This is a genomic window from Nocardioides sp. DN36 (assembly GCF_055380375.1).
This window is the reverse complement of the sequence record NZ_AP043823.1, coordinates 4,611,457-4,722,897: the sequence shown is the minus strand read 5'-3', so window position 1 is coordinate 4,722,897 and position 111,441 is coordinate 4,611,457. Positions and strand designations below refer to the sequence as shown.

Here is a 111,441-nt window from a genome sequence, read left to right as displayed (position 1 = left end):
GGGCCTGGCGCTCGGCACGGGTGCCGGCGACCTCGCCCTTGTAGATCCAGACCTTCACGCCGATGCGGCCGAAGGTCGTCTTGGCCTCGTAGAAGCCGTAGTCGATGTCGGCACGCAGCGTGTGCAGCGGGACGCGACCCTCGCGGTAGAACTCGGTGCGCGACATCTCGGCGCCGTTGAGGCGGCCGGAGCACTGGATCCGGATGCCCTTGGCACCGGAGCGCATCGAGGTCTGCATCGCCTTGCGCATGGCACGGCGGAACTGCACGCGGCCGGCCAGCTGCTCGGCGACGCCCTGGGCGACGAGCTGGGCGTCGACCTCGGGGTTCTTGACCTCGAGGATGTTCAGCTGCACCTGCTTGCCGGTGAGCTTCTCCAGCTCGCCGCGGATGCGGTCGGCCTCGGCGCCACGGCGACCGATGACGATGCCCGGGCGGGCCGTGTGGATGTCCACACGGACGCGGTCGCGGGTGCGCTCGATCTCGACCTTGGCGATGCCGGCCCGCTCCATGCCCTTCGAGAGCAGCTTGCGGATCGCGACGTCCTCACCGACGTAGCTCTTGTAGAGCTTGTCGGCGTACCAACGGCTCTTGTGGTCCGTCGAGATCCCCAGGCGGAAGCCGTTCGGGTTGATCTTCTGTCCCATCAGGCACTCTTCCTGTTCTTGGGGGTCGCCTTCTTGTCTGCGACCACGGCGGCCGGCTGGACGGCCAGCGTGATGTGGCTGGTGCGCTTGTTGATGCGCGTCGCCCGGCCCTGTGCACGCGGACGCCACCGCTTCATCGTCGGGCCCTCGTCGACCCGGCCCACGGTCACGACCAGGTCGCCGGCGTCGAGACCCTCGGTGGTCTCGGCGTTGGCGATGGCGCTCTCGAGGACCTTGTAGACGGTCTCCGAGGCGGCCTGCGGCGCGAACTGCAGCAGGGCGAGGGCCTCGTCGACACGCAGGCCACGGACCATGTCGACGACACGCCGGGCCTTCATCGGCGAGATCCGCACGAAGCGTGCGGTCGCGAAGGCGCCCGGCTGGTCACCGAGCAGCGACTCGCGGCGGGCGCTGGTGCGCTGACGCTCAGTGGTGCTCATCGGCGGCGTCCCTTCCGGTCTTCCTTGACGTGCCCGCGGTAGGTGCGGGTGGGAGCGAACTCCCCGAGCTTGTGGCCGACCATCGCGTCGGTCACGAAGACCGGCACGTGCTTGCGACCGTCGTGCACGGCGATCGTGTGACCGATCATGTCCGGCACGATCATCGACCGGCGCGACCAGGTCTTGATGACGTTGTGGGAACCCTTGGCGTTCTCCGCGTCCACCTTCTTCTGGAGGTGGTCGTCGACGAAGGGACCCTTCTTCAGGCTGCGAGGCATCTCGTTACTTCCCTACTCAGCGCTTCTTGCCGGTCTTGCGGCGACGGATGATCTGGGAGTCGCTGGCCTTGCGCTTGCGCGTGCGGCCCTCGGGCTTGCCCCAGGGGGACACCGGGTGGCGACCACCGGACGTCTTGCCCTCACCACCACCGTGCGGGTGGTCGACCGGGTTCATGACCACACCACGGACGGTCGGGCGCTTGCCCTTCCAGCGCATGCGGCCGGCCTTGCCCCAGTTGATGTTGGACTGCTCGGCGTTGCCGACCTCGCCCACCGTCGCGCGGCAGCGCACGTCGACGAAGCGCATCTCGCCCGAGGGCATGCGCAGCGTCGCGCGGGAGCCCTCACGGGCGACCAGCTGGGCGCTGTTGCCGGCCGAGCGGGCGATCTTCGCACCGCCGCCGGGACGCAGCTCCACGCAGTGGATGGTGGTACCGACCGGGATGTTGCGCAGCGGCAGGTTGTTGCCCGGCTTGATGTCGGCCGCGGGGCCCGACTCGACCGCGGTGCCCTGACGCAGGTCCTTCGGCGCGATGATGTAGCGCTTCTCGCCGTCGGCGTAGTGCAGCAGCGCGATGCGCGCGGTGCGGTTGGGGTCGTACTCGATGTGGGCGACCTTCGCCGGCACGCCGTCCTTGTCGTAGCGACGGAAGTCGATGATGCGGTAGGCGCGCTTGTGACCGCCACCCTGGTGCCGGGTGGTGATCCGGCCCTGGTTGTTGCGGCCGCCCTTCTTGGGCAGCGGACGCGTCAGCGACTTCTCCGGCGTAGTCCGGGTGACCTCGACGAAGTCGGCGACCGACGAGCCACGACGGCCCGGGGTGGTCGGCTTGTACTTGCGGATAGCCATTTCTCAGTCCTCTGTCAGTCGCCCGGTCAGGAGACCGGACCTCCGAAGATGTCGATGCGGTGGCCCTCGGCGAGGCTCACGATCGCGCGCTTGGTGTCGGCACGCTTGCCGAGACCGTTGCGGGTGCGGCGGGTCTTGCCCGCACGGTTGATCGTGTTGACCGACGTGACCTTGACGTTGAACACCTTCTCGACCGCGATCTTGATCTCGGTCTTGTTGGCGTCGGGACGCACGATGAACGTGTACTTGTTCGCGTCGAGCAGGCCGTAGCTCTTCTCGGACACGACCGGCGCGATCAGGATGTCGCGGTGGTCCTTGTGCAGGGTGCTCACTTCGAAGCCTCCTTGGCGGTGCCGGACACGAACGCGTCGTACGCGCCCTTGGTGAAGACGACGTCGTCGGAGGCCAGCACGTCGTAGGTGTTGAGCTGGTCGACGGCCACGATGTGCACCTGCGGCGCGTTGCGCAGCGACAGCCAGGTGAGGGCGTCGTTGCGCTCGAGCACTACGAGGAAGTGCGCACGGTCCGACAGGCCGGTCAGGGCGGTCAGCGCCGACTTGGTCGACGGCTTGTCACCCGAGAGCAGCGACTCGACCACGTGGATGCGGTCGTTGCGGGCCCGGTCGGAGAGGGCACCGCGCAGGGCGGCGGCCTTCATCTTCTTGGGGGTGCGCTGGTCGTAGCTGCGCGGCTGCGGGCCGTGGACGGTGCCACCGCCGGCGAACTGCGGCGCGCGGGTCGAGCCCTGGCGGGCGCGGCCGGTGCCCTTCTGCTTGTAGGGCTTCTTGCCACCACCGCGGACCTCGCCGCGGGTCTTGGTGGCGTGCGTGCCCTGACGAGCGGCAGCCTGCTGGGCCACGACCACCTGGTGGATCAGGGGGACGTTGACCGCGACGTCGAAGATCTCGGCGGGCAGGTCCACCTTGACGGTCTTGACCGTCTCCTTGGATGCGGACTTGGTAGCCATGCTCACGCCTCCTGGGTCTTCTTGGCGGCCGAGCGGAGCACCACGAGACCACCCTTGGGGCCGGGGACGGCGCCCTTGAGCAGGATCAGGCCCTTCTCGGTGTCGACGGCGTGGACGGTGACGTTCTGGGTGGTGACGGTGTCAGCACCCATCCGGCCGGCCATGCGCACGCCCTTGAACACGCGACCCGGCGTGGCGCAGGCGCCGATCGAACCGGGCTTGCGGTGGTTGCGGTGGGCACCGTGCGAGGCGGACACACCGGCGAAGCCGTGACGCTTCATGGTTCCGGCGAAGCCCTTGCCCTTGCTGGTGCCGGTGACGTCGATCTCCTCGCCCGCGGCGAAGGTGTCGACGGCCAGCTCCTGGCCCACGGTGTAGGTCGAGGCGTCCGCGGTGCGGATCTCGACCAGGTGACGGCGCGGAGTGGTGCCCGCCTTGGCGAAGTGACCGGCGCGCGGCTTGTTGACCTTGCGGCCCTCGATCTCGCCGTAGCCGACCTGGACGGCGTTGTAGCCGTCGGTGGCGGGCTGGCGGACCTGGGTGACCACGTTGGTGCTCGCGGCGATCACGGTCACGGGGACGATGCGGTTGTTCTCGTCCCACAGCTGGGTCATGCCGAGCTTGGTGCCCAGCAGGCCCTTCACGTTGCGTTCGAAAGTCATGTCAGTGACCTCAGAGCTTGATCTCGATGTCGACACCGGCAGGCAGGTCGAGGCGCATGAGCGAGTCGACCGTCTTCGGCGTGGGGTCGATGATGTCGATGAGGCGCTTGTGGGTGCGCATCTCGAAGTGCTCGCGGGAGTCCTTGTACTTGTGGGGCGAGCGGATGACGCAGTACACGTTCTTCTCGGTCGGCAGCGGCACGGGGCCGGCGACCTTCGCACCCGTGCGGGTGACGGTGTCCACGATCTTGCGCGCCGAGGTGTCGATCACCTCGTGGTCATAGGCCTTGAGCCTGATGCGGATCTTCTGTCCCGCCATAGGTCTCTCTCGTCCTTAGTCAGTCTGTACCGGCCCTTGCGAGCCGGAACCGCGTGCCTTCATTTCTCGACCTGGCCCCGGGTGAGGCCCTGCCGCCCTGCTCCTCCACCCCACTGCCCGGCCTTCCGACCGACCCCCGCGGTCGGGCGTGTCGCGTCTGTTGGGCGCAACACGAGACCGGGGTCCCGCAATGTTGTTGGTGGCACTCGACGGGTTCGTCGAGCTGATCGGGTCTCCTCCCCTGCGAAAGTGCAGAGCCGGTGCGGCCGCACGCCAAACCACCGAAACCTCACAAGGAGACGCGATTCAGTAGTCAAGGTTGTGTGTGCCGCACCCCGGCGACCCGCCGGAGCAACCGGACTATCTTGGCAGAGATCCCGCGCAGGGCCAAATCGGTTCGAGGACCTGCACGACGAGGCGGCGACGCGGCCGCCACCTCGGCTCCACCGGTGTCCGGAAGACCCTCCGACAGTACGCCGGCACCGGCTCCGGCGACGACTCCGCGACGTCTGCTCTGACAAGATGAGCGCGCCCAGCGACCGTGGCGCAGAGGGGGATCCGATGTCGGGCAACGAGTGGTACCCACCGCCGGGTCCCGTGCCGCCCCCACCGCAGCAGCCCCAGCAGCCTCCGCCACCCGGCTGGGCCGCCCCTCCCCCGCAGCCCGCGACGGCGTGGGCGCCGTACCCGGGCCCGGTGTCGATGCCACCCCCGGCCCCGGGGATGCTCGGCGCCGCGCACAAGCCGGGGGCGCTGCCGCTGCGGCCCCTCGGCATCGGTGACATGTACGACGCGGCGTTCCGCATCATCCGGTTCAACCCGAAGGCGACCGTCGGGTCCGCCGTGCTCGTCGCCGCCGTGGCCATGGCCATCCCGGTCCTCGTCACAGCCCTGCTGTCCTGGAGCGTCGACCTCTCCCTGGACCAGTCCGGGGAGGACATGTCCGGCGCCGACGTCGCCGGGCTCGTCGGCGCCTTCGGCTCCCTCGGCCTGGGCAGCATGCTGCAGTCCATCGGCCTGGTCCTGGTGACCGGGATGATCGCCCACGTGACCATGGCCGCGGCGATCGGCCGGCGGCTCACGCTGGGCGAGGCATGGCGGGCCACGCGCGGCAAGCGCTGGCGGCTGATCGGGCTGACCGTGCTCCTGGGCGTGATGCTGCTCGCGATCCTCACGGTCTACGCGCTGTCGTGGATCCCCGCTGTCATGCTGCTCGACGGCTGGGAGGTCGCGGTCTACGGGCTGGTCACCGTGCCGCTCTTCCTCTGCTTCCTGGTGTGGTTCTGGATCCGGGTCTACTACCTCCCGGTGCCGGCGCTGATGCTCGAACCCGTCGGGATCCTCGGGGCCATCGGCCGCGGCTTCCGCCTCACCCGACGGCAGTTCTGGCGCACCTTCGGCATCGCCCTGCTCACCGTCGTGATCGCCCAGGTCGCCGGCTCGATGCTGTCCCTGCCGATCTCGCTGCTGGGCCAGGGCCTGCTCGTCGGCTCCGGGTCCGTGCGGTTCGCGGTGCTGGCGCTGGTGCTGACCAACGCTCTGAGCTCCGTCGTCTCCGCGGCCTTCGTCGCGCCCTTCACCACCACGGTGGCCTCGCTGCAGTACGTCGACCAGCGCATGCGCAAGGAGGCCTTCGACGTCGAGCTCATGTCCCGCGCGGGGCTGACCGCGTCGTGACCCCGCTCCGGCTGGCCGAGCCGCCCCTGACCCCGTCCGGCGACGAGGGCCGGTCCTGGCTGCGCAAGGAGCTCCTGCACCCGGAGTACCACCAGCAGAACGTCGTCGAGCAGGTCGTCACCTGGCTGCAGCGACAGGTGGACCGCGGGGTCGCCGCGGCCAGCCACGCCCCGCCGCTGTCGACGTTCGCGGCCATGGTGGTGTTCCTGCTGCTCGTGGCCGGCCTCGTCTGGCTGCTGTCCCGGGTCCGCCGCACCCCGCGGCGGCCCTCGGGGGCCGGCCCGGTCCTCGAGGACGATCCGGTGACCGCTGCCGAGCTCCGCGACCGTGCCGAGCGGGCCCTCGTCGAGGGACGCCACGCCGATGCGCTGGTCGACGGCTTCCGCGCCCTCGCGATGCGGCAGGTGGAGCGCGGCCGGCTCGACGACGCACCGGGCGCCACCGCGCACGAGGTCGCCGGCGCCCTCGCGGCGTCGTACCCCGAGCAGCGTCCGCGGGTCGACGCGTGCGCGTCGCTCTTCGACCAGGTGCGGTACGGCGACCGACCGGCCACCCGCGACCAGGCCGCGGCCGTGCTCGCCCTGGACGACGACCTGGGGGTGCGCCGGTGACCACGACCTCGGCGGCGCCACCGGTGCGGTCCGGCTGGTGGGTGCGGCAGCGGTCGACCCTGCTGATCGTGGCCGCGCTCGCGGCCGCGGTGCTGGTCGTCGTCGTCCTCGGCCTGGGCAACGTGCGCACGTCCGCGCCGCTGGACCCGGACAACCCCGACCCCGCCGGCGCCCAGGCGCTCGCGCGCGTGCTCGAGGACCACGGCGTCGAGGTCACCGTGGTCCGGGGCGCGGACGCGCTGGCCGACGCCGGCGCCGGTCCCGGCACCACCGTCCTGGTCACCTCGACCGAGCAGCTCGGCGACAGCACCTCGCGCCGCCTCCTCCGCGACACCCGGGGCGCCCGGCTGGTGCTCGCCGCGCCCGGGCCCGGGACGACCGAGGCGCTGGGCGTGGACGGGTTGCCGTTCCAGGTCGCCCTGGCGGGTCCCCGGCCGGCCGGGTGCGCCGAGCTCGCGGACCTCTCCCTGGAGGTGGACGGGGCACTGGAGTACCCCGGGCCCGGGGGCTGCTTCCGCGGGGAGCACGGGGCCGTGGTCGCCACCCCGCGGCCCGGCCTCACCCTGCTGGGTGCCGACCAGGCGCTCAGCAACGACCAGGTGCTCCGGGCCGACAACGCGGCGGTGGTTCTTCGCCTGCTCGGCGGCCAGGGCCGGCTCGTGTGGTACGTCCCCACGGTCGACGACCTGGTCGGGGACGACGGGGTCAGCCTCTCCACCCTGCTGCCCCGCTGGATCCGGCCCGGGCTCTGGCTGCTCGGCCTGGCCACGGCGGCGCTCGTGGTGTGGCGGGCCCGCCGGCTCGGCGCGCTGGCGACCGAGCCGCTGCCGGTCGTGGTCCGCGCCATCGAGACGACGCGCAGCAGGGGGCGTCTCTACCGCCGGTCCGGCGACCGGGCGCACGCCGCCGAGGCTCTCCGGTCGGCCTCCCGTGCCCGGGCCCGCGAGCGCCTGCGGCTCGGCGCCGGGGACGACGACACCCTCGTGCGTGACGTCGCGCGGCACCTCGGCCGGCCGGTCGAGTCGGTCGCCGCACTGATCGGCCCCCGCTCTCCTGCCCCCACCACCGACCGAGACCTGATCACCCTGGCCGACCAGCTGGCCGAGCTCGACAGAGAGGTACGCCTGAGATGAGCGACACCGGAACCACCCAGGCCGACCACGCGGCGGTCAGCGGCGCGGACGACGCGGGTGAGCGGGCCCGCGAGCGGCTGGCCGCCGTACGCACCGAGGTCGCGAAGGCCGTCGTCGGGCAGGACGCCGCCGTCTCCGGCCTCCTGGTCGCCCTGCTGTGCGGCGGCCACGTGCTGATGGAGGGCGTGCCCGGCGTGGCCAAGACCCTGCTGGTGCGGACCCTCGCCGGCGCCCTGTCGGTCGAGACCCATCGGGTGCAGTTCACGCCCGACCTGATGCCCGGTGACATCACCGGCTCGATGGTCATCGACGGCAACCGCGGCGAGCTCAGCTTCCGCGAGGGGCCGCTGTTCACCAACCTGCTGCTGGCCGACGAGATCAACCGGACGCCGCCGAAGACCCAGTCGGCGCTGCTCGAGGCCATGGAGGAGGGCCAGGTCTCGGTCGACGGTGTCTCGCGGGCGCTGCCACGGCCGTTCCTGGTCGCCGCCACGCAGAACCCCGTGGAGTACGAAGGTACCTACCCGCTGCCCGAGGCCCAGCTGGACCGGTTCCTGCTCAAGGTGGTGCTGCCGGTGCCGGAGCGGGAGGCGGAGCTGGAGATCCTGCGCCGGCACGCGGACGGCTTCGACCCCCGCGACGTCGCCGGGGCGGGGGTACGCCCGGTCGCCGGCGCCGAGGACATCGCCGCGGGCCAGGCCGCCGTGCGCCGCGTGCAGGTCTCCCCCGAGGTGGCCGGCTACATCGTCGACATCGCGCGGGCGACCCGCCAGTCGCCCTCGCTGAGCCTGGGGGTCAGTCCCCGGGGCGCGACGGCGCTGCTGCGCTCGGCGCGCGCCTGGGCGTGGCTGACCGGCCGCGACTTCGTGACTCCCGACGACGTCAAGGCGCTCGCCCACGCCACCCTTGTCCACCGGTTGGGGCTGCGGGCCGAGGCCGAGCTCGAGGGCGTCGACGTCGCGCAGGTCCTGGCCAGCGCGCTCGGCTCGGTGCCGGTCCCCCGATGACCCGTCACCGCTGCGGGCGGGTGCGCTGATGGTCCTGCGCGGTCGCGTCCCGCTGCTCCTGCTGCTGGGCCTGGTCCCGGTGGTGCTGCGCCCGACGATGGGCACGGTGTGGCTGTGGGTGCTCGCGGCCGGGCTCCTGGTCGGGCTCGACTGGCTCCTGGCACCCGCTCCGCGGGTGCTCGCGCTCACGCGCCCACCGGTGGCACCCGTCCGGCTGGGCCAGCCGACGGCGACGCTGCTGGTGGCGACCGCCACGCATCGGGTCCGCGCCGAGGTGCGCGACGCCTGGCAGCCCAGTGCCGGCGCCTCCGGGAACCGGCACCGCCTGCGGCTGGCCGCCGGTGAGCGGACCGTGCTCCGCACGTCGCTCGAGCCACACCGCCGCGGCGACCTGCGTGCCGTGGGGGTCACGGTGCGCACCCTCGGCCCGCTCGGCCTGGCCGCACGGCAGCAGACCCGCGAGGTGACCGGGACGGTGCGGTCCCTGCCGCCGTTCGGGGCCCGCAAGCACCTGCCGAGCCGGCTCGCCCGGCTGCGCGACCTCGACGGCCGGGCCGCGGTCCGGGTGCGCGGGCAGGGCACGGAGTTCGACTCGCTGCGGGAGTACGTGCGCGGCGACGACGTCCGCTCCATCGACTGGCGCTCCAGCGCCCGCAACCGCAACGTCGTCGTGCGCACCTGGCAGCCCGAGCGCGACCGGCGGGTCGTGCTCGTGCTCGACACGTCGCGCACGTCGGCGGGCCGGGTGGACGACGTGCCCCGGCTCGACTCGGCGATGGACGCCGCGCTGCTGCTGGCCGCGCTCGCCGCCCGCGCCGGCGACCGGGTCGACTTCGTCGCCGGCGACCGTCGGGTGCGCAGCCGGGTCCGCGCCGCCGGGGCCTCGGACGTGGTGCGGACCCTGCAGGACACGATGGCCGACCTCGAGCCGGTGATCGCCGAGGCCGACTGGGCGTCGCTGGCCGGCGCCGTGAGCGGGTTCGGCCGGCAGCGGGCCCTGGTCGTGCTCCTCACCCCGCTCGAGCCCTCCGCGGTCGAGGAGGGGCTGCTGCCGGTGCTTCCGGCACTGACCCGCCATCACCGGGTCGTGCTCGCCTCGGTGCGGGACCCGGCGCTCGAGCAGCTGGCCGCCACCCGCGGCACGCTCGACGAGGTGTACGACGCGGCCGCGGCCGAGCAGGTGCTGGTGCGCCGTCGCCGGACCGCGGACCTGCTGCGTGCCCTCGGCGTCGACGTGGTCGACGCCGACGCCGAACGGCTCCCGCCCGCCCTCGCCGACCACTACCTCGGGCTGAAGGCCCGCGGCCTGCTCTGACACCTCGGTCCCGTCAGGCCTGGGTGGCGACGCGGTCCTCGAGGAGGGCGGCGTCGATGTCCCCGGTGTGCCCGCGGTGGACCGCGGCGCGCCCCAGCACGAACACGTAGGCCATGAAGCAGGCCTCCGCCACGATCCCGATCCCGATGCGCGACCACGTGGGCAGGCCCGAGGGCGTCACGAAGGCCTCGATCAGGCCGCTGACGAACAGCACGGCCACGAGCCCGAGGGCCACCGTGCCGGCCGTGCGACCCTCGCGGGCCAACGACTGGCTGCGGGACAGCTCACCGGGCTCCACCCACGACCAGAACAGCCGCAGCCCCACCCCGCCGGCGACGAAGACAGCCGTCAGCTCGAGCATGCCGTGGGGCAGGATCAGGCCCCAGAAGTGCCCGCCGTGACCGTGCCGGGTCATGATCGAGCCGATCACCGCGAGGTTGGCGATGTTGCGGAAGAGCAGCAGCACGATCGGGAACCCGAGCACCCCGAGTGCCAGGCAGAGCGCGGAGACCCAGGCGTTGTTGACCCAGACCTGGGCGGCGAAGTGGGAGGCGGCGTACTCGCTGTAGTAGCCCTCGAAGTCCTGGTTGACCAGCTGGTCGACCTGGTCGGGCGAGAGCAGCGACTGCTCGACGTTCGGGTGGTCGAGCAGCCACAGCATCATCACCGCGGTCACCACGACGTTGGCCGCGAGCGTGCCCAGCCACCACCACCGCAGCCGGTACAGCGCGGCGGGGAACCGGTCGACGAAGAAGGACGAGACCCCGCGCCAGGTGCCGACCCGGGTCCCGGACGCCCGGTTGCGGGCGCGGGAGAGCAGCGAGGACAGGTGTGCGATCAGCGAGGCGTCCGGCGCGGAGGTGCGGACGACGGACAGGTGCGTGGCGACCTGCTGGTAGCGCTCGACGAACTCGTCGCTCTCGGTCCCCGTCAGCCGCCGCCGGCGGGTGAGCTCCTCGAGGCGACGCCACTCGTGCGCGTGCGCGAGCACGTAGGCGTCGAGGTCCACGAGGTCACCCTATGCTGACCGCGATGTCGACTCCGGAGTTCGCGACGCTGACGACCGATGACCTGGTGACGGGCGAGGCGGTCGCCCTCGACCTGCCCCCGGCCAGCCTCGGTTCCCGCATCGCCGCGGGGCTGATCGACGTCCTGCTGACGGTGCTGCTCCTGGTCGGGGTGGTCCTGCTGCTGACGGTGGCGGCCCTGCAGACCGACCAGGCGCTGATGACCGTCGCCTTCATCGGCACCCTCGTGCTCGTGTTCGTCGTCTTCCCCACCACGGTCGAGACCCTCACCCGCGGCAAGTCGCTGGGCAAGTGGGCCTTCGGCCTGCGGACCGTCCGCGACGACGCCGGCCCGATCTCGTTCCACCACGCGTTCGTGCGCGCGCTGGTCGCGGTCGTCGAGGTCTACGCGTTCTCGGGCGGCCCCGCGTTCTTCGCGGCGCTGCTGAGCTCGCGCGGCAAGCGGTTGGGCGACTACGCCGCCGGCACGTACGTCGTCCGCGAGCGGGTGCGGCTGCGGCTGGCTCCGCCCGCCCAGATGCCCCCGCCGCTGGCCGCGTGGGCGGCGTCCGCGGACATCGTCTCGCTGCCGACCGGGCTGGCGCTGGCCGTCCGGCAGTTCCTGGGCCGGCTGCCGCAGATCGACCCCGTCTCGCGGGCCACGATCGGCGGCCGGCTCTCGGCGCAGGTGCAGGAGCACGTCGCTCCCCCGCCTCCGCCCGGCACCCCGCCGGAGGCGTTCCTGGCCGCGGTGGTCGCGGCCCGGCGTGAGCGTGACTCCGCCCGCCTCGCGCGCGAGGCCGAGCTGCGCCGGCGGCTGACAGCACGGTCGTGAGGCCGGTGGAGTCACCGGCCGGCCGGGGCGAGCGAGCCGATCCCGGCTCACTCCGAGAGGCTGACCTCACCAGGGACGGGCAGCGCCACGCAGGTCAGCTCCGTCGCCGAACAGGACCACAGTCCGTGAGCACCGCCGTGGGTGACGACGAGCAGCCCGTCCACATCGCCGCCCGCCTCCTCGAAGCGGACCTCCTGGGGCACACCGTCGAGGCCGCGCAGGGCGTGCACCTGCTCCCCGTCCCAGACGTGCACGACCGCGGAGGTGTCGTCGGCGGTCGGCTCGATCGTCGCGGCGGCCGCGGCGTACGACGCCAGGGTCGGGCTCGCCCCGGGCAGCACCGCGGTCCGCTCGGCCGTGCCCGAGCGCAGGTCGTAGACGTTCGTCTCGCCGGACGGGCCGGCGACGAGCACGCGGCCCATGGCCAGCTGGGCGCCCCAGCTGTCACCGCCCTCCTGGGTGGGGACCGCGGTCTCGCCACCCGTCGGGGTGTGCAGCACCAGGTCGACGTTCTCCGAGACCAGCACCCCCTCGGCACTCACCGCGGAGACATAGCTGCTGCGCGGGACGTCGACGCGGAACTGCACGCGGTCGGCCTTGACGTCGAAGACGGTGACGGTGTGCCCCAGGTCCATCCAGGCGAGGTACCGGCCGTCGCCCGAGAGGGCCACGCTCTGCACCGGTCCGGCGACCGGGCTCTCCTCACGGGGGTAGGCGAGGTCACGGCCCTGGCCCTCGTGGTCCGTGTCGCGGCCGAGCACCACCACGTGGCTGTCCCCGTCGAGGGCGTAGACGCGCTCGGAGGTCCAGCCGATGACGCCCTCGGACCGCAGGCCCGGCTGGTGGATCGTCCCGGACCGGTCCAGGGAGGTCAGCTGGCCGTCGCGGACGAACCAGACGGTGGCCGGCACGTTCCCGGTGGCGACCGGCCCGCCCTCGGCCACGGGCACCTCGGTGCCGGAGGGGCGGTCGAGCAGGTGGGTGACGACGGTGCCGCCGGCGGCGAGCACGGCCGCCGCGGCGCCGGCCAGGAGGGCGCGGCCGCCGACGTGCCGACGGCGCTCGGCCCGGACCCGGGCGCGGAAGGCCACCTCGTCGACGGGCGGGACCTCGATGGTGTCGCGGACCTCGACGAGTGCGGCGCGGATCTCGGTGCTGGTCATGACATCTCCTGGGCGAGCTCGAGGGTGGGCAGCGCGGCGCGCAGCCGCTTGAGGGCGTGGTGGGTCTGGCTCTTGACCGAGCCGACCGAGCAGCCGAGCTCGCGGGCCGTGGCCTCCTCGGTGAGGTCCTCGACGTAGCGGAGCACGAGGGTCGCCCGCATCCGTGGCGGCAGCTTCCTGATCTCGCCCCACAGCGCGAGGTGGTCGGCGCGCACGTCGACTCCGCCGCCGTGCCCGGCGTCGGGGAGCTCGTCGGTCACGACCTCTCGACCGCGGTGCCGCCACTGCCGCGACATCTGGTTGACCATCGCCTGGCGCACGTAGGCGTCGGCGGCCCGCTTGTCGCGGATCCCGTCCCACTTCACGCAGGTCCGGGCCAGCGCGCCCTGGAGGAGGTCCTCGGCCTCGTGGCGGTCCCCGGTGAGGAGGTACGCCGTCCGGTAGAGCGGCCCCCAGCGAGCCGCCATGAACTCGCTGAACGAGAGCTCGGTCCCTGCCATCTGCTGTGTCCTCCTGGTCGGTGGGCCGTCAGGAGGAGAAGACCCGAGCGACCCCCGAAAGGTTGAGCGGACAACGTACCCAGTCCTGACGCTGCCGCCCGGACGTCGCGGTCACTACGGTGAGCCCATGATCGACCGCAGCCGACTGGCCACCCTCCGCGCCGACGAGGACGCCAGGTTCGTCCGCGATCACCCGCGGTCCGCCGAGCTCGCCGAGCAGGCGGGCTCGTCGCTGCTCGCGGGCGTCCCGATGCCGTGGATGACCCGTTGGCCGGGAGCGTTCCCGCTCTTCCTCGACCACGCCTCCGGCGCCCGGCTGGTCGACGTGGACCAGGTGTCGTACGTCGACCTGTGCCTCGGCGACACCGGCGCCATGACAGGCCACGCGCTGCCGGCGGTGGCCGAGGTGATCGGGCAGCAGGCCCGGGCGGGGGTCACCACGATGCTGCCCTCCCCCGACGCCGTCTGGGTCGGTGAGGAGCTGGCCCGCCGCTTCGGGCTGCCCCGCTGGCAGATGGCGATGTCGGCGACCGACGCCAACAGGTTCGTGCTCCGCTTCGCCCGCCACCTCACCCGGCGACCGCGGATCGCGGTCATGGACTGGTGCTACCACGGCACCGTGGACGAGACCCTCGCCGTCCTCGACGGGTGCCGGGTCGTGCCGAGGCCGGGAGCCCTCGGACCCCAGGTCGACGTCGCGGAGACGACGGCCGTGGTGCCGTTCAACGACGTCGACGCGCTCGACCGCCGGCTCGCGCAGGGCGACGTCGCCTGCCTGCTGATGGAGCCGGCGCTGACCAACATCGGCATCGTGCTGCCCGACGAGGGCTACCTCGAGGCGGTGCGCGAGGTCACCCGGCGACACGACGTGCTGCTCGTCAACGACGAGACCCACACGCTGTGCGCCGGACCGGGCGGGGCGACCGCGGCCTGGGGGCTGGACCCCGACTTCGTGGTGGTCGGCAAGCCGATCGGCGGCGGGGTCCCGGTGGCGGCGTACGGCATGACCGCCGCGGTCGCCGAGCGGCTGGCCGGCCCGATGCTCGGCCACGAGATCGACGTGGCCGGCGTGGGCGGGACCCTGACCGCCAACGCGCTGGCGATGGCCGCGACCCGCGCCACGCTCTCCTCCGCGCTCCGCGAGGAGGACTACGCCGTGGCGGTGCCCCTGGCCGAGAGGTTCACCGACGGTGTCGCAGGGGTGATCGCGGAGCACGGCCTGCCCTGGCACGTGCAGCGGCTGGGCTGCCGGGCGGAGTACTGGTTCTGCCCGCCGCCCCGCAACGGCGCCGACGCCGCGGCCGCCGTGGACGAGGAGCTCGAGGGCTTCTTCCACCTGTGGGCGCTCAACCGCGGCGTGCTGCTCACGCCGTTCCACAACATGGCCCTGTTCTCGCCCAGCCACACCGAGGCCGACGTGGATCGGCACACCGAGGTGTTCGGCTCGGCCGTCGCCGCGCTGCTCGGATGATCGACCCCACCCCGCTGTGGGACTTCGAGGACCCGGTGGCGTCCGAGGCCCGCTTCCGCGCGGCGGCCGAGGAGGCCGAGCCCGAGGACCGGCTGCTGCTGATGACGCAGGTCGCCCGGGCGCTCGGCCTGCAGGAGAGGTACGCCGAGGGACATGCGGTGCTTGACGACCTGTCGCCCACCGGTGAGGTCGTGGCGGTCCTGATCGCCCTCGAGCGCGGCCGGCTGCTGCGGTCCTCGGGCGCACCCGACGAGGCTCGGCCGCTCTTCGAGGCCGCGGCCCGCAGCGCATCGGAGGCCGGGCTCGACGTGCTGCACGTGGACGCTCTGCACATGGTCGCGCTGGTCTCGGAGCCCGCCCGGCAGCTCGCCCTGGGCCAGGAGGCGCTCCGCGTCGCGCGGGCCTCCTCCGACCAGCGGGCGCGCGACTGGGACGCCTCCCTGCTGAACAACATCGGCATGGCGCACGCCGACGCCGGCGACTTCGAGGCCGCCCTGGCGTCGTTCGAGGAGGCGCTGGCCGCCCGGGAGCGGATCGGCGACCCGGCGCGCACCCGGGTCGCGCGCTGGATGGTGGCGTGGACGCTGCGCAACCTCGGCCGGCACGAGGAGGCGCTCGGGATCCAGCGGGCCCTGAAGGCCGAGCTGGACGCGGCCGACCTGAGCGACCCCTACGTCGACGAGGAGCTCGCCCTCCTCGAGGAGTGACGCACGCTCCGTTGTCCGGCCCGCGTCGCCGTCGTACCTTCGAAGGGTGGAGCAGGACCCGGTCCCGGGGATCCTCGAGCTGCTGGCAGTGATCGCGCTGGTGGGCGTCGTCGTCAGCCGCCGCAGCCTGCTCGTGGCCCTGGCGGGCCGGGCCCGGCGGCGGCTGCTGCCCACGCCGGTCCGCCCGCCCGGTCGGCCCATCGAGGTCATCGCCGCGGACGCGCGCCGGCTGCGTCGCCGCTTCGAGTGCCCGCCCCCGGGCCTCCGGTTCGCGAAGTACGAAGGGATCCGGCGGGCCTACGACGCCGTGCTGGGCGAGGGCTGCGTGGCCGTGGGACGCGAGCACCTGCTCGACGTGCTGCGGCCCGGGCTCGACCACGACGCCGAGCGGGCTCGGGTGGAGGAGCTGCTCGACGCCTACGGCTTCCACCTGCAGGACGTCGCCTGAACCGGTGCGGGTCAGCGGCGCCGGTAGGCCAGGTCGGTGATGGTCCGGCCGGCCGCCAGCCCCTTGCGCTCGAACTTGGTCACCGGTCGCTCTGGCCACCGCTCGGTGACCCCACCCTCGAGCAGAGGCTCCGCGTCCAGCACCTCGACCATCTGCTCGGCGTAGTCGGCCCAGTCGGTGGCCAGCCGCCACTCCGCTCCGGGAGCCAGCCGGGACGCAGCCAGGGCGGCGAAGGCCGGCGTCACCAGGCGGCGCTTGTGGTGCCGCTTCTTGTGCCACGGGTCGGGGAAGAAGGTCCACAGGCCGGCCAGGCTCCCCGGCTCGACCAGGTGCTCCATCGACCAGACGGCGTCGACCGAGCAGAAGCGCACGTTGGTCGCCCCGGTCGCGGCCACGCGCCCCAGCCCCTCGGCCACGCCCGGACGCCACACCTCGAGGGCGAGGACGTCGTACGACGGCCGGGCGGCCGCCAGCGCGGCCGTCGCCTCGCCGACGCCGGACCCGATCTCGATGATCAGCGGGGCCTCCCGCCCGAAGGCCTGCGTGAAGGAGAAGCCCGGGCGGTCCACCGCCTCGTCGGGCACGACCCACGCCTCGTGGTGGGTCTCCCAGGCCTCCCGCTGCCGGGGCGTGAACCGGCTGCCACGACGCGCGTAGGTCAGGACCTCCCGCATCCGCCGACCGTCCTCGGTCAGCTTCTCGTGCGGGCGCGCGGGGCGGACTCGCTCGTTCACGTGTCTGTCTCCTCTGGGAACTGATTGGCGGTGGAGTCGTAGCTGTGCGCGGTGACCAGGCAGGCCGTGGTCGCCGGGACGTCCTGCTGCAGGTTCGCCAGCCGCAGCCAGAGTCCACGCAGGGCGCGGGCCGCGGCCGACGCCTCCCGGTCGAAGCGCTCGGTGTCGCCGTAGCCGGTCTTCCACTCGCCGTAGGAGGCGGCGCGCGCCTCGGCCAGCCGCAGGGTGTCCCGCTCGACCGCCGCCCACAGCGTCGCGGCGTCCAGCTCCTCCGGGGCGCCCAGGGGCTCGAGCCACGTCAGCCAGCGACGGAGCACGGCGTCGGAGTCGGTCATCCGCAGCAGCTGCCAGCTGCCGACGCCCACGACGCGGAGGAACGCCTGCACCGCGCCGGCGGTCGCCGGGTCCCATTCGCCGCGCTCCGCCAGGAGCGCGAGGGCTCGTTGCTCGTCGTCGGCCATGGGCACATCCTCTCCTCGCACGCAGAACGGCCCCGGACCGAGGTCCGGGGCCGTTCTGGTGGATCAACCGGTCAGTGACCGGCGGCGATCACTTGGTGATCTTGGTGACCCGACCGGCACCGACGGTACGGCCGCCCTCGCGGATCGCGAAGCGCAGGCCCTCGTCCATGGCGATGGGCTGGATCAGCTCGACAGCCATCTCGGTGTTGTCACCGGGCATGACCATCTCGGTGCCCTCGGGGAGGGTCACGACGCCCGTCACGTCCGTGGTGCGGAAGTAGAACTGCGGACGGTAGTTGTTGAAGAACGGCGTGTGGCGGCCGCCCTCCTCCTTCGAGAGGATGTAGACCGAGGCCTCGAAGTTGGTGTGCGGGGTCGTGGTGCCCGGCTTGATGACGACCATGCCGCGCTCGACGTCCTCGCGCTTGGTGCCGCGGAGGAGCAGACCGACGTTCTCGCCCGCCTGGCCCTCGTCGAGGAGCTTGCGGAACATCTCGACGCCGGTGACGGTCGACTTCTGCGACTTCTCGCGGATGCCGACGATCTCGACCTCCTCGTTCACCTTGACGATGCCGCGCTCGATACGACCGGTGATGACGGTGCCACGACCGGTGATCGTGAAGACGTCCTCGACGGGCATCAGGAACGGCTTGTCGGTGTCACGCTCGGGGGTCGGGATGTAGTCGTCCACGGCCTGCATGAGCTCGGCCACCGACTCGCCCCACTTGGCGTCGCCGTTGAGGGCCGGGAAGGCCGCAACGCGCACGACCGGGATGTCGTCGCCCGGGAACTCGTACTCGGAGAGGAGCTCGCGCACCTCCATCTCGACGAGCTCGATGAGCTCCTCGTCGTCGACCATGTCGCACTTGTTCAGCGCGACGACCAGGGCGGGCACGCCGACCTGGCGGGCGAGCAGGACGTGCTCGCGGGTCTGCGGCATGGGGCCGTCGGTGGCGGCGACCACGAGGATCGCGCCGTCCATCTGAGCCGCACCGGTGATCATGTTCTTGATGTAGTCGGCGTGACCCGGGCAGTCGACGTGCGCGTAGTGGCGAGCCTCGGTCTGGTACTCGACGTGCGCGATCGAGATGGTGATACCGCGCTGACGCTCTTCAGGGGCCTTGTCGATCTCGTCGAACGGCGTGAAGGGGTTCAGGTCCGGGTACTTGTCGTGCAGCACCTTGGTGATTGCTGCGGTCAGCGTCGTCTTACCGTGGTCGATGTGACCGATGGTGCCGATGTTGACGTGCGGCTTGGTCCGCTCGAACTTCGCCTTAGCCACGGTGGGCTCCTCCTGGTTGGGTTGTTACTTGACTCGTGAATTCAGTGTTGCGTGCCGAGGATCCTCGGCGGTAACCGGGGTGGTTACTCGCCGCGGACCTTCTTGATGATCTCGTCGGCGATGTTCGAAGGAACCTCGGCGTACGAGTCGAACTCCATCGAGTACGAGGCCTGGCCGGAGGTCTTGGACCTCAGGTCGCCAACGTACCCGAACATCTCGGACAGCGGCACGAGGGCGTTGATGACCATGTCACCGTGACGCTCCTCCTGTGCCTGGATCTGGCCGCGCCGGCTGTTGATGTCACCGATGACCGTGCCGAGGAAGCTCTCGGGGGTGGTCACCTCGACGGCGAACATCGGCTCGAGCAGGACCGGCTTGGCCATGCGGGCGGCCTCCTTGAAGGCCTGGTTGCCGGCGATCTTGAACGCGAGCTCGGACGAGTCGACGTCGTGGTAGGCGCCGTCCTCGAGGGTGAACTTCACGTCGACCATCGGGTAGCCGGCGAGCACGCCGAACTCCATGGCCTCCTGGCCGCCCTGGTCCACCGACGGGATGTACTCGCGCGGGACGCGACCGCCGCTGACGTTGTTCGCGAACTCGTAGCCCGCACCGGTGCCGGTCTCGGGGTCGATGTTCGGGCCGAGCGAGATGACGACCTTCGCGAACTGGCCCGAACCACCGGTCTGCTTCTTGTGGGTGTAGCTGTGGTTCGTGACCTCCTTGCGGACGGTCTCGCGGTAGGCGACCTGCGGCTTGCCGACGGTCGCCTCGACGCGGAACTCGCGCTTCATGCGGTCGACCAGGATCTCCAGGTGGAGCTCACCCATGCCGGCGATGATCGTCTGGCCGGTCTCCTCGTCGGACTTGACCGTGAAGGTCGGGTCCTCGTCGGAGAGGCGCTGGATCGCCATGCCCAGCTTCTCCTGGTCGGACTTGGTCTTGGGCTCGATCGCGACCTCGATCACCGGGGCCGGGAACGTCATCGACTCGAGCACGACCTGGTTCTGCGGGTCGCAGAGCGTGTGACCGGTCTTGGTGTCCTTCAGGCCCATGACGGCGACGATCTGGCCGGCGCCGACCGACGCGATCTCCTCACGCTTGTTGGCGTGCATCTGGTAGACCTTGCCGATCCGCTCCTTGCGGCCGTTGACCGAGTTGACCACGGTCGAGCCGGCCTCGAGCTTGCCGGAGTAGACCCGGACGTAGATCAGCTTGCCGAGGTGCGGGTCCGAGGCGATCTTGTAGGCCAGGCCGGAGAACGGCTCGTCGTCGGAGGGCTTGCGGACGATCTGCTCGTTCTCGTCCTTGACCGAGTGACCGACGATGCCGTCGATGTCGAGCGGCGAGGGGAGGTACTTCACGACCGCGTCGAGCAGGGGCTGGACGCCCTTGTTCTTGAACGCCGTGCCGCACAGGACCGGGTTGAGCTTGTCGGCGAGGGTGGCGCGACGGATCGCGGCCTCGAGCTCCTCGACGGTGAAGTCCTCGCCCTCGAGGTACTTCTCCATGATGTCGTCGTCGGCCTCGGACAGGGTCTCGAGCAGCTTCTCGCGGTACTCGGCGGCCTGCTCCGCCATCTCCGCGGGGATCTCCTCGACCTCGTAGTCCTCACCCATCTTGGTCTCGCCGCGCCAGGTCAGGGCACGCATGCCGACCAGGTCGACGACACCGAGGAAGTCGGACTCCGCGCCGATCGGGAGCTGGAGCACGAGGGGGGTGGAGTTGAGGCGCTCGACCATCATGTCGACGCAGCGGAAGAAGTCCGCGCCGGTGCGGTCCAGCTTGTTGACGAAGCACATCCGGGGCACGGAGTACTTGTTCGCCTGGCGCCACACGGTCATGGTCTGGGGCTCGACACCGGCAACGCCGTCGAACACCGCGACGGCACCGTCGAGGACGCGCAGCGAGCGCTCGACCTCGGCCGTGAAGTCCACGTGGCCCGGGGTGTCGATGATGTTGATCTGGTGGTTCTTCCACCAGCAGGTCGTCGCGGCGGACGTGATGGTGATGCCGCGCTCCTGCTCCTGCTCCATCCAGTCCATCGTGGCAGCGCCCTCGTGGACCTCACCGATCTTGTAGGTGATGCCGGTGTAGAACAGGATCCGCTCGGTGGTGGTGGTCTTGCCGGCGTCGATGTGCGCCATGATGCCGATGTTGCGGACCTTGTTGAGGTCAGTGGTGATGTCGACGGCCACGGTTACTCGTGATCCCCTCGGGTGAAAAGTGCGGATGGTCTGACGACCGGCGGTGCCGCGCCCGGTCGGGCGGGCACCGCCGTACGGTCACCAGCGGTAGTGAGAGAAGGCCTTGTTGGACTCGGCCATCTTGTGGGTGTCCTCGCGGCGCTTCACAGCGGCACCGAGGCCGTTGGAGGCGTCGAGGATCTCGTTCATCAGACGCTCGGACATCGTCTTCTCACGACGGTCCTGGGCGTAGCCGACCAGCCAGCGCAACGCCAGCGTGGTGCCACGGCCGCCCTTGACCTCGATCGGGACCTGGTAGGTCGCACCGCCGACGCGGCGGGGCTTGACCTCGATGGCCGGCTTGACGTTGTCGAGCGCACGCTTGAGCGTCAGCACCGGGTCGGTGCCGGTCTTCTCGCGGCAACCCTCGAGCGCGGTGTAGACGATGCGCTGCGCGACCTGCTTCTTGCCGTCCTGCAGGATCTTGCTGACCAGCTGGGAGACCAGCTGGGACCCGTAGACGGGGTCGATGTCGATGGGGCGCTTCGGCGCGGGACCCTTGCGCGGCATGTCAGCTCTTCTCCTTCTTGGCGCCGTAGCGGCTGCGGGCCTGCTTGCGGTTCTTCACGCCCTGGGTGTCGAGCGTGCCGCGGATGATCTTGTAACGGACACCGGGGAGGTCCTTCACACGGCCGCCGCGCACGAGCACGATCGAGTGCTCCTGGAGGTTGTGGCCCACGCCCGGGATGTAAGCGGTGACCTCGACGCCGCTCGACAGGCGCACGCGGGCGACCTTGCGGAGGGCGGAGTTCGGCTTCTTCGGGGTGGTGGTGTAGACGCGCGTGCATACGCCGCGTCGCTGGGGCGAACCCTTGAGGGCAGGCGTCTTGTTCTTCGACACCTTGTCCTGGCGGCCCTTGCGGACCAGCTGCTGAATGGTGGGCACCTTGGTGGTTCCCCTTCTTGTCCTCTAGTCAGAACCCGACACCTTGCCGGGCACGATGATGCTGCTTGCTGCTGTGTGCCTGTGATGTGAGTGCTGGCGCCGCTCGCGGGCCTGAACCTGAGGGGTCTCGGGCCGCGGGCTATTTCCGAGCACGCGCAACGGTCTGGTCGTCCCAGACACGAGGAATGAGATTACTCGGGCGCACGGCAGGGGTCAAAACGGTGCGCAGGCCCCCACGCAGGTGGGCGTGGACGAGGACGGCGACCAGGACGCCGACCATGGTCAGCACCCCGCCGGAGACGAGCGTCCACCGGGCACCGAGGTGCTCCCCGATCCAGCCGATGATCGGCGAGCCGATCGGGGTGCCGCCCATCACGATGGTCATGTAGAGGGCCATCACCCTACCGCGCAGGGCCGGGTCGGACTCCAGCTGCATGGTCGCGTTGGCGCTGTTGAGCAGGGTCAGGGTGCACAGCCCGATGACGGGCGCGAACACCGCGAAGGCGACGTACGACGGGAGCAGGCCGGCCACGATCTCGGCCGCGCCGAACCCCAGTGCGGCCACCACGAGGAGCCGCAGCCGGATCCGGGTGCGGCGGGCGGCCAGCAGGGCCCCGGTCAGCGAGCCGACGGCCATCGCCGAGCCGAGGATCCCGAACTCCCCCGCCCCCTTGCCGAACACCTGGGTCGCCATCAGCGCCGACGTGATCTGGAAGTTCATCCCGAAGGTGCCCGCGAAGAACACCATGATCAGGATCATCACCATCTTGGGCTGGCTGCGGACGTAGCGGACCCCCTCGAGGAGCATCCCGGGGGTCTTGGGTCGCAGCTCGGCGGTGTGCAGCAGAAGTGGGTCCATGCGCTCCAGCTGCCAGATCACCGCGGCGTACGACGCGGCGTTGATCAGGATGACCCACCCGGTCGCCGAGGCGCCGCCACCGAGGGCGCCGATCATCAGGCCGGCGAGACCGGGGCCGGCGATCCGGGCGACGTTGAAGGTCGCGGAGTTCAGGCCGACCGCGTTCGTCAGGTCGTCGGGGCCGACCATCTCGGAGACGAACGACTGCCGGGCCGGGGCGTCGAAGGCGGAGCCGATGCCGAAGGCGAACGCGATGACGTAGACGTGCCAGGTCTGCGCGACCCCGGTGACGGCCAGCACCCCGAGCAGCAGGGACGCGACCGCCATGGCCAGCTGGGTCACCTGGAGCAGCCGGCGCTTGGGGAACCGGTCCGCGATCACCCCGGCGTACGGCGAGAGCAGGAGCACCGGGAGGAACTGCAGGCCGGTGGTGATCCCGATCGCGGTCCCGCTGTTGCCCGACAGCTGGAGCACCAGCCAGTCCTGCGCCACCCGCTGCATCCAGGTGCCGGTGTTCGACACCACGCTGCCGGCGAGGTAGCGACGGTAGTTGGGGTTGACGAGGGCGCGGAACGTGGGGCTCAAGGGTGTGGATCAGTCCTTCATTCGCTCATTCGCTCTGGGCGAGTCGTTCGAGGATCGGGGCGGCCTTGCGCAGCGCGGCGCGCTCCTCGGGGCTGAGGTCGCGCAGGCGCGTGGCCAGCCAGGCGTCGCGGCGGGCGCGGTCGGCCAGCAGGGTCGCCCGGCCACTGTCGGACAGGCCCACCAGGACCTGCCGGCCGTCGGTCGCGTGCGGGCGGCGGGCGACGTACCCGCCCTCCTCGAGGCAGTTGACGGTGCGGGTCATGCTCGGCGGCTGCACGCGCTCGTGGGCGGCCAGCTCCCCGATGGTGAGGTCGCCGTTGCGGTACAGCGCACCCAGCACGGCCATCTGGTTCAGGCTCAGCTCGTTGTCGGGGTGGCGCTCGTTGGCCAGCCGCCGGCGCAGCCGCATGACCGAGAGCCGGAGCTCGGAAGCGAGCCCGGCGTCCGTCCTGGCGACCTTCTCAACAGTGGGCATGTCGTTAGCATAAGTCATTACCTGTGCTAACTATTCCGGCGCAGGACGCCGAGTCGGCGCAGGTGCACCCCACAACGACGCCGAGCCGGCGTTCCTTGACACATGAGGCGTCAAGGAACGCCGACTCGGCGTGGGCCTCGGGTCGAGACGGGTCGACCCGACGGGGTTCAGCTCAGCCAGGCGGTGATCGGGCTGATCGCGAAGTAGACGACGAAGAGCGCCGCGATCACCCACATGAGCGGGTGGACCTGGGAGATCTTGCCGCGCACCGACTTGATCAGGACGAAGGCGAGGAAGCCCGCCCCGATGCCGACCGAGATCGAGTAGGTGAAGGGCATCAGCACGATCGTGAGGAACGCCGGGATGGCGATCTCGAGGTCGTCCCAGTCGATGCCCTTGACCTGCTGCATCATCAGGAAGCCGACCAGCACCAGCGCCGGGACCGCGGCCTCGTTCGGGATGATCTCGACCACGGGCGAGAACAGCGTCGCGAACAGGAAGAGCAGGCCGGTGACGACGCTGGCCAGACCGGTCCGGGCGCCCTCGGCGACACCGGACGCGGACTCGATGTAGGAGGTGTTGCTCGAGACGCCCGCGACACCGCCACCGGCGGCCGCGATCGAGTCGACGACCAGGATGCGCTTGGTGTTCGGCGGGTTGCCCTCGGCGTCGAGCAGACCGGCCTCGGCGCCGATGGCGGTCATCGTGCCCATGGTGTCGAAGAAGTCGGCCAGCATCAGCGTGAAGACGAAGAGCGCGGCCGTCACGACGCCGGCGTTCTCCCAGGAGCCCAGCAGGTTGAAGTCGCCGACCAGGCCGAAGTTCGGCTTCTCGATGATGTCGGTGGGCCAGGCGGGCACGTTGAGGTTCCAGCCCTTGGGGTTGACCGACCCGTCCGCGGCGAAGGTGGGGCCGACGTGCGCGAGCTTCTCCACGACGATGGCCAGCAGGGTGGTGGTGACGATCGAGATCAGGATGGCTCCGCGCATGCCCGTGACGTAGAGCGCGATGACCAGGGCCAGGCCGACGGCGAAGACGAGGACCGGCCAGCCCTGGAGCTGACCGCCGATGCCGAGCTCGACCGGGACCGGTCCGGCGCCGGTACGACGTACGAAGCCGGCGTCGACGAGGCCGATCAGCGCGATGAACAGCCCGATGCCGACCGAGATGGCGGTCTTGAGCTGGGCGGGGACCGCGCGGAAGACGGCCTCCCGGAAGCCGGTGAGCACCAGCACCAGGATGACCAGGCCCTCGATCACGACCAGGCCCATCGCGTCGGCCCAGGTCATCTGGCTGGCGATCGAGAACGTGACGAAGGCGTTGAGCCCGAGCCCGGTGGCCAGCGCCAGCGGGTAGTTCGCCACCACGCCCATCAGGATCGTGAGCACACCCGCCGCCAGCGCGGTGCAGGCGGCGATGGTGGTGAAGTCGCCCCCCGCCAGCAGGTCGCCGTTCATGTCCTTGCCCTGGAGCAGGATGATCGGGTTGAGGACGATGATGTAGGCCATCGTCAGGAAGGTGACGATGCCGCCGCGGACCTCTCGACCCACGGTGGACCCGCGTTCGGAGATCTTGAAGAATCCGTCGAGGCCGCCGGCCCTGCGCGTCGAGGTCGAGGTGCTGGTGCCGCTGCCCGTTCTGCCCTGGTTGCTCACGGGCCGTCATTCTGGCAGACGTCGTGTTTCGCGCGGGTGACATCCGGCGTGGAGCGTGACTCGACTAACGTGGAGACGTGGAGTTCCGCGACGACCAGCCGATGCAGCACGAGATCGGCAACCGCACCTACATCGTGGCCGACGTCGAGCCGCTCGACGTCGACGGGGTCCGGACCGTGGAGGTCGGCGTCGCCCTGTGGCTGATCGCCTTCGTCGCCCTGCTCCCCTTCTACGGGCGGCTGCAGGACGAGGGCCGGGTGTGGTGGCTGTGGACCTGCCTGGCCGGCTTCGGCCTCGGGCTGTTCGGCCTGGAGTACTGCCGGCGTCGCCGCAAGGCCCGTCGCGAGCTGCGCGCCGCCGACTGACTCCTCACGGCGAGCTTGCGCCGACTCGACCCTCAGAACCTCTCGACGTCGCCGGGGGTGAGGGTGTCGAAGACGGGCTCCGGCAGGGGCAGCGGCTCGTGCTTCTTGGCCAGCCGCACCTCGGAGTGGGCGCCGCAGCCGTGGTCGAACGACACGATCCGACCGTCGTCGTTGGCGTCGCCGTTCGCGCAGACGCCGAACATCTCCGAGAGCGGGCCGTTGATCCTGAGCAGGAAGCCGCAGGTGGTGCAGCTGTCCGGCGCCGACTGGGCCAGCGGCGAGGCCGGGCCGCCGTCGCCGTCGTACCAGCGCTGGGCGGCGAGCTCGCGACCCTCGAGCGAGAGGGTGCGCACGCGCCCGAGGCCGAGGTCGGTCGCGACCTGGCGGACCTGGGCCTTCTCGTCGGCGTCGAGCGGGTCGTCGCCGAAGGAGTACGTCGGGACCAGCCGCGGGTCGTCGTCGTCGACCGGCAGCAGGTCGCCCGGGGAGAGGTCACCCGGCTTGATCCGCTCGCGGTAGGGCACCCACTCGGGGGCGACGATGGCCTCGACGCCGGGCACCAGGACGACCTCGTCGATGGTGACCGCCTTCTGGCGGGGGGCACGGGCGACGGTGACCGACCAGCGCCAGCCGACGTAGCCGGCCCGCTCGCAGGCGAAGAGGTGGGTGACCAGGCGCTCCCCCTCGACCACGTGACCGAGGTGCTCGCCCACGTCCGCGGGGTCGACCTCCTCGACGAGCGCGGCACGGGCCGCGTCCACCGCAGCCACGGCGGCGGCATCGGGCTTGGTGCGCACGGAGGTCATCACGGGCGAAATCATGACCCATGAGGCCCCGGGCTGTCAGGTCGACCCCTCGACGAGGCTCCCCCGGCCTCCTGGTCCGGCCTCATCCCCGGCCCCGGGGTGTCCGGGCGGTGTGGTGTCCTCGGCAGCGGGCAGGATGGGGGCATGACCGCTCCGCACCCTGACTCCCCGGCCGGGGAGCCGCGCTGGTCGGGCACCGCACCGGACCCGGGGACGGCCGGCGAGGAGGCCCCCTCCGGGGACCGCACCGGGCCCGTGGGCCGCGGGCTCGGCACCGGCGCGCGGGCCACCGCCCGCGGGGTGCGCGGCGTCGCCCGGGTCACCGGTCGGGCCGGTCGGTTCGCGGTCGGGCAGGCGCGCCGCGCCGCCCGGGCGGAGGGGGCCGGCGACTCCGGGCTCTCCCGGCTGATCGAGATGCACGCCTTCAACACCGCCGGTGACGCCGCCGTCGCGATCTCGCTCGCCGGCACGCTGTTCTTCCAGGTGCCCACCGGTGAGGCGCGCGGGCAGGTCGCCCTCTTCCTCGGCCTGACCATGCTGCCGTTCGCGGTCGTGGCCCCGCTGATCGGACCCTTCCTCGACCGCTTCAGCCACGGGCGGCGCTGGGCGATCGGCGCGACGATGGCCCTGCGCGGCTTCCTGTGCTGGGTGCTGGCGACCGCGGTCGTGGAGGAGTCGCGCTGGCTCTTCCCCGCCGCGCTGGGCGTGCTCGTGGCGTCCAAGGCGTACGGCGTGACCCGGGCCGCCGCCGTACCCCGCCTCGTGCCGCCGTCCTTCACCCTGGTCAAGGCCAACGCCCGGATCTCCCTGGCGGGCATCGTCGGGGCCGGCGTCTCCGCCCCCATCGCCGCCCTCGCCTCGACCGTCGGCCCGGAGTGGTCGCTGCGCTACGCGTTCGTGTTGTTCGTGGTCGCCACGATCCTCGCGATCCGACTTCCCGCGAAGGTCGACTCCAGCCAGGGCGAGATCCGCCTTGCCCTCGGTCCCGGCCCCTCCGCGCCCCGACCGGACACCAGCGGTCGCCCGGCCCGCCCGCACGTCCCGCCGGCGGTGGCGTTCGCGCTGCGCGCCAACTGCGGGCCACGGTGGCTGTCGGGCTTCCTGGTGATGTTCATGGCGTTCCTGCTGCGGGAGAACCCGATCGGCGACTGGAGCCCGGAGGTGCTGCTCGCGATCGTCATCGGCGCGGCCGGCGCCGGCAACACCCTCGGCATCGCACTGGGCTCCCTGATGCGCCGCGTCGACCCGATGACGACGGTGGTGCTCGCGCTGGTCGCGGACGTGGTGCTGGTCCTGCTCGCGGCGCTCTTCTACGGCGTGGTCACCGTCGCCCTGCTCGGGCTCACCGCGGGCCTGGCCCAGGCGCTGGCGAAGCTCTCCCTGGACGCGACCATCCAGCGCGACGTGCCCGAGCGCGTGCAGTCCTCCGCCTTCGCCCGGTCCGACACCACGCTGCAGCTGGCGTGGGTGCTCGGGGGCTTCCTGGGGATCGCCCTGCCGCTCATCCCCCGGCTCGGGCTCGGCATCGCCTGCGCCGTGCTCGCCGCGTGGGCGGTCTACGTGCTCTCGAGCCGGCCCGGCAGCGTCGGGCCGGCCCAGTAGCCTGCCGGCCCGGTAGCGGGAGGCCTCAGAGCTCGAGCTCGTCCGCGAGGGCGCGGAGCAGCTTCGCGGTGGGGCGCGCCGTGCGCGCGTCGGGGTGGCGGCCGTGGCGGTAGCCCTCACCGACGCCGTCGAGCAGGCGGATCAGGTCCTCCACGATCGGGACCATCTCCTCGGGCTTCTTGCGGCGTGCCTGCGACTGGCCACGCGACACCGACGCCGGGGCGTCGACCACCCGCACCTGGAGCGCCTGGTCACCGCGGCGCCCCTGGGCGATCCCGAACTCCACCCGGGTGCCGGCCTTGAGGCTGGTCGTCCCCTCGGGCAGCGCCTCCGCGCGCACGTAGACGTCCGGGCCGTCCTGCTGGGACAGGAAGCCGAAACCCTTCTCGGCGTCGAACCACTTCACCTTGCCAGTGGGCACGGGCGGGACCTCTCGTGTGCGCGCCGCGGCCTCGTGCCGCGGGCGTTGGGCAAGCCTATGTCGGCGCGCTCGTGCGCTGCCAACCAGTTCCGGGCGCCACCGGGGCGCCGGCTCTCACGGACGCAGCGCGTCGTTCATCGAGCCCGACCGGAAGCCCCGGGGGTCGAGGGCGGCCTCGTGGAACCCGGCGCGGCGCACGTCGGCCAGCAGCCCGTCCGCCAGCTCGCCCCCCGGGTGGAGCGGCCCGTCGAGCAGCGCCCGGTCGACCTCCACCGACGCCCGTTCGCCGAGGTCGCGGACCCGCAGGTCGCGCAGGGGTACGCCGTGCTCCCGCAGCAGCGCGCGCACCGCGGCCTCGGCCCGCTCGACCCGGGCCAGCCGGTGCGGGGTCACCTCGACGCCGTAGGCCACCCGGGAGGACAGGCAGGCGGCGGCCGGCTTGTCCCAGGTGGGCAGCTCCCACCGCCGCGAGGCCTCACGCACCTGCGCCTTGGTCAGGCCGGCGTCACGCAGCGGGGTGATCGCGCCCCGCTCGGCCGCGGCCCGGATCCCCGGGCGGAACCCGGCGACCGCGTCGTCGGCGTTGGTGCCCGTGGCCACGTGGGCCAGGCCGCGCTCGGCAGCCAGCGGGGTCAGCACGTCGAGCAGCTCGGCCTTGCAGAAGAAGCAGCGGTCCCCTCCGTTGGCGCGGTAGCCCTCACGCTCCATCTCGTGGGTCCGCGGCGTCAGCACGTCCACCCCGAGGGACTCCGCGAACACCCGGGCCGGGTCACGCTCGGCCTCCGGCAGCGAGTGGGAGTAGCCGGTCGCCGCCGCGACCCGGTCGGGCCCCAGCGCCCGGACGGCGGCCGCCAGCAGGAAGGCGCTGTCGGCGCCGCCGCTGTAGGCCACCAGCACCGACCCGCGGTCGCGCAGGTCGGCCTCGAGGGCCGCCAGCCGCGTGGTGAGCAGGTGCTCGTCGAGCCAGGCCGGGAACTCGTCGAGGCCCTCGAGCACCACGTGGGTGCCGGCCTCGAGCAGCTCCGCGCGGGTGCAGCCCCCGGTCAGGACCGAGACACTGATCGCCCCCGCGGCCAGGGCGCCCTCCACGTCGTGCACGTGGTCACCGACGTAGATCGCGGCGCCCTCGCGGCGCAGCACGTCGGCCTTCCCGACGCCCCACACCCAGCCCTCGACGTGGTCGACGTCGAGCGCGAGGTGGTCGACGTGGCGCCGCGCGTTGTCGGGGAACTTGCCGGTCACCACGACGACGCGGCCGCGCTGGCGGCGTACCGCCTCGATGGCCTCGTGGGCGCCCGGCAGCACCGGAACGGGGGCCACCGCGTGGTCGGGGTAGAGGGCCCGGAAGCGGTCGCCGGCGGGGCCGACCGCATCCTCCGCGAGGTGCTCGCCGAGGAGGTGCTCGAGGGGCGGGCCGAGCCGCGCGGTCATCTCGGCCACCGGGAAGTCGACACCCAGCTCAGCGCCGAGCACCTGCAGGGTCGCGCTGAAGCCCGGCACCGTGTCGATGAGCGTCATGTCGAGGTCGAAGCCGACCACGAGGGGCGTCGTCGAGGGGGTGGGGACCATGGCGCCAAGGGTAGGCAGCCGACCGCCGGACGCTGGAATCGGGCGCGATCGCCTGCCACGCTGTGGCGCCTTGGGTCAGAATGGGAACTTCGCGAACGAGACGGGCACCGAGAGGGAGGCAGACGTGGGGGGTCGGGCACACCTGCGAGACCGGGCGTCCGGGCGTCGCGCCCTGGCCGGGGTCGCATCCGCCCTCGCGCTGGTCGCGGCTGCGGCCGGCCTGGTCGGGCTGCTCGCGCCGGCGTCCGCGGCCGCCGACACCGCGCTCTACCTGGTGACGCTCGACGGGCCTGGCACCTCCGGGGACCGGGGCGTGATCCCCGCCTCGCTGCACCGGCTGAAGCTGCGCCAGGAGCAGGACGACGTGCTCGCTCAGGTCGGCTCGCCCACCCCGGTCTACCGCTGGACGACCGCCCTCAACGGCGTCGCCGTACGCCTCACCCGCGCCGAGGCGGACACCCTCGCCGCCGACTCCCACGTCGCGCTCGTGGAGAAGAACGCCGTACGCCGCCTGGCCGGTGCCGCGCCCGCCTCGGGGGGCCTCACCGGTCCCGGCCACCGGCGCGGGGGCGCCGGCACGGTCATCGGCGTCGTCGACTCGGGGATCTGGCCCGACAACCCGCTCTTCTCCGACGTCCCGCGCCTGGGCCGCGGCCCCCACGGCTTCCACGGCTCGTGCCAGGCCGGCGAGGGCTGGGGCAGCGACACCTGCAACCGCAAGCTCGTGGGGGCCCGGTGGTACGTCGACGGCTTCGGCACCGACCGGGTCCGCACCTCCTCCTCGCTCTCCCCGCGTGACGACGACGGCCACGGCAGCGAGATGGCCTCGATCGCGGCCGGCAACGCCGGTGTCTCGGTGCTGGTCCACGGCCAGCGGCTCGGCGGATACGGCGGCATGGCGCCCCAGTCCCGGCTCGCGGTCTACAAGGCCTGCTGGACCGCGCCCGACCCGGCCGACGACGGCTGCGCGACGGCGGACCTGGTCACCGCGATCGACCAGGCCACCCGCGACGGGGTCGACGTCCTCAACCTCTCGGTCGGCGGTCCGCCCACGTTCGACACGGTCGAGCGAGCCCTGCTGGGCGCCGCGGAGGCGGACGTCGTCGTGGTCGCGGCCGCCGGCAACACCGGCTCGCACGGCTTCGCCGCCCACCCCGGCCCCTGGGTCACCACGGTCGGGGGCACGACCGACGTGGTCCGCCGCGGTCGAGTGGCCCTCGACGGCGGCCCCTCGCTGACCGGCGCGATGGCCTCCACCCGTGGCGTGGGCCCCGCGCGGCTCGTCGTCGGCGGGCAGTCCGCGGCCCCGGGCGCATCCCGGGCAGCCGCCCGGGTGTGCACCCCGGGCAGCCTCGACGCCGGCAAGGTCCGCGGCGCGGTCGTGCTCTGCGAGCGCGGCAGCATCGGCCGGGTCGACAAGTCCCGCGCCGTCGACGAGGCGGACGGCGTGGGCATGGTGCTGGCCAACCCCGGCCCCGGCACCGTCGACTCCGACTTCCACAGCGTGCCCACGGTCCATCTCGACCGGGCAGACTCCGCGGCGCTGCGCGCCTGGCACGCCGCCCACCCCCGTGGCCGGGTGGCGCTCCGCCCCGCGGGGGTCGAGCACCCGCCGGCGCGACTGGCGCGCTTCACGGCCGGTGGTGACCCCACGGCGGCCGTGCTCAAGCCCGACGTCGTCGCTCCCGGCGTGGGGCTGCTCGGGGCCGTCCCGCCCACGGTGCGCGACACCCGCTGGGACTTCGTGTCCGGGACGTCCGCGGCCACGGCGTACACCTCCGGCACCGCAGCCCTGCTCCGCTCCCGCAACGGCTGGTCGGCCAGCGTCGTCCGCTCGGTCCTCGCGACCACCGCCGCCCCGCTGACTGGCTCGCCGTCGGCGCTGCGCACCGGCGCGGGCCGGGTCAGGTCGTCCGTGGTCCGCCCCGGCGTCGTGTACGCCGTGCCGCCGCACCGCTACCGCGCGTGGCTCGACGGCTCCGTGGCCCCGGGCCGGCTGAACACCCCCTCGCTGCTGCTGAGGGGGGACGAGTCCTCCGCCGCCCGGACGATCACCAACGTCGGCCGCAGGGCGCTGTACTTCAGCTCGTCGGCGTCGGGGTTCACCCGTCACTCGGTCGTGGTGCGGCCGGCGGCCGTGCGGCTGGCGCCCGGCGAGAGCGCTCGCTTCACGGTGCGGGTCAGCCACCGCGCCGGGATCCACCCGCTCGACGACGGCTGGATCACCTGGCGTGGCGGCAACGGCACGTCGGCCCGGATTCCCGTGCTCATCGGGCGCTGAGCACCGGCCACGCCGGTCAACCTGCGCCGACTCGGGGCGGGTGGGACGTCAACCCGCGCCGACTGGGGGTGGGTGGGACGTCAACTGGCGCCGACTCGGCGTTGCTAGAGGAGGCCGAGCTGCTTCGCGGACTCCTCGCGCATCTGGACCTTGCGGATCTTGCCGGTGACGGTCATCGGGAACTCCTCGACCACCATCACGTAGCGCGGGATCTTGTAGTGCGCGAGCTTCCCGGTCGCGTAGGCGCGCACGGCGTCGGCGTCCAGCGGCTCCGCGCCGGCCTTCATCCTGACCCACGCGCAGAGCTCCTCGCCGTACTTCTCGTCGGGGACGCCGATCACCTGCACGTCCTCCACGTCGGGGTGCTGGTAGAGGAACTCCTCGATCTCGCGCGGGTAGACGTTCTCCCCGCCGCGGATCACCATGTCCTTGATACGGCCGACGATGTTGCAGTAGCCGTCCTCGCGCATCTCGGCGAGGTCGCCGGTGTGCATCCAGCCGTCGGCGTCGATGGCCTCGGCGGTCTTCTCCGGGTCGTCCCAGTAGCCGAGCATCACCGAGTAGCCGCGGGTGCAGAACTCGCCGGTCCGTCCGCGCTCGACGGTCTCCCCCGTCACCGGGTCGACGATCTTGATCTCGACGTGCGGGTGCACCCGGCCGATGGTGGCGGTACGCCGCTCGAGGTCGTCGTCGGCGCGGGTCTGGCAGGAGACCGGGCTGGTCTCGGTCATGCCGTAGGCGATCGACACCTCGGTCATGTTCATCTCGTTGACACAGCGCTTCATCACCTCGACCGGGCAGATCGAGCCGGCCATGATCCCGGTGCGCAGGGTGGACAGGTCGTGCTCGGCGAACGTCGGGTGGTTCTGCATGGCGATGAACATGGTCGGGACGCCGTACACGCCCGTGCAGCGCTCCGCGGCGATCGTGCGCAGCGTGGTCTCGGGGTCGAAGCCGGGCGCCGGGATCACCATCGTGGCGCCGTGGGTGGTGCAGCCGAGGTTGGCCATCACCATCCCGAAGCAGTGGTAGAAGGGCACCGGGATGCACAGCCGGTCCTCCGGGCCGAGGTTGATCAGCTCGGTCGTGAAGTAGCCGTTGTTGAGGATGTTGCGGTGCGACAGCGTGGCGCCCTTGGGGTAGCCCGTGGTGCCCGAGGTGTACTGGATGTTGATCGGGTCGTGGGGGTCCAGGGTGGCCATCCGCTCCGCGACAGCCCCCGCCGGGACGGACTCCCCGCCCGCCACCAGCTCGGCCCAGTCGTCGGTGTCGACGTAGACCACGCGCTGCAGGTCCGGGCACTGGCCGCGGACCTCGTCCACCATCGCCCGGTAGTCGCTGGTCTTGAAGGCCGACGCGGCGAGGAGCAGGCGCAGCCCGCTCTGGTTGACCGCGTAGGCGAACTCGTGGGTGCGGTAGGCCGGGTTGACGTTGACCAGCACCGCGCCGACCTTGGCGCAGGCGTACTGCGTCAGCGTCCACTCCGCGCAGTTCGGCGCCCAGATCCCGACCCGGTGGCCCTTCTCGACGCCGGCGGCGATCACCCCGCGCGCCAACGCGTCGACGTCGCGGTCCAGCTCGGCCCACGTCCAGCGCCGGCCGCTGGCCACCTCCACCAGGGCCTCGCGGTCGCGGTGGGCGGCGACCGTCCGCTCGAAGTTGGCTCCGATGGTCTCCTCGAGCAGCGGCGGCTCGAGCTCTCCGGCGGCGTACGACTCGGTCATGGGCCGAAACCTACGCTGCCCGGTGCCGGCTCGCCATCGGCCTCAGCGCAGCGGCCGGAACACCTGGTGCTGGACGCCGTTGGAGTACGTCGTGGTGTCGACCAGCGACAGCTTCACCTTGTCCTCGGCGTCGTGAGGGAACAGCCTTCGGCCGCTGCCGAGGACGACCGGGAACACCGACAGCCGCATCTCGTCGACGAGCCCGGCCGCCAGCAGGCCCTGGGTCAGCAGCAGGCTGCCCTGCACGATGATCGGGCCGCCGTCGCCCTCTCGGAGGCGGGCCACGTCGTCGAAGGAGACCACGGAGGTGTTGTTCCACTCCGGGTCGCGGACGGTCGAGGAGACGACGTACTTGGGCATCGCGTTGAAGCCGGCGAAGTAGTCCATCGTCGGCCAGATCGGCGCGAACGCCTCGTAGGAGCGGGCGCCCATGACGAAGGCGGTGGCCTCCTCCTGCTCGCGGCCCTTCACCTCGTAGAACGCCGGGTCCGCCTCCAGGTCGAAGGTCCAGCCGGCGTGCCGGTAGCCGGGCTCGCCGCCCGGGGCCTCGGCAACGCCGTCGACGGAGACGAAGTGGGTGGTGATCAGGGTGCGCATGGGGTGATCCTCTCGTTGGTCGGTGTCACCCTCTCCACGAACGTCGCGGAGCCGGCACGACACCCGTGGGAGAAGTTTCTCCGGAGACTTCTCCCGACCTCCTCGGCCGGGGCACCGTGGGTAGCACCGAGTCGAGGTACGCCGACACCTCGGCCTCGCCCCAGCCGCGCGACTCGCGCAGCCCCAGCGCGATCGTCTCGAGGTACGCCGGCGCCGGGTGCGCGTGCGCCACGTGGTCGGCCCCGTGCGGGGCGGTGAAGGTCAGCAGCGGCAGTCCGTCGTGGCGGCCGACCTCGACGAGCGTCTCGTACCGTCCGGGGCCGGCGGTGTGCCGCCCGCCGTCGAGCGGACTGAGCACGACCTCCTCGATCGGGTCACCGTCCCGGGGGACCCGGTGCATCTCCTGAGCGGCGATGTCGGCGAACTGCGCGGCGGTCACCAGGTAGCCACGGCCCGCGGTGAACCCGGGGGTGTCGTGGTCGTAGAAGGCGACGCCACCGCCCCACTGGGGCGACTCGCCGGCGAAGTAGAGGGTCCCGGGGAGGTCGACGGGGACGCTGCGGGCCGGCGGCGTCCGGTCCCTCGCCCCTGGGTGGGCCCGGCTGCCGCCGGGTGGTCGACCACCCTCGAGGTAGGCGGCGAGCCGCGCGGCGGACATGTTGGAGCCGTAGCTGACGTACCAGACGTGGGACATGACCTCCGGGACCGTACCCGCAGCACCGACCCGCCACACGTCAGTGGCGGGTCGGTGGACTGTGGGTGTCGACACACGACGGGTCGACGTGCCTCACGCGTGAAGCTGCGACGGGTCGACGTACCTCACGCGTAAAGCTGCGACAGGTCGACGTGCCTCACGCCGGGTCGCTGGCCAGCACCCGGTCGTGACGCAGGGAGGAGGCGCGGGTCTCCCGGGCGAAGAGCACGGCGACGATGGTGAGCACCGAGGCGATCGCGACGTAGATGCCGACCGCGGTGGTGTTGCCGTCGGAGACGTCGCCGAGCAGCTTCAGCGCGATGATCGGGGCGAGCGCGCCGGCCAGGATCGAGGCGAGCTGGTAACCGACCGAGGCGCCCGTGTAGCGCACCGAGGTGCCGAACAGCTCGGAGAAGAACGCCGCCTGCGGGGCGTACATCAGCGAGTGCAGGACCAGGCCGACCACCACGCCGAGCAGGATCAGCGAGGGCTCCTTGGTGTCGAGCAGGTTGAAGAAGACGAAGGTCCAGATGCCCACGCCGATCGCGCCGGCGAGGTAGAGCGGGCGCCGGCCGACCTTGTCGGAGAGCGCACCGAAGGCCGGCACGATGGCGAACTGCACCGCGGCGCCGATGAGCAGGGCGCGCAGGATGACCGGCTTGTCCACCGCGATGTAGGTGGTGGCGTAGGTGATCGAGATGACCGTGAAGATGTAGTAGCTGATGTTCTCGGCCATCCGCATGCCCATGGCCACGAAGACCTCGCGCGGGTACTCCCTGATGACCTCGAGGATCGGCATCCCGCGGTCCTGCTTCTCCATCTCCTGCTTGGCCTCGGCGAAGACCGGCGACTCCTCGATCGTGATGCGCACCCACATGCCGACCGCGACGAGCACGGCGCTCAGCAGGAACGGGATGCGCCAGCCCCAGTCGAGGAAGGCGGCGTCGGACTGCACCGCCGCGAGGATCCAGAGCACGCCGGTGGCGAGCAGGTTGCCCATCGCCACTCCGGCCTGCGGCCACGAGGCCCAGAAGCCGCGCCAGCCGTCGCTGCCGTGCTCGGAGACCATGAGGACCGCACCGCCCCACTCGCCGCCGACGGCGAAGCCCTGCAGCAGCCGGCAGAAGACGAGGAGCACCGGGGCGGCCAGCCCGATCGAGGCGTACGTCGGCAGGAGGCCGATCGCGAAGGTGCCGATGCCCATCATCAGCAGCGAGGCGACCAGCATCTTCTTGCGGCCGACCCGGTCACCGAAGTGCCCGAACACCACGCCACCGATGGGGCGGGCGACGAAGCCGAGGGCGTAGGTCATGAAGGCGTAGAGCGTGCCGGTGGTGCCGCCGATCTCGCCGAAGAAGACCTCGCCGAAGACCAGCGCGGCGGCCGATCCGAAGAGGAAGAAGTCGTACCACTCGGTCGCCGTGCCGATCAGGCTGGCGAAGACGACCTTGCCGATGGATCGGCGTCCGGGCTCGGTCCCCCGGTCGTGGGTCGGGACGGTTTGCGCGGTCATGCGGGTTCTCCCTTTCGGTGCTGCACAGCTGTTGCGGGGTCGGTGGTGGGGGGCGGAGCCGGCCGGGCAGGTCGGCTACTGGGCGGTCCAGCCGCCGTCGAGGAGGAAGGACGAGCCGGTGACCGAGTCGGTCCCGGGGCCGCACAGGTAGCCGACGACGTCGGCCACCTCCTCGGGCTCGACGAGCCGCTTGACGGGGGTGCGGGCCAGCAGCACGTCGTCGACGACCTGGGTCTCCTCGACGCCGTGGGTCTCGGCCTGGGCGGCGATCTGGCCCTCCACGAGCGGGGTGCGCACGTAGCCGGGGCAGACGGTGTTGCTGGTGACGCCGCGACCGGCGGCCTCGAGCGCGATCACCTTCGAGAGGCCCTCGAGGCCGTGCTTGGCGCTGACGTAGGCGGCCTTGTACGGCGACGCGCGGTGGCCGTGCACGCTGGACACGTGGACGAGCCGGCCCCAGCCCCGGGCGTACATGCCGGGCAGCAGCCGCCGGGCCAGCCGGAACGGCGCCTCGAGCATGAGCCGGTGGATCAGCGCGAACCGCTCGGGGTCGAAGTCCTCGACCGGGGCGACGTGCTGTATCCCCGCGTTGTTGACGAGGATGTCGACGTCGACGTCGAGGGCGTCGATGGCGGCGCCGTCGGTCAGGTCGAGGCCGCGCGACTCGCCACCGATCGACGCGGCGACCTTGGCGGCCCCCTCGTCGTCGAGGTCGAGGACGGTGACGTGGGCGCCGAGCTCGGCGAGGCGGGTGGCGACGGCGGCGCCGATGCCGCTGGCTCCGCCGGTGACGAGGGCGGTGCGGCCGGTCAGGGGGTGGCCCGGCGCCGGCCGGGATGTGACGGGGGTCTCCTGCATGACCCGACCGTAGGGTCGGACCCGGATCCACCTGAACGGCTCGTATCACCACAGCCTGGCCCGATACCTGTGGCTGATCCACATGTCCAGGTTCGACCCGAGGTGGCTCACCGGGTGTGTTCCATCCGCAGACGGCCGACTCTCGTGGGTGACCTCGAGCCCGTGCTGGTGTGCGTGTGGTGACCTGCCGCCCGCGCTCGGGGACTTGCGCCACCTGAGGGTCGGCTACGCCACCGCGGTCGCGGTCCGATTCGCTAGCGGAAGGTCACCTCGGTGGCGTCCTGGTGGACCAGCCGCGCTTCTCGTTCGAGCTCGGGCCGCCGCGGCAGGCCCGGCGGGAGCGCGGCGGCCATCGCCTCGAACACCCGGCGGACGGCCGCGTCGTCGTAGTCGGCGAGCCGGTGGGAGGCGCGGACCAGACAGCCGCCGGCCGGCAGCGTCCGGACGTCGGTGAAGGCGCCGCTGGCCCGGACCGCCTCCTCCCCGCCAAGCCGCCCGAGCGCGCCGCCGGGGAGCAGCGTGACCCAGGAGTAGCCGCGCAGCAGGTCGGTGCCGAGCAGCTCCTCGGCGAACAGGCACAGGGCCGTCTCGAGCGGGGTGCGGAAGTCCCCGCCGGTGTCGTCGGCGAGGAACCCGCCGGCGGGCGGGACCTCGAGCTGTTCGGCCTGCTCTGTCAGGAAGGTCGCCCACTGCTGGGCCGTCTGCTCCCATCGGGCGTCGTCAGCGGGGCGGGGCGTGACGAGCGCTTCGAGTCGGGTCCAGCCCTGGTAGCCGGGATGGTCCCGTTTCACCGTGAGCTTCACGAGCTCACCGCCGCCGTCGGTGCCGTGCTCACTGAGCTCCGACATCTCGACGCTCAGCTCGCGGAAGTCGGTGTCGGCGGCGGCCAGGAACCGCTCCCAGGTCACGGGGGTCCACGCGTGCACCGAGATCTGGTGTCTCCGGTTGTCGGGTGTCACCGCGAGCGTGCCCCACGGGGTGCCGGGCTCGCCGTACGCGCCCCGGTGCCGGGACAGGCTCCGGGTGGTGAGCGGCGGCGCGTCCAGCAGCGCCTGAACCTGGTCCGCGGCCAGTGCCGACAGCCCCGCCTCGAGCCACCTGCGGGCGATCCTCGCCAGCAGCAGCGGATCCTCAGGGGTGCGGATGTCGATCTCGGCGTGCAGCATGTCGGGCTCCCGCCACATCACGTTCGTCAACGCTCCTTCCTCCGCGGATCTGCTGCCCGAGCGGAGGAACGGCTCGCCCGTCCGCACTGACGCGAGTCCCCTCTCCTGGGTGGGCAAGGCCTGGTGATCACGGCAGAGCTCCATCGTCCCAGCCGACACCGCTGACGTGCTGCATGCCGCGCGGAACTCACGCCGGTCCCCCTCAGCGACCACGCTCTCCGGCGCTGCAACAGGGACACACCCGGTCAGGCTCCGCGCAGGCGGTGCACGCGCAGCGCCAGCTGCACGTCGAGGCCACGCCCGGGATCGCGCCACTCCGCGCCGAGGAGCTCGGTCACCCGGTCCAGGCGCTGCACGACGGTGTTCGGGTGGACGTGCAGCCGCTCGGCGGTCTCCCCCACCCGGCCCCCGGTCGCGAACCACGCCTCCAGGGTCTCCAGCAGGCTGGTCCCGCGGCGGGCGTCGTAGGCCAGGACCGGGCCGACCGTGCCGTCGACGTACTCCGCCAGCTGCTCGGGGCCGTTCTCGCCGAGCAGCAGCCGCGTGACTCCGAGGCCGGCCGGGTCGCTCACGTCGCCGGCCCTGCCCAACGTCACCAACGAGTCGAGGCAGCGCCGCGCCTCGGCGTACGCCGCGCGCAGCGACTCGCGGTTCCCCGCGTCGACGCCGACGGTCGCGGTGCCACCGGCCTCGGCGACCGCGTCGCGGAGCCGGCGGCCCAGCTCCGTCGGGTCGTCCGCGGCGGCGAGGAGGACCACGGCGCCGCGGTGCTCCGCGGCGAGGCCGCGGTGCGCCGCAGCGATCCGGGCGGCGACCCGCGCCCCGGCGTGCCGGTCGATCCCGTCGAGGTCCGCCACCGCGATCGACAGCGGCCCCTCGAGCACCACCCGCTGGCGGCGGGCCCGCTCGCGCAGCAGCAGCTCGGGTGTCCCACCCTCGAGCAGGTCGGTCAGCAGCTCGCCGCCCAGCCGCTCCTCGGTCTGGGCGACCGTGCGCGCGAAGAGCAGGACCAGCGCGGTCACCAGGGCGCCGCGCTCCAGGGTCCGGCGCTCGGCGAGGGCCAGGGGGCGGGCCCGGCCGTGGAGGACCAGCGTGGCGACGTGCTCGGTGCCGGCCAGCGCCGCGGCGACGTATGCGCCACCCGCCTGGACCGAGCGGCCGGAGGCCACCGAGTCGGCGACCGCCGCCCGCCACTCATCGTCCGCCGGGTCGCCAGCGACCGGCTCCCCGGTGGGATCGTGGATCGCGAGCCTGCCGTCGAGGACCTCGGAGAGCACCCGCGCGACCTCTTCGACCCCGCCACCGTGCAGCAGCAGGTCGGTGAGCCGGTCGTGGGCCTGGGCGGCGCTCTCCACGGCCGCCGTGTGCTCGGTCATCGTGCGGTTGGCCTCGTCGAGCTCCGCGAAGAGCCGCGCGTTCTCCAGCGCCACCGAGGCGTGGGCGGCGAACGACGTGAGCAGGCTGACCTCCGAGGTCGGGAACGGGCGCACCGTGCGGTGCACCGCGAGCAGGGCCCCGATCACCCTGCCCTCGAGCACGAGCGGCACGCCCAGGATGGCCCGGATCTGCTCGCCGGCGACGGCGTCGTCGATGAAGTCGCGGTGCAGGAAGCGCTCGTCGGACTGGTAGTCCGAGGTGTTGTACGGCGCTCCCGTCTGCGCCACCAGCCCGAGCAGGCCGGTGCCGAGCGGCAGGCGCAGCGAGCGGAACTCCTGGGTGAGCGCCCCGTCGGTGACCTTCATGTACGACGCACCGTCGGCCTCGTCGTTGAGGGAGAGGTAGGTCATGTCGGCGTTGAGGAGCTGGCGGGCCCGACGCACGATCGCGGCCAGGATCGCGTCGACGTCGCGGATCGCGGTCAGGTCGCTGGCGGTGTCGTAGAGCGCGCTGAGCTCGGCCTCGCGGGCGCGCTGGCGGGTGATCAGCTCGCGCAGCCGGAGCGCGACGTCGTACTGCCGGCGCAGGTCGGCGAGCTCGGTGGGCGTGGCACCTGCGGCCTCGGCCGCGGCGACCACCTCGTCGAACGCCGAGCGCGGGGCCTCGTCGTAGAGGAGGTCGAGGAAGGACGCCACGGTGGCTGACCGTAGTCGTCGCAGCCCCCGAACGCGACGGACCCCGCCGATCCGGGTGGATCGACGGGGTCCGCCGGTGAGGCTGGGTGTTACTTGGCCACGCGCAGCTTGACGGTCATCACGCCGGCCTTGTTGATCTTCAGCACCTTGATCTTGGTGCCGGTGTTCGGCGGGTCGACACCCATCCACGCGGGCTTGTAGGTGCCCGGGTGGTCGGCGGCGCCGTGCTTGTCACGGGCGTGCCACCAGGTCATGGTGTCGTCGAACAGCGAGACGGCCTTGCGGCTGGGCAGCTTGACCTTCTCACCGTTGAGGAACACCCGCTGGGCGTCGGTGCGGCTGAGCCCGAACGTCGAGTCCAGGGTCTGGATCTTCGTACGGAGCAGCTGGTCACCGAGGTGCACGAGCTGCGGGTGCGCGTCGATCGGCAGGATCTCGCCGGCGCCCGGGTGGTCACCCACGTTGTTGTTGCTGTACGAGGTGTCCCAGTACGAGATCAGCGCGCCGGGCTCGTTGTGGTAGAAGTCCACCCAGTTGGACATCTTCAGGCTGTGCACGTTCCGGAAGTTGTACAGGTGGTTCAGCAGCTTGTCGTTGCCGACGAACTGGCGGTTGTCCACGATGTACGCGTTGAGGTACGACTCGATCTCGCTGCCGGTGGTGGTGCGGAACCCGTCGAAGGTCCAGTCGGCGTCGGACTCGGCGTCACCGATGTTGGTGCCGTCGAGGGTGATGTTGTCGACCTGGAAACCGGACAGGGCGTAGCCGCCGTCGGTCAGGTAGCGCCAGCGCAGCGCGTTGGTGCCGTCCGGGACGGTGGCGGTGAGGTCCACCCACTGGCCGTCGGTGGTGCCGGAGATGCCGAAGCCGCTGGTGTTGGTGCCGGCCTGGTCCTCGCCGTCGTAGCTCTCGCTGGTCTCCACGTCGGCCCAGGTCTGGCCGCCGTCGCTCGAGGCCTGCAGGAACGCGTAGTCGTAGCCGTCCTCGATCTCGTAGCGGACCTTGGCCGTCAGCTCACCGCCACCCGCGACGTCGCGGGTCATGGTGTTGTCCAGGCTGTCGCCCTTGTCGGAGTAGTAGTAGGCCGAGCCGCAGGTGTCGCACGGCTCGCCCAGCTCGGACTTGACCTTCTTGTCGGGCAGCAGCGCGATCGCGGCCTTCTTCTTCATGCTCGACGAGGAGTTCGGCTGCACCTTGACGGTGTCGGTCTTGCCCGGCTTGACCACCTTGTAGTTCAGCCAGCCCAGCTGCAGCTTCTCCCAGGCACCGAACGACATCGGCGCGTCGCCGATGCCCTTGTCGCCCTTGGGCGTACCTCGCGACTGGCTCATCAGCGACCAGTGCTCGACGGTGTTGGAGGCACCGCCCGTGTTGCCGGAGGTGTCGTAGAGGTCCGGCAGGCCGAGGTCGTGGCCGAACTCGTGCGCGAAGACGCTGAGGCCGCCGTTCTCGGGCTGGATCGTGTAGTCGTTGACCCAGACGCCCGTCGGGTGGTTCGGGATGTCGATGTTGGCGCCGTTGGGGTCGGACTTGCCGCCCTCGCCGACGTTCACGCCGCCGATCGGCGCGCCACCCTGAGGACCGGTGCCGAAGGGCTCGATCTGCGCGTTCCAGCGGTGGCTCCAGATGGCGTCCGAGCCGTACTCCGGGTCGCCGTCGGCCTGGTCGCCACCGGCGTGCACGATCTGGAAGTGGTCGATGTAGCCGTCCGGCTCCTCGAAGTTGCCGTCGCCGTCGAAGTCGTAGCGGTCCTGGTGGTCGAACGTCTTCAGGTAGGCCTGGATCTCCTCCATGGTCTTGCCGGAGTCCAGCTGGTCCTGCGTCCAGATCGCCAGCGCGTCGCGGACCAGGAACCAGGTGTTGCTGCAGGTGATGTCGCCGCAGTAGTCGCGACCGTAGCGGGCCTCGTTGAACGGCACCTTCACCCAGTCGGTGACCGCGCCGTCGATCGAGTAGTGACCGGAGGACTGCTGCTCGTAGAACTTCTTCATCCGGTTGAAGTACATGTTCTGGTAGTGCGCGTGGTCGTAGTCCGACTGCCACAGCGTGGAGTTGTCGGTCTTCCGGTCCGGCTTGGGGATCTCGTTGTGGAGCGGACCCAGCTCACGCTTGCCCGAGCCGTCCGGCGCCGGGCCGCTGTAGGCGGAGTGCTGGGTGTCGCCGAACTCCGCGAGGACCACGAAGATCTTGTCCTGCTGAGCAGTGGCCACGCGGCCGTACTTGCCCTTGCCGAGCTTCACGGAGTCGCCCGAGCCACCCTCGCGGACGCGCTTCTCGAGCGCGGCCTTGTTGCGCGCTTCGTACTGCTCGCGCCACTTGGGGGTCTTGACGTCCGAGACGACCTTGCCGAGGGCGGGTGCCCCGGGGTCGGCGAAGCCGGTCGTGTCGCCGGGCGCTGCCCCGGCGGTGGTCGTAGCCAGCGACAGCGTGCCCGCTGCGCTGAGCAGTGAAGCCGTCGCGAGCGCGACGAGCTTGGTCCTTCGCATGCAATGCCTCCCGATGGGCCGTGTGTGTCACGGCGATCTGTTGCACGAACCGATGAGACTCGGCCCCGGGAGTCACACTGGTTCTCAGTCGCCTCTCAGGACACGGGCCTTGCGTAGTTGAACCCTGTTCGGCCGAAAGTGGGAGGCCCTACCCGCCACCGTTATCGGACTGTTATCGAACCGAATCCGTGTGAGGCCGCTCACGACTCGCGCGTGACGCTCATCTCACGGTCGCCGAAGCGGACCCGGTCCCCGTCGAGCAGGGTGGCGGGTCGGCCGGCGGTGAGCTCCCGGCTCACGCCCTGGCGGATCAGGATCGAGCCGTTGGTGGAGCCGCGGTCCATCACGACCAGCACGCCGTCGGGAGCGACCTGGAACTGGGCGTGGGTCTTGGACAGCGACATGTCGCTCGAGCGCAGCGGGACCAGGTGGCGGACCGGCTCGCCCTGGCGCGGCTCGGGGCGGCGGCCGACGAGGGCGAGCCCCTCGACCTGGAAGGACTCACCGGTGTCGAAGGTGACCCGCCACAGGGCGAGGCTCCGACGGCCCTGGGGATCGTTGCCCCGGATGACGGTGCGCTCCGCGGTGGAGCGACCGGGCGCCGGCGGTCCCACGGGCGGCGGACCCAGGGGCGGCTGGGCGGACGGCTGCGCCGGTGGCTGCGCCGGTGGCTGGGCCATGGGCTGGGCGGGCGGCTGGGCGGGCGGCTGGGCGGGCGGCTGGGCGGGCGGGAGGTCGACCAGGGGCGGGCCGAGACGCTGCCGACGGCCCGGGGCCTGGGGGGTGGCCGGCGGGGCGTCGGTCCGGGCGGCGGGGGCGGCGTGCCGGGCCGCAGGGACCACGGGCTCGACGGGCTGCTCGACAGGCTGCTCGGCGGGGCGCGGGACCGGCGCCGCGGGCGGCGACCCGGCGGGGGCCGGTGCGGTGGCGGGGGCGGATGCCGGCGTCTGGACGGCCGGCACCGACATCGTGGCCGCCGACCGCTGGGCCCGCGCCGGCGCGGACACCGGAGCCGGCTGCGGCGCCGGCACCAGGCGCATCGCGGTGAGGTTGACGATGTGCCGCGGGGCGGCCGCCTGCTCCTCCTCCTCGACCGGGAGGGGCCGCACGTCGACGACGATAGAGTGCGTCACGTGGTCGTGCCAGCCGCGCCGCTGCCGGCCGCGGTCCATGACCGCCGTCCAGGCCAGGGTCGCCACCCCGAGGCCGAACGTGGGCAGCGCCGAGACCCCGAGGATCAGCGAGCGCAGCAGCGCCGCGCCGGCGCCGATGGGGGTGCCGGTGCCGTGGTGCACCGCACGCAGGCCGACCGCGGCCTTGCCCGGCGAGGTGCCGCGCAGCCCGAGCAGCAGGGAGAACCCGAGCCCGACGAGCAGCACGACGGCCGCGATCACGGCCACGCCCGCCCAGAGGTGGTCCCGGGAGATCAGGAAGTGGTACGCCGCGACCGACGCGACGGCGTACGACGTCCACGCGATCAGCCGGTCGAGGGTGAACGCGTAGAACCGGCGGTCGAGCTCGGCGGCCGGGAAGGTCGGCGCCCCAGGGGTGGCGTGCTCGGTCATGGGTGTGGTCCGGTCCGGGTCAGGGGTTGGTGACCTGGATGGTCACACCGTCGCCGAGGTCGACGACGGCACCCGGGATGAGCTGCACCGCGATGCCGGGCTGGAGGTCCTCCGGGGGCAGGCCGGGCTGGGCCAGGACGGTGCCGTTGGTCGAGCCCATGTCGGTGACGACCGCGGACCCGTGGTCGGCGCCCGAGCCGGGACGGATCTCCAGGTGGGTCGAGGAGATCTCCTGGTTGGGGCTGGGCACGGTGACCAGGCGCGGCTGCTCGGTGGACGTGAACCGCCGGGCCTCCGGGGCCCGGCCGACCAGGACGGCGCGGTCGACCTCGACGGTCTCCCCGCTCGAGAACACCAGCCGGGCGACCGGCCGGGACGTCACGCTGGGCGCCGGCGGCTGGCCGGGGATGCCGGGCTGCTGCCGGGCGAACTGGCCGGGGTCCCAGCCCCCGGCCCGGGTCATCCCGTCGTGGTCGATCTCGTCGGAGGACGGGACCGGCGGCGGCGGGGTCGTCGGCGGGGTCATGGGCGGCGGAGTCGTGGGCGGACCGAACGGCGGCGCGGAGGGCGGGGCCGACGGGGGCGGCGCCCACGCGACCGGCTCCGCGATCGGCTCCCCGGTCGGCTCGTCGTCGTACGTCTCCTCGAGCGGATCCGCGGGTTCCGGGTCGCCGAAGACTCCCGCGAGGAACGGCACGGCCTGCGTGGCCTCCTCGTCGACCTCGGGCTCCTCGTGCGCGGGCTCCTCGTGCGCGGGCTCCTCGTGCGCGGGCTCCTCGTGCGCGGGCTCGGCGACCAGGGGCTGGTCGGGGACCGGCGCGAGCACGACCGGCTCCTCGACCGGACGCGGCTGGTCCACCGGCCCGTCGGCCACCGGCTCGGCGGCCACCGGCTCGGCGGCCACGGGCTCGAGGGCCGGGGTGACGGTGGCAGCCCGCGGTGGCTGGTCGACCCGCGAGAGCCGGACCAGTCCCTCGGCGAGGCACAGGTCCTCGCCCTCCGCGTCCTCGTCGGCGACGCGCACGCTCATCCGCGTCACCCCGCGCAGCGAGCGCTCGACCCAGGTGGTGGCAGCCGAGCCGTCCAGCTCGACCTCCTCGCCGCCGGCGGTGAAGCTGGCGTGGGCGGCCCCGCGCAGCACGACCTTGGTCTCGCCCTCGGACTCGCTGACCAGCACGAAGCCGGGCAGGTCGCGCAGCCCGGTCGCGATCAGCGCGTCGAGGGTCTCGTCGAAGCCGGACCCGTCGTCGACCATCTCCCACAGCGCTCCCACGCGCGCCTTCTCCGAGGGCGGCAGGATCACGGTGGCGTTCGCCCCGAAGATGCCGAACCAGTCGCCGGTCCGGAAGGAGCGGGTGATCGGGTCGCGGACGTCGCTCACGGCAGGGCCCCCAGTTTCTGTTCGAGACTCACCCGCTGGCGCTCGGAGTCGTAGGAGTTCTCGGTCATCAATCCCACCACATCCACGACGACCGCCGTCGCGTTGTCCTTGCCGCCGGCCCGCACCGCCTGCGCGACCATCTGGTCCGCGGCGTCCCGGGGGTCGTCGGTGCGGCCGAGGATCTCCTCGATGACCGAGTCCTCGATCATCCCGGTGACTCCGTCGGAGCACAGCAGCAGCCGCTCGACCGAGGGCAGCGGCAGCAGGAAGTAGTCGGCCTCGGCCCGGTCGGGACCGCCCAGGGCGCGGGTGATCACGTGTCGTTCGGGGTGGGTGGCGGCGTCGTCGGCGGTGATGGCACCGGCGTCGACCAGCTCCTGGACCACGCTGTGGTCCACGCTGACCTGCTCGAGCCTCCCGTCGAGGAAGCGGTAGATCCGGGAGTCACCGAGGTTGGCCAGCAGCCACTGCGGTCCCCCGTCGTCCTCCACCAGCAGCGCGACCACTGCGGTCGTCCCGGCGTGGAACCCCCGGGCGCCGCGCGCACGCTGCGCCGCGCCGTACTCCATGATCCGGTCCTGGCAGGTCTGCAAGGTGCTGGCCACCACCTCGGCGCCACGACGGGGGTCGTAGCCCTCGTCGGCGAGCCGGCCGAACTCCTCGACGACGATCGCGCTCGCGACGTCGCCCCCGTCGTGGCCGCCCATGCCGTCCGCGACCACGAACACGGGGGGCGTGGCGAGGAACGAGTCCTCGTTGACCTCACGCACCAGCCCGACGTCCGTCGCCGCGCCGTGGTGCAGCTCGACCTTCATCGCCTGAGTCATCCCACCTCCTGGGTGGGGAGGAGCGTACGGCCTGCACCCGGCGACCGGCCGGGTAGCGTGGGAGGGATGTCCGGATCGTCCGCCCGCCGTGAGGGTTTCCGCACCCTGGCCGACCAGCTGCGTGCCTGGCCGGACGATCGCCTGTCCCGGCTCCTGGTCGAGCGTCCCGATCTCGCCACTCCCGCCCCTCATGACTTCGGCCAGCTGGCGTCTCGTGCCGCCACTCGCTCATCGCTGCTGCGTGCGCTCGACCACCTCAGCCGGCTCGAGCTCTCTGTGCTTGATGCCCTCGTCGTCGTCGGCCAAACCACCCAATCCGAACTCGCCGGCGTCGTGAGCGCCGCTCCGGCCCGGGTCCACGCCGCCGCCGAGCGACTGGTGGACCTGGCCCTGGTGTGGGAGTCCGAGCAGGGCCTGCGACCCCTGAGCGGCGTGGCCGACGGCCTGGCGGGCGGCCCCGACCGGGGCGTCAGCGGGCTGCGTCCGGTCTCGGCCCAGCCGCGTGGCAGGGCCGAGGTCGACAAGCTCCTGGCCGAGCTCTCCGAGCCCGCCCGCGCCCTGCTCGAGCACGTCGCCGACAACGGCGGGGAGGCGACCACCGGGACCGCCCGCCACAGCGTGCTCCCCGAGGAGGCGAGTACGCCGCCCGAGGAGCTGCTCGCCCGCCGGTTGCTGGTGCCCCGCGGGAGCGGCCTGGTGGTGGTGCCCGGCGAGGTGGGGATCGCGCTGCGCGGGGGGCGCACGACGCGCGAGCCGGCCGACGACCTGCCGGAGCTGCTCACCTCGGACCGCGACCGGGCCCTGGTGGACCGGGCGGCGGCCGGCGCCGCCTTCGAGGCGGTGCGGCGCCTCGAGCTGCTGCTGGACCACTGGGGCACCCAGCCCCCCGGTGCGCTGCGCAGCGGAGGGCTGGGCGTGCGCGACCTCAGGGCCACGGCCACCGCGCTGCACGTCGACGAGCCGACCGCGGCCCTCGTCGTCGAGGTCGCGCAGGCCGCCGGACTGCTCGCGACCGGGTCCGACGGCGACGGCAACCCGGTCTGGATCCCCACCGACGCGTTCGACGCCTGGGTGGCCCGCCCCGTGGCCGAGCGCTGGGCGGACGTCGTACGCGCCTGGCTCGAGAGCCCCCGGATGCCCGGCCTGGTCGGCAGCCGCGACGCCGCCGGCAAGGCGTGGAACGCCCTCGCCCCCGAGCTGGCCTCGGTCACCCAGGTGGAGAGCCGCCGGATGGCGCTGCACGAGCTCGCCGCGCTGCCGCCGGGACAGGTGCTCGCCACCGGCACCGGTGTGCCGTCGCTGGTGCGACGGGTGGCGTGGCTGCGGCCGCGGCGCCCGCGCGGCCGGGACGACCAGGTCGCCTGGGCGGCGCAGGAGGCGTCGGTGCTCGGGGTGACCGGGCTCGGCGGGATGGCGTCGTACGCCCGGGCGCTGCTCTCCGGTGACACCGTCCCGGCCGTCGCGGCGCTCGCGGCGCTGCTGCCCGACCCCGTCGACCACGTGCTCGTCCAGGCCGACCTGACCGCGGTGGCCCCCGGCCCCCTGGAGTCCCCGCTGGCCCGGACCCTGCAGCTGTTGGCCGACGTCGAGTCCCGCGGCGGTGCCACCGTCTACCGGTTCACCCCGACGTCGGTGCGCCGGGCCCTGGACACCGGCTGGTCGGCGGTCGAGATCCACGACTTCCTGGCCTCGGTGTCGCGGACCCCGGTCCCCCAGCCGCTGACCTACCTCGTCGACGACACCGCCCGCACCTTCGGCACCGTGCGGGTCGGCCACGCGGAGGCCTTCCTGCGCGCCGACGACGAGGCCGCGCTCACCGAGCTGCTGCACCACCCGAAGGCCGGCACCCTGGGGCTGCGCCGGATCGCGCCGACCGTGCTGATCTCGGACACCCCGCTCGACGTGCTGCTGCCCCGACTGCGCGACCTCGGCGCCGCGCCCGTCGTCGAGGCCGCCGACGGGACGGTCCGGGTCGCCCGGCCCGACCTGCTCCGTGCCCGTACGCCGAAGGACCGCCGGGGCCCGGCGGTCCGGGCCGCCCACCAGAGCGCGCAGGTCGCCCAGGTCGTCAACGCGGTGCGCTCCGGCGACCGTGCCGCGGCCTCGGCCCCCGCCTCGCCGACCGCGACGCTCACCCCGAGCGGCTCCCTGACCGCCCTGCGCGAGGCCATCGAGGCGGGGACGACCGTGCTGATCGGCTACGTGGACAACCACGGCACCAGCACCGAGCGGATCGTCGACCCGCTCAAGGTGGAGGGGGGCTGGCTGACCGCCCACGACCACCGCAGCGACGACGTACGCACCTTCGCCGTGCACCGGATCACCGTGGTCAATCCCGTAGACGAGCGTCCGTAGACTCGAGACGTGGACTTCCTCAGGTACGCCGAGCAGTCGGCCGGTCTCCTCAACACGGAGATCACCGACGTCGATGCGCTCGTCGGCCACCTCTCCGGCCGCGAGTGGCTGCACGAGCAGTGCACCGACCGCGACTGCATGCTGCTGAGGAAGTTCCAGCGCGAGCTGCGTCCCGTCTTCGAGGCCGGCGAGGCCGGCGACGTGGACGGTGTCGTCGAGGGACTCAACGAGCTGATGGTCCGACACCCGATCACCCCGCGGATCGCCCACCACGACCACCACGACCTGCACATGCACGTGGCGACCAAGTCCGCGAGCGTCGCCGAGCTCCTCATCGGTGAGTCGCTGCTCGGCCTGGCCACCCTGGTCTGCGACGTCGGCCCGACCCGGCTCGGCGTCTGCTCGGCGTCCCCGTGCACCAACGTGTTCGTGGACACCTCGCCGAACCAGTCGCGGCGCTACTGCTCCGACCGGTGCTCCTCGCGGGCCAACGTGGCGGCGTACCGCGCCCGCCAGAAGCTGGTCTCGGCCGAGACGCCCACCGATCCCCCGGCCGCGGTCGCGCAGTAGCCCCAGTCAGTCGATCGGCCGACCGATCAGTCGGCCGGGCGGGCGTGCCGCGGGCGCACCGGGCGACGCCAGGGTCGCCACACGGCGAGCGCCCCAGCCAGGAGCGGGGTCACCACCGCCGTCACCGCCCCCCACCAGGGCGCCCCGAACAGCATCAGCACGAAGCAGCAGGCGGGCGGCATGACGACCAGTGCGACCGGGAGGTCGGCAGGGTCCGCAGCCGGCCCGTCGACCCGCCACCAGCCGCCGATCGTGCGCGCCTTCTTCCTCGCGTAGCGCCCCAGGCCGGCCGCCGCCCCGAGGGCGATCAGGGTCAGGCAGCCTGCCTGCACGGCGCCCCGCGCTCCCTCACGGGTGGTGGTGATCGAGTGCCCGTCCGGTGTCTCCACGACCACCACCTGGCCGCGGTAGAGGAGCGCGGTCATCTCTGCGTCGCCCCAGGCATCGAGCCGCGACGATGCACGTGGGCCCACCTCGAAGCCGTCGACCCGGTGCTCCCCCCGGTGCAGGCTCCACTCGTCGTTGACCGTCCTGCGCTGCGAGAAGGGGCCGTGCAGCTGACCGGTCACTCGCTCGAGGCAGTGCCCGGTCTCGCCCTCGGCACAGATCCGCCCCGAGTCGAGGGCGTGCTCCGCGCCGATCGCGTCGACCGCGGCGCGCGCGGCGAACGGCACCGTCGCGAGCGCGCACACGGCGTACACCACGAGGAACGCCGGCCGGGTCCAGAACGCCTTGCGCCAGAACGACCAATGGCGCACCCGCCGCTGCCGCTTCGCCATCCGACCTCCCGAGCGACTGCCGACCCCTGGGCCGTCTCCGGCCCGAGCAGGAGGATAGGGGGCGCTCCGTAGGATCGTCGGGTGAAGATCGCCCCCACGCAACCGCTCGCAGCGCTCACACCGACGCGGGGACCCCGATGAACGACGGACCCCTGATCGTCCAGTCCGACAAGACCCTGCTGCTGGAGATCGACCACGAGCGGGCCGGAGACTGCCGCAAGGCGATCGCGCCGTTCGCCGAGCTCGAGCGCTCCCCGGAGCACATCCACACCTACCGGCTGACCCCGCTGGGGCTGTGGAACGCCCGCGCGGCCGGGCACGACGCCGAGCAGGTCGTCGACACGCTGCTGGAGTTCAGCCGGTACGCCGTGCCGCACGCGCTGCTCGTGGACGTCGCCGAGACCATGTCGCGCTACGGCCGGCTCCGCCTCGAGAAGCACCCCACCCACGGGCTGGTGCTGGTCAGCAACGACCGGCCGGTGCTCGAGGAGGTGCTGCGCGCGAAGAAGGTCGCCGGCATGCTGGGCAACCGGATCGACGCCGACACCGTCGTCGTGCACGGCTCCGAGCGCGGCAACCTCAAGCAGGCGCTGCTCAAGCTCGGGTGGCCGGCGGAGGACTTCGCCGGTTACGTCGACGGCGAGGCGCACCCGATCTCGCTGTTCGAGGAGGGCTGGCACCTGCGCGACTACCAGCGCGACGCGGCCGAGTCCTTCTGGCACGGCGGGTCCGGCGTGGTCGTGCTCCCCTGCGGCGCCGGCAAGACCCTGGTCGGCGCGGCCGCGATGGCGCACGCCCAGGCGACCACGCTGATCCTGGTCACCAACACCGTCTCGGCGCGCCAGTGGAAGGACGAGCTGGTGCGTCGTACGTCCCTGACCGAGGACGAGATCGGGGAGTACTCCGGCGCGGTCAAGGAGATCCGGCCGGTCACCATCGCGACGTACCAGGTCCTGACGTTGCGGCGGAAGGGCGTCTACCCGCACCTCGAGCTGCTGGACGCACGCGACTGGGGCCTGATCGTGTACGACGAGGTGCACCTGCTGCCGGCGCCGATCTTCCGGATGACCGCCGACCTGCAGGCGCGGCGCCGGATCGGGCTGACCGCGACGCTGGTGCGCGAGGACGGCCGCGAGGGCGACGTGTTCTCGCTGATCGGGCCCAAGAGGTACGACGCCCCGTGGAAGGACATCGAGGCCCAGGGCTGGATCGCACCGGCCGACTGTGTCGAGGTCCGGGTGACGCTGCCGACCAACGAACGGCTGGTCTACGCGACCGCCGAGGCGGACGAGCGCTACCGGCTCGCCTCGTGCACCCACCACAAGATCGACGTGGTCCGCGAGCTGGTCGAGTCCCATCCCGGCCAGCCGACGCTGGTGATCGGGCAGTACATCGACCAGCTCGACGAGATCGCCGAGGCCCTCGACGCCCCGGTGATCAAGGGCGAGACGTCGGTCAAGGAGCGACAGCGCCTCTTCGACGCCTTCCGCTCCGGGGAGATCGGGCTGCTGGTGGTCTCCAAGGTCGCGAACTTCTCCATCGACCTGCCCTCCGCCGAGGTCGCCATCCAGGTCTCCGGCTCCTACGGCTCCCGCCAGGAGGAGGCCCAGCGCCTCGGTCGGCTGCTGCGGCCGAAGGAGGAGGGCAAGACCGCGCACTTCTACACGATCGTGTCGCGTGACACCGTGGACGCGGAGTTCGCCCAGAACCGGCAGCGCTTCCTCGCCGAGCAGGGCTACGCGTACCGGATCGTCGATGCGGAGGACTTGCCCGCCTGACGGGGCCGTCGCGAGCGGCGCCCGGGTGGTCGCGGACGTCGTACGAGGTGGCTCTTCAGGCGACCAGCTCGTATGACGCCCGCCGGAACGTCGTACGAGGTCGCTGTTCGGGCGACCAGCTCGTATGACGTCCGGCGCGAGCGAGGGGATCAGGCGGCCAGCTCGTGCCGGCGAGCGTCCACGGACTCCTGGACCGGGCCGGTGCGGGCGGTGGCGACCGCCATCAGGACCAGCCCCAGCCCCAGCACCAGGCCGTGGGCCATCCGCAGCTCCGGCGTCCCGAAGAACTGCGGCAGGTAGGTCGCCAGGCCGAGCCCGGCCAGCAGCCCGCCGATCCGGCCGACCCGGCCGGTCCGCCACATGCCGTGGGCCAGCCGGCCCCCGACCAGGAGCAGCGCGAACAGGCCGAGCGTGAACGTGGTGATCTCGAACGGGGCGTACCGGAAGGCGTCGGCGACGTCGAGGACTCCGGCGTCGTTGTGGTCGCTGGCGTAGCGGCCCAGCTCGTTGAGCCCGTAGGCCTCCGCTCCGTAGTAGGGCAGCAGCAGCGCGACCGCGAGCCAGGCACGCGTCTCGGCCTCCCTGACCGGGCGGCCGCTCCACCGCCACGGCGGCTGGACCGCCGCCGCCCGCAGGGTGAACGCGAGCGCGACGAAGCCGAGCATGCCCAGCGCGTGGGCGACCAGCCAGGCGGTCGCACCGAAGTCGGTGGCACCGGCGAGGCCGGCCTCAGGTCCGTAGGGACGCAGGGCGGGGTACGCCGCGAGGGCGACGCCGGCGATCGCGAGACCGGCGGTGACAGTGGTGCGGTTGTTCATGACTCCTCCAAATGTGAGCGATGCTCTCTGTTCGATGTCGTCAGCATGCACCCACCCTCACTAGAAAGCAAGAGCGGTGCTCACAACAGTGAGAAGTGATCACTGATCTGCCACACTGGGCGCATGCCGAAGGGACCCACGCCACGCCAGGTCGCCCGCAGCGAGAACATCGCCCGGATCAAGGAGCTGGCGCTCACGCAGCTCGCGGAGTCAGGGGCGAGCACGCTGTCGCTGCGTGCCATCGCCCGCGAGCTCAACCTGGTCTCGAGCGCGATCTACCGCTACTACGCCAGCCGCGACGACCTGATCACCGCGCTGATCGTCGACGCCTACGAGGACCTCGGGTCGCGCCTCGAGGAGGCAGCGACCTCGGCCCGGGCGCCGTGGCGACGCTGGGTCGAGACCTGCCGGGTCCTGCGGACGTGGGCGGCGACCGAGCCGCACCGCTGGGCGCTCATCTACGGCTCCGCCATCCCCGGGTACGCCGCCCCGACCGACACCATCGCACCGGCGGGCCGGGTGGTCCACGCGTTCTGCTCGGCGGCGACCGGGGCCGAGCCGACCGTCGTACGCCCCATCGGCCGCTCCCTGGCCGCCCAGCTCGACACCACCGCATCGGCGCTGGAGCTCGACGTCGACCGGCCCACGATGCTGGCGCTGGTCGGGGCGTTCTCGCGGGTCGTGGGCGTGATCACCCTGGAGCTGAACGGGCAGTTCGTCGGCGGGTTCGATCCCGCGGAGGCCCTGTTCGACGCCCTGGTCGAGCGCGAGGCCGACCTGCTCGGCCTGCCCACCGCTCGCTGAGCCCGGAGCTCGCGGGTCCCGGCGACGAGCTTGCGCCGACTCGACCCGTCCTGAGCCTGCACTTGCGCCGACTCGACCTGTTTTCGCGGCGAGCTTGCGCCGACTCGACGGGTTGTGGTGGTTGTCCACGGCGTGGCGACGTTTCGTGGGGAGGCGCGGAGGGCTCCTAGGCTGGGGAGGGTGAAGGTGCTGCTGCTCGAGAACATCCATCCCATCGCCGTCGAGATCCTCGAGTCCCGAGGGTTCGAGGTCGAGCTGCGCCCGGGGTCCCTCAGCGAGGACGAGCTGGTCGCGGCGTTGCCCGGCGTCCACCTCCTCGGCATCCGCTCCAACACCACGATCACCCCGCGCGTGCTCGACAACGCCCCCGACCTGCTGGCGATCGGCTGCTTCTGCATCGGCACCAACCAGGTCGACCTCGACGCCGCCGCCGAGCGCGGGATCGCGGTCTTCAACGCGCCGTACTCCAACACCCGCAGCGTCGTGGAGCTGGTGATCGGCGAGATCATCGTGCTGGCCCGCCGCCTCGCGGAGAAGACCCTGCGCATGCACGACGGCGTGTGGGACAAGTCGGCCAAGGGCAGCCACGAGGTCCGCGGGCGCACCCTGGGCATCGTGGGCTACGGCAACATCGGCACCCAGCTGTCCAACCTCGCCGAGGCGATGGGCCTGCGGGTCATCTTCTTCGACACCGCCGACCGGCTCGCCCACGGCAACGCCCGACGCGTGAGCACTCTCGACGAGCTGCTCGCCGAGGCCGACGTCGTGAGCATCCACGTCGACGGCCGCCCCGGCAACGCCGGCCTCTTCGGCGCCGAGCAGTTCGCCAAGATGAAGCCGCGATCGCTGTTCATCAACGCCTCGCGCGGCATGGTCGTCGACGACGTCGCGCTGCGCGAGCACATCCTCTCCGGCCACATCGCCGGCGCAGCGCTCGACGTCTTCCCGGTCGAGCCGAAGAAGCAGGGCGACGAGTTCACCTCGGTGCTGCGCGGCCTCGACAACGTGATCCTCACCCCGCACGTCGGCGGCTCCACCCAGGAGGCGCAGGAGGAGATCGGCTACTTCGTGGCCGGCAAGCTCGCGGGCTTCGCCAACCAGGGCCAGACCGCCCTGTCGGTCAACCTGCCGGCGGTGCAGGCGCCCGAGCTCGAGAGCGGGTTCCGGGTCGGCTACCTGCACCACAACATCCCCGGGGTGCTGGCGGGCGTGAACCAGGTGCTCGCGGACCAGGGCGACAACGTCGTCGGCCAGTACCTCTCCACCCGCGGCCAGCAGGGGTACGTCGTCACCGATGCCGTCGACCCGGTCTCGGAGGAGTCGCTCAAGGCGCTGGTGGAGTCGCCGCACACCATCTGGCTGCGCACCTGGCGGGCCTGAGCGCGTCAAGGAGCGCCGACTCGGCGCATCCCCCGCGTCAAGGAGCGCCGACTCGGCGGGCTTGGAGGGGTCCGTCACCATGAGTGGGTGACTCCTCCCGGCATGGACGCCGTACGGACGGCGCGTGAACGGCTCGGCCAGGCGCTGTTCCTGCGCGTCGCGGGACCGGACGGCGCGAAGCACCGCGACCGGATCCACGGCCGCCCCGGGCCCCGGTGGTTCGAGCCCGACAGCCCGATCGCGCGGGTGCACGGGGACGCCTCGATGTTCGTCGGGGGCATCCGGGCGCTGCTCCTGCAGACGCTGCACCCGGCCGCGATGCGCGCGGTCTCCGAGCACTCCGGCTTCCGCGGCGACATGTGGGGACGGCTGGCCCGCACCAGCAGGTTCCTCGCCGTCACCACCTTCGGCCACGCCGAGGACGCACAGCAGGCGGTCGACGTCGTACGCGCCATCCACGAGCGCGTCACCGGGACCATGGACGACGGCACGCCGTACGCCGCCTCCGACCCGCACCTGCTCGCGTGGGTGCACGTCGCGGAGGTCGACAGCTTCCTGCTCGCCCACACCGTCTACGGCAAGGAGCCGCTGGACCAGGCCGGGCGCGACACCTACGTCGCCCAGACCGCCGAGGTCGCACGCCGCCTCGGCGTCATCGACCCGCCCACCACCGAGGCCGAGCTGCAGGAGGCGCTGGCGGCGTACCGTCCCGAGCTGCGCGGCACCGAGGACGCCCGCGAGGCGATCTCCTACCTGCTGTTCAAGCCGCCGCTGCCGCTGGCCGCGAAGGCGCCGTACGGCGTGCTGGTGGCCGCTGCGATCGCGCTGATGCCGCGCTGGACCCGCAAGCCGCTGCGGCTGCCCTACCTGCCGGTGTCGGAGCGCACCGTCGTGCGCGCGCTCGGGGCCGCGGCGACGGGGACGATCCGGTGGGCGATGACCCCGCCCCGTCAGGTGACCCGCGAGGGCAGCGCGGCCACCACCGCGTAGGCCAGGCCGCAGACGACGCCGGCCAGGAACGTGCCCCACACCAGGTCGACGACCACCACCGTGACCGGGAAGTCCCGGAGCACGGCGAGGCCGGTCAGGTCGAAGGTCGCGTAGGCGACCAGCCCGAAGAAGCCGCCGTCGAGGACTGCCCCGCGCAGCGATCCCGCCCGCCGGACGACGAAGTGCACCAGGCCGGCCACGAAGAGTGCGTAGAACAGCACCGCCGCGCCCGCGTCGGGCTCCTCCGCGAGGAGCGACCCCAGCCGCTCGTCGTAGAGGTCCTTGCCGATGAAGGAGAGCCACACCAGGTCGAGCACGCAGAACGCGACCGCGGCCACGGCGTACTGGAGCACCCAGCGGGTCAGGGGGGTCTTCACGGGTCCACCGTAGACATCGGCGCGAGCTCTCCCCGACGTGCCGCGCGCGCCCGCGCCCAGCGTCCGAGGCCGAGGAAGACCAGCACCATCACCACCACCTCGACGACCTGGGCCTCCAGGGTCGGGATCGCGAAGGCAACGATGCTGCCCATCATCGCGCCGACCAGCCCGAGGCCGACGTACCCCGCCACCCGTCCCCGGGAGCGACGCAGGCCCAGCAGGCCGACCACGCCGAGCGACAGGAACAGCACGCCCGCCCAGACCCGCGCCGTCCAGCCGCCGGCCTCGTAGCCGATCGTCCACACCCGCTCGCCGGCGGCGTCGAAGGCGACGATCTCGCCCTCCCACGCCAGGCCCGTCACGTGCTCCCCGGACACGACCGCCGCGAGTCCCGGGGGCAGCTCCTCGAAGCTCTCGTCCCCGGAGAAGCGCACGAACGCGTCGTCCACGGCCGGGTCGTCGGGCACGAAGCGGTAGCGCTCGCTGAGCCCGCGGTAGCCCCGACGGCTCTCGGTCACGCGCCCCGGCACCGGCCTCAGGCAGCCGTCCACCCGATCGGCGGACGCGCATTCGGTCGCCGAGCGGGCGGCAGCCACGTCGACCCGTGCGGTCGCCACGGTGACGGTCGCCCACAGCCCCACGGCGAGGCAGAGGACCGAGAAGATCCCCATCCCGACCGAGCGCCACGAGAGCCGACCGGACCCGACCTCCTGCACCACCGACATGCGCACAGGGTAGGAGTCCCCGCGTTAATGCCTCGCCCCGGCGGGGGCCGGGCGAGTAGTCTCGCCGATCCCCTTCGATGCCGCGACCGCGGAGGTGCCGCCATGCCCACGACCCCTGACCACCCTCCCGATCCCGAGCTGGCCGCCGAGCAGCAGCACCTCGCCGAGTCGCGCCGCCAGCTGGCCCGGATGCGCGAGCGCACCGCCTCGATGGACGCGGCGGCCGCCGGCGACTGGGTCAGCCGCGAGTTCCTCGAGTCGACCTTCGCGCTGCGGATGAAGCAGCTGGCCGACGACCCCACCATCCCGCTGTTCTTCGGCCGGCTGGACATGGCCTCGACGAGCTCGACCAGCGGGGACGGCTCGACCACCGAGAGCTGGCACATCGGGCGGCGGCACATCTCCGACCCCACCGGCGAGCCGATGGTCATCGACTGGCGGGCGCCGGTCAGCCTCCCGTTCTACCGCGCCAGCCGGGCCGAGCCGATGGGGGTGGGGCTGCGCCGTCGCTACGGTTTCCAGCACGGCCGGCTGACCGCGTTCGAGGACGAGGACCTCGCCGGCGGCCGGACCGAGGAGTACTCCTCCATCCTCGAGGCGGAGATCGAACGGCCCCGCGTCGGGCCGATGCGCGACATCGTCGCCACCATCCAGCCCGAGCAGGACGTCATCGTCCGCTCCGAGCTCTCCCGGTCCGTGTGCGTGCAGGGCGCCCCGGGGACCGGCAAGACGGCCGTCGGCCTGCACCGTGCGGCGTACCTCCTCTACGCGCACCGCGAGCAGCTGACCCGGCAGGGCGTGCTCGTCGTCGGGCCGAACGCCAGCTTCCTGCGCTACATCCGCGACGTGCTGCCCGCGCTCGGCGAGATCGACGCGACCCAGTCGACCATCGAGGAGCTGGTCGCGAGGACCCTGCGCGAGCAGGACCCGCGCTGGGAGGTCCGCGGCGAGGACGCCGCCGACGTCGCCACGCTCAAGGGCGACCCACGGCTCGCGGAGGTGCTGCGACGGGCGCTCTGGTCGCACGTCCGGGCGCCGGACGAGGGGCTCGTGGTGCCGCGCGGCGCGCGCCGGTGGCGGGTCGCGGCGTACGAGGCCGAGGAGCTGGTGGACTCGCTGCGCGAGCGGGGCGTGAGGTACGGCGCCGCGCGGGCGATGGTGCCGCAGGCGCTCGCGCACCGGATCCTGGTGAAGATGGAGCTCGCCGGCGACTCCCCCGACGACCGGGTCCAGGACGCCGTGGCCCGCAGCAAGCCGGTCAAGGACTACGCGAAGACGCTCTGGCCGGCCGTCGAGCCGGCGCGGCTGGTGTGGCGGCTGCTGTCCGACGCCGACTTCCTCGCGGCCGCGGCCGACGGGATCCTCGACGAGGACGAGCAGGCCCTGCTGCGCTGGGAGAAGCCGGCGAAGAGCCCGGCCTCGACCCGCTGGTCGCTGGCCGACGCGGTCCTCGTCGACGAGGCCGCGGACCTGGTGGAGCGCACCCCGTCGCTGGCGCACATCGTGGCCGACGAGGCGCAGGACCTCTCCCCGATGATGCTGCGGGCGCTGGCCCGGCGGTCGTCGACCGGGTCGCTCACCGTGCTGGGCGACCTGGCCCAGGCGACCACGCCGTGGGCCACCCGCTCCTGGGCGGAGGCGCTGGCCCACCTCGGCAAGCCCGACGCCCACGTCGAGCAGCTGACCCGTGGCTACCGGGTCCCGGGCGAGGTCATCGAGTACGCCGCCCGGCTGCTCCCCCACATCGCCCCGGACCTCGAACCACCCACGTCGGTGCGGCGGTCTCGCGGCGAGCTGGCCATCGCGGCCGGCCCGGTCCTCGGTGGCCTCGACGAGGCGGTGCGGACCGCCGTCGGGCGCGAGGGCTCGGTCGGCCTGATCGTGCCCGACGACCTCGCCACCCGCGTCGGCGCCGCCCTCCGCGACTCCGGGACCCCGTTCGCGGTGCTCGGTGACGCGCCCGACGACGACATCCGCACCGAGTTCGACGCCCACCTCGACCTGGTGCCGGCGAGCCTGGCCAAGGGCCTGGAGTTCGACCACGTCGTGCTGCTCGAGCCGGCTGCGATCGTCGACGGGGAGCCGGACCGGGTGACCGGGCTGCGCCGGCTCTACGTCTGCCTCACCCGCGCGGTGACGTCGCTGGTGGTGCTGCACGAGGAGCCGCTGCCCGCCGAGCTCGGTTGAGAAAACCTTCACCGGTTCTTGAGCAAGGCCCGGGTGTGGCCTCCCTACGATGGGCAGGTCGATCGGGCGCCGCCGGGCCCCGACGCCCGCCCCCGGAGACTCGATGACCCCCTCAGCCCGCCGCGCCCTCGCACCCCTGGTGCTGGTGGTCGCCCTGGTCGCGTCGCTGCTGGTCCTCGGGTCCGGGACCGCGGCGTCGGCGGTGACCTCCGGCACCGTGCGCGGGCAGATCACCGGTCCGGGTGCCGACAACATCCGCGTGAAGATGCTGTGGTTCACCAAGGACTGGCACTACCTGGGCCAGCGCAGGGTGCGCGGTGACATCTACTCGCTGTCGCTGCCGGCCGGCACCTACCACCTGCAGTTCGTCGACCAGCGCCCGTCGTACGACATCAGGAAGTACGCCCCCAGCGACATCATGGTGACCATCGGCGGCCGCACCGTGCAGAAGGACGTGCACATGCACCGTGGCGCGGCGATCACCGGCACCGTCGAGGCCGGCGGAAGGCGCGCCTCCGGGGCCAGGGTGGTCGCCGCCAACACCGCCGAGCAGTCCTTCGTGACCAAGGCGAACAAGAAGGGCGAGTTCGCGGTGGGCGGCCTGCCCCGGGGCAGCTACTCGGTCTTCACCTACGACCGGGCGCGCACCTGGGTGGACAAGAGCACGTGGGTGCCTGGCCTCGACCTGGGCGAGGTCGAGAACGCCGCCATCGCGCTGGAGAAGCGCGGCGGCAGCCTCCTCGTCGACCTGCGCAGGGCCGACGGCTCGACGATGCCGGGCACCTTCTTCGTGACCGCGGTCAGCAAGGCCTCGGGGCAGTTCTGGACGGCTCGCGCCAAGGGCGGCACGGTCACCTTCCAGGGGCTCTACCCGGGTCGCTACCGGCTGGTCGCCCCCGGCGTGGGCAACTACCTGCCCCAGACGGGCGCCGTGGTGGGTGGCCGGGTCAGGGCCGGACGGGCCGACCTGGCCAGCAGCTTCACCTGGACCCACCGGGGCGCCTCGGTCGCCGGCATCGTCGTGGACGGCGAGGACACCTCCTACCCGCTCGAGGGCGCGCAGGTCATGCTCTTCGACGTGCACGGCACCAAGCTCGGGACGACCACCACCGACAGCCTCGGACAGTTCTCCTTCGCGGGTCAGCTCACCAGCCAGTCGGGCCTGAAGGTGGTGGCGCAGCCGGGCCCCTACTCGCCGTACCTGGGCAAGGGCACGCACTACTGCAAGTACGGCAGCGCCACGTCGGCGCCCTTCGCCGTCGTGACCGGTCAGGAGAGCGACGCCGGCGCGGTCGCGCTGCCGCACCTACCGGCCGACGAGCAGGACGGCGAGCAGTGCTACCCCTCGGACGGCTCGAAGCGGTAGCGGCGTGGACCTCAGCGACTTCTGGCCGATCGCCCGCGGCGAGCACGTCCGCGAGCGGCTGGAGGCTGCGTACTCCGACCCGGCGCGCGGCTACCACGACCTGCGCCACCTCGAGGAGGTCTGCGGTCGCGTCGAGGAGCTGGTCACCGTAGGCGGGGTGGCGTGCGACCGGGTGACGGTGCTGCTGGCGGCGTGGTTCCACGACGGCGTGTACGACGGGCAGCCGGCCGCCGAGGAGCGCTCGGCGGCCTGGGCCGAGCACGAGCTGCCGCCCCTCGGCCTGGGTGAGGACGTGGTCGCCGAGGTCGCCCGGCTGGTGCGGCTGACCGAGACCCACCGCCCCGCCGACGACGACGTGGAGGGCTGCGTGCTCTCGGATGCGGACCTGGCGATCCTGGCGGCCCCTCCCGAGCGGTACGCGGAGTACGCCGCGGACGTGCGGCGCGAGCACGCGCACGTCCCCGACGACCTCTTCCGGGCCGGCCGGGCGGCGATCCTGCGCGACCTGCTGGCCAAGCCGAACCTCTTCCACACGGCGTACGCCCGGGAGCACTGGGAGTCGGTCGCCCGCGCGAACGTCGAGCGCGAGCTGGCCACGCTGGAGGCCTGACCCGGCTCGTGCGGGTGGGCTGGGCCCACCGCCCGAGCCCGGGGCGGTCAGTCAGCCACGGTTCTGCACCGGGAAACCGTGGCCTGCTCACCGCCACCCCACCGCCCGACCCCCGGGCGGTGAGCCAGCCACCGAATCCGACGCGGAAACGGTGGCTGGCTCACCGCTCCCGTGGGGTCTTGCGCCGGCGCAGGCCGGCGGCGTGCAGCCGGGCGACCAGCTCGCGCGAGGTGACCGGCTCGGCGCCGGCGGCGACGACCTGGTCGTACCACTCCGCCGGCACGTCGTAGTGGTCGCGGTCGAAGCCCCGCTCGGGGATGCCGACCGCGCGCGCGAACACGTGCAGCTCCTCGTAGTCGGAGTCGCTGGCCAGGTGGGACCACAACCGGCCGTGACCGGCCGCGTTGGGCGGGTCGATCAGGATCGCCATCAGGCCCCGGTCGTGCGGATCGGCGAGGCGCTCCCGCGGGCGACCGCACTGTCGAGCAGCAGCCGCCACGAGCGCACGTGGCCGGCGTCGACGTACGACTTGTACGACGCGCCCGGGCGCGCCTGGGTCCTGAGGTGGAACATCCGCACCCCCGCGCGCACGAACCACGGCACCTGCTCGGCCTCCAGTCCCCCGCCGGGCATCAGCAGGCGGGCCACGTCGGGGTCGGCCGCGGTCGCCAGCAGGTCGTCGTACCCCACGCCGAGGCCCTGGGGAGATCCCGCCGAGCGCACCGCCACCAGCCCGGGCAGCGTCAGCAGCCGTCGCCACGAGCGGCGCGGGTCGAGAGTGGCGTCGACGGCGCGGTGGAAGGTCCAGGGCACCCCGGGCAGCGCGGTGGCCAGGTGCGTGCAGACCTCCGTGTCGATCTCGAGGTCGGCGTCGAGGAAGCCGAACGACACCCCGGCGGCACCACACCCGAGGTAGTCCTCGGCGAGGCCGACCAGCCGGGTCAGCTCACCCCCGGTGGTCGTCCACGAGTCGTTGAGCCGCAGCAGCACGAAGACCGGGAGCTCGGTCTCCCGGCACACCGACGAGACCACCCCCGGCTCCGGCGAGAGCGCCACGTCGGGGCCGCGAGCAGCCAGGTGCAGGCGGTCGGCACCACCCTCCACCGCGCCAGGCACGTCGCGCGGGTGGAGCACCGACACCTCGAGCAGCCCCTCGCCCATGGTCCGACTGTAGGCCGACGTGCGGCGGTTCGCCCGGCGCCGCACCCGACCCCGTGCGGACCGTCAGGGCCGGAGGGCATGATGGAGGTCGTGGACAACGCCCTGCTCTTCGAAGCCCGGGCCCGGGTCCTCGCCGACCTCGTGGCCCGCGACCATGCGACCGCAGCCGCGGTGTCGGCACTCGAGGACGCGGTCTCCAACCGCAGATGGTGGGCCGAGCAGTGGCCCGAGGGCGAGGTGTACGTCGCCGGGCTGGTCGCCCAGGACGTGCAGGACGCGCTCTTCGAGTCGGTCGGGCGCTGGCCGCTGTGCCGCACCTGCGACGACGGCGCCCCGGTGCACGCGCTGCACATCCAGCCCGACCTCGGCGGGCCGGACCCGGTGTGGGTGTGCGAGGAGACGGGGCAGGCGGTCGCCGAGCTGGGCCGGCTGGCCGAGCACGGCTCCGCCCTGTAGCCCGGACTCGGGAGCCCGGACCCGAAGCCCGGACCCGGGAGCTCAGACCGGGGAGATCAGCCCTCCTGGCCGAGCTGGACCCACATGGTGAAGCGGTCCGAGCGGTAGACCGACCGGGACACCTCGACGACCTTCTCGTCGGCCACCGCACGCCGCGAGTGGCGCAGCACCGCCGAGCCGGGCTGGGTCTCGAGCAGGCCGGCCTCCTCCTCCGAGGCGAGGTCGGCGGTGATCGAGTCCTCCGCCCAGGTGGGCCGCAGGCCGCGGGACTCGAGGGCGTCGTACAGGCTGGTGGGCATCCCGCTCTGCAGGAACCCGGGGATCAGGATCTCGTTGAGGTAGGCGTCCTCGATGCACATCGGCACCCCGTCGGCACGACGGAGCCGGCGCCAGTGGATGACGGCGTCGCCCTCGGTGACGTTCAGCGCGCGGGCGACGCCCGGGCCGGCCTGCTCGCGGCGGGCGAGCAGCGTCTGCGACTCCGGGAGCAGGCCGCGCCGGTTCATCTCCTCGGTGTAGGAGGTCAGCCGGCTGGCGACCCGGCGCGGCCGGGCCACGAAGGTGCCACGCCCGGGGATGCGCTCGAGCAGACCCTCGACGACCAGCGCGTCCATCGCCTGCCGGACGGTCATCCGGGCGACGCCGAAGCGGTGCACGAGCTCACGCTCGGAGGGCGCGGGCGAGCCGGGGGCGGCGCCGGCGACCAGGGAGCGGACGTACTCGCGCACCTGGACGTGCTTGAGCGCGCGCCCCTCTGTTACCAGCAACTCCTCCACGGGGGCAACTGTAGGGCGACGGACACGCCGCCGTCCCGGGTTCGAGTCAGACGGGACTGCGACCACCTCCTCATCATTCGGTCGCGATCGCGCGCAGCACGTCGAGGCGTGCGGCGCGGCGAGCGGGGAAGACGGCGGCGAGGACCCCGATGACCAGCGCCAGGACGAGGAACAGCCCGAGCTGTCCGTAGGGGATGCTGATGGCCTCCAGGCCCTGGTCCTTCAGGGCGTACATCAGCGCCACCCCGAAGCCGATCCCGAGCACCACCCCGAGCACGGCGCCGAGCACCGAGATCACGATCGACTCCAGCGTGATCATCCACCGCAGCTGGCGGCGGCTGACGCCGATGGCGCGCAGCAGCCCCACCTCGTGGGTCCGCTCGATGACCGAGAGCGCCAGCGTGTTGACGATGCCGAGCACCGCGATGACGAGGGCCAGGCCGAGCAGCGCGTAGATCATCTGCACGAGCTGGTCGATCGGGCCTCGCTGCTCCTCGGCGAAGCCGGCCTCGTCCTTCACGGTCACGATCGGCAGCTGCTCGACGACCGTGTCGAGGCGGGCCTGCACGCCGGTGGCGCCGGGCTCGGTGAAGATGATCAGCGCATTGTCGCGCTCGGGGATGCCCGAGGCGGCCAGCGTCTCGAGCGTCGTGAGCACGGGGAAGAACACCACCGGATTGTCGTCATAGATCCCCGCGACCCGCCAGACCTTCTTCCCGGTCGGCATCTGGATCGTCACCGAGTCGCCCACGGCCAGGTCGTGGTCGGAGGCCCACGAGTCCTCGAGGAAGACGGTCCCGTCGGTGAGGTCGGAGGCCCGCCCCGACGTCATCGAGAGGCCCAGCGCACGCGTGTCCCCGGGGTCGGTGGCCGCGACGCCCTGGTCCTTCCCGTCGAGGGTCCCGAAGCCGTAGCGCTCCCGCACCACGTTGCTGACGCCGTCGACCTTCTCCATCCGGTCGGCGATGCCCGCGGGGAACGCCCCGCCGAAGACGTTGCTGACGATGTAGTCGCCGACGAAGTTCTCGGCCACCGACTTGTCGACCGACGCCTTCGCGGAGTCGCCGACGATGGCCATGGTGCAGGCGAGGGTCAGCCCGATCATCAGCGCAGAAGCGGTGGCGGTCGTGCGCCGGGGGTTGCGCAGGGAGTTCTGGCCGGCGAGGTTGCCGATGCTGCCGAAGAGGCGGGCGTACGACGACCGGGCGGCCAGCAGGAACGGCTTGCTGATCACCGGGCTGGCCGACGAGACGCCCAGCAGCACGGCCAGCACGCCCGCGCCCACGAACCACCCGGCGTGCGGGACCCCGGCGAACAGCCCGAGCCCGAGCGCGACCAGCCCGGCGCCGATGAGCACGGCGCCGAGCACCAGCCGGCGGTGCAGCGAGCTCTCCGGAAGGGCCACGTCGTCGCGCAGCGCCTGCACCGGCGCGATCCGGCTGGTGCGCCGCGCGGGCAGCCAGGCGGCGGCCATCGTGACCAGCACGCCCACGACGTACGCCGCCAGCACCGTCCGCGGCTCGAAGATCAGCGCCTGCCCGGACAGGTCCAGCCCGAACCGGGCGAACAGGGCGCGGATCCCCATCGCCAGCACCACGCCCAGCCCGAGGCCCGCGGTCGAGCCCAGCAGCCCGAGCACGAACGCCTCGAGCAGCACCGAGCCGGTGACCTGTCTCGTGGAGGCGCCCAGGGCACGGAGCAGCGCGAGCTCCCGGCTGCGCTGCGCGACCAGGATCGAGAAGGTGTTGACGATCAGGAACGCGCCGACCACCAGGGCGATGCCGGCGAAGATGAGCAGGAAGGTGGTGATGAACGAGACCGCCTGGAGCAGGTCGGAGGCGCTCTCGTCGGCGGCGGTGTCGCCGGTGACGACCTCGTAGCGGTCGGGCAGCGCGGCGTCGACCCGGTCGCGCAGCTGCTCCTGGGACACCCCGTCGTCGGCGGTGACCCACACGTCGTTGAACGCGTCCTTGCCGTCGAGGAAGAGCCGCTGGGCGGTCGGGGTGTCGAACAGCGCGAGCGTCGCGCCGTTGAGCGAGCCGCCGTCGGGGAAGCCGGTCAGGCCCACCAGCTCGGGGTCCAGCATGAGCTGGTCGGCGGTGATCATCCGGACCCGGTCACCGACCCGGTAGCCGCCCGCCTCGGCGGTCTTCTCGTCCAGCACCACTTCGTCGCGGCCGTGCGGCGCGTGGCCGCTGGTGATCGCCAGGCCCTTCAGCCCGTGCCCGGCGGGGGCGCCGGTCCAGTTGCCGCCCAGCGCGGGCGGCCCGAAGCCGCCGACGACCTTGTTGTCGGTCCCGACCACGAACGCGCCGACCGAGCTCACGTTGCCGTCCACGCGCGCGGCGCCGGGCACGGAGCGGAGGTCGTCGAGGACCGGCGCCGGGATCGTCTGCGTGGACGGCTCCCCGTTGACGGTCGTGCCGCCGACCGGCCGCACCACGACGTCGCCGACGGTCGAGGCGAACAGGGCCGTGAAGCTGCGGTTGAGGGTGTCGGAGAAGACCAGCGAGCCGACCACGAACGCGACGCCGAGGACGATCGCGAACGTGCTCATGATCAGGCGCAGCTTGCGCCCGAGCAGGCTCTTGAGGGCGGCGCGGACCACGTCAGGCGCCCGGTCCGGACGCCGACATGCGGGTCATGATCTCGAGGACCTGGTCGCGGCTCGGCTCGCGCAGCTCGTCGACCACCCGGCCGTCGGCCAGGAACACGACGCGGTCGGTGTACGCCGCCGCCACCGGGTCGTGGGTCACCATCACCACGGTCTGGCCGAACTCGTCGACGCTGCGGCGGAGCAGCTCGAGGACCTCGGCACCCGAGCGGGAGTCGAGGTTGCCTGTCGGCTCGTCGGCGAACACGATGCGCGGCCGGCTCACCAGCGCCCGGGCCACGGCGACCCGCTGCTGCTGGCCGCCGGACAGCTCGTTCGGCTTGTGCCGGAGCCGGTCGCCGAGCCGCACGGTCGCGATCACGGTGTCGAACCATGCGGCGTCGGCGCGACGCCCGGCGATGGCCAGCGGCAGCCGGATGTTCTCCTCCGCGGTCAGGGTCGGCACCAGGTTGAAGGACTGGAACACGAAGCCGATCTCGTCGCGGCGCAGCCGGGTGAGCGCCTTGTCCTTGAGCCCGGTGATGTCCTGGCCGCCGATCAGCACCTCGCCCGAGTCGGGCCGGTCGAGGGCGGCGCAGCAGTGCATCAGCGTGGACTTGCCGGAGCCGCTGGGGCCCATCACCGCGGTGAACTCCCCCGTGGCGAGGTCGAGCGAGACGTCGTCGAGCGCGGTCACGAGCGCCGCGCCCTCGCCGTACGTCTTGGTCAGGTGGCTCACCCGGGCGGCGGGCAGCGCGGTCCCGGCGGCGTCGACCGGAGCTGTCTGCGTCATGGGTCCACGATCCCGCGTCGGGCAAGCCCCGGCCACGGGTTTGCGACCCTTGCGTCCCGGAGCCGACCCTGACCTCACCCCGAGATCGTCGGCGATTCGTCGAACACGTGTTCGACGTGCCGCGCTAGCATCGCTGCATGGACTTCCAGGGAACCCTCTTCGAGGCACCCCTCTCCGGGGTGGTCTCCTTCGACGCGCTGGAGCGCACGCGGCTGGCGCGAGGCGCCTGGGTCGACGTGCACCGGGCCTGGCTCCCCCGGGCCGACGACGTGTTCACCACGCTCGTGTCCGAGGTGCCGTGGCGTGCCGAGAGGCGCGAGATGTACGAGCGGGTGGTCGACGTGCCGCGCCTGCTGCACACGTACGCCGTGGGCGAGGACCTGCCGCACCCGGTGCTCACCGAGGCGCGCGACGCCCTGTCCGACCACTACCTGCCCGAGCTCGGCGAGCCGTTCGTGACCGCGGGGTGCTGCTACTACCGCGACGGCCGCGACAGCGTCGCCTGGCACGGCGACACCATCGGCCGCGGCCGCACCCAGGACACGATGGTCGCGATCGTCTCCGTGGGCGACCCGCGGCGGCTGGTGCTGCGCCCGCGTGGCGGCGGCGAGTCGATCTCCGTGGAGATGGGCCACGGCGACCTCGTGGTGATGGGCGGCTCGTGCCAGCGGACCTGGGAGCACGCCGTGCCCAAGGTCGCCCACTCCGGGCCGCGGATCTCGGTGCAGTTCCGCCCGCTGAACGTGTTCTGACCTCAGCCGGCCGGTGATCCGGCCACGCGAGCGGCCAGCGCGGCGATGTCCGCCGGACCGGTGCCGCAGCAGCCGCCGACGAACCGGGCGCCCGCGGCCACCCAGGTGTCGACGAGACCGAGGTCGAGCGCGTCACCGTAGGCCCACTGCTTGGTGACGGGGTCCCAGCTGCCGCCACGGTTGGGGTAGGCCACCGCCGGCAGACCGGTCGCGGCCACCGCGGCGCGTACGGCGCCCAGCACGTCGGCCTGCTCGGAGCAGTTGACGCCGGCGGCGACGAGGGTCCGGCTGCCGGCGAGGACGGCGTACGCGTCCGCCAGCGGCTGGCCGGCGTTCGTGGTGGTGCCGCGCACCGAGTAGCTGAACCAGGCGGGGAGGCCCAGGTCCTCCAGCAGCGGGACCAGGACCTCGGCCTCGTCGGAGTCGGGCACGGTCTCGACGGCGAGCAGGTCCGGGCCGGACTCCGCGAGCAGCTCCAGCCGGGGCGCGTGGAAGTCGCGCAGCCGCGCCGCGGTCACGCCGTACCTCCCCCGGTACTCCGACCCGTCGGCGAGGAACGCGCCGTACGGACCCACCGATGCGGCGACCAGCAGCCCCGGCCGGGTGTCCGCCAGCTCGTCGCGGACCTCCCGCGCGATCGTCACGCTGGAGGTGATCAGCCGCCGCGCCTCCGCGTGGTCGTGGCCGGCGGCGACGAGCCCCTCGACGCTGGCCTGGTAGCTGGCGGTCGTCACGACCCGGGCACCGGCCCGGTAGTAGGCGCGGTGCGCCTGCGCGATCCGCTCCGGCTCCTCGCCCAGCAGCCGCGCCGTCCACAGGGCACCGCCGAGGTCGGCCCCCTGCTCCTCCAGGGCAGTCGAGAGCCCGCCGTCGAGCACGACCGGTCCGTCCGTGGCGTCGATGTCGATCACCGCCCCATCCTCCCCCGGGGCCACCCGGCGACGCCTGCCTGTCCACGTCCTCCCGCGACCGAAAACCGCGTGCCCGGTGTCGGTGGCGACTGGGAGACTGCTCCGCGATGAGCACCACGACCGCCCCGCGCCCCAGCCTCGCCTCGTTCTGGCACGACCTGCCCCGCGAGGGCAAGCTGCTGCTCTCGGTGGTGGTGTTCGAGTTCCTCGGCACCGGCCTGGTGCTGCCCTTCCACGTGGTCTACCTGCACGAGGTGCGCGGCTTCCCGCTCAGCGACGTCGGGCTCCTGCTCGGCGTCCCGCCGCTGGTGGGCTTCCTCGTGGTCGGCCCCGGCGGCACCCTCATCGACCGGCTGGGGGCGCGCCGCATCCTCACCTCGACGCTGTTGCTGCTGATCTCCGGCGACGTGCTGCTCGCGTTCGCCGACACCCCGTGGGCGGCAGGTGCCGCGCTGACCCTGTCCGGGGTCGCCTTCGGCGTCTCCTGGCCGGCCTCGCAGAGCTTCATCGCCGCGGCCGTCCCCACCGAGCTGCGGCAGCGCTACTTCGGCGTGAGCTTCACGCTGCTCAACCTCGGCATCGGGATCGGCGGCATCATCGGCGGCGCGTTCCTCGACGTCGAGCGGCTGGAGACGTTCCAGACGATCTACCTCGCCGACGCCGTGAGCTACCTGCCGGGCCTGTTCCTGCTGCTGGTGCCGCTGCGCCACGTCGCCGGGCGCCCGGTCCACGACGAGTCCCACGACGACGCCGACATCGGCTACCTCGCCCTGCTCCGGCGGCCCGCGGTGGCCTCAGTGATGCTGCTCGGCTTCGTCTCGTCGTTCGTGGGTTACTCCCAACTCAACGCCGGCATGCCCGCCTTCGCCCGCGCGGTCGGCGAGGTCTCGACCCAGGGCCTCGGCATCGCGTTCGCCGCGAACACCGTGGTGATCGTGCTGCTCCAGCTCGTCGTGCTGCAGCGCATCGAGGGCCACCGCCGCACTCGCGTCATCGGGGTGATGGGGGTCCTCTGGGCGGTGTCGTGGGTGCTGCTCGGTGCCTCCGGCCTGGTGCCGGGCACCCTGGGCGCGACCATGCTGGTCGCCGGCTGCGCGTCGGTGTTCGCCCTCGGCGAGACGCTGCTCCAGCCCACCATCCCGGCGCTGGTCAACGACCTGGCCCCCGACCACCTGCGCGGGCGCTACAACGCCCTCAGCTCCGCCGCGTTCCAGCTGGCGGCGATCATCGCCCCGCCGATCTCCGGGGTGCTGGTCGGCCACCACCTCGGCTCGGTCTACGTCGGCATCCTGGTCGTCGGCTCGCTGGCGGTGGGCGCGCTCGCCATCATCCGGCTCGAGCCGCAGCTCCCGCCCGAGGTCAACGGTGTGCGCCCCACGGCACCCGCCCAGGAGACCGTGCCGGCCTGACCCGAAGGGTCGTGCGGCCGGGAGCCTCGGGCCCTCGGCCGCACGACTGCGTCAGCTGCGGCGCCGGACCACCCACCACAGCAGCGTCAGCACCGCCAGCGCGACCGCGCCCTGCTTCCAGTAGGACTTCACCAGCACCGGGAGCACGGCCGCTCCCAGGTCGAGGGCGTCGTCCTGGGCCATGTGCCGGGCCGGCTGGGCGGCCGGCGCGGGTCGGGGCGGTACGGCGGCCGCGGGTGCTGACGGCGGCGTGCCGGCCTCGGCAGCCGGGGCCGGCTCCCCGGCCGCTGCCGGTGCTGCCGGTGCTGCCTGGTCGACCGTCTCGGCGGGGGCCGGAACCTCGCCCCCCACCGGCCCGCCGCCCAGCCTGGACTCCAGGCAGGCGACGAACTGGCCGAGCAGCTTGTCCGAGACGTCCTGCATGACCCCGCGGCCGAACTGCGCCGGCTTGCCGGTGATCGACAGGTCGGTGAGCACGTCCACGTCGGTGGCGGCACCGCCGTCGGCCTCGGCCATGGTGAGGGTGACGGTCGCCCCGGCCGTGCCGTTGCCCCGCTTGTCCTTGCCCTTGGCCTCGACCACGAAGCGGTGCGCCGCCTCGTCCTTCTCCAGGAAGGTGCCCGACCCGTTGTAGACCAGTGCGATCGGGCCGAGCTTGACCTTCACGGACCCGGCGAACGAGTCGGACTCCACCGAGGAGACCGTGGCGCCCGGGAAGCACTCGGCCACGGAGGCGATGTCCTGGAAGTGCGCCCACGTCTCCTCGACGCCGGTGGGGACGGTGAAGCGATGCTGGAGATCCACGCGCTCAGCCTCCTGCGGCCGCGAGCACCGCACGGCGGGTCAGGACGGTGGCGAGGTGCCGGCGGTAGTCCGCGTCGCCGTTGAGGTCGGAGGGCGGGTTGGCGCCCTCCGCGGCCCGGGCCGCGGCCGCACGGACCGCCTCGTCGGTGGCCGGCTGTCCGGCCAGCGCCTCCTCGACGGCGCGCGCCCGCAACGGCGTGGAGCCCATGTTGGTCAGCCCCACCCGCGCCTCGGCGATCGTGCCGCCATCCACCTTCACCGCGGCGGCGACCGCGACGATCGGCCACTGGTGCGCCACCCGCACGAACTTCTCGTAGTGCGCACCCCAGCCGGTGTGCTTCGGGATCCGCACCTCGGTGAGGATCTCGTCCTCCCCGATCGCGGTCTCGAAGAGGTCGACGAAGAAGTCGTCGGCCGCCACCGTGCGGGACCCGCCGGAGCCCGCGATCACGAACTGCGCGCCCAGCGCGAGCGTGGGCGCGCCCAGGTCACCGGCCGGGTCGGCGTGCGCCAGCGCCCCGCCGAACGTGCCCCGGTGCCGGATCTGGGCGTCGGCGAGGTGCTCCACGGCCTTGCTGATCAGCGCGGCGTGCTCGGCCACCAGGGGGTCGGAACCGACCACGGAGTGCTGGGTCATCGCCCCGATGACGATGGCGTCGCCGTCGTCGCGGACGCCGCGCAGCGAGTCGATCCGGCCGAGGTCGATCACCATCTCGGGCGCGTTGAGCCGCATCCGCAGCACGGGCAGCAGGCTCTGCCCACCGGCCAGGATCTTGGCGTCGTCCCCGTGCTCGGCGAGCGCGGCCAGCGCCTCCTCCACCGACGTCGGTGCGATGTAGTCGAACTGTGCGGGGATCATGCGTCCGTCCCTCCGGTCGTGCGGTCCACGGTGCCCTCCATGCCGGTCGAGGCGTCGAAGTGCGGCATCGCGGCTCCCTCGGTGGAGCCGCCCGCACCTGGTCCGTTGATGGCCTTCCACACCCGCTCGGGCGTGCACGGCATCTGGACGTCGTCGACGCCGAGGTGGCGCACGGCGTCGACCACCGCGTTCACGACCGCCGGCGTCGAGGCGATGGTGCCGGCCTCACCGACCCCCTTGGTGCCGAGCGAGTTGGTGGTCGCCGGCGAGGTGGTGTGGTCGATGTCGAAGCTGATCGTGTCGGCCGCGGTGGGCAGCAGGTAGTCCACGAACGATCCGGTCACCAGGGTGCCGGAGTCGTCGTACACCGCCTCCTCCCACAGCGCCTGCGCGATGCCCTGGACCAGGCCGCCGTGCACCTGCCCGGAGACGATCAACGGGTTGATGATGTTGCCGATGTCGTCGACGCAGACGTACTTGCGCATCTTCAGCGCCCCGGTCTCGGTGTCGACCTCCATCGCGCACAGGTGGGTGCCGTGCGGGAAGTTGAAGTTGACCGGGTCGTAGGTCGCCTCCGAGTCGATGGACGGCTCGATGCCGTCGGGCAGGTTGTGGGCCGCGAAGACCGCGGTCGCGATCTCCCCGATCCCCAGCCCCTGGTCGGTGCCCTTGACCGAGAAGCGGCCTCCCGTGAACTCGAGGTCGTCGACCGACGCCTCGAGCAGGTGGGCCGCGATCGGCCGGGCCTTCTCGATGACCTTGTCGGCCGCCCGCACCAGTGCCTCGCCGCCGACGACCAGCGAGCGCGAGCCGTAGGTGTCGAGGCCCTTGTGCGAGATCTGGGTGTCGCCGTGCAGGATCTCGACGTCGTCGAAGGCCACGCCGAGCCGGTCGGCCACGATCTGGCTGAACGCCGTCTCGTGCCCCTGGCCGTGGGCGGACGCCCCGGTGACGACCTCGACCTTGCCGGTGGCCAGCATCCGCACGCTCGCGTGCTCCCAGCCGCCGGCGCCGTAGTTGAGCGAGCCGAGCACCCGGGAGGGGGCCAGCCCGCACATCTCGGTGAATGTCGAGATGCCGATGCCGAGCTGCACGGTGTCACCGGAGTCGCGACGCCGCTTCTGCTCGGCCCGCAGCTCGTCGTACCCGAACATCTCCTTGGCCTTGGCGGTGGCGGCCTCGTAGTTGCCGGAGTCGTACTCCAGGCCGGCCACCGTGGTGAACGGGAACTCCTCGTGCTTGATCCAGTTCTTCTCGCGGACCTCGAGCGGGTCCAGGCCCACCTCGGCGGCGAGCTCGCTCATCAGGCGCTCGATGGCGTACGTCGCCTCCGGCCGGCCGGCCCCGCGGTAGGCGTCGGTCCACGTCTTGTTCGTGAAGACCGTCTGGCAGTTGAACTGGTAGGCGGGGAACTTGTAGATCGAGTTGAACATGAACGCGCCGAGCACCGGCACCCCGCCGCCGACGATGGCGACATAGGAGCCGAGGTCGGCCAGCAGGTCGACCTTGAGGCCGGTGACCGTGCCGTCCTTGGTGGCCGCGAGCGTCAGCCGCTGCCACTGGTCGCGGCCGTGGTGACCGCTCATCAGGGACTCCGAGCGGGTCTCGGTGTACTTCACCGGCTTGCCCAGCCGGCGGGCCACCGCGAACGCGATCATCTCCTCCGGCGTCTGCTGGAGCTTGCCGCCGAAGCCGCCGCCGACGTCGGGGGCGATGACCCGGATCTTCGACTCGGGGACACCGGTGGTGGCGGCGAGCGCGAAGCGGAGGATGTGCGGGATCTGGGTGGCCGACCACATGGTGATCTGCTCGCCGGTGGGGTCGACCACGACCGAGCGTGGCTCCATGAACGCCGGGATCAGCCGCTGCTGACGGTACTCCCGCTCGATGACGACGCCGTCGGTGCGAGCCTTCTCGATGGCCTCGTCGACGTTGCCGCCGGTGCCGGCCTCGGCCGAGTCGAACTTCCAGAACGCCGACTTGTTGGTGCCCAGGTCGGGGTGCGCGAGCGCTCCCCCGTTGTCAGCATCAGCCTCGGCCGCCTCCTTGAGGTCGAGCGCGGCCGGCAGCTCGTCGTACGACACGTCGACGAGCTCGGCGGCGTCGCGGGCCTCCGCGGCGCTGCGGGCCACCACCACGGCGACGATCTCGCCGGCGAAGGTGACCCGGTCCGACGGCATCGGCAGGTGGGCCGGGGTGAGCTGGTCGGTCGTGATCGCCCACGCGTTGATACAGGCGCCCTGCGACTCGCCGAGGTCGGCGCCGGTGAGCACGGCGACCACGTTGGTGGCGGCCTGGGCGGCGCTGACGTCGATGTCGGTGATGCGCGCGTGGGCGAACGGGCTGCGGACCATCGCCATGTGCAGCATCCCTGGCAGCTGGATGTTGTCGGTCCAGCGGGTGCGGCCGGTGATCAGGCGCTGGTCCTCCTTGCGCCGCCGGTCGCGACCGATCTCCTTGGCCTCGGCCGGACGCTCCTGGGTCGCGGTCATGCCGTCACCCCCTCGCCCTGGCCGGAGGCGTGCTGCACGGCCCGGACGATGTTGTGGTAGCCGGTGCACCGGCACAGGTTGCCCTCGAGGCCGAGCCGGATCTCCTCCTCGGTGGGCTTGGGGTTGTCCTTGAGGAGCGCGACGCTCTGCATGATCATGCCCGGGGTGCAGAAGCCGCACTGGAGGCCGTGGCACTCCCGGAACGCCTCCTGGACCGGGTGCAGCTCGCCGTCGCTGGCCAGCCCCTCGATCGTGGTCACCTCACCACCGTCGGCCTGCACCGCGAGCACGTTGCAGGACTTCACGCTGGTCCCGTCGAGGTGCACCGTGCAGGCGCCGCAGTTGCTGGTGTCGCACCCGATGACGGTGCCGGTCTTCCCGAGTCGTTCGCGCAGGTACTGCACGAGGAGCATGCGGGGTTCGACGTCGTCGGAGACCGACGATCCGTCGACGGTGAGGCTGATCCGAACCATGGACGACTCCCTGGGGTCGAGGCGGCGCTGTGACGCGCCTCACGCTAGGTCCGACCGGTTGGGGAAAGGTTGGGGCGAAAGTCCCCTTCTCGCCGTCAGCCGCGGGCCACCGCGAGCCGCCCCTTGAGCAGCGGGACGGCGGGGTGCGGGCGGCCGGCGAGCCGCGCCAGGCACACCTCGAGCACCTCGGAGTCGTACGGCGCCAGCTCGCTGTAGCGGACGACCGCGTCCGGCTCCGGGTCGGCCAGCAGCGCCTCGCGGACCGCGACGGCGACGTACTCGGCGAGCTCGCCCAGCGCCGGGGAGTTGGTGCCGGGCAGCAGGTCCCCGCCGTACGCCTCCACGGCGGCGCCCACGTGGCCGGCCCGCAGCAGCCCCAGCACGTGGTCGACGTCGGTGGCGACCGGCATCATCAGCCGGTAGGGACGGGAGGAGAGCTGGCCGCCGAGTGCCGAGCGCAGGTGGCTGACCTCGGCCTTGAGCGTGGACAGGGTGACGGCCTGATCCCCGTAGACGAGCGCGTGCAGGTGCTCCAGCGAGAGCCCCTCCGGGTGCATGGCCAGCAGGGCGAGCACCTCGGTCTGTCGCCGGTTGAGCAGCAGTCGCTGCCCGTCCAGCCGGGTCTCGACGCTTCCGAGCAGGTTCATCACCAGGCCCGGCTCGTCCTGGTCGTCCTCCCCGCCGGCCGCTCCTCTCGTGGAGCGCGGCATCGCGGTCTCGATCAGGCGGGCCAGCACCCGGGCCGTGGCCAGGCCGATGGGGTGGGTGCGGTCCCACGTGGTGGAGAGGTCGATGACACCCAGCTGCCGCCCGGTGACGGGGTCGTGGACTGGCGCGGCCCAGCAGACCCAGTTGTGCACGATCGGCGCGTAGTGCTCGGCGCTGAAGACCATCGCCGGCGTGGCCAGCCGGTTGGCGAGGTCGAGGGCGTTGGTGCCGACGCTCTCGTCGTCCCAGCGGCCGCCGGGCACGAAGTTCACCGTCTCGGCCTTGCGGCGCATCACCCGGCCGCCGTAGGTCCACAGGATCCGGGTCTCGGCGTCGGTCACCGCGACGACGAGGTCGCCGTCCTCGGCGGTACGCCGCAGCTCGGCCTCGACGCGCTGCACCGCGGTCTGCAGCGGGGAGCCGCGCCAGAGCTCGGCGGTCTCGCCCTCGTCCGCGAGCGGGGCGTGCGTGACGTCCGGCGAGATCGCGGCCTCCGAGCGCGCCCAGCTGCTCAGGATCTCGGGCCGCACCAGCTGCTCGGCGCCGTCGCCGCGCTCGACGAAGGAGGTCCAGGCCCGCACGGCCTCGACCCTGCGTGAGTGCAGCTCACTGCGCCCCATGGGATACCCCCGGTGTCGGACTCCGCGGTCAAGGTAGCACCGGCCCGGTGACGGCGGTCACAGCGTTCGGGGCCTCAGCCGCCCGGGTGCAGCGAGACCGTGAGCAGCACCGCGCAGTCGGTCAGTGCGGCGAGGTCGTGCCGCTCGGGCGGGATCACCAGGAAGTCGGACTCTCCGCCCTCCCAGGCCTCGCCGGCGGTCGTCAGCCGCACCCTCCCCCGGAGCACCTGCAGGGTCGCCTCGGCCGGGCCCTCGTGCTCGCTCAGGCCGTGGCCCTCGACGAGCGCGATCAGGGTCTGGCGCAGCGTGTGCTCCTGCCCCCCGTGCACCGTGGTGGCACTGCGGCCGCTGTGGTGCTCGCGCGCCTCCGCCAGCTTCTCATCCGCGAGCGCGCTCAACGACGTACCGTCCATGCCTTCCTCCTCGGTCAGTGCGTGCTCGACAGGTCCGGGCTCGCCCCCGGCAGCGGGGCGTGCTCGCGGTGGATGCGGCCTGCGGTGCCGGCGAGCCGCTCGCCGGACCCGCCCCAGCGCCCGGCGATGATCTCGGCGGCGATGCTGATCGCGGTCTCCTCGGGGGTGCGTGCCCCGAGGTCGAGCCCGATCGGGGACGAGAGCCGGGCCAGCTCCTCCTCGGTCAGGCCCGCCTCGCGCAGCCGCGCCATCCGGTCGTCGTGGGTGCGCCGGGAGCCCATCGCGCCGACGTAGGCGACGTCCGGGAGGCGCAGCGCGACCTCGAGCAGGGGCACGTCGAACTTGGGGTCGTGGGTGAGCACCGCGAGCACCGTGCGCCCGTCGACGCGCCCCGCGTCCCGCTCGGCGGCGAGGTAGCGGTGCGGCCAGTCGACCACCACCTCGTCGGCCTCCGGGAAGCGGCTGTTGGTCGCGAAGACGGGCCGGGCGTCGCACACCGTGACGTGGTAGCCGAGGAAGCTGCCCACCCGGGCCACCGCCGCGGCGAAGTCGATGGCGCCGAAGACCAGCATCCGCGGCTTCGGGGCGAAGGCCCACACGAAGACCCGCATCCCCTCCCCGCGCCGCTCCCCGTCCGGGCCGTAGGTCAGCGTCGCGTTGTGCCCCGCCGCCAGCAGCCCCAGCGCGTCGTCATGGACCGCGTCGTCGGCCCTCGGAGACCCCAGGGACCCGCTCCGGGGGGATAGTCCGGCACGTATCGACGTGTCAGACCCGGCCGAGACGTCAGAAACGTGCCGGACTATCCCGGCGGAATCGGGGCGTACGACGAGGCGCCGCCCGAGCCAGGCGGGGTCGGGGTGCTCGATGACGGTGGCGAGGGCGACCGGGCGGCCGGCCTCGATGTCGCCGGCGATCTCCTCCAGCTCGGGGAAGGTCTCCCGGTTCACCTTCTCGACGTAGACGTCCAGGATCCCGCCGCAGGTCAGGCCGACGGCGAACGCGTCGTCGTCGGAGACGCCGTAGCGCTCCAGGACGGGGGTGCCGGACTCGACGACCGACTGGGCCAGCTCGTAGACCGCGCCCTCGACGCAGCCACCGGAGACCGACCCCACCGCCGACTCGTCGGGCCCGACCAGCATCGAGGCCCCGGCCGGGCGGGGCGCCGACTGGAAGGTCGCCACCACGGTGCCGACCCCGACCGTCTCACCGGCCCGCCACCACTGCATCAGCTCGGACAACACGTCACGCACGGGACACCACCTCCGCCAGCTCGGCGTACGTCGCCAGCGAGTGGCCGGCAATGAAGTCGTCGCAGTGGGGCAACGCGGCGAGGACCCCCTGCTGCACCGGCTCGTAGCCGGCCTTGCCGCGGTGCGGGTTCACCCAGACCACGCGGTGGGCGATGCGCTGCAGCCGCCGCATCTGCTCGCCGAGCAGCGCCGGGTCGCCGCGCTCCCAGCCGTCGCTGAACACCACGACGACGGCGCCGCGCGCCATCCCCCGCTGCCCCCACCGGTCGAGGAAGAACCGCAGCGTCTCCCCCAGCCGGGTGCCGCCGGACCAGTCCGGCACCGTCTCCCCGGCCGCGACCAGCGCCCGCTCGGGGTCGCGCAGCCGCAGCGCCCGGGTCAGGTGCGTCAGGCGGGTGCCGACGGTGAAGGTCTCCACCACCCCGCCCCGCTCCCGGGCGGCCTGGGTGAACCGGTGCGCGAGGCGCAGCAGCGGGTCGGCGTACCCGCTCATCGACCCGGACACGTCGACCAGCAGCACCACGCGACGCGGGCGGACGCCGCGTCGCCGCCACTCGATCTCGGCGGGCTCGCCGAGCCGCCGGAGGCTGGCCCGCAGCGTGCGCGAGGCGTCCACGTCGCCGCGGTGCCACGACTGGTGCCGGGCGGTACGCCGCACCGGCGGCCGGAGCCGGATCGTCGCGAACATGCCCGCGAGCCGGGCACGCTCGGCCGGCGACATGCCGGCGACGTCGCGGTGCCGGAGCACCTCGGTGTCGCTGGCCATCGCCCGGACCACCTCGTCGTCGGACTCCCCCGCGCCCTCGCCGTCCTGGGTGGGGAGCTCGGAGAAGCTGGGGGCCGTCGGCTGTGCGGGCCTCGAGCGGGGCAACCCGTCGCGGGCGTTGAACCAGGCCTCGAAGACCTTGTCGTAGCGCTCGAGGTCGTCGGGGCCGGCGCACAAGGTCGCCCGGCCGGCGAGGTAGGTCGCCCGCTGGTCGTCGAGACCGAGCAGCGCCACCGCCGCGAGGTAGCCGTGGGTGCGGTCCTGGGTGACCGGGACGCCGGCGGCCCGCAGCGCCCGGGTGAAGCCGAGGAGGACCTCGTCGGGTCCGTGGCGGGTCGGCGCCTCGGCGCCCGGGACGCTCATGCCCGCAGCATCTGGTCGAGTGCCTGGCGGACCCGGTCCGCGTCCTCGCGGTACTTCACCAGCGCACCGAGGGTCGAGGAGGCGGTCGCCAGGTCGAGCTCGGTGGTGCCGAGGTGGTGCAGGGCGCGGGCCCAGTCGAGGGTCTCGGCGACCCCCGGCGGCTTCTGCAGGTCGTCGCGGTCGCGGAGCTGCTGGACCAGGGTGACCACCTGGCGGCCGAGCGCCGCCGACACCTCGGGCGCCCGCGAGCGCACGATCTCGACCTCGCGCTCGAGGCCGGGGTGCTCGATCCAGTGGTAGAGGCAGCGACGCTTGAGGGCGTCGTGCAGCTCGCGGGTCCGGTTCGACGTGAGGACGACGATCGGCGGGGTCGCCGCCTTGACCGTGCCGAGCTCGGGGATCGTCACCTGGTAGGTCGACAGCACCTCCAGCAGGAACGCCTCGAACTCGTCGTCGGCGCGGTCGACCTCGTCGACCAGGAGCACCGCGGGGCTCCCCTGCAGCGCGGCCAGCACCGGGCGGGCCAGGAGGAAGCGGGCGTCGTACAGGCTCTTCTCGGCCTCCTCGACGCTCTGCTCACCCTTGGTCCCGCCCGCCGCCTCGAGTGCCCTCAGGTGCAGGATCTGGCGCGGGAAGTCCCAGTCGTAGAGTGCCTGGGTCGCGTCGATCCCCTCGTAGCACTGCAGCCGGACGAGCGGCAGGTCCAGGCAGTCCGCGATGGCCTCGGCCAGCGCGGTCTTGCCTGTCCCCGGCTCGCCCTCCAGCAGCAGCGGCCGCTGCATCCGCAGCGCGAGGAAGGTGACGGTCGCCAGCGACTCGTCGCACAGGTACCCCGTCTCACCGAGGCGGGCGGCGACGTCGCGGGCAGACTCGAGCTCCATGCCTCGAGGCTACTTCGCGCAGTGTTGGCCGGAGGTTGGGTGGTGCAGCCTTCCTACGCGGTCGAGCGCACGTCGTAGACGGCCACGATCGGGAAGTGGTCGGAGACGTTGATGGAGCGGTCGACGTCGATGCTGGCCGGCTTCCGGCGAGCCCAGATCTGGTCGAGGTAGGCGCCACCGCGCGTGCCCGAACCCCGCGACGGCAGGATCTCGCGGCGACGCTCCCAGTGGGCGACCAGGCTCGCGCTGCGCAGCTGGGCGAAGGCCAGCGGGCGATGCCTGCGACGCTTGTCGGCGGGGTAGTTGTCGTTCATGTCGCCGATCACGTAGACGCGACCGTTGGCCCACGAGCGCTCCTGCGCCGCCGCGCGGCGCAGGCCGGCCACGGAGTCCTTGTAGAGCTCGCACAGGCGCGGGGCGTCCTTGACGCAGCGGCCGCCGTTGACGGCACCCGCGACGAGGTGGACGTTGATGACGGAGATCTTCACCCCGGTGGCCCGGTTCTTCAGACGGGCGACGGTGGCGTACTGGGGCGTCCGGTGCGCCGGGGCGCCCGGCTTCTCGTTACCGACGTTGCGGGCGGAGGCGATCTTGACGCCGTGGCCGGAGATTCCCTTGAACACGCTCTTGCGCCAGATGATGGGGTTCGCGTGCAGCTTGTCGGGGCCGTACGCGGCCCAACCGCGCATCGAGTGCAGGAAGGCCGTCTTCTCCTTGCTGGTGACTTCCTGGAGGCCGGCCACGTCGACCTGCCCGCGGAAGTGACGGACGGCGTTGCTGAACACGGCGGTGGACCGGGAGGCGTTGATGTTGAAGCTGCCGACCCGGACATGGCCGCCGCCGGCAGCGGTGGCGGGGCTGGTGAGGACAGGGGCGAGGGAGATGCCGAGAAGGGTGGCGAGCAGGGCACACACCGTCCCGACAACGGGGGTTCGGGGGCGGAAAATCATCCAAAGAGGGTATGGGCTAGTCCGCGGGCGGAGCCACATTCTTCCCACAAATGGGGGGCTTGTTTTCCCCCGGAAGTCACCCACTTGGGGGACGTTGTGCCCGGCCTACCCCAAACGGGGGATGTGACCACGGATCCGATGGCCCGAATGGGGTACGCCGGCCATCACCCTCCTGGCGTGTCCCGATCCTGCCCGCTGGCCAGGTCCTCACACGCGACGAGCGCCACGTCCTGCCCGGCGAGGTAGTCGCGGGCACCGCGGTCACCGGTGGCGGCCGCCATCACCCCCGCCCAGTGGTCCCGGCCGAGCAGCACCGGGTGACCGGGGACCCCGGCGTACGACGCCCGCGCCAGCGACGTCGGGCCGGCCGCGGTGTCGAGGACGCGGCGTACGACGTCCGGGCCGACGTCGGGCAGGTCGACCAGCGTGACGACCGCGGCCTCCGTGTCGGCGTCCAGCGAGCCGAGACCGGCCCGCAGCGAGGCGCCCATCCCCTCGGCCCAGTCCGCGGCGAGGACGACGTCGACCCCGGCCCCGTCGAGCAGGGTGATCGCCTCGTCGGCGGCGGCACCCAGCACCACCGTGACCTCGTCGCAGCCACCCTCGCGCAGCGACTCGACCCCGTGGAGCAGCCAGGGTCGCCCCGCCTCGTCGCGGAGCAGGGCCTTCGGTCCGCCCATCCGGCGGCCCGCCCCCGCAGCCAGGAGCACGCCCCGGATCATCAGGCGCCCGCCGGGAAGGCCTGCGCGTAGAGGCCGGCCAGGCGCGGGGAGTACTCCGCGCTGAAGCCGCAGATGGTCACCCGTCCGTCGGTGGCGGAGACGAGGTAGCGCCCGCCGTCCTCGAACTGCACCGACTCGACGAGTGCCTGCAGGCGGGACTGCGGGGCGGTGACGGTGACCAGGTCGGTGGGGTCGCCGGCGTAGAAGTGGCGCGGCACCAGGGTGACCACGCCGTCCGCGATGGTGCGCACGGTCCCGTCGAAGGCGAACGTCTGCCGCGAGAGAAGGGCCGCGCTCGGGGCCGGGCAGCGGGCGAGGTAGGCCGCCTCGGCCGGCGCCTGCAGCTCGGTGACCGTCGGCGAGTCGCCGGCCGTGGGGACCTCGTCACCGCCCCGGTTGACCAGGCCGAAGATCCCGACGCCGGCGATGAGCAGGACCGCCGCGGCGGCCACCAGCCAGGTCAGCGGTCCGCGGCCGCGGGTGCCGGTCACCCGGGACTCGGTGGCGACCTCGGTGTCGGTGGGGTTGCTCATGGTGTCCTCCAGGAGTCGGGCGACCCACGCCGGGTCGGCCGGTGGCAGGGAGGAGGCCGGGTCGGTGGCACGCAACCGGTCCCGCAGCTCGGGGTCGTCGTCCCAGCCGGTGCCGGCGTCGTGGTCGCTCACGGCTCCCTCCTCTCTCTCGACTCCTCATGTCCGGCAGCGGCCCCGGTCTTTCGCAGCTCCTCGCGCAGCTTCTGCCGGGCCCGGTGCAGGCGGATGCTCACGGCGTTCGGGGTGGTGCCGAGGACCTCGGCGATCTCGCGGGGGGGGAGCTGCTCCCACGCCCACAGGCGCAGCAGCTCGGCGTCGTCGGGCCGCAGGGCGGCCAGCGCCTGCTCAAGCGTCCCGTCGTCGCCGTCCGGGCCCGTCGTGCTCCGTCCCGGCGGGTCGACGACGGAGATCTTCGCTGCCACCCGTCTCTGCCGGCGGTCGCCACGCTCGGCGTTGGCGAGGCAGTTGCGGGCCACGGAGTACGCCCACGGCAGCGGCTCGGCGGGCAGCTCCTCGAGCCGGCGCCAGCACACCAGCAAGGTCTCGGAGAGGACGTCGTCGGCCGTGGCCGGGTCGGTACGTCGGGCCAGGAAGCGGCGCAGCGGCTCGATGAGCGTGGGCGCGATCGCTTCGAACTGCCGGCGACGGGTCTCCGAGTCCACCGCACCACCCTCACACACCGCACCGACCGTCGTGTTGACCACGTCGACCCGTCGCAGTTTCACGCGCGGGACACGCTGACCCGTCGCAGTTTCACGCGCGGGACACACCGACCCGTCGCAGTTTCACGCGCGGGACACGCTGACCCGTCGCAGTTTCACGCGCGCAACACACCGACCCGTCGTGGCTTCACTCCCGGGGGTGGGTGCGGTACCAGTCGCGCCAGATCAGCCGGTGCACCGGGACCCAGCGCGGGATCGATCGCAGGCCGGGGATGAAGGGCAGCAGCAGGAGCCCCAGGGTCAGCAGCATCATCAGCGCCCAGACCTGGGCGTCGGCGTTCGGCGAGGTGGAGAACGGCTTGACCTGGTACCAGAACGTGTAGAGCCACATCCACGGCTGCCCGGGGTAGTTGCCCGTCTCGTTCATCATCCCCCACTGGTCACCGCCGAGGTGCTGCGCGACCGCGCGATCCTCCAGGTAGGCGCCGTCGGAGAGCAGCAGCACCGACCGCGTCTGGTCGCCGCCGTAGAAGTTGCCCGAAGCGGTCAGGCTGCCCTCCAGGCCACCCGACCTGGCCAGCGCCAGCAGGCTCAGCGACAGGATCGGGACCGGCCCGTAGTCTCCCGCCGGCACCTGGGTGGGGTCACCGTCCGGGGCCTTGGCCAGCGCGTCGGCGTACGCCGTCGCCCACGCGGTCTGCTGGCTCGGCGAGGCCGACCGCCACTGGGCCAGGGCGCGGGTGACGACCGGGGCAACCACGGCGTCGGAGAGGGGCTGGAGGACGAGGTCCTGCGAGTTCACGGGGATCCGGACCCCGCCCCACTTCTGCAGCGGGATCCCGAGCACCTTCTGGCCCTCGCTGGCGTGGTTGTAGGGCGCCCCGTAGGTGGCACTGGTCGTGGTGCCCGCGAGCTCCCCGGCCGCCGTGGCCACCACGTCGGCGGGGGCGGCCTCGGACCAGGCCTTCATGGTGATGGCCTTCTCGTCCGGGGAGGAGAAGACCGCCGCGAGCACGGTGGTCAGCAGGGCGATCACACCGAGCGCGACGACGAACTCCTTGACCAGGTCGTAGCGCCGGGTCGGGAAGTCGTGGGAGTCGGCCGTGGGACGGGTGCCGCGGTGCTGGCGCGGATGCGTCATCGTCGCCATCTCACTCACGGGTCCTCTCGGGGAGACCGGCGTCCAGCGGCGGCACGACCCCGTGCCGGCGGACCAGGATGACGTGCCAGACCGCGATCAGTCCGACGACCAGCGGCAGCAGGACCACGTGCCAGAGCAGCATCTGGCCGGGGTTCAGGACGTTGAACCAGGCGCCGGCACCGATCGAGTTGATGCCGTCCTTGGCCTCGCCGCTGATCCACTGGGAGTCGAAGTTCGACTGGGACAGGTAGCCGGTGAACGCGGTCCCGATCGACGAGACGAAGGCGACCACTCCCGTCATCCAGGTCAGGGCCCGCTTGCCGCGCCAGGCCGCCATCCAGAACTTGCCCCAGAGATGGATCACCATCACGGCGAAGAACAGCTCGACGCTCCACAGGTGCATGGAGTTCACGAAGTGGCCGAGCGAGGACGTGTGCCACCAGGCGGAGCCGCCGACCGCCAGCGCCAGGCCGGTGCCGACGACGACCACGAGAGCAGCCAGGGTCAGCACGCCGAAGACGTAGATCCAGGACGCGACGTACGCCGGCTGCCGGTCCGGCAGGGCCTGTCCGGGCGGGACCAGGCCGCCGATCCTGGTCCGCAGCCACGCGGTCCAGCTGCCGCCCGTCGGGGTGCCCGCGGGCAGGGCCGGTTGCTGCGCGGTCATGACGGGTCCGGGCGGTCGAGGTCCTCGTCGGCACGCGAGTGCGGGAACGGCAGCAGGATCGCGAGGACGAAGACGACGATCATCGCGAGGATGATCGAGAGGTTGGTGACGCTGACGCTGATGACGCCCCAGTCGATGTAGTGCCCGGCGGTGAGAGCCGTGTGGTGAATGCTCATGCTGGTCACCTCCGTGGCCCCGGGAACCGGGACCCTGTGCCCACGATCCGTCCGGCGCCGCGCACTCCCCAGTGCCGATGGTCATGCGGTGGGGTGCCCTCGGTCCGTCCGGGGCCGGACCCGCGCCCCATGGTCGACTGGAGTTCTCAGCCACTTCCAGACGTTCTCAGCCGTTGCACCGGCTGAGAACATCAGGAGTCACCGGTGCACCGGCGATTCCGCCGGACCCGGAAATGGCACAGGGCCCCGGTCCGAAGACCGGGGCCCTGCTGGTGTCGCTGTGGAGCGGTGGATCAGAAGTCCATGCCGCCCATGCCACCGGTCGGGTCGCCACCCATGGGGGCGGCCTTCTCCGGCTTGTCGGCCACGACGGCCTCGGTGGTGAGGAAGAGCGCCGCGATGGAGGCGGCGTTCTGCAGCGCCGAACGGGTCACCTTGGCGGGGTCGATGATGCCCTCGGCGATCATGTCGACGTACTCGCCGGTGGCCGCGTTCAGGCCGTGGCCCGGGGTCAGGTTGCGCACCTTCTCCGCCACGACGCCGCCCTCGAGGCCGGCGTTGATCGCGATCTGCTTGAGCGGGGCCTCGGTCGCGAAGCGCACGATCTGCGCACCGGTGGCCTCGTCACCCTCGAGCTCGAGCTTGGCGAACGCCTCGGCCGAGGCCTGGACGAGCGCCACGCCACCGCCGGCGACGATGCCCTCCTCGACGGCCGCCTTCGCGTTGCGAACGGCGTCCTCGATGCGGTGCTTGCGCTCCTTGAGCTCGACCTCGGTGGCCGCGCCGACCTTGATGACCGCAACACCGCCGGCCAGCTTGGCCAGGCGCTCCTGCAGCTTCTCGCGGTCGTAGTCGGAGTCCGACTTCTCGATCTCGGCACGGATCTGGTTGACGCGACCGGCGATCTGGTCGGCGTCGCCCGAGCCCTCGACGATGGTGGTCTCGTCCTTGGTGATGACGACCTTGCGGGCCTGGCCGAGCAGCTCGAGCCCGGCGTTCTCCAGCTTGAGGCCGACCTCCTCGGAGATGACCTGGCCACCGGTCAGGATCGCGATGTCCTGCAGCATGGCCTTGCGGCGGTCACCGAAGCCCGGGGCCTTGACGGCGACGGACTTGAAGGTGCCGCGGATCTTGTTGACGACCAGCGTGGACAGGGCCTCGCCGTCGACGTCCTCGGCGATGATGACCAGCGGCTTGCCGGACTGCATGACCTTCTCCAGCAGCGGCAGCAGGTCCTTGACCGAGCTGACCTTGGAGTTGGCGATGAGGATGTAGGGGTCCTCGAGGACCGTCTCCATGCGCTCCGGGTCGGTGACGAAGTACGCCGAGATGTAGCCCTTGTCGAAGCGCATGCCCTCGGTGAGCTCGAGGTCGAGCCCGAAGGTGTTCGACTCCTCGACGGTGATGACGCCTTCCTTGCCGACCTTGTCCATCGCCTCGGCGATGATCTCGCCGACGGTGGTGTCAGCGGCGGAGATCGAGGCCGTCGAAGCGATCTGCTCCTTGGTCTCGACGTCCTTGGCCATGCCGAGCAGCTGCTCGGACACGGCGGACACGGCCGCCTCGATGCCGCGCTTGAGGCTCATCGGGTTGGCACCCGCGGCCACGTTGCGCAGACCCTCGCGGACCATGGCCTGGGCCAGGACGGTCGCGGTCGTCGTGCCGTCACCGGCGACGTCGTCGGTCTTCTTGGCGACCTCCTTGACCAGCTCGGCGCCGATCTTCTCGTAGGGGTCCTCGAGCTCGATCTCCTTGGCGATGCTCACACCATCGTTGGTGATGGTGGGGGCGCCCCACTTCTTCTCGAGCACGACGTTGCGGCCCTTGGGGCCCAGGGTGACCTTGACGGCGTCGGCGAGCGTGTTCATGCCACGCTCGAGGCCGCGCCGGGCCTCCTCGTCGAATGCAATCAGCTTCGGCATAACTCCTGCGATCCTTCGCATTGAAGAGTTCGTGGACGGTCCGGTTCGTTGCCCGCGACGGACGACCTGGCTGACCCGGCGGACCCTTCCCGCCGACGCTGCAGACCTCAACTCCCCGGTCCGGTGGTGGCACTCCCATGACGAGAGTGCCAGTCACATGTTTAGCACTCGGGGTGGGCGAGTGCAAACAGTTCCACCGGACTACTCCAGGTCCCAGATCCGGGCGTAGCTGGACACCACGACCTCGTGGTCGGGGTCGTACCCCTCGATCGAGGTCACCCAGCCGACGTCGTGGGTCCCGACCCGCCACGCGACCAGTCGTCGGGGCTGAACCCGTGACTCGTAGACGACCGTCTCGCTGTCGAGCCAGAAGGCCACGCCACAGCAGTGGTCCGGGCGCGGATAGTCCTCTGACGACGAGGCCGCGCTGAGCACCAGCAGCGCGTCCCGCGACGGCTCGTTCCCGTCGACGAGCAGGACCTGGGAGGGCGTGATCTCGTTCTCCGGCACCGGCAGCCCGGTCACGTGCTCCCAGCTCTGAGCGATCCCGAGAGGCCCCATCCGCCAGCGACCGTCCGGCGCCGCCTCCCCACCGAACGGTCCCGCCGGCGCGGAGATGTTCGTGACGCCCGACGGCCGCCCGTCGAGCACGGAGTACATCTGGCCCCGGCCTCCCTGGGTGGTGGGCGGGAACCACAGGTCGGTGTTCCCCATCCAGTGCAGCGTCGTGGTCGGGGAACCGCCGGTGTCGACCGAGCGCCACTCCCCCGTAGCCAGGGTCAGCACCAGCACCTCGCCGTCCTGCGGGAAGGCGAGGTACTCCCCCGTCGGCGAGAGCATCGAGCCGTGGGCGACCGAGATGTCCTCGCCGGCGCCGTCGTCGTACGGCGCGACGCGCGAGGTGTCGACGCTGCGCAGGGAGCCGTCGCGGGCCAGCAACAGCAGCCGCAGACCGCTCTGGTCGTCGAGCAACGCGTAGGCGGCCAGCGCCGAGGTGATGGGCTCGTCGGCCACGTCGGGGGCCGGCGCCGAGAGATCGACCTTCCTCGGGAACGGCGAGGCGACCCCGGGCAGGGTCTCCTCCTGCGGCACCAGCGGGCCCCAGTAGACCGGCCAACCCCGGTAGCGACCGTCCGGCTTCGCGCCCTTCGCGCCGCCCGGCCAGGCGGACATGCTCGGCGTCGGCGACGGCCGCTGGGTCGCCGGCCCGGGACCGGTGGAGCGGTTCGCCCCAGGCCCTCCGGACACCGCCACCGCGACGACCGCCACGGCGGCCACGGCCCCGGCCACGACTCCGCTGGTGCGACGCCTCCGGATCCGCCTCGCCCTCCCCCACGCCACGTCGGAGAGGTCGGGCACGGTGACGTCGGCGACCCGCTCGTGCAGCAGGTCCCGCAGCTCCTGGTCGGTCATCGGTAGTCCTCCAGCATCACGGCGAGGTGGGGCGAGCTCTCGCGCAGGCGGCGCAGGGCGAGGTGGGTCTGGCTCTTGACGGTGCCGGCCGAGACCCCGAGCGTCTCCGCGGTGTCGCGCTCGCTGAGGTCCTCGTAGTAGCGCAGCACGATCACCGCGCGTTGGCGCGGCGTGAGCGCGGCCAGCGCACGGTCGAGCGCGAGCCGGCTGTCGGAGCGGTGCTCGTGGGTGTACGCCGCGCTCCGCTGGGCCGCCTCGTCGGACACCACCTCGCGACGCCGGCGACGCCACCAGGAGATGTTGGTCCGCACGATGACCTGGCGGGCGTAGGCGTCCGGGTGGCCGGCGTGCAGCTGCCGCCAGCGCAGCGCCACCTGGGTGAGCGCCTCCTGGACCAGGTCCTCCGCACGCTGGTGGTCGCCGGTCACGAGGACCGCGGTGCGCAGCAGCGCGAGCTGCCGGTCCCGGGCCCAGCGCGTGAACTCCTCGCGGTCACTGCCGGCCACGCGTCCCCCTCGTGCTGCTCATGCCCTCATCAACGCAGCGGCGGCCCGACAGGTTGGAGGCCGGGACCACCCGGCTCGCGACTAGCGTGGCGCACATGCAGCCTCCCGCAGCGCTCCGCACCCGTGTCCCGGTCATCGGCGCCCCCATGGCAGGCCCCGGCGGGGGTCGGCTGGCCCACGCCGTGAGCCGGGCCGGTGCCCTGGGGATGCTGGGCGTGCCACCGAGCGCGGACGGCGACTGGCTGCGCCGGGAGGCCGGGGTCGCCGGCGCGGACGGCACGGCGTACGGCGTGGGCCTGCTGGCGTGGACGCTCGGCGACGCACCCGGACAGCTGGACGCCGTGCTCGAGCTGCGGCCCGCCCTGGTCTCGGTCAGCTTCGGCCCGTACGCCGAGCCGGTGCGGCGGCTGCGCAGCGCGGGGATCCTGACCGCCACCCAGGTCGGCTCGCTCGCCGACCTCGAGGAGGCCGAGGCGGCCGGCGTGGACGTGGTCGTGGTGCGCGGCGCCGAGGGCGGCGGCCACGGGCGGGATGCGATGGCCACGCTCCCGCTGCTGCAGCTGGCACTGGAGCAGACCACGCTCCCGGTGTACGCCGCGGGCGGGATCCTCAACCACCGCGGGGTCGCCGCCGTGCTCGCCGCCGGGGCTGCCGGCGCCTGGGTCGGCACCGCCTTCCTCGGCTGCGTGGAGGCGGCCGGGACGCCCGCGGCGAAGGCCGCGCTGTTCGCCGCGGGCCAGACCGGCTACGGCCGGGTCTTCGACCGGGTGCAGGACGCCGATTGGCCGCAGGAGTTCGGCGGCCGCGCGGTGGCCAACGCGTTCTTCGACGAGTGGGTCGGGCGCGAGGACCAGATCGACGACGACGCCCGCTCCCGCTTCCGGGCCGCGGTGGCCGCAGAGGACTTCGGTGTCGCCCACGTGTACGCCGGTCAGGGTGTCGCCGCCCTCACCGGGGAGACGACCGCCGCCGACGTGGTGGCGGAGCTGGCCCGGGGCCTGCCGTCAGCGTGACAGCCGCGCGACCACGAGGTCGGCGAAGGCGTCGGCGTTGCCGGGGTGCACGTCGAGGTAGAGGCCCGGCTCGATGAGCTCCAGCTCCCCGACGACCAGGTCGCCGTCGAGCTCCATCAGGTCCACGCGGGCGTAGTCGAGGGTCCGTCCGAGCAGGGACTCGGCCGCCTCGACGGCCCGCAGGGCGACGGCCGCGGGCCGCTCCGCCAACGGCACGGCGCGCGACTCCCCGCCGTACTCCTCGTGCACGCGGATCTCACCCGCGGCCGGCAGCTTGTCGACCTGGGACACCGCTCGGCCGCCGAGCACGAAGACCGACGTCTCGCCGGCGGTCCGCACGGACTCCACGAGCGGCTGCACGATCCATGGGCCGGCGGTCAGACCGGAGAGGCGGTGGTCGTCGGTCGCCTCCGCGACCACCACGCCGACACCGCTGGCGCCGGTCCGTGCCTTGATCACGACGGTGCCCCAGCGGTCCAGTGCCGCGCCGAGGCCGCCGCGCAGGTCGGCGTCGTCGACGAGCAGCGACGGGACGGTCGGGACCCGCTCGGCGAGACCGGTCAGGTAGGCCTTGTCGGCGTTCCAGGTGAAGACGTCCGCACCGTTGAGGAGTGCGGCCTGCTTCTCGACCGCGGCGGCCCAGTCGAGGAAGTCGGCGCACCGGCGGTGGTAGTCCCACGTCGCGCGGACCGCGACGAGGTCGGCGTCCTGCCAGCGCACGGAGTCGTCGTCCCAGCGCACCCACGAGGCGTCGACACCGCGGGCGGCCAGCGCGTCGACGAGCAGGTCGCCGCCCGGCTCACCGTCGGGCAGGAGGCAGAAGGTCGTCAGCAGCACGCGCGTCACCCGGCGAGGCTAGGACGCCGGCCCCACGTCCCTCCACCGGATATCGCCGAGGCTGTCGATCTGGCCGGTCGCCACCCGTCATCTCGGTGTCAGACTCATTCACGGACCATCGAGAGGAAACACCATGACCGAGTACGTCGTGCTGCTGCAGGGCAACGAGAGCACCTGGGAGGCCGCCACCGAGGAGCAGAAGGCGCAGATGTACGCCCGGCACGGCGAGTTCGCGCGCCTGCTGGCCGAGCGTGGCCACAAGGTGGTCGGCGGCAACGAGCTCACCCACTCCCGCGAGGCCAGGGTCGTGCGCGGCGACCTCGACGCGGTGACCGTCACCGAGGGCCCGTACGCCGAGACCGTCGAGCAGCTGACCGGCTACTACCTCGTCGACACTGACGACCTTGACGACCTGCTCGCCGTCTGCGGCCTGCTCGCCGGCGACGGGGCCATCGAGGTCCGCGGCACCGTCGACCACTCCGGGACCGCGTGACCGACGCGCTCTCCACCGCTCTGCGCGACGAGTGGGGCCGACTGCTGGCCCTGCTCGTCGCGCAGTACCGGCGCCTCGACCTCGCCGAGGACGGGTTGGCCGACGCGTTCGAGGCGGCGGCCCGCACCTGGCCGTCGTCCGGGGTGCCCACCAATCCGCCCGCGTGGCTGCTCACCTCGGCCCGACGGCGGATCGTCAACCGGCTGCGCAGCGAGTCGGTGGCCGCCCGGAAGCTGCCGCTGCTCGTCGTCGAGGCGGACCTGCAGGAGGAGGCACAGCGCGTGATGGCCGACGCGGGCGAGCAGGTGCGCGACGAGCGGCTGCGGCTGGTGCTGCTCTGCGCGCACCCGTCGCTCCCGCCCGCCTCCGCGGCCGCGCTCACCCTGCGGATGGTGCTGGGCGTGCCGACCGAGGACGTGGCCCGGCTGTTCCTGGTGAGCACGCCGACGATGGCCGCCCGGCTCACCCGGGCCCGCAGGAAGCTCGCCGGCGAGCGGTTCGTCGTACCGTCCGGAGCGGAGCTGGAGTCCCGTGTCGGCGTGGTCGCCGACGTGGCCTACCTGGCGTTCACGACCGGCTACGCCCCCGGCTCGGGGCCCGACGTGCTGCGCGCCGACGTCGGCGCCGAGTCGATCCGCCTGGTGCGCGTGCTGCGCTCGCTGCTGCCGCCCGCGTTCACGGGTGCCTCCGAGCTCGACGCCCTGCTGGCGCTGATGCTGGTCCAGCACTCCCGGCGCGACGCCCGGGTGCGCGACGGACGGCTGGTGCTGCTGCCCGACCAGGACCGTGGCCGCTGGCACCACGACGAGGCGGCCGAGGCGCTGGACCTGCTGACGCCCCTCACCACGGCCCCGGCCGCGCCGTACCTCCTCCAGGCCCTGATCGCCGCCGAGCACGCGATCGCCCCGACGCCCGAGGCCACCGACTGGCCGCGGATCGCCGCGCGCTACGCGGAGCTCGAGGAGCTGACCGGCTCGCCCGTGGTCCGGCTCAACCGGGCGGTCGCGGTGGCCGAGGCGGACGGGCCGCTGGCCGGGCTGGCGCTGCTGGACTCGCTCGACGCCCGGACCCTCCCCGGCCACCGGCTTCCCGCGGCCCGCGCCGAGCTGCTGGCCCGCGCCGGACGGCTCGACCTGGCGCGGACGTCGTACGACGAGGCCGTCGGGCGGTGCACCAACCTCGCCGAGCGGGCGCACCTCCTCGAGCGCCGCGCCCTCCTCTGACGCGATGGTCCGGCACGTTCCTGACGTCATCCGGCGGGCTGACGTCGGAAACGTGCCGGACTATCCGTGGCTCAGGCCTGCACCTCGGCCTCGGCGGTGGACCGGGCCAGCACCGAGTTGCGGCGGCCGTAGAAGAAGTAGACACCGAGCCCGAGGACCAGCCAGACCAGGAACCGGATCCAGGTGTCCACGGCCAGGCTCGCCATCAGCGCCACGCACGAGAGGGCGGAGACGATCGGTAGCAGCGGCACCTGGGGGGTGCGGAAGGGGCGCTCCATCCGCGGCTCGGTACGCCGCAGCACAGCGACCGCGATCGACACCACGACGAACGCGAACAGGGTCCCGATGGAGACCATCTCGGCCAACGTGTCGAGCGGGACGAACGCCCCGAGCAGGCAGACGGCGATCGTCGTCACCAGGGTGATCCGGGTCGGGGTGCGGTACTTCGGGTGGATCTTGCCGATCGCCGGGGGCAGCAGCCCGTCACGGCACAGCGCGAAGCCGATCCGGCCCATCGCCACGATGTCGACGAGGATCACCGAGCTCAGCCCGGCGACGGCGGCCAGCCCGATCAGGAAGCCCGCCCAGCCGAGGCCGACCTGGTGGAAGGCGTCGGAGATCGGGGCGCCCTCGGAGAGGTCGGCGTAGTTGACCATGCCGGTCAGCACGAGGCAGACCAGGAGGTAGAGCGCGGTGCAGATGACGAGCGTGCCGATCAGGCCGCGCGGCATGTCCTTGCCAGGGTTCTCGGTCTCCTCGCCGAGGTTCGCGACCGCCTCGAAGCCGCTGTAGGCGAAGAACACGACCGCAGCCGCCACCAGGACACCCGCCACACCGAACGCGGTCGGGTCGATGCCGGTGGCCCACTGCCACAGCGGCTGCGCGAACCCGGTCGTGTCGTCGGCGGAGGGCTCGGACGGCGGGACGAACGGCATCAGGTTGGCGGACTTCATGAAGAACAGCCCGGCCACGATGACGAAGACGCAGACCGACACCTTGGTGACGACCAGGGCGTTGGTCACCCACTTCGACTCACGGATGCCGACGGCGGCGACCAGGCCGAGGACGGCCGCGATCAGGACCGCCCCGACGTTGAGGGGCGCGGACTCCCCGAACAGCCCGGTGGGCAGCCCGAGCGCGTCCTGCAGGTAGGCCGACCAGCCCCGGGCCACCACTGCCGCCCCGAGCGCGAACTCGAGGATCAGGTCCCAGGCGATGATCCAGGCGAAGATCTCGCCGATCGTCGTGTAGGCGTAGGTGTAGGAGCTGCCGGCCGTCGGCACCGCCGCGGCCAGCTCGGCGTAGCACAGGGCGGCGAGCATGCTCACGACACCGGCGATCAGGAACGAGATCACGATCGCGGGGCCCGCGTGGTTCTTCGCCTCGATCCCGGTCAGCGTGAAGATGCCCGTGCCGATCACGATCCCGATGCCGAACCCGGTCAGGTCCCGCGCGGAGAGCCGCTTGCTGAGCCCCGCCTCGTCCCCGTCGGCGGTGGGGTCGTTCTGGTGGATGACCGTCTGGACGGACTTGGTCCGCAGGATCGATTCCCGGAGAGACATGCGCAGACCCTAGCCACATGACGCCGGTCACGGCACGAGCGGACACCGGCCGGACGGCGTACGTCGGGCTGCCCGGAGGTCCATCGTCCCTGTTCGGCCCCGGCGCGCGCCCGCCAAGGTGGTTGAAACAGGCACCACCCGAAGGGCGAAGGAGTTCCGATGACCACGAGAGCGACAGCAAGGGTCGTACGACGACACCGCGTCGAGCCCTCGATCGGGATCGCGGTGGCGATGATCGCGGCCTACATGGTCGTGTTCAACGGCCTGCAGGTCATGGCCGGCATCGACTACACGGACTACGTCGACACCCCCGGCAACGTGTGGCGCGCCGTGGTGCTGCCGCTGGCCGCCGGAGCGGTGCTCCTGGTCGCTTTCGTCCTCTGGTCGGGCTGGGACACGGTCTGGCGCGACCCGGTCCGGCTCCCGATGACGTGGGTGCTGCGGACGGCTCCCCTGGTCTTCGCGACCGTCCTGGTCCTGCGGTTCGTCGGTGTGGACTGGGCCGGCCTGCCCGCCGACCTGTTCTGGCCGATCGTCCTCGGCGGCGTGCTGGTCGGCTTCTGCGAGGAGACCCTCTTCCGCGGCATCGTGCTGCGCTGCCTGCGCACCGGTGGACGCGCCGAGTCCGGTGCCGTGCTGGGGAGCAGCCTGCTCTTCGGCCTCTTCCACACCGGCAACCTGCTCTTCGGCCAGTCGGTCGGGGCGGTCGCCTTCCAGGTGGCCATGGCGACGATCGCAGGGGCGACGCTCTACCTGTTCCGTCGCTGGTCCGGCGTGCTCGTCGCAGGCATGGTCGCGCACGGCGCGTGGGACGCCTCGCTCTTCCTCGCCCAGGACCACGCGTTCGGGAACGCCTTCACCGACACCATCGGCCTCCTGGGCGTCTCGCTCGTGCCGCTGGTCAGCCTGGTGGCCCTGGTCGCGATCGTCCGCCGCGACCGCGACCTGGTCGTCGACACCGCCCCGTAGGTCCGGCGTCTCGCCTCAGCCGCCGGCGACCGCCGGGATGACCGAGATCTGGGTGCCGTCGGGGGTGGCGGTGTCGAGGTTCTCGAGGAACCGGACGTCGTCGTTGCCGACGTAGACGTTCACGAAGCGCCGCAGGTCGCCGCCCTCGTCGAGGATGCGGCCCTTGATGCCCGAGTAGTTCGCGTCGAGGTGCTCCAGCACCTCGGCGAGGGTGCCGCCCTCGGCGGTCACCTCGGACTCGCCGCCGGTGTAGGTGCGCAGGATCGTCGGGATCCGGACAGAAACGCTCATGGATGCATCCTCCTCGAGAGACGGGCGCCGGTCAGGCGATGCCGGTGGCGGCGAAAGCTGCGTACGACGGTTCGATGGTGGCCGCGGGGCCCACGGAGCCGGAGACGGCGTCCAAGGTCTTCAGGCCGTGGCCGGTGTTGATGACGACGGTGTCGAGCGTCGGGTCGAGCTGGCCGGTCTCGACCAGCTTCTTCAGGACGCCGACCGTGGTGCCGCCGGCGGTCTCGGTGAAGATCCCCTCGGTCCGGGCCAGCAGCACGATCCCCTCGCGGACCTCGTCGTCGGTGATGTCCTCGACGGCCCCACCGGTCTCCCGGCAGATGTCGAGGACGTAGACACCGTCGGCGGGGTTGCCGATGGCCAGGCTCTTGGCGATGGTGTCCGGCTTGACCGGGCGGATCGCGTCGACGCCGGCCTTGTAGGCCACCGAGACCGGGGAGCAGCCGGCGGCCTGTGCGCCGTACACCTTGTAGGGCTTGTCCTCGACCAGGCCGAGCCTGATCAGCTCCTGGAACGCCTTGTGCACCTTGGTGAGCTGCGAGCCGCTCGCGACCGGGATCACGATCTGGTCCGGCAGCCGCCACCCGAGCTGCTCGGCGATCTCGTAGCCCAACGTCTTGGAGCCCTCGGCGTAGAACGGCCGGACGTTGACGTTGACGAACGCCCACCCGTCCTCCTCGCCGGCGATCTCGGAGGCGAGCCGGTTCACGTCGTCGTAGTTGCCGTTCACGGCGACCAGGGACTCGGTGAAGACCGCGGAGTTGACCTGCTTGGGCTGCTCGAGGTTGCTCGGGATGAAGACGACGGTCTTGATGCCGGCCCGGGCGCCGGCGGCCGCCACCGCGTTGGCCAGGTTGCCGGTCGAGGGACAGGCGAAGACCTTGGAGCCGAGCTCGCGGGCGGCGCTGAGCGCGCAGGCGACCACGCGGTCCTTGAAGGAGTTCGTGGGGTTGGTCGAGTCGTCCTTGACCCACAGGTTGTCGATGCCGAGCTCGCGGCCCAGGTTGTCGGCCCTCAGCAGCCGGGTGAAGCCGGGCTCGGTGTTCGGGCTCTGCTCGATGTCGGTCGGCACCGGCAGCAACGCCTTGTACCGCCAGATGTTGCGGGGGCCTGCTTCGATCTCCTCGCGGGTCACGGCCGGGAAGTCGTAGGCGATCTCCAGGGGGCCGAAACACTCCGGACACGCGTAGTGGGGCCCGAGGTCGACCTGGTGCCCGCATTCGCGGCACGCGAGGGCCCGGGCGTTGCCGAAGGCACCCGCGCGGAGCCCCTGGCCCCGGTCCGTCTCGGTGGTGGATGCCTGCTCTGCGACGACGGCGCTCATGAAGTCTCCTCCTCATCTTCCCCGGGCGTCTCTCGCACCGGGCCGGAATTGGCACCGTTTCCGCGACCGCGTCCCGTCTGGACGGGGCGTGGGGGGCTCGCGGCGGTTGCCGGGACGTCACAGGGCCGTTCCCTCAGTCCCTCTCGATGAGCTGTGCCCAACTGTAGGCGAGCCGTCTCAGCATGTGCACATCACGTCCGCATGCTGGGCGACCCGCCCACGGCGTACGACGGGTCAGGCGGCGGCGCCCGCTCGCCCGACCTCCCCGGCCGGGGTCAGCGCGCCGCGCACGACGTCGAGGACGTCGCCGACCAGGTGCACGGTGACGGCCTCCCGGACGTCCTCGGGCACCTCGTCGAGGTCCGCCTCGTTGCGCCGCGGCAGGAACACCTCGGTGAGTCCGGCCCGCTGGGCGGCGAGCAGCTTCTGCTTCACCCCGCCGATCGGCAGCACCCGGCCGTTGAGGGTGACCTCGCCGGTCATCCCGACCTCCGAGCGGACCGGGCGACCGGTCGCCAGCGAGGTCAGCGCGGTCACCATCGTCACGCCCGCCGACGGGCCGTCCTTGGGCACCGCGCCCGCCGGAACGTGCACGTGGATCGCGCGGTCGAGGGCCGCCGGGTCCACCCCGAGGTCGGCGGCGTGCGCGCGCACGAACGAGAGCGCGATCTGCGCCGACTCCTTCATCACCTCGCCGAGCTGGCCGGTCAGGGTGAGCCCGGCCGGGCCGTCGTGGGCCGACGCCTCGATGAAGAGCACGTCGCCACCGAGCCCGGTCACGGCCAGGCCGGTCGCGACCCCCGGGACCGAGGTCCGCTCGTGCGACTCCGGGGTGAACCGGGCCCGCCCGACGAGGTCCTTGAGGTCTGCGACGTCGACGTCGACCCGCTCGGCGCCGGTGGCCAGCCTGGTGGCCGCCTTGCGCAGCGCCTTCGCGATGAGCCGCTCCATCTGGCGCACGCCCGCCTCGCGGGTGTAGCTGGCGGCCAGCTCGCGCAGGGCCGCGTCGGTGACCCTCACCTCGTCGGCGTCCAGCGCGGCCCGCTCGAGCTGCCGGGGCAGCAGGAAGTCGCGGGCGATGGCGACCTTGTCGTCCTCGGTGTAGCCGTCGAGGGTCACCAGCTCCATGCGGTCCAGCAGCGCCGACGGGATCTGCTCCACGACGTTGGCGGTCGCGATGAAGACCACGTCGGACAGGTCCAGGTCGAGCTCCAGGTAGTGGTCGCGGAAGGTGTGGTTCTGGGCCGGGTCGAGCACCTCGAGCAGCGCGGCCGCCGGGTCGCCCCGGTAGTCCGCGCCCACCTTGTCGACCTCGTCGAGCAGCACGACCGGGTTCATCGAGCCGGCCTCCTTGATCGCCCGCACGATGCGGCCCGGCAGCGCGCCGACGTACGTGCGTCGGTGGCCGCGGATCTCCGCCTCGTCGCGCACGCCGCCCAGCGCCAGCCGGACGAACTTCCGGCCGAGGGCACGGGCCACGGACTCGCCGAGCGAGGTCTTGCCCACACCGGGCGGGCCGGCGAGCAGGATCACCGCGCCGGAGCCCCGGCCGCCGACGACCTGCAGGCCGCGCTCGGCCCGGCGGGCGCGGACCGCGAGGTACTCCACGATCCGCTCCTTGACCTCCTCGAGGCCGTGGTGGTCGGCGTCGAGGACGGCCCGGGCCGCCGCGACGTCGGTGCTGTCCTCGGTGGTCACGCGCCAGGGCAGCTCGAGCACGGTGTCCAGCCAGGTGCGGATCCACGCGGTCTCGGGGCTCTGGTCGCTGGAGCGCTCCAGCTTGTCGACCTCCCGGAGCAGGGCCTCGCGGACCGCGTCGGGCACGTCGGCGGCCTCGACCCGGGCGCGGTAGTCGTCGGCCCCCTCGGGCTCGCCCTCGCCGAGCTCCTTGCGGATCGCGGCGAGCTGCTGACGCAGCAGGTACTCGCGCTGCTGCTTCTCCATCCCCTCGCGGACGTCCTCGCCGATCTTGTCGGTGAGCTCGGCCTCGGCGAGGTGGTCGCGGGTCCAGCCGATCAGCATCTCGAGCCGCTGCTCGACGTCGGGGTTCTCCAGCAGCTCGCGCTTGCGGTCATGGGAGAGGTACGGCGCGTAGCCGGCGGCGTCGGCGATGGCGCTCGGGTCGGTCATCTGGTGGACCGAGTCGATCACCTGCCAGGCCTCACGGCGCTGCAGGACTGCGACGACGAGCCGCTTGTAGTCCTCGGCCAGCTCGCGGGCCCGGTCGCTGAGGACCTCGGCGACCGGCTCGACCTCGACCCAGAGCGCCGCCCCGGGGCCGGTGACGCCGCTGCCGATGCGGCCGCGCTCCTCGGCCTTGAGCACGGCCGCGGCAGCGCCACCGCTGAACCGGCCGACGCGCTCGACGGTCGCGATCACGCCGTACGACGCGTAGCGGTCCTCAAGCCGCGGGGCGACGAGCAGTCGGCCCTCGTCGCCGGAGCGGGCCGCGTCGATGGCGGCCTGGGAGGCCTCGTCGAGCGCGATGGGAACGACCATCCCCGGCAGCACCACGAGGTCGGAGACGAACAGGACAGGCAGCTTGATGGCGGACATCGCGCCTCACTTCCACAGACTTGAGCGATGCCCACTCAACTCTCGAGGGGGCTGCGGTGTTCCGGGGACGAGGCCCTGTTCGTCGTGGGCGAACACGGCACCGCGGCTCGTTCTCCGCAGCCTGGGGACAGTCCGACGGGTCAGGCGCGCAGGTCGCGGGCGTCGGAGGCGAGCTGCCGCAGCAGGTCGAGGACCCCCTCGGGACCCTTCACCACGACGTCGGCGAGCGACACCAGCGAGCTCTCCTCGTCGGAGGCCGAGCAGACCAGCAGCGTCGGCATCCCGCCGCGCCGCAGCTCGGCGACCGCCTCGAACGCCTCGACGTCGCCGAGGTCGTCACCGGCGAACAGGAACGCGCCGGCCTCGAGGTCGCGGACCAGGGTCTCGACGACGACACCCTTGTGCATGCCCGGCGAGCGGACCTCGATGACGTTGCGGCCCGGCTCGACGGTGAGGTCGTGGCTGCCGGCCAGCTCCCGCACCAGCGGGAGGAGCCGGTCGAAGGCGCCCTGCGGGTCGGGCAGCCTCCGGGTGTGCACGGCGACCGCGAGGCCCTTGTCCTCCAGGTGCGCGTCGGCCGCGTCCGCGCGACGCAGGATCCTCGGCAGCTCGCGCAGGAACGTCGCGAGGCCCTGCGGGGGACGCGGCGAGACCACCCGCCGGTTGGTGGAGGACCAGCGCTCGTTGCCGTACTGCCCGAAGAGGTAGAGCTCCTTGCCGGCGTCGCCGACGGCGTTCCCGACCTCCTCGAGACCGCCGAGCGCCAGCGCCTGGCGCGCCGGCCGGCCGGTCACCACGGCCACGGCCAGCACCTGGCCGGCCAGGTCGACGAGCACCTCCGAGGCATCGGGGTGGATGTGCGCCTGCGCCGGGTCGTCGACGATCGGGGACAGGGTCCCGTCGAAGTCGAGACCGACCACGCAGGAGGGGGCGGCACGCACCAGGGCGGCGTACTGCTGCTCGCCCTCGGGAGAGGTGAACTCCATGGGAGACACCCAACCACGAACGGCGCCTGCCGTGCGCCCGGGGGCGATCGGCGCCCGGCCTCCGGCCGGGGCTCAGCCCAGCGGGCCGGTCAGGATGACGGTGAGCCGGTCGAGGCGCATCGGGTCGACCGCCGGGGCGGTCCGGTCGACGCCGAGGTCGAGCGCGAGCACCTTCGCGGCGGCCTTGAGCCGCTGCGGGTAGTAGACGGTGGTGGCCGGGATGGTGCCGTACCAGTTGTCGGAACCCACGACCTGCCAACCGGCGCCGGACGCGCGGGAGGCGACGCTCCCCGCCAGCCCGGTGATGCCGGAGTTGTTGTAGACCTCGACGTAGACCTTGTTGCGCACGACCGCGGGCGGCTCGGGCTTGATCGTCCGGGGCTTCTCGGGCGCCAGGGTCGGCTTGGCGCTCGGCTCGGCCGTGGGCTTCTCGGCGCGGGACACCGTCGTGACCTCGCGCTCGGTCGGCTCCCCGCCGCGGGTGGCGACGTAGGCGATGCCGGCCATGGCGACGGCGATGATGCTGAGCATCACCACCGGCGAGGGGAAGACCACGCCACGCTGGTCGCGCACGCGCATCTCAGACCTCGAAGCCGAGGCGGCGGGCGGAGCGCTGGCGCTGGCGGGCGGCACGCAGCCGGCGCAGCCGACGCACGAGCAGCGGGTCGGCCTCGAGGGCCTCGGGTCGGTCGATGAGCGCGTTGAGCACCTGGTAGTAGCGCGTCGAGGACATGTCGAACTTGTCCCGGACCGCGGTCTCCTTGGCGCCGGCGTACTTCCACCACTGACGCTCGAACTCGAGGATCTCCCGGTCGCGCTCGCTCAGGCTCGGCGTCGCGTCGGCCTCGTGGCCGTGCAGGGCGTTCGCGGCATCCATGCGCTGTCTCCCCGGGGGTGCTCTGGTGGTGGAGCATCAGTCTAGGTGACGAACCACAACGATGTCATTCGACCCCCGGGGCGAGTCGCGGTGCCGAAATGGGGCGGGCGGCGACGCCGCCCGGCCCGACTAGGGTCGTGGTCGTGGACGACACCGAGAGCGGGAACGAGATCGGCTGGGGGATCCTGGCCACCGGCAAGATCGCGCACAGCTTCGCCGAGGACCTCGCCCTGGTCCCCGGCGCCCGACTCGCCGCCGTCGGGTCGCGCAGGCCCGAGAGCGCCCGCGCCTTCGCCGACCGGTACGACGCCGCCGCGGCGCACGGCTCGTACGAGGAGCTGGTGGCCGACCCCGCCGTGGACGTCGTCTACATCGCCACTCCGCACGCCCTCCACCTCGACAACGCCCGGCTGGCGTTCGAGGCGGGCAAGCACGTGCTGTGCGAGAAGCCGCTGACCCTCACCGTGGGGGAGGCCGAGGAGATGGTCGCGCTCGCGCGCCGGCACGACCGGTTCCTCATGGAGGCGATGTGGACCGCCTGCCACCCGGTGGTCCGCCGGCTGGCCGAGGACGTCCGAGCGGGCCGGTTCGGGGCGCCCCGCCACCTGCACGCCGAGCTCGGCTTCCGGGTCGACGCGCCCCCGGAGGACCGGATGCTCAACCCCGCCCTCGGCGCCGGCGCGCTGCTCGACATGGGCATCTACCCGCTCACGATGGCCCACCTGCTGCTCGGGGAGGCCGAGGAGCTGCGCGCCGTCGCCCACCTCTCCCCCGACGGCATCGACCTCGACGTCGCGCTCACCGGCCGCTACGCCGGCGGTGCGCTGGCCACCATGACGGCCTCGATGACCTCGTGGTCCTCGCGCGCGGCGGCCCTGGCCACCGACGAGGGACGCATCGACGTCGATGACTTCCACCACCCGACGCGGGCGACGTTCACGCCGTACGCCGACGGCGGCTCGAACGACGTCGACGGGCGCAGCGAGCCGGTGCGGATCGAGGGCGACGAGCCGGTGCTCGGGCGCGGCTACGCCCACGAGATCGCCGAGGTGGGCCGCTGCCTGCGCGCGGGGCTGCGGGAGAGCCCGATGGTGCCGCACGCCCAGACGCTCACCCTGATGCGCCAGCTCGACGAGGTCCGCCGGCAGGTCGGCATCCGGTACGCCGCCGACGCGGGCTGAGCCCGGGCTCAACCCTGCCGGAGGTGTCGCAGCACCGCCTGGACCCGCCGGTGCGCTGCGTCGTCGGCGTGGAGCCCCAGCTTGGCGAAGATCCGCTGCGTGTGCTTCTCGACGCCGCCCTCGGAGACCGACATGGCGGCGGCGATCGAGGTGTTCGATCGCCCTTCGGCCATCAGCGCGAGCACCTCGCGCTCGCGCGGGGTCAGGTCCTCGAGCGGGTCTCGGCGCATCAGCTGGCGCACCACCTGCGGGTCCAGGGAGGTGCCGCCGTCGGCCACCACCTCCAGGGCCCCCAAGAAGGCGGCGACGTCGCTGACCCGGTCCTTGAGCAGGTAGCCGACGCCACCGTTCCCGGAGGCGAGCAGCTCGTCGGCGTACGACACCTCCACGTACTGCGAGAGCACCATGGTCCGAGCGTCCGGCCAGGAGCGACGGACCTCCACCGCAGCGCGCAGGCCCTCGTCGGTGTGGGACGGGGGCATCCGGACGTCGACCACGCAGACGTCGGGCCGCTCGCGCAGCGCGGCGACGACGAAGGCCGGCCCGTCACCGACCGCGGCGACCACCTCGTGGCCGGCCTCGGTCAGCAGCAGCTGCAGGCCCTCGCGCAACAGCACCGAGTCGTCGGCTAGGACTATCCGCACTGCATCTCCGCCCTGATCCTGGTCGGCCCACCTGCCGGGCTCGACACGGTGAGGGTGCCATCAGCGGCCCGGACCCGCTGCTCCAGGCCGGCCAGGCCGTGGCCCTTGCTGAGGTGCGCGCCGCCGACCCCGTCGTCCTCGACCTCGACCAGCAGCCGGCCGCCCGACACCACCACGGTGACCCGGGCCGCGGTGGCGGCGCTGTGCTTGGCGACATTGGTGAGCGCCTCGGAGACCACGAAGTAGACCGCCGTCTCCAGGTGTGGCTCGAGCCCGGCCGGCACGGCCACGGTCGCCTCCACCGGCACCTCCGAGCGGGCGAGGAGCTCCGTGAGAGCCGCCTCGAGGCCGCGGTCGACGAGGACCGGCGGCGCGATGCCCCGCGACAGCGCCCGCAGCTCGTCGACGGTCTCCCGGGCCAGCGACAGCGCCGAGTCCAGCGCGCCCGCCGCCCGCTCCGGGTCCTGCTCCAGCGCGTGCCGGGCGCGACCGAGGTCCATCGTCAGCCGCACCAGCCGCTGCTGCGGGCCGTCATGGATGTCCCGCTCGAGCCGACGCAGCGACTCCGCCTCGGCGACCCGGGCGGCGTCGCGCCCGCTCTCGACCCGGCGCACCTCGCGCTGCAGGTCAGCGCGGCTGGTGAGCAGCACCGACGCGAGGCTCCCGTGGACGACCGCCACGAGCCGGACCACCAGCGGGAGCGTGACCAGCGCCGCCACTCCGATCGCCAGGTTGAGCCAGATCTCGGGCGTGCGTCCCTCGCCCAGGCCGAGCAGGTCGGCCAGGGTCACGTCGTCCTCGCCGAACGGGACGAAGCGCTGCCAGATCCAGTAGGACAGCCCACCGGCCGCCAACGCCCACCAGGTCAGCGTCACGGCGAACGCCACGGTGCCGGTCGCGAGGCCGACCAGCGACCACACGACGTCCAGCCACGACTGCGGGTCGCGCAGCGGGGTCAGCATCCGGCGCCAGAAGCCGCTACCCGCCCGCGCGCACAGGTAGTCCGGCGTGGCGGCCGGCTTGCCCAGCATGGTGCGCAACCGCAGGCGCTCGACCCGGGCGAAGCCCCGAGCCACGAACACCGCCAGGGTCAGCAGCAGCACCCCGCCGACGATCACGAGGAGGCCGAGGCCGGTCGCGAGGAGGGTCACCGCGAGCACGAATGCCGGCAACGCCAGGAAGAACGCCGAGAGGGCGTAGCCGCTGTCCAGCAGCACCCGTCGTACGCCGTTGGGGCGCGCCGCGCGGGGGGCTGCGGCGGGCGGGGCACTGAGGGGGCTCATGGCGGGTTCCGGCTGCGTGAGGACGTGGGTCTGGGTCATGTCGGCAACGCTAGGAACGGCGCCGCCTGCGCAGGATCCTGCCAGCCCGACAGTCCTTGTCGGGCCAGCCCGACACCGGCTCGTCGCGAGCGTCCTGCTCCCTCCGGGGAGGACGTGCGGCTGGGCTCGACGCCCTAGGGTGTGGTGCGTGGCAACCTCCGGCTCCGCAGACCTCGTGATCGTCGCCAACCGGCTGCCCGTCGACAGGGTGACCCTGCCGGACGGCAGCTCCGACTGGCGCACCTCGCCCGGCGGCCTGGTGAGCGCGCTGGAGCCGGTGATGCGGGCCAACGACGGGACCTGGATCGGCTGGCCGGGCGGCGCCGACGAGGAGCACGAGCCCTTCGAGACCAACGGCCTGCACCTGGTGCCGATGACGCTCACGGCCCAGGAGGTGGAGTACTTCTACGAGGGCTTCTCCAACGCCACGCTGTGGCCGCTCTACCACGACCTCGTCGCCAAGCCGAGCTTCCACCGCGAGTGGTGGGACGCCTACGTGGCCGTGAACCGGCGGTTCGCCGCGAAGGCCGCAGAAGTCGCCTCGCAGGGGGCGACGGTCTGGGTGCACGACTACCAGATGCAGCTGGTCCCGCAGATGCTGCGCGAGCTGCGTCCCGACCTGCGGATCGGCTTCTACCTGCACATCCCGTTCCCCCCGGCCGAGCTCTTCCAGCAGCTGCCGTGGCGGCGCCAGCTCCTCGAGGGGCTGCTGGGCGCCGACCTGGTCGGCTTCCAGCTCAGCGGCGGCGCGCAGAACTTCGTGCGCCTGGTGCGCCAGCGGGTCGGGCACAAGACCCACCGCGACCTCGTTTACCTCCCTGACGGCCGCACGGTGCGTGCCGCGGCGTTCCCGATCTCGATCGACACCGAGGCCTACGAGGAGCTGGCCCGCTCCGAGGACGTCGAGAAGCGCGCCGCCGAGATCCGCGAGGTCCTCGGGAACCCGCGCCGGGTCTTCCTCGGTGTCGACCGGCTCGACTACACCAAGGGCATCTACGCGCGGCTGCGGGCATTCAGCGAGCTCATCATCGACGGCCACTTCGACGTCGAGGACGCGGTCTTCGTGCAGGTCGCGACGCCGTCGCGGGAGCAGGTGGAGCAGTACCGCATCCTGCGCGACGAGATCGACCGGCTGGTCGGCCACATCAACGGCGACCTCGGCCGGATCGGCCGCCCCGCCATCCACTACCTGCACGCCTCCTACCCGCGCGAGGAGATGGCGGCGTTCTACCGGGTCGCCGACATCATGGTCGTCACCCCATTCCGCGACGGCATGAACCTCGTCGCCAAGGAGTACGTCGCCTGCCGCTACGACAACGACGGCGCCCTGGTGCTCTCGGAGTTCGCCGGGGCCGCCGACGAGCTGCGCCAGGCCTGGCTGATCAACCCCTACGACATCAACGGCATGAAGTCGGCGCTGCTCGAGGCCTACGAGGCCGACGACAAGGAGCGGTCGCGGCGGATGAAGGCGATGCGCAAGACGGTGACCACCCACGACGTGGCCGCCTGGGCCGACAGCTTCCTCGGCGAGCTGGCCTCGGTGCGGCCCGACCACGGCAAGACCGTCCGCCCGGCCAAGCGGTCCTGACCGGGCCGCCGTGCTCAGCGTCTCCACCGACACCGCGCTGCTGGATCTCGACACGATCCACCGGTGGCTCTCGACCGACGCCTACTGGGCGCTGGGCCGGTCCCGCGAGGTCGTGGAGCGAGCGGTCGCGGGGTCGGTCAGCTTCGGGGCGTACGACGACGGGGTGCTGGTCGGGTACGCCCGGGTGGTGACCGACCGCGCCACCTTCGCCTGGCTCTGCGACGTCTACGTCGACCCGGCCCGGCGTGGCGAGGGGGTCGGGACGGCCCTCCTGGAGGCGGTGGCCGCCGAGATGTCGGCCTGGGAGGTCGGCCGGGCGCTCCTCGCGACCGCCGACGCCCACGACGTCTACGCCCGTTTCGGCTTCGCGCCCCTCGAGCAGCCCGAGCGCTGGATGGCGCGCACCTTCCGGCGCTCCTGAACCTCGGCGGTGTGGCCGAGACGACGCCGCTCGACCCTGCCCCGGCCCGGGGACGTTCGGGTACTTTTCGCCCATGGATCTGATCCCGAAGCCCGATCAGGTCGTCTCTGCCGCCAGCAACGTCGCTCACAAGGTGTTGTACGGCGGCCTGGCCGATCTCCGTCCGATGCCACGCACGCTCATCGACGACGGGACGCTGCGCGAGGTCTACCACTACCGCCCCTCCGGCAAGGTCAAGGAGCAGGGCGACCCGGTGCTGCTGGTGACCCCGCTGGCGGCCCCCGCGATCTGCTACGACCTGCGCCGCGGCTGCTCGCTGGTCGAGCACCTGGTCGGCGCCGGCCGGCCGACGTACCTCGTGGAGTACGGCCAGGTCTCCTTCCGGGACCGGGGCCTGGGCATGGAGCACTGGATCGACGAGGTCGTCCCGACCGCGATCCGTGAGGTCTCCGCGCACGCCGGCGGCCGGCCGGTGCACGTGGTCGGCTGGAGCCTCGGCGGGATCTTCGCGATGCTGACCGCCGCCGACCAGCCCGGGCTGCCGATCGCGTCGCTGACGGTCGTGGGCTCGCCCGTCGACATCAAGCAGGTGCCGCTGGTGGCGCCGCTGCGGCCGCTGCTGAATCTCACCGACGGCCGGGGCGGGATCACCCGCACCTACCAGGCCCTGGGCGGCGCGCCGAAGCCGTTGGTGCGCTGGGCCTTCCAGCTCTCGTCGTTCCAGAAGCTGGTCACCAAGCCGGTCGCGGTCGCCACGCACCTCGACGACACCGACTTCCTGGCCCAGCTCGAGGCCGTGGACCGGTTCACCGACAACATGATCGCCTACCCGGGCCGGACCTTCGGCCAGCTCTACCACCGCTTCGTGAAGGGCAACGCGCTCGTCACCGGGTCGATGGAGCTCGGCGGCCGGACGATCTCGCTGGCCGACATCACCGCCCCGGTGCTGGTCTTCGGCGGCTCCACCGACGGCATCGCCCCCGCTCCCTCGGTCAAGGCGGTCGTGCCGCTGCTGACCGGGGCGAAGGACGTGCGCTTCGAGATCGTCCCCGGCGGCCACCTCGGCATGCTGACCGGGCGCCGGGCGCGCACGAGCACCTGGCAGGTGCTCGACGAGTGGGTCGCCCAGTGGTCCAGCGACGCCGAGGGCGTGCCGACGCCGACGGCGAAGAAGGCCGCCAAGAAGGCCGCGAAGAAGTCCGCACCGAAGAAGTCCGCCTCCGGGAAGGCCGCGAAGGCAGGCACGCCGGCCGCCGCGAAGAAGCCGGCCCAGAGGACAACACAGAAGAAGGCAGCCCCGAAGACGGCGTCACCGGACGCGATCGGCTCGAACCCGTCGCGGCGGTACGGCTCCGGCGGCTCACGCGCCCTCTCCCGCTGACCCGTCGCTGCTTCACGCCTGACGACGCCGACCCGTCGCAGCTTCACGCCTGACGACGCCGACCCGTCGCAACTTCACGCTTGAGGACGCCGACCCGTCGCAGCTTCACGCCTGACGACGCCGACCCGTCGCGGCTTCACGCGCTGGGTCGGCGTGTCCCCTTGGCCTAACCTCGCGCGCTCCCCGGCGTTGGACCGGTGTCCCCGGACCCCTGCCCCAGGAGCCGACATGACCGACCCGTACCTGTCCCGCCGCATCCTGCTGGGTGGCATCGCCGCCGGCGGGCTCGCCGTGGGGACCGGCACCCTGACCGGGCTCGACAGCGCGGCAGCGTCGCTGCAGGGCTCGCTCCCCCGGCACGTCGACGTCGTGGTCGTCGGCGGCGGCATCTCCGGGCTCGTGGCGGCGCGCGAAGTCGCCCGGAAGGGTCAACGGGTGCTGCTCGTCGAGGCCCGCGACCGCGTGGGCGGGCGCGTGCTGAACCACCACCTCCGCGGGGGCGCGACCATCGAGTCCGGCGGCGCGTTCATCGGCCCCACGCAGACGCACATCGCGGCGCTGGCCCAGGAGCTCGGCGTACCGACGTTCCTCGAGCACGACACCGGCAAGAGCGTCTACGTCTCCTCCACCACCGGCCGGACGGAGTACTCCGGCACGGTCCCGCCGGACGCGACGATCCTCGCGGACGCCGCGGTCCTGCTGCAGCGCATCGACCGCTACGCCGCCGAGATCGCGGTCGACGCCCCGTGGACGCACCCGAACGCCACGGAGTGGGACGCGATGACGCTCGGCGAGTTCATCCGCCGCAACGCGGTCAACGCCACGGGGGTGGAGAACCTCATCCGCTGCTGGACCCAACCCGGCTTCGGCGCCGACCCCGGCGAGCTGTCGTTCCTCTACGTGCTCTGGTACGTCGCCTGCTCGGGCGACGAGGACCACGTCGGCACCTTCTCGCGGAACTCCGACACCGCCGGCGGCGCGCAGGAACGGCGCTTCGTGGGCGGCTCGCAGCTGGTCCCACTCCGGCTCGCCCGTCTCCTCGGCGACGTCGTGGCGCTGTCCGCCCCGGTGCACAGGATCGAGCAGCGGGACCACCACGCGGTGGTGCACACGGGCCGTGGCACGGTCACGGCGAAACGGGTCATCGTGGCCGCGCCCCCGCCGCTGGTGCTCGACATCGACTGGTTCCCCCGGCTTCCGGTCCGACGCCAGCAGCTGCTGCGGCACCTCGACATGGGGCAGCTGATGAAGTGCGACGCGGTCTACGAGAGGCCGTTCTGGCGCGAGGCCGGGCTCAGCGGCTTCGGCATCAGCGACTCCGGTGCGGTGCGGGCCGCGTTCGACAACTCCCCGAGGTCGGGTGCCCCCGGCGTGCTCCTGGCGTTCGTCGGCGGCAGCACCTGGCGGACGTACGGCGTGCAGTCGCGCGCCCAGCGGCGCCGCGCGGTGCTCGAGGGCTTCGCGGCGATGTTCGGCGAGCAGGCGCTGCACCCCGTCGACTACGTGGAGCACGACTGGACCCGCGAGGCGTGGACGCGGGGCGGGCCGGTGGCCAACTACGCGCCCGGCACCATGGTGCAGCTCGGCCGCGCGATCCGGCGACCGTTCGGCCGGGTGCACTGGGCCGGCACCGAGACCTCGACGTACTGGACCGGCTACATGGACGGCGCGGTGCGTGCGGGTGAGCGGGCCGCGGCCGAGGTGCTGGCCCGTGCATGAGTCACCGGTGAACCGGCGACTCATGACGTTCTCAGCCGTTGCATCGGCTTGATGTCTAGCGGTGAGTGCGACACCTGAGGAGGTGTCGCACATGGCCGGTGGTCGCCCGCCGTTCCCACGAGAGGTTCGTCGTCGGTTCTGGCTCGGGATCGCGGCCGGGCTGGGGCGGTACGACGCGGCCGTGGCCGCGGGCGTGTCGCGGGCCTCGGCGGATCTGTGGTTCAGCCAGCGTGGCGGGGTGATCCCAGCCAATGCCCGGTCCTACGGCTCACCGGCGAGGTCGCCCGCCCCGCAGGGTCGGCGATTGTCGATGTCAGATCGGGAAGAGATCGCCCACTTGGGTGCCGCCGGGCTCACCCCCACCCAGATCGCGGAGGAGATCGGGTTCGACCGCTCCACGGTCTACCGCGAGCTGAACCGTGGACGTACGCCGTCGGCCCGATACCGTGCCAGTGTTGCCCAGGCCCGGGCCGACGAGCGGGCCCAGCGCCCCAAGCCGGCCAAGCTGGCGACCAACCTGCGGTTACGGCGTGAGGTCCAAGACCGGCTGGCCCGCAACCACAGCCCCCGGCAGATCGCCCGGCGGCTGCGGGTGGACCTTCCCGACGATCCGGAGATGTGGGTGTCGCACGAGACGATCTACCAGGCGCTCTACGTGCAGTCCCGGGGCGGGCTGAGGCGCGAGCTGGCCAAGCACCTGCGCACCGGCCGGACGCTGCGCAAGCCGCAACGCCACCGCGAGGGACAGCAGCGACGGGCACCCCGATTCCCGGGCATGGTGATGATCAGCGAACGACCCCCCGAGGTCGCCGACCGGGCGGTGCCCGGCCACTGGGAGGGGGACCTGATCATGGGCAAGGACAACGCCTCCGCGATCGGCACCCTGGTGGAACGAACGACCCGGTTCGCGATGCTGCTGCACCTGCCGACCGGCTGGGACGCCGAGGTCGTCGCCGAGGCCATGATCGCGAAGATGCTCACACTGCCCGACCAGCTGCGCCGCTCGCTGACCTGGGACCAGGGCAAGGAGATGGCCAGCCACGCCCGGATCGCCCTCGCGACCGGCCTGGATATCTACTTCTGCGACCCCCACTCACCCTGGCAGCGCGGCTCCAACGAGAACACCAACGGGCTCCTGCGCCAGTACTTCCCCAAGGGCACCGACCTGTCCTTCTGGGGGCCCGGCTACCTCGACACCGTCGCCGCCGAGCTCAATGGCCGTCCCCGCGAGACCTTGAGCTGGGCCACCCCGGCCGAAGCGCTCGACCGGCTACTCTCAGACCCCAACAAACCAGGTGGTGTCGCACTCACCGGTTGAAATCACCCGGCTGAGAACGTCAGGAACCACCGGTGAACCGGTGACTCCGACACCGCTACCGTGACCGCCATGAGCGCGCTGGCAGGCCTGGTCGACCGCGGACTGATGGCCCCGGACTGGGCCGAGGCGCTGGCGCCGGTGGACGAGCGGGTCGCAGCGATGGGCCGGTTCCTGCGTGACGAGATCGCGGCGGGGCGCAGCTACCTGCCGGACGGCGACCGGATCTTCCGCGCGTTCCAGCGCCCCTTGGCCGACGTGCGCGTCCTAGTGGTCGGCCAGGACCCCTACCCGACGCCCGGGCACCCGATCGGGCTGAGCTTCGCCGTCGACGCCCACGTCCGGCCGATTCCCCGCAGCCTCACCAACATCTACACCGAGCTGCGCTCCGACCTCGGCATCGAGACACCCGCACACGGTGACCTCACCGCCTGGGCCGACCAGGGCGTGATGCTGCTCAACCGCGCCCTCACGGTCCGGCCCGGCGAGGCGGCGAGCCACCGCGGCCGCGGCTGGGAGGAGGTCACCGAGTGCGCCATCCACGCGCTCGTACGCCGCGGCGGACCGCTGGCCGCGATCCTCTGGGGCCGCGACGCCCAGGGGCTCCGGCCGATGCTCGGCGCCGTGCCGTCGGTGCAGTCCGCGCACCCCTCGCCGCTCTCGGCGAGCCGCGGCTTCTTCGGCT

General features: G+C 72.5%; 108 protein-coding genes and 1 riboswitch (2 of these 109 cut by a window edge). Of the genes, 35 read left to right on the top strand and 73 right to left on the bottom strand.

Translation table 11 applies throughout. The features are described from left to right. The 8 genes in view from rpsC to rpsJ are tightly spaced (at most 26 nt apart) and all read right to left on the bottom strand, a layout consistent with a single transcriptional unit that may run on beyond the window. Positions 1-646 carry the 5' portion of a 30S ribosomal protein S3 gene (rpsC, locus tag ACZ43H_RS23665; RefSeq protein ID WP_379184590.1) on the bottom strand. The gene continues 179 nt to the left of window position 1, outside the view, so only the first 646 of its 825 coding nucleotides appear in the window; its start codon is at positions 644-646; the stop codon falls past the left edge of the window. Continuing rightward, positions 646-1,086, bottom strand: coding sequence for a 50S ribosomal protein L22 (rplV, locus tag ACZ43H_RS23660; protein ID WP_464586900.1), 441 nt, complete (start codon positions 1,084-1,086; stop codon positions 646-648). The genes rpsC and rplV overlap by 1 nt, the downstream gene beginning before the upstream one ends. Beyond that, entirely contained in the window at positions 1,083-1,364 is a 282-nt protein-coding gene (rpsS, locus tag ACZ43H_RS23655) for a 30S ribosomal protein S19 (RefSeq protein ID WP_091025716.1), read from the bottom strand. The genes rplV and rpsS overlap by 4 nt, the downstream gene beginning before the upstream one ends. A 16-nt stretch (positions 1,365-1,380) precedes the next feature. Then, positions 1,381-2,214, bottom strand: a complete 834-nt coding sequence (rplB, locus tag ACZ43H_RS23650; RefSeq protein ID WP_464586898.1) for a 50S ribosomal protein L2 — start codon at positions 2,212-2,214, stop codon at positions 1,381-1,383. 26 nt (positions 2,215-2,240) lie between these two features. Beyond that, the gene (rplW, locus tag ACZ43H_RS23645; RefSeq protein WP_344146508.1) at positions 2,241-2,546 is read right to left on the bottom strand and encodes a 50S ribosomal protein L23; all 306 of its coding nucleotides are present in this window, start codon (positions 2,544-2,546) and stop codon (positions 2,241-2,243) included. Next, positions 2,543-3,181 carry a 50S ribosomal protein L4 gene (rplD, locus tag ACZ43H_RS23640; RefSeq protein ID WP_464586895.1) on the bottom strand — a complete coding sequence of 213 codons (639 nt, stop codon included), beginning with the start codon at positions 3,179-3,181 and terminating at the stop codon, positions 2,543-2,545. The genes rplW and rplD overlap by 4 nt, the downstream gene beginning before the upstream one ends. 2 nt (positions 3,182-3,183) lie before the next feature. Then, positions 3,184-3,843: a 50S ribosomal protein L3 gene (gene rplC, locus ACZ43H_RS23635; RefSeq protein WP_464586893.1), complete on the bottom strand. Its 660-nt coding sequence runs from the start codon at positions 3,841-3,843 to the stop codon at positions 3,184-3,186. A gap of 10 nt (positions 3,844-3,853) precedes the next feature. Further along, positions 3,854-4,162 carry a 30S ribosomal protein S10 gene (gene rpsJ, locus ACZ43H_RS23630; RefSeq protein WP_008360994.1) on the bottom strand — a complete coding sequence of 103 codons (309 nt, stop codon included), beginning with the start codon at positions 4,160-4,162 and terminating at the stop codon, positions 3,854-3,856. A gap of 561 nt (positions 4,163-4,723) precedes the next feature. Here rpsJ and ACZ43H_RS23625 point away from each other — a divergent pair. From ACZ43H_RS23625 to ACZ43H_RS23605, 5 genes are read left to right on the top strand one after another with little or no spacing between them, the layout of a single operon-like run. Next, a complete protein-coding gene (locus tag ACZ43H_RS23625) occupies positions 4,724-5,839 on the top strand; it encodes a hypothetical protein (RefSeq protein ID WP_464586891.1) in 1,116 nt (371 codons plus the stop codon). Continuing rightward, the gene (locus ACZ43H_RS23620) at positions 5,836-6,450 is read left to right on the top strand and encodes a DUF4129 domain-containing protein (protein ID WP_464586889.1); all 615 of its coding nucleotides are present in this window, start codon (positions 5,836-5,838) and stop codon (positions 6,448-6,450) included. The genes ACZ43H_RS23625 and ACZ43H_RS23620 overlap by 4 nt, the downstream gene beginning before the upstream one ends. Further along, positions 6,447-7,583, top strand: a complete 1,137-nt coding sequence (locus ACZ43H_RS23615; RefSeq protein ID WP_464586887.1) for a DUF4350 domain-containing protein — start codon at positions 6,447-6,449, stop codon at positions 7,581-7,583. Before ACZ43H_RS23620 ends, ACZ43H_RS23615 begins: the two co-directional genes overlap by 4 nt. Then, entirely contained in the window at positions 7,580-8,590 is a 1,011-nt protein-coding gene (locus ACZ43H_RS23610; protein ID WP_464586885.1) for an AAA family ATPase, read from the top strand. Before ACZ43H_RS23615 ends, ACZ43H_RS23610 begins: the two co-directional genes overlap by 4 nt. 28 nt (positions 8,591-8,618) lie before the next feature. Further along, the gene (locus tag ACZ43H_RS23605) at positions 8,619-9,905 is read left to right on the top strand and encodes a DUF58 domain-containing protein (RefSeq protein ID WP_464586884.1); all 1,287 of its coding nucleotides are present in this window, start codon (positions 8,619-8,621) and stop codon (positions 9,903-9,905) included. 13 nt (positions 9,906-9,918) lie between these two features. Here ACZ43H_RS23605 and ACZ43H_RS23600 read toward each other — a convergent pair whose 3' ends face one another. After that, on the bottom strand, positions 9,919-10,914 hold the full coding sequence (locus tag ACZ43H_RS23600) for a stage II sporulation protein M (RefSeq protein WP_464586882.1): 996 nt from the start codon (positions 10,912-10,914) through the stop codon (positions 9,919-9,921). A gap of 23 nt (positions 10,915-10,937) precedes the next feature. Between ACZ43H_RS23600 and ACZ43H_RS23595 the strand changes: the two genes are divergently transcribed. After that, positions 10,938-11,747 (top strand): RDD family protein, encoded by an 810-nt coding sequence (locus ACZ43H_RS23595; RefSeq protein WP_464586881.1) that lies wholly within the window; start codon positions 10,938-10,940, stop codon positions 11,745-11,747. Between the two features lie 47 nt (positions 11,748-11,794). On the opposite strand, the gene ACZ43H_RS23590 is transcribed toward ACZ43H_RS23595, so the two are convergent. Then, positions 11,795-12,910: a WD40 repeat domain-containing protein gene (locus ACZ43H_RS23590; protein ID WP_464586879.1), complete on the bottom strand. Its 1,116-nt coding sequence runs from the start codon at positions 12,908-12,910 to the stop codon at positions 11,795-11,797. After that, the gene (locus ACZ43H_RS23585; RefSeq protein ID WP_464586877.1) at positions 12,907-13,410 is read right to left on the bottom strand and encodes a SigE family RNA polymerase sigma factor; all 504 of its coding nucleotides are present in this window, start codon (positions 13,408-13,410) and stop codon (positions 12,907-12,909) included. The genes ACZ43H_RS23590 and ACZ43H_RS23585 overlap by 4 nt, the downstream gene beginning before the upstream one ends. Before the next feature lie 127 nt (positions 13,411-13,537). Between ACZ43H_RS23585 and ACZ43H_RS23580 the strand changes: the two genes are divergently transcribed. The 3 genes from ACZ43H_RS23580 to ACZ43H_RS23570 are packed head-to-tail and all read left to right on the top strand — an operon-like array spanning position 13,538 to position 16,036. Further along, complete coding sequence (locus ACZ43H_RS23580; RefSeq protein WP_464586876.1) at positions 13,538-14,881, top strand: aspartate aminotransferase family protein; 1,344 nt, start codon at positions 13,538-13,540, stop codon at positions 14,879-14,881. Further along, on the top strand, positions 14,878-15,588 hold the full coding sequence (locus tag ACZ43H_RS23575) for a tetratricopeptide repeat protein (RefSeq protein ID WP_464586875.1): 711 nt from the start codon (positions 14,878-14,880) through the stop codon (positions 15,586-15,588). The genes ACZ43H_RS23580 and ACZ43H_RS23575 overlap by 4 nt, the downstream gene beginning before the upstream one ends. A 46-nt stretch (positions 15,589-15,634) precedes the next feature. Then, positions 15,635-16,036, top strand: coding sequence for a hypothetical protein (locus ACZ43H_RS23570; protein ID WP_464586872.1), 402 nt, complete (start codon positions 15,635-15,637; stop codon positions 16,034-16,036). Between the two features lie 11 nt (positions 16,037-16,047). Here the strand turns inward: ACZ43H_RS23570 and trmB are convergent, their stop codons facing one another. The 9 genes from trmB to ACZ43H_RS23525 form a co-directional block, all read right to left on the bottom strand. Continuing rightward, complete coding sequence (gene trmB / locus ACZ43H_RS23565) at positions 16,048-16,770, bottom strand: tRNA (guanosine(46)-N7)-methyltransferase TrmB (protein WP_464586870.1); 723 nt, start codon at positions 16,768-16,770, stop codon at positions 16,048-16,050. Then, entirely contained in the window at positions 16,767-17,231 is a 465-nt protein-coding gene (locus tag ACZ43H_RS23560; RefSeq protein ID WP_464586868.1) for a hypothetical protein, read from the bottom strand. The genes trmB and ACZ43H_RS23560 overlap by 4 nt, the downstream gene beginning before the upstream one ends. An 88-nt stretch (positions 17,232-17,319) precedes the next feature. Beyond that, positions 17,320-18,513, bottom strand: coding sequence for an elongation factor Tu (tuf, locus tag ACZ43H_RS23555; RefSeq protein ID WP_379184627.1), 1,194 nt, complete (start codon positions 18,511-18,513; stop codon positions 17,320-17,322). A gap of 83 nt (positions 18,514-18,596) precedes the next feature. Then, positions 18,597-20,657 (bottom strand): elongation factor G, encoded by a 2,061-nt coding sequence (fusA, locus tag ACZ43H_RS23550; RefSeq protein ID WP_464590906.1) that lies wholly within the window; start codon positions 20,655-20,657, stop codon positions 18,597-18,599. Between the two features lie 138 nt (positions 20,658-20,795). After that, the gene (rpsG, locus tag ACZ43H_RS23545; RefSeq protein WP_379184629.1) at positions 20,796-21,266 is read right to left on the bottom strand and encodes a 30S ribosomal protein S7; all 471 of its coding nucleotides are present in this window, start codon (positions 21,264-21,266) and stop codon (positions 20,796-20,798) included. Position 21,267: 1 nt separating this feature from the next. Next, positions 21,268-21,642, bottom strand: coding sequence for a 30S ribosomal protein S12 (rpsL, locus tag ACZ43H_RS23540; RefSeq protein WP_011757353.1), 375 nt, complete (start codon positions 21,640-21,642; stop codon positions 21,268-21,270). A gap of 139 nt (positions 21,643-21,781) precedes the next feature. Continuing rightward, positions 21,782-23,086, bottom strand: a complete 1,305-nt coding sequence (locus ACZ43H_RS23535; RefSeq protein ID WP_464586865.1) for an MFS transporter — start codon at positions 23,084-23,086, stop codon at positions 21,782-21,784. A gap of 25 nt (positions 23,087-23,111) precedes the next feature. Further along, on the bottom strand, positions 23,112-23,561 hold the full coding sequence (locus ACZ43H_RS23530) for a MarR family winged helix-turn-helix transcriptional regulator (protein WP_464586863.1): 450 nt from the start codon (positions 23,559-23,561) through the stop codon (positions 23,112-23,114). A gap of 167 nt (positions 23,562-23,728) precedes the next feature. Beyond that, the gene (locus ACZ43H_RS23525) at positions 23,729-25,216 is read right to left on the bottom strand and encodes an NCS2 family permease (protein WP_464586862.1); all 1,488 of its coding nucleotides are present in this window, start codon (positions 25,214-25,216) and stop codon (positions 23,729-23,731) included. Between the two features lie 77 nt (positions 25,217-25,293). Between ACZ43H_RS23525 and ACZ43H_RS23520 the strand changes: the two genes are divergently transcribed. Next, positions 25,294-25,581, top strand: coding sequence for a DUF2530 domain-containing protein (locus ACZ43H_RS23520; protein ID WP_464586861.1), 288 nt, complete (start codon positions 25,294-25,296; stop codon positions 25,579-25,581). 32 nt (positions 25,582-25,613) lie between these two features. Here the strand turns inward: ACZ43H_RS23520 and ACZ43H_RS23515 are convergent, their stop codons facing one another. Beyond that, positions 25,614-26,387: a DUF3027 domain-containing protein gene (locus tag ACZ43H_RS23515; protein ID WP_464590904.1), complete on the bottom strand. Its 774-nt coding sequence runs from the start codon at positions 26,385-26,387 to the stop codon at positions 25,614-25,616. Between the two features lie 144 nt (positions 26,388-26,531). On the opposite strand from ACZ43H_RS23515, the gene ACZ43H_RS23510 reads away from it, so the two are divergent. Then, a complete protein-coding gene (locus tag ACZ43H_RS23510; RefSeq protein ID WP_464586859.1) occupies positions 26,532-27,989 on the top strand; it encodes an MFS transporter in 1,458 nt (485 codons plus the stop codon). A gap of 25 nt (positions 27,990-28,014) precedes the next feature. Here the strand turns inward: ACZ43H_RS23510 and ACZ43H_RS23505 are convergent, their stop codons facing one another. Together ACZ43H_RS23505 and larE are read right to left on the bottom strand one after the other, a co-directional pair. Further along, entirely contained in the window at positions 28,015-28,410 is a 396-nt protein-coding gene (locus ACZ43H_RS23505; RefSeq protein WP_464586858.1) for a cold-shock protein, read from the bottom strand. A gap of 114 nt (positions 28,411-28,524) precedes the next feature. Then, positions 28,525-29,979 carry an ATP-dependent sacrificial sulfur transferase LarE gene (larE, locus tag ACZ43H_RS23500; RefSeq protein WP_464586856.1) on the bottom strand — a complete coding sequence of 485 codons (1,455 nt, stop codon included), beginning with the start codon at positions 29,977-29,979 and terminating at the stop codon, positions 28,525-28,527. A 124-nt stretch (positions 29,980-30,103) separates the two neighbouring features. Here larE and ACZ43H_RS23495 point away from each other — a divergent pair, with 124 nt between their 5' ends. Continuing rightward, a complete protein-coding gene (locus ACZ43H_RS23495) occupies positions 30,104-32,260 on the top strand; it encodes a S8 family serine peptidase (protein ID WP_464586854.1) in 2,157 nt (718 codons plus the stop codon). 104 nt (positions 32,261-32,364) lie between these two features. On the opposite strand, the gene ACZ43H_RS23490 is transcribed toward ACZ43H_RS23495, so the two are convergent. The 11 genes from ACZ43H_RS23490 to ACZ43H_RS23440 form a co-directional block, all read right to left on the bottom strand. Continuing rightward, complete coding sequence (locus tag ACZ43H_RS23490) at positions 32,365-33,984, bottom strand: AMP-binding protein (protein WP_464586852.1); 1,620 nt, start codon at positions 33,982-33,984, stop codon at positions 32,365-32,367. Between the two features lie 42 nt (positions 33,985-34,026). After that, positions 34,027-34,581 (bottom strand): dihydrofolate reductase family protein, encoded by a 555-nt coding sequence (locus tag ACZ43H_RS23485; protein ID WP_464586850.1) that lies wholly within the window; start codon positions 34,579-34,581, stop codon positions 34,027-34,029. Positions 34,582-34,606: 25 nt separating this feature from the next. Continuing rightward, the gene (locus tag ACZ43H_RS23480; protein WP_464586848.1) at positions 34,607-35,275 is read right to left on the bottom strand and encodes a histone deacetylase; all 669 of its coding nucleotides are present in this window, start codon (positions 35,273-35,275) and stop codon (positions 34,607-34,609) included. 157 nt (positions 35,276-35,432) lie between these two features. Beyond that, a complete protein-coding gene (locus ACZ43H_RS23475; RefSeq protein WP_464586847.1) occupies positions 35,433-36,788 on the bottom strand; it encodes an MFS transporter in 1,356 nt (451 codons plus the stop codon). 75 nt (positions 36,789-36,863) lie between these two features. Next, positions 36,864-37,646: a 3-hydroxybutyrate dehydrogenase gene (locus ACZ43H_RS23470; protein ID WP_464586845.1), complete on the bottom strand. Its 783-nt coding sequence runs from the start codon at positions 37,644-37,646 to the stop codon at positions 36,864-36,866. A gap of 254 nt (positions 37,647-37,900) precedes the next feature. Then, the gene (locus ACZ43H_RS23465) at positions 37,901-38,842 is read right to left on the bottom strand and encodes a hypothetical protein (RefSeq protein ID WP_464586844.1); all 942 of its coding nucleotides are present in this window, start codon (positions 38,840-38,842) and stop codon (positions 37,901-37,903) included. Between the two features lie 215 nt (positions 38,843-39,057). Continuing rightward, the gene (locus tag ACZ43H_RS23460; RefSeq protein WP_464586842.1) at positions 39,058-40,884 is read right to left on the bottom strand and encodes a helix-turn-helix domain-containing protein; all 1,827 of its coding nucleotides are present in this window, start codon (positions 40,882-40,884) and stop codon (positions 39,058-39,060) included. An 89-nt stretch (positions 40,885-40,973) separates the two neighbouring features. After that, positions 40,974-43,370: an immune inhibitor A domain-containing protein gene (locus ACZ43H_RS23455; RefSeq protein ID WP_464586840.1), complete on the bottom strand. Its 2,397-nt coding sequence runs from the start codon at positions 43,368-43,370 to the stop codon at positions 40,974-40,976. 200 nt (positions 43,371-43,570) lie between these two features. Then, complete coding sequence (locus ACZ43H_RS23450; protein ID WP_464586838.1) at positions 43,571-44,935, bottom strand: RDD family protein; 1,365 nt, start codon at positions 44,933-44,935, stop codon at positions 43,571-43,573. Positions 44,936-44,954: 19 nt separating this feature from the next. Continuing rightward, a complete protein-coding gene (locus ACZ43H_RS23445) occupies positions 44,955-46,316 on the bottom strand; it encodes an FHA domain-containing protein (protein WP_464586836.1) in 1,362 nt (453 codons plus the stop codon). Further along, on the bottom strand, positions 46,313-47,143 hold the full coding sequence (locus ACZ43H_RS23440; RefSeq protein ID WP_464586834.1) for a PP2C family protein-serine/threonine phosphatase: 831 nt from the start codon (positions 47,141-47,143) through the stop codon (positions 46,313-46,315). The genes ACZ43H_RS23445 and ACZ43H_RS23440 overlap by 4 nt, the downstream gene beginning before the upstream one ends. Positions 47,144-47,209: 66 nt before the next feature. On the opposite strand from ACZ43H_RS23440, the gene ACZ43H_RS23435 reads away from it, so the two are divergent. Both ACZ43H_RS23435 and ACZ43H_RS23430 read left to right on the top strand, forming a co-directional pair. Beyond that, positions 47,210-49,498: a helicase-associated domain-containing protein gene (locus tag ACZ43H_RS23435; RefSeq protein WP_464586832.1), complete on the top strand. Its 2,289-nt coding sequence runs from the start codon at positions 47,210-47,212 to the stop codon at positions 49,496-49,498. 9 nt (positions 49,499-49,507) lie between these two features. Further along, positions 49,508-50,068: a CGNR zinc finger domain-containing protein gene (locus ACZ43H_RS23430; protein ID WP_464586830.1), complete on the top strand. Its 561-nt coding sequence runs from the start codon at positions 49,508-49,510 to the stop codon at positions 50,066-50,068. 26 nt (positions 50,069-50,094) lie between these two features. Here ACZ43H_RS23430 and ACZ43H_RS23425 read toward each other — a convergent pair whose 3' ends face one another. Further along, on the bottom strand, positions 50,095-50,847 hold the full coding sequence (locus ACZ43H_RS23425) for a hypothetical protein (protein WP_464586828.1): 753 nt from the start codon (positions 50,845-50,847) through the stop codon (positions 50,095-50,097). A gap of 137 nt (positions 50,848-50,984) precedes the next feature. Between ACZ43H_RS23425 and ACZ43H_RS23420 the strand changes: the two genes are divergently transcribed. Next, positions 50,985-52,625, top strand: a complete 1,641-nt coding sequence (locus ACZ43H_RS23420) for a DNA repair helicase XPB (protein WP_464586826.1) — start codon at positions 50,985-50,987, stop codon at positions 52,623-52,625. A gap of 149 nt (positions 52,626-52,774) precedes the next feature. On the opposite strand, the gene ACZ43H_RS23415 is transcribed toward ACZ43H_RS23420, so the two are convergent. After that, entirely contained in the window at positions 52,775-53,443 is a 669-nt protein-coding gene (locus ACZ43H_RS23415) for a hypothetical protein (RefSeq protein ID WP_464586824.1), read from the bottom strand. 123 nt (positions 53,444-53,566) lie between these two features. Here ACZ43H_RS23415 and ACZ43H_RS23410 point away from each other — a divergent pair, with 123 nt between their 5' ends. From ACZ43H_RS23410 to ACZ43H_RS23400, 3 genes are all read left to right on the top strand, one after another. Next, on the top strand, positions 53,567-54,247 hold the full coding sequence (locus tag ACZ43H_RS23410) for a TetR/AcrR family transcriptional regulator (protein ID WP_464586822.1): 681 nt from the start codon (positions 53,567-53,569) through the stop codon (positions 54,245-54,247). Between the two features lie 180 nt (positions 54,248-54,427). Further along, on the top strand, positions 54,428-55,627 hold the full coding sequence (gene serA / locus ACZ43H_RS23405; protein WP_464586820.1) for a phosphoglycerate dehydrogenase: 1,200 nt from the start codon (positions 54,428-54,430) through the stop codon (positions 55,625-55,627). Positions 55,628-55,714: 87 nt separating this feature from the next. Next, on the top strand, positions 55,715-56,617 hold the full coding sequence (locus ACZ43H_RS23400; RefSeq protein WP_464586818.1) for an oxygenase MpaB family protein: 903 nt from the start codon (positions 55,715-55,717) through the stop codon (positions 56,615-56,617). On the opposite strand, the gene ACZ43H_RS23395 is transcribed toward ACZ43H_RS23400, so the two are convergent. Beyond that, positions 56,578-56,994 (bottom strand): DUF2177 family protein, encoded by a 417-nt coding sequence (locus ACZ43H_RS23395; protein ID WP_464586816.1) that lies wholly within the window; start codon positions 56,992-56,994, stop codon positions 56,578-56,580. The genes ACZ43H_RS23400 and ACZ43H_RS23395 overlap by 40 nt on opposite strands. Continuing rightward, positions 56,991-57,719 carry a hypothetical protein gene (locus ACZ43H_RS23390; protein WP_464586814.1) on the bottom strand — a complete coding sequence of 243 codons (729 nt, stop codon included), beginning with the start codon at positions 57,717-57,719 and terminating at the stop codon, positions 56,991-56,993. The genes ACZ43H_RS23395 and ACZ43H_RS23390 overlap by 4 nt, the downstream gene beginning before the upstream one ends. A 102-nt stretch (positions 57,720-57,821) precedes the next feature. Between ACZ43H_RS23390 and ACZ43H_RS23385 the strand changes: the two genes are divergently transcribed. The 3 genes from ACZ43H_RS23385 (at position 57,822) to ACZ43H_RS23375 (ending at position 61,882) form a co-directional block, all read left to right on the top strand. Beyond that, entirely contained in the window at positions 57,822-59,906 is a 2,085-nt protein-coding gene (locus tag ACZ43H_RS23385) for a HelD family protein (protein WP_464586812.1), read from the top strand. A 103-nt stretch (positions 59,907-60,009) separates the two neighbouring features. Next, the gene (locus tag ACZ43H_RS23380) at positions 60,010-61,272 is read left to right on the top strand and encodes an MSCRAMM family protein (RefSeq protein WP_464586810.1); all 1,263 of its coding nucleotides are present in this window, start codon (positions 60,010-60,012) and stop codon (positions 61,270-61,272) included. Between the two features lie 4 nt (positions 61,273-61,276). Further along, complete coding sequence (locus ACZ43H_RS23375) at positions 61,277-61,882, top strand: HD domain-containing protein (protein ID WP_464586808.1); 606 nt, start codon at positions 61,277-61,279, stop codon at positions 61,880-61,882. Positions 61,883-62,042: 160 nt separating this feature from the next. On the opposite strand, the gene ACZ43H_RS23370 is transcribed toward ACZ43H_RS23375, so the two are convergent. Together ACZ43H_RS23370 and ACZ43H_RS23365 are read right to left on the bottom strand one after the other, a co-directional pair. After that, on the bottom strand, positions 62,043-62,312 hold the full coding sequence (locus ACZ43H_RS23370) for a DUF4031 domain-containing protein (protein ID WP_464586806.1): 270 nt from the start codon (positions 62,310-62,312) through the stop codon (positions 62,043-62,045). Then, positions 62,312-63,043: a copper homeostasis protein CutC gene (locus tag ACZ43H_RS23365; protein ID WP_464586805.1), complete on the bottom strand. Its 732-nt coding sequence runs from the start codon at positions 63,041-63,043 to the stop codon at positions 62,312-62,314. Before ACZ43H_RS23365 ends, ACZ43H_RS23370 begins: the two co-directional genes overlap by 1 nt. A gap of 81 nt (positions 63,044-63,124) precedes the next feature. On the opposite strand from ACZ43H_RS23365, the gene ACZ43H_RS23360 reads away from it, so the two are divergent. Beyond that, positions 63,125-63,499 (top strand): hypothetical protein, encoded by a 375-nt coding sequence (locus ACZ43H_RS23360; RefSeq protein WP_464586803.1) that lies wholly within the window; start codon positions 63,125-63,127, stop codon positions 63,497-63,499. Between the two features lie 56 nt (positions 63,500-63,555). Here the strand turns inward: ACZ43H_RS23360 and ACZ43H_RS23355 are convergent, their stop codons facing one another. The 3 genes from ACZ43H_RS23355 to ACZ43H_RS23345 form a co-directional block, all read right to left on the bottom strand. After that, positions 63,556-64,275 (bottom strand): GntR family transcriptional regulator, encoded by a 720-nt coding sequence (locus tag ACZ43H_RS23355; RefSeq protein WP_464586801.1) that lies wholly within the window; start codon positions 64,273-64,275, stop codon positions 63,556-63,558. Between the two features lie 73 nt (positions 64,276-64,348). After that, on the bottom strand, positions 64,349-66,883 hold the full coding sequence (locus tag ACZ43H_RS23350) for an ABC transporter permease (protein WP_464586799.1): 2,535 nt from the start codon (positions 66,881-66,883) through the stop codon (positions 64,349-64,351). A gap of 1 nt (position 66,884) precedes the next feature. Continuing rightward, positions 66,885-67,661, bottom strand: a complete 777-nt coding sequence (locus ACZ43H_RS23345; protein ID WP_464586797.1) for an ABC transporter ATP-binding protein — start codon at positions 67,659-67,661, stop codon at positions 66,885-66,887. Positions 67,662-67,798: 137 nt separating this feature from the next. Here ACZ43H_RS23345 and ACZ43H_RS23340 point away from each other — a divergent pair, with 137 nt between their 5' ends. Continuing rightward, positions 67,799-68,413, top strand: coding sequence for an alpha-ketoglutarate-dependent dioxygenase AlkB (locus tag ACZ43H_RS23340; protein WP_464586795.1), 615 nt, complete (start codon positions 67,799-67,801; stop codon positions 68,411-68,413). Positions 68,414-68,415: 2 nt separating this feature from the next. Here the strand turns inward: ACZ43H_RS23340 and mmuM are convergent, their stop codons facing one another. Beyond that, positions 68,416-69,324: a homocysteine S-methyltransferase gene (gene mmuM / locus ACZ43H_RS23335; RefSeq protein ID WP_464586793.1), complete on the bottom strand. Its 909-nt coding sequence runs from the start codon at positions 69,322-69,324 to the stop codon at positions 68,416-68,418. A gap of 107 nt (positions 69,325-69,431) precedes the next feature. On the opposite strand from mmuM, the gene ACZ43H_RS23330 reads away from it, so the two are divergent. Continuing rightward, a complete protein-coding gene (locus ACZ43H_RS23330; RefSeq protein WP_464586791.1) occupies positions 69,432-70,733 on the top strand; it encodes an MFS transporter in 1,302 nt (433 codons plus the stop codon). Positions 70,734-70,784: 51 nt separating this feature from the next. Here ACZ43H_RS23330 and ACZ43H_RS23325 read toward each other — a convergent pair whose 3' ends face one another. The 19 genes from ACZ43H_RS23325 to ACZ43H_RS23235 form a co-directional block, all read right to left on the bottom strand. Further along, positions 70,785-71,537, bottom strand: a complete 753-nt coding sequence (locus ACZ43H_RS23325) for an SRPBCC family protein (RefSeq protein ID WP_464586789.1) — start codon at positions 71,535-71,537, stop codon at positions 70,785-70,787. A 4-nt stretch (positions 71,538-71,541) separates the two neighbouring features. Then, positions 71,542-72,396, bottom strand: coding sequence for an FAD binding domain-containing protein (locus tag ACZ43H_RS23320; protein ID WP_464586788.1), 855 nt, complete (start codon positions 72,394-72,396; stop codon positions 71,542-71,544). Then, a complete protein-coding gene (locus tag ACZ43H_RS23315) occupies positions 72,393-74,888 on the bottom strand; it encodes a xanthine dehydrogenase family protein molybdopterin-binding subunit (protein WP_464586786.1) in 2,496 nt (831 codons plus the stop codon). Before ACZ43H_RS23315 ends, ACZ43H_RS23320 begins: the two co-directional genes overlap by 4 nt. Then, positions 74,885-75,361, bottom strand: a complete 477-nt coding sequence (locus ACZ43H_RS23310) for a (2Fe-2S)-binding protein (protein WP_464586784.1) — start codon at positions 75,359-75,361, stop codon at positions 74,885-74,887. The genes ACZ43H_RS23315 and ACZ43H_RS23310 overlap by 4 nt, the downstream gene beginning before the upstream one ends. 95 nt (positions 75,362-75,456) lie before the next feature. Further along, the gene (locus ACZ43H_RS23305; protein ID WP_464586782.1) at positions 75,457-76,689 is read right to left on the bottom strand and encodes a transcriptional regulator; all 1,233 of its coding nucleotides are present in this window, start codon (positions 76,687-76,689) and stop codon (positions 75,457-75,459) included. A 74-nt stretch (positions 76,690-76,763) separates the two neighbouring features. Beyond that, positions 76,764-77,102 (bottom strand): cupin domain-containing protein, encoded by a 339-nt coding sequence (locus ACZ43H_RS23300; RefSeq protein WP_464586780.1) that lies wholly within the window; start codon positions 77,100-77,102, stop codon positions 76,764-76,766. A 14-nt stretch (positions 77,103-77,116) separates the two neighbouring features. After that, a complete protein-coding gene (locus ACZ43H_RS23295; protein WP_464586778.1) occupies positions 77,117-78,352 on the bottom strand; it encodes an XdhC family protein in 1,236 nt (411 codons plus the stop codon). Further along, positions 78,345-79,481 (bottom strand): vWA domain-containing protein, encoded by a 1,137-nt coding sequence (locus tag ACZ43H_RS23290; protein ID WP_464586776.1) that lies wholly within the window; start codon positions 79,479-79,481, stop codon positions 78,345-78,347. Before ACZ43H_RS23290 ends, ACZ43H_RS23295 begins: the two co-directional genes overlap by 8 nt. Next, positions 79,478-80,362, bottom strand: a complete 885-nt coding sequence (locus ACZ43H_RS23285) for an AAA family ATPase (protein ID WP_464586774.1) — start codon at positions 80,360-80,362, stop codon at positions 79,478-79,480. Before ACZ43H_RS23285 ends, ACZ43H_RS23290 begins: the two co-directional genes overlap by 4 nt. Before the next feature lie 53 nt (positions 80,363-80,415). Then, positions 80,416-81,312, bottom strand: coding sequence for an endonuclease/exonuclease/phosphatase family protein (locus ACZ43H_RS23280; RefSeq protein ID WP_464586772.1), 897 nt, complete (start codon positions 81,310-81,312; stop codon positions 80,416-80,418). A gap of 164 nt (positions 81,313-81,476) precedes the next feature. Beyond that, positions 81,477-82,022, bottom strand: coding sequence for a nucleotidyltransferase family protein (locus ACZ43H_RS23275; RefSeq protein WP_464586771.1), 546 nt, complete (start codon positions 82,020-82,022; stop codon positions 81,477-81,479). A gap of 11 nt (positions 82,023-82,033) precedes the next feature. Further along, positions 82,034-82,699 carry a hypothetical protein gene (locus tag ACZ43H_RS23270; RefSeq protein ID WP_464586769.1) on the bottom strand — a complete coding sequence of 222 codons (666 nt, stop codon included), beginning with the start codon at positions 82,697-82,699 and terminating at the stop codon, positions 82,034-82,036. Continuing rightward, positions 82,696-83,292, bottom strand: coding sequence for an RNA polymerase sigma factor (locus ACZ43H_RS23265; RefSeq protein WP_464586767.1), 597 nt, complete (start codon positions 83,290-83,292; stop codon positions 82,696-82,698). The genes ACZ43H_RS23270 and ACZ43H_RS23265 overlap by 4 nt, the downstream gene beginning before the upstream one ends. A gap of 124 nt (positions 83,293-83,416) precedes the next feature. Beyond that, positions 83,417-84,370 carry a hypothetical protein gene (locus tag ACZ43H_RS23260; protein ID WP_464586765.1) on the bottom strand — a complete coding sequence of 318 codons (954 nt, stop codon included), beginning with the start codon at positions 84,368-84,370 and terminating at the stop codon, positions 83,417-83,419. 10 nt (positions 84,371-84,380) lie between these two features. Further along, positions 84,381-85,037 carry a cytochrome b N-terminal domain-containing protein gene (locus ACZ43H_RS23255; protein ID WP_464586763.1) on the bottom strand — a complete coding sequence of 219 codons (657 nt, stop codon included), beginning with the start codon at positions 85,035-85,037 and terminating at the stop codon, positions 84,381-84,383. Continuing rightward, entirely contained in the window at positions 85,034-85,213 is a 180-nt protein-coding gene (locus ACZ43H_RS23250) for a hypothetical protein (RefSeq protein WP_464586761.1), read from the bottom strand. The genes ACZ43H_RS23255 and ACZ43H_RS23250 overlap by 4 nt, the downstream gene beginning before the upstream one ends. A 293-nt stretch (positions 85,214-85,506) precedes the next feature. Next, positions 85,507-87,135, bottom strand: coding sequence for a chaperonin GroEL (groL, locus tag ACZ43H_RS23245; RefSeq protein ID WP_379184742.1), 1,629 nt, complete (start codon positions 87,133-87,135; stop codon positions 85,507-85,509). Between the two features lie 201 nt (positions 87,136-87,336). Next, positions 87,337-88,548 (bottom strand): hypothetical protein, encoded by a 1,212-nt coding sequence (locus tag ACZ43H_RS23240; protein WP_464586759.1) that lies wholly within the window; start codon positions 88,546-88,548, stop codon positions 87,337-87,339. Next, complete coding sequence (locus ACZ43H_RS23235) at positions 88,545-89,054, bottom strand: SigE family RNA polymerase sigma factor (RefSeq protein ID WP_464586757.1); 510 nt, start codon at positions 89,052-89,054, stop codon at positions 88,545-88,547. The genes ACZ43H_RS23240 and ACZ43H_RS23235 overlap by 4 nt, the downstream gene beginning before the upstream one ends. Positions 89,055-89,149: 95 nt before the next feature. On the opposite strand from ACZ43H_RS23235, the gene ACZ43H_RS23230 reads away from it, so the two are divergent. Continuing rightward, positions 89,150-90,067, top strand: coding sequence for an NAD(P)H-dependent flavin oxidoreductase (locus ACZ43H_RS23230; protein WP_464586755.1), 918 nt, complete (start codon positions 89,150-89,152; stop codon positions 90,065-90,067). On the opposite strand, the gene ACZ43H_RS23225 is transcribed toward ACZ43H_RS23230, so the two are convergent. Next, complete coding sequence (locus tag ACZ43H_RS23225) at positions 90,059-90,913, bottom strand: ATP-grasp domain-containing protein (RefSeq protein ID WP_464586753.1); 855 nt, start codon at positions 90,911-90,913, stop codon at positions 90,059-90,061. The genes ACZ43H_RS23230 and ACZ43H_RS23225 overlap by 9 nt on opposite strands. Positions 90,914-91,037: 124 nt before the next feature. On the opposite strand from ACZ43H_RS23225, the gene ACZ43H_RS23220 reads away from it, so the two are divergent. Continuing rightward, positions 91,038-91,397 (top strand): YciI family protein, encoded by a 360-nt coding sequence (locus ACZ43H_RS23220; protein WP_464586751.1) that lies wholly within the window; start codon positions 91,038-91,040, stop codon positions 91,395-91,397. After that, positions 91,394-92,620, top strand: a complete 1,227-nt coding sequence (locus ACZ43H_RS23215; protein ID WP_464586749.1) for an RNA polymerase sigma factor — start codon at positions 91,394-91,396, stop codon at positions 92,618-92,620. Before ACZ43H_RS23220 ends, ACZ43H_RS23215 begins: the two co-directional genes overlap by 4 nt. 71 nt (positions 92,621-92,691) lie before the next feature. On the opposite strand, the gene ACZ43H_RS23210 is transcribed toward ACZ43H_RS23215, so the two are convergent. Further along, entirely contained in the window at positions 92,692-94,182 is a 1,491-nt protein-coding gene (locus ACZ43H_RS23210) for an APC family permease (RefSeq protein ID WP_464586747.1), read from the bottom strand. Between the two features lie 159 nt (positions 94,183-94,341). Between ACZ43H_RS23210 and ACZ43H_RS23205 the strand changes: the two genes are divergently transcribed. Next, positions 94,342-95,151 (top strand): lysostaphin resistance A-like protein, encoded by an 810-nt coding sequence (locus tag ACZ43H_RS23205; RefSeq protein WP_464586745.1) that lies wholly within the window; start codon positions 94,342-94,344, stop codon positions 95,149-95,151. A gap of 15 nt (positions 95,152-95,166) precedes the next feature. Here the strand turns inward: ACZ43H_RS23205 and ACZ43H_RS23200 are convergent, their stop codons facing one another. The 6 genes from ACZ43H_RS23200 to ACZ43H_RS23175 all read right to left on the bottom strand — a co-directional run bounded on the left by ACZ43H_RS23200 (position 95,167) and on the right by ACZ43H_RS23175 (position 101,185). Beyond that, positions 95,167-95,442 (bottom strand): MoaD/ThiS family protein, encoded by a 276-nt coding sequence (locus tag ACZ43H_RS23200; protein ID WP_379184760.1) that lies wholly within the window; start codon positions 95,440-95,442, stop codon positions 95,167-95,169. A gap of 31 nt (positions 95,443-95,473) precedes the next feature. After that, positions 95,474-96,766, bottom strand: a complete 1,293-nt coding sequence (gene thrC, locus ACZ43H_RS23195) for a threonine synthase (RefSeq protein WP_464586742.1) — start codon at positions 96,764-96,766, stop codon at positions 95,474-95,476. A 9-nt stretch (positions 96,767-96,775) separates the two neighbouring features. After that, positions 96,776-96,919: riboswitch (SAM riboswitch) on the bottom strand. A gap of 81 nt (positions 96,920-97,000) precedes the next feature. Then, positions 97,001-99,322: an endopeptidase La gene (gene lon / locus ACZ43H_RS23190; RefSeq protein WP_464586740.1), complete on the bottom strand. Its 2,322-nt coding sequence runs from the start codon at positions 99,320-99,322 to the stop codon at positions 97,001-97,003. 140 nt (positions 99,323-99,462) lie between these two features. Continuing rightward, positions 99,463-100,308 (bottom strand): trehalose-phosphatase, encoded by an 846-nt coding sequence (gene otsB, locus ACZ43H_RS23185; protein WP_464586738.1) that lies wholly within the window; start codon positions 100,306-100,308, stop codon positions 99,463-99,465. 72 nt (positions 100,309-100,380) lie between these two features. Beyond that, positions 100,381-100,887, bottom strand: coding sequence for a LytR C-terminal domain-containing protein (locus ACZ43H_RS23180; RefSeq protein WP_464586736.1), 507 nt, complete (start codon positions 100,885-100,887; stop codon positions 100,381-100,383). Between the two features lies 1 nt (position 100,888). Then, positions 100,889-101,185 (bottom strand): DUF3263 domain-containing protein, encoded by a 297-nt coding sequence (locus ACZ43H_RS23175; protein ID WP_379184768.1) that lies wholly within the window; start codon positions 101,183-101,185, stop codon positions 100,889-100,891. Between the two features lie 143 nt (positions 101,186-101,328). Here ACZ43H_RS23175 and ACZ43H_RS23170 point away from each other — a divergent pair, with 143 nt between their 5' ends. Then, the gene (locus tag ACZ43H_RS23170) at positions 101,329-102,366 is read left to right on the top strand and encodes a Gfo/Idh/MocA family protein (protein ID WP_464586734.1); all 1,038 of its coding nucleotides are present in this window, start codon (positions 101,329-101,331) and stop codon (positions 102,364-102,366) included. A gap of 8 nt (positions 102,367-102,374) precedes the next feature. Here the strand turns inward: ACZ43H_RS23170 and ACZ43H_RS23165 are convergent, their stop codons facing one another. After that, positions 102,375-103,010, bottom strand: coding sequence for a LuxR C-terminal-related transcriptional regulator (locus ACZ43H_RS23165; RefSeq protein WP_464586732.1), 636 nt, complete (start codon positions 103,008-103,010; stop codon positions 102,375-102,377). Next, entirely contained in the window at positions 103,001-104,332 is a 1,332-nt protein-coding gene (locus ACZ43H_RS23160) for a sensor histidine kinase (RefSeq protein ID WP_464586730.1), read from the bottom strand. Before ACZ43H_RS23160 ends, ACZ43H_RS23165 begins: the two co-directional genes overlap by 10 nt. 148 nt (positions 104,333-104,480) lie before the next feature. Between ACZ43H_RS23160 and ACZ43H_RS23155 the strand changes: the two genes are divergently transcribed. From ACZ43H_RS23155 to ACZ43H_RS23130, 6 genes are all read left to right on the top strand, one after another. After that, positions 104,481-105,920, top strand: a complete 1,440-nt coding sequence (locus ACZ43H_RS23155; RefSeq protein WP_464586729.1) for an alpha,alpha-trehalose-phosphate synthase (UDP-forming) — start codon at positions 104,481-104,483, stop codon at positions 105,918-105,920. Between the two features lie 10 nt (positions 105,921-105,930). Then, the gene (locus tag ACZ43H_RS23150; protein WP_464586727.1) at positions 105,931-106,341 is read left to right on the top strand and encodes a GNAT family N-acetyltransferase; all 411 of its coding nucleotides are present in this window, start codon (positions 105,931-105,933) and stop codon (positions 106,339-106,341) included. 73 nt (positions 106,342-106,414) lie between these two features. Next, positions 106,415-107,722 (top strand): alpha/beta fold hydrolase, encoded by a 1,308-nt coding sequence (locus ACZ43H_RS23145; RefSeq protein WP_464586725.1) that lies wholly within the window; start codon positions 106,415-106,417, stop codon positions 107,720-107,722. A gap of 228 nt (positions 107,723-107,950) precedes the next feature. Continuing rightward, entirely contained in the window at positions 107,951-109,441 is a 1,491-nt protein-coding gene (locus ACZ43H_RS23140) for a flavin monoamine oxidase family protein (protein ID WP_464586723.1), read from the top strand. A gap of 91 nt (positions 109,442-109,532) precedes the next feature. After that, the gene (locus tag ACZ43H_RS23135) at positions 109,533-110,759 is read left to right on the top strand and encodes an IS30 family transposase (protein WP_464585293.1); all 1,227 of its coding nucleotides are present in this window, start codon (positions 109,533-109,535) and stop codon (positions 110,757-110,759) included. Positions 110,760-110,828: 69 nt separating this feature from the next. Next, positions 110,829-111,441, top strand: partial view of a uracil-DNA glycosylase gene (locus tag ACZ43H_RS23130; protein WP_464586721.1) — the 5' portion only. 77 nt of this gene lie beyond the right edge of the window; only the first 613 of its 690 coding nucleotides appear in the window; its start codon is at positions 110,829-110,831; the stop codon falls past the right edge of the window.

What these genes read in the sequence shown, in the direction of transcription:
- rplV (WP_464586900.1), bottom strand. Translation starts at nt 1,086, where the DNA reads ATGAGCACCACTGAGCGTCAGCGCACCAGCGCCCGCCGCGAGTCGCTG.
- rpsS (WP_091025716.1), bottom strand. Translation starts at nt 1,364, where the DNA reads ATGCCTCGCAGCCTGAAGAAGGGTCCCTTCGTCGACGACCACCTCCAG.
- rplB (WP_464586898.1), bottom strand. Translation starts at nt 2,214, where the DNA reads ATGGCTATCCGCAAGTACAAGCCGACCACCCCGGGCCGTCGTGGCTCG.
- rplD (WP_464586895.1), bottom strand. Translation starts at nt 3,181, where the DNA reads ATGGCTACCAAGTCCGCATCCAAGGAGACGGTCAAGACCGTCAAGGTG.
- rplC (WP_464586893.1), bottom strand. Translation starts at nt 3,843, where the DNA reads ATGACTTTCGAACGCAACGTGAAGGGCCTGCTGGGCACCAAGCTCGGC.
- rpsJ (WP_008360994.1), bottom strand. Translation starts at nt 4,162, where the DNA reads ATGGCGGGACAGAAGATCCGCATCAGGCTCAAGGCCTATGACCACGAG.
- ACZ43H_RS23625 (WP_464586891.1), top strand. Translation starts at nt 4,724, where the DNA reads ATGTCGGGCAACGAGTGGTACCCACCGCCGGGTCCCGTGCCGCCCCCA.
- ACZ43H_RS23610 (WP_464586885.1), top strand. Translation starts at nt 7,580, where the DNA reads ATGAGCGACACCGGAACCACCCAGGCCGACCACGCGGCGGTCAGCGGC.
- ACZ43H_RS23605 (WP_464586884.1), top strand. Translation starts at nt 8,619, where the DNA reads ATGGTCCTGCGCGGTCGCGTCCCGCTGCTCCTGCTGCTGGGCCTGGTC.
- ACZ43H_RS23595 (WP_464586881.1), top strand. Translation starts at nt 10,938, where the DNA reads ATGTCGACTCCGGAGTTCGCGACGCTGACGACCGATGACCTGGTGACG.
- ACZ43H_RS23590 (WP_464586879.1), bottom strand. Translation starts at nt 12,910, where the DNA reads ATGACCAGCACCGAGATCCGCGCCGCACTCGTCGAGGTCCGCGACACC.
- ACZ43H_RS23585 (WP_464586877.1), bottom strand. Translation starts at nt 13,410, where the DNA reads ATGGCAGGGACCGAGCTCTCGTTCAGCGAGTTCATGGCGGCTCGCTGG.
- ACZ43H_RS23580 (WP_464586876.1), top strand. Translation starts at nt 13,538, where the DNA reads ATGATCGACCGCAGCCGACTGGCCACCCTCCGCGCCGACGAGGACGCC.
- ACZ43H_RS23575 (WP_464586875.1), top strand. Translation starts at nt 14,878, where the DNA reads ATGATCGACCCCACCCCGCTGTGGGACTTCGAGGACCCGGTGGCGTCC.
- ACZ43H_RS23560 (WP_464586868.1), bottom strand. Translation starts at nt 17,231, where the DNA reads ATGGCCGACGACGAGCAACGAGCCCTCGCGCTCCTGGCGGAGCGCGGC.
- fusA (WP_464590906.1), bottom strand. Translation starts at nt 20,657, where the DNA reads ATGGCGCACATCGACGCCGGCAAGACCACCACCACCGAGCGGATCCTG.
- rpsG (WP_379184629.1), bottom strand. Translation starts at nt 21,266, where the DNA reads ATGCCGCGCAAGGGTCCCGCGCCGAAGCGCCCCATCGACATCGACCCC.
- ACZ43H_RS23530 (WP_464586863.1), bottom strand. Translation starts at nt 23,561, where the DNA reads ATGCCCACTGTTGAGAAGGTCGCCAGGACGGACGCCGGGCTCGCTTCC.
- ACZ43H_RS23515 (WP_464590904.1), bottom strand. Translation starts at nt 26,387, where the DNA reads ATGACCTCCGTGCGCACCAAGCCCGATGCCGCCGCCGTGGCTGCGGTG.
- ACZ43H_RS23510 (WP_464586859.1), top strand. Translation starts at nt 26,532, where the DNA reads ATGACCGCTCCGCACCCTGACTCCCCGGCCGGGGAGCCGCGCTGGTCG.
- larE (WP_464586856.1), bottom strand. Translation starts at nt 29,979, where the DNA reads ATGGTCCCCACCCCCTCGACGACGCCCCTCGTGGTCGGCTTCGACCTC.
- ACZ43H_RS23490 (WP_464586852.1), bottom strand. Translation starts at nt 33,984, where the DNA reads ATGACCGAGTCGTACGCCGCCGGAGAGCTCGAGCCGCCGCTGCTCGAG.
- ACZ43H_RS23485 (WP_464586850.1), bottom strand. Translation starts at nt 34,581, where the DNA reads ATGCGCACCCTGATCACCACCCACTTCGTCTCCGTCGACGGCGTTGCC.
- ACZ43H_RS23480 (WP_464586848.1), bottom strand. Translation starts at nt 35,275, where the DNA reads ATGTCCCACGTCTGGTACGTCAGCTACGGCTCCAACATGTCCGCCGCG.
- ACZ43H_RS23475 (WP_464586847.1), bottom strand. Translation starts at nt 36,788, where the DNA reads ATGACCGCGCAAACCGTCCCGACCCACGACCGGGGGACCGAGCCCGGA.
- ACZ43H_RS23470 (WP_464586845.1), bottom strand. Translation starts at nt 37,646, where the DNA reads ATGCAGGAGACCCCCGTCACATCCCGGCCGGCGCCGGGCCACCCCCTG.
- ACZ43H_RS23455 (WP_464586840.1), bottom strand. Translation starts at nt 43,370, where the DNA reads ATGCGAAGGACCAAGCTCGTCGCGCTCGCGACGGCTTCACTGCTCAGC.
- ACZ43H_RS23450 (WP_464586838.1), bottom strand. Translation starts at nt 44,935, where the DNA reads ATGACCGAGCACGCCACCCCTGGGGCGCCGACCTTCCCGGCCGCCGAG.
- ACZ43H_RS23440 (WP_464586834.1), bottom strand. Translation starts at nt 47,143, where the DNA reads ATGACTCAGGCGATGAAGGTCGAGCTGCACCACGGCGCGGCGACGGAC.
- ACZ43H_RS23435 (WP_464586832.1), top strand. Translation starts at nt 47,210, where the DNA reads ATGTCCGGATCGTCCGCCCGCCGTGAGGGTTTCCGCACCCTGGCCGAC.
- ACZ43H_RS23425 (WP_464586828.1), bottom strand. Translation starts at nt 50,847, where the DNA reads ATGGCGAAGCGGCAGCGGCGGGTGCGCCATTGGTCGTTCTGGCGCAAG.
- ACZ43H_RS23420 (WP_464586826.1), top strand. Translation starts at nt 50,985, where the DNA reads ATGAACGACGGACCCCTGATCGTCCAGTCCGACAAGACCCTGCTGCTG.
- ACZ43H_RS23415 (WP_464586824.1), bottom strand. Translation starts at nt 53,443, where the DNA reads ATGAACAACCGCACCACTGTCACCGCCGGTCTCGCGATCGCCGGCGTC.
- ACZ43H_RS23410 (WP_464586822.1), top strand. Translation starts at nt 53,567, where the DNA reads ATGCCGAAGGGACCCACGCCACGCCAGGTCGCCCGCAGCGAGAACATC.
- ACZ43H_RS23390 (WP_464586814.1), bottom strand. Translation starts at nt 57,719, where the DNA reads ATGTCGGTGGTGCAGGAGGTCGGGTCCGGTCGGCTCTCGTGGCGCTCG.
- ACZ43H_RS23385 (WP_464586812.1), top strand. Translation starts at nt 57,822, where the DNA reads ATGCCCACGACCCCTGACCACCCTCCCGATCCCGAGCTGGCCGCCGAG.
- ACZ43H_RS23380 (WP_464586810.1), top strand. Translation starts at nt 60,010, where the DNA reads ATGACCCCCTCAGCCCGCCGCGCCCTCGCACCCCTGGTGCTGGTGGTC.
- ACZ43H_RS23370 (WP_464586806.1), bottom strand. Translation starts at nt 62,312, where the DNA reads ATGGCGATCCTGATCGACCCGCCCAACGCGGCCGGTCACGGCCGGTTG.
- ACZ43H_RS23365 (WP_464586805.1), bottom strand. Translation starts at nt 63,043, where the DNA reads ATGGGCGAGGGGCTGCTCGAGGTGTCGGTGCTCCACCCGCGCGACGTG.
- ACZ43H_RS23360 (WP_464586803.1), top strand. Translation starts at nt 63,125, where the DNA reads ATGGAGGTCGTGGACAACGCCCTGCTCTTCGAAGCCCGGGCCCGGGTC.
- ACZ43H_RS23345 (WP_464586797.1), bottom strand. Translation starts at nt 67,661, where the DNA reads ATGACGCAGACAGCTCCGGTCGACGCCGCCGGGACCGCGCTGCCCGCC.
- ACZ43H_RS23340 (WP_464586795.1), top strand. Translation starts at nt 67,799, where the DNA reads ATGGACTTCCAGGGAACCCTCTTCGAGGCACCCCTCTCCGGGGTGGTC.
- ACZ43H_RS23330 (WP_464586791.1), top strand. Translation starts at nt 69,432, where the DNA reads ATGAGCACCACGACCGCCCCGCGCCCCAGCCTCGCCTCGTTCTGGCAC.
- ACZ43H_RS23320 (WP_464586788.1), bottom strand. Translation starts at nt 72,396, where the DNA reads ATGATCCCCGCACAGTTCGACTACATCGCACCGACGTCGGTGGAGGAG.
- ACZ43H_RS23315 (WP_464586786.1), bottom strand. Translation starts at nt 74,888, where the DNA reads ATGACCGCGACCCAGGAGCGTCCGGCCGAGGCCAAGGAGATCGGTCGC.
- ACZ43H_RS23310 (WP_464586784.1), bottom strand. Translation starts at nt 75,361, where the DNA reads ATGGTTCGGATCAGCCTCACCGTCGACGGATCGTCGGTCTCCGACGAC.
- ACZ43H_RS23305 (WP_464586782.1), bottom strand. Translation starts at nt 76,689, where the DNA reads ATGGGGCGCAGTGAGCTGCACTCACGCAGGGTCGAGGCCGTGCGGGCC.
- ACZ43H_RS23300 (WP_464586780.1), bottom strand. Translation starts at nt 77,102, where the DNA reads ATGGACGGTACGTCGTTGAGCGCGCTCGCGGATGAGAAGCTGGCGGAG.
- ACZ43H_RS23290 (WP_464586776.1), bottom strand. Translation starts at nt 79,481, where the DNA reads ATGAGCGTCCCGGGCGCCGAGGCGCCGACCCGCCACGGACCCGACGAG.
- ACZ43H_RS23285 (WP_464586774.1), bottom strand. Translation starts at nt 80,362, where the DNA reads ATGGAGCTCGAGTCTGCCCGCGACGTCGCCGCCCGCCTCGGTGAGACG.
- ACZ43H_RS23280 (WP_464586772.1), bottom strand. Translation starts at nt 81,312, where the DNA reads ATGATTTTCCGCCCCCGAACCCCCGTTGTCGGGACGGTGTGTGCCCTG.
- ACZ43H_RS23260 (WP_464586765.1), bottom strand. Translation starts at nt 84,370, where the DNA reads ATGACGCATCCGCGCCAGCACCGCGGCACCCGTCCCACGGCCGACTCC.
- ACZ43H_RS23255 (WP_464586763.1), bottom strand. Translation starts at nt 85,037, where the DNA reads ATGACCGCGCAGCAACCGGCCCTGCCCGCGGGCACCCCGACGGGCGGC.
- ACZ43H_RS23250 (WP_464586761.1), bottom strand. Translation starts at nt 85,213, where the DNA reads ATGAGCATTCACCACACGGCTCTCACCGCCGGGCACTACATCGACTGG.
- groL (WP_379184742.1), bottom strand. Translation starts at nt 87,135, where the DNA reads ATGCCGAAGCTGATTGCATTCGACGAGGAGGCCCGGCGCGGCCTCGAG.
- ACZ43H_RS23240 (WP_464586759.1), bottom strand. Translation starts at nt 88,548, where the DNA reads ATGACCGACCAGGAGCTGCGGGACCTGCTGCACGAGCGGGTCGCCGAC.
- ACZ43H_RS23230 (WP_464586755.1), top strand. Translation starts at nt 89,150, where the DNA reads ATGCAGCCTCCCGCAGCGCTCCGCACCCGTGTCCCGGTCATCGGCGCC.
- ACZ43H_RS23220 (WP_464586751.1), top strand. Translation starts at nt 91,038, where the DNA reads ATGACCGAGTACGTCGTGCTGCTGCAGGGCAACGAGAGCACCTGGGAG.
- ACZ43H_RS23210 (WP_464586747.1), bottom strand. Translation starts at nt 94,182, where the DNA reads ATGTCTCTCCGGGAATCGATCCTGCGGACCAAGTCCGTCCAGACGGTC.
- ACZ43H_RS23205 (WP_464586745.1), top strand. Translation starts at nt 94,342, where the DNA reads ATGACCACGAGAGCGACAGCAAGGGTCGTACGACGACACCGCGTCGAG.
- ACZ43H_RS23200 (WP_379184760.1), bottom strand. Translation starts at nt 95,442, where the DNA reads ATGAGCGTTTCTGTCCGGATCCCGACGATCCTGCGCACCTACACCGGC.
- thrC (WP_464586742.1), bottom strand. Translation starts at nt 96,766, where the DNA reads ATGAGCGCCGTCGTCGCAGAGCAGGCATCCACCACCGAGACGGACCGG.
- lon (WP_464586740.1), bottom strand. Translation starts at nt 99,322, where the DNA reads ATGTCCGCCATCAAGCTGCCTGTCCTGTTCGTCTCCGACCTCGTGGTG.
- otsB (WP_464586738.1), bottom strand. Translation starts at nt 100,308, where the DNA reads ATGGAGTTCACCTCTCCCGAGGGCGAGCAGCAGTACGCCGCCCTGGTG.
- ACZ43H_RS23180 (WP_464586736.1), bottom strand. Translation starts at nt 100,887, where the DNA reads ATGCGCGTGCGCGACCAGCGTGGCGTGGTCTTCCCCTCGCCGGTGGTG.
- ACZ43H_RS23175 (WP_379184768.1), bottom strand. Translation starts at nt 101,185, where the DNA reads ATGGATGCCGCGAACGCCCTGCACGGCCACGAGGCCGACGCGACGCCG.
- ACZ43H_RS23160 (WP_464586730.1), bottom strand. Translation starts at nt 104,332, where the DNA reads ATGACCCAGACCCACGTCCTCACGCAGCCGGAACCCGCCATGAGCCCC.
- ACZ43H_RS23145 (WP_464586725.1), top strand. Translation starts at nt 106,415, where the DNA reads ATGGATCTGATCCCGAAGCCCGATCAGGTCGTCTCTGCCGCCAGCAAC.
- ACZ43H_RS23140 (WP_464586723.1), top strand. Translation starts at nt 107,951, where the DNA reads ATGACCGACCCGTACCTGTCCCGCCGCATCCTGCTGGGTGGCATCGCC.
- ACZ43H_RS23135 (WP_464585293.1), top strand. Translation starts at nt 109,533, where the DNA reads ATGGCCGGTGGTCGCCCGCCGTTCCCACGAGAGGTTCGTCGTCGGTTC.